Consider the following 115,343-nt stretch of genomic DNA (forward strand, 5'->3'; position numbering starts at 1 on the left):
TCGACCACCGGGCCTGGAGGCAGACGGCGGCGTTGCTCCGCAAGTCTCGTGAGATGTCGCCGGACTTCGATCTCCTCCGCCAGCAGGGCCGTCCTTGCCTCGGCGTAGTCCGGCGTTTCATTCGTAAATCTGCTCGCGCGTTTCTCCGCCAGTTCCCTCGCTGGTCTCAACTCGCTCATGTCCATGTGCTTGCTCCTTTGATCCATTCTGACCGTCTCGCGATCCGATCAGCCTTTCGGCGATTTCGCGTCTGCTGTCTGAGGCCGGCGAGTGGGCATGCTGGTTTTCCACGCCCTCGCCTCTACTAGACGCACAAGGAGACTCGTTTTCGACAACGACAGATCTTTTTTCGCGAGGGTTCAAGGACATCAAAACCACTGCCGCCGAAGGGGTGCCTTTCACCCGCCCCCGCTCCGCCCTTTCAACCCGACCCAGCCGGTCGGATTGGGGGCTGATCGCCAGAGCCAGTGTCGCGTTTCTAACTGGCGGACCAAGTCGCGCCTCTAATCAGCTTTGACAATTTCGGTTTATCAGGCACTTAGCTTATCTGAGTTGAGGCGCCACGGGTTCAGATCCTTTCAAGAGCGCCGCCGGCGATTTTGGGAAGTCGCACTTGCAAAAACTCAGGCACCGTCAAGTTGAACATTGGACAGTTGCAGCCAAGGGGGGTTGTCGGCGTACATTTCGCGAATGAGCTGCTTGATCTCTTCGACCCTTCCCTTCGCATCGTCGCGCCTGAAACTCATGATGATCGGGGAGGTGGCGGTCTCATCTTTTATGATACGGTAACACACGTCGTCGGGTCTTTGCCGCTGCGACGCCGCGGGAACGACGCATAAGCTTACACCGGCCGCCACGATACCCAATGCCGTTTGAATTTCACGGACTTCTTCCACGCTCCCAGGTGAAATGCCCTGCTCGGTCAACATGTTGAGGATCTCGTCGGCAAAGCTCGGACGCGGCGCCGAGGGATAGACGACCAGTGGCTCGCCGGCGAGTTCGGCAAGGGCAATCGGTTCGGTGGAAAGCGATTTCGGATGCCCCTTGGGGAAGGCGACGACCAGTCGCTCCTCTCGAAGCGTCAGCCTCTCGATCTCCCTATCGTTGAACCGGACCCTGCCGAAGCCGACATCGATCCGTCTCTCCTTGAGAGCAGTGACCTGCTCAGTTGACATCATTTCCCGGATCTCGATGTCAAGATCCGGCCAGCGATTGCGCATGCGGCGGACGAGGTCCGGGATGCCGCCATAAAGGGTCGAGCCGACGCAGCCGATGACGTAGCGCTCCCGCCGCGACAAGCCGATCTTGCGCGTCTGCTCGCGCATGTGCTCGGTCCGAGCGATGATCTGCCCGGCCTGCTCGTAGAAGAAGCGGCCGGCCTGCGTAAGATCGAGAGGACGGCTCGAGCGGTCGATCAGCGGAACACCGAGTTCGTCCTCCAATTGCTGGATCTGCCGGCTGAGGGGCGGCTGTGCAATATGCAGGGTTTCCGCGGCCCGCGAGAAGTTCCGCTCGCGGGCGACGGCAAGAAAGTAGCGCAGTTGCCTGAGCTCCATGATCATACCTTTCAGGTATCAAATCCAACTTTTATAGTTTTGGACTGATTTAAAAGTGGGCGCTAATCTCCCAGTACTCAAGGGAGAAAAGCCGGTGTCATCCGAAATCCGCATCAGTGCGATCGAAACGATTATACTCGATCTGCCTACCATTCGGCCCCATCGGCTGTCGATGGTGACCATGAACCGGCAAAGCATGACTATCGTTCGCGTCCGCTGCACCGACGGCTTCGAGGGGCTCGGAGAGGGGACGACGATCGGCGGTCTCGCCTATGGGCCCGAAAGCCCTGAGGGTATGAAGTTGACGATCGACTCGTATGTCACGCCGCTGCTGATCGGCCGTGACGCAACGCGCATCCAGGCTGCAATGGACCTCGTCGCCAAGTCGGTAAAGGGAAATCACTTCGCCAAATGCGCTGTCGAGGCAGCCCTGCTCGATTGCCATGCGCGCCGCCTCGGATTGCCGATGTCGGAATTGCTCGGTGGGCGGCGCCGTGAAAGCCTGCCGATTGCGTGGACGCTCGCTTCCGGCGACACGGCCAAGGACATCGACGAGGCGCAAGCCATGCTCGACCGGCGGCGCCACAAGGACTTCAAGCTGAAGATCGGCGCACAATCGATTGACGAAGATATCCGCCATGTGGGCGCCATCCGCAGGGCGCTGCCGGACCTGGCCTCCATACGTGTCGACGTGAACATGGCGTGGCGGGAGCGGGAGGCGCGCAATGCAATCGCGGCCCTGGCCGATGCCGGCTGCGTGCTGGTCGAACAACCGGTAGAAGGGATCGCATCGCTCGCCCGTCTGCAGCGGGTTTCCCCCATCGCCATCATGGCCGATGAGGTTCTCGTCGGGCCGGAAAGCGCGCTCGAGGCGGCGACTGCGCGAGCTGCCGACGTTTTCTCGATCAAGATCGAACAGGCAGGAGGGTTGTTCGCCGCCGCCCGGGTGATCGCCATCGCGGAAGCCGCTGGCATCGGGATCTATGGTGGCACCATGCTGGAGGGACCGATCGGCACGATCGCCGCCTCTCAGTTGATGGCAACCGCTAAGGAACTGGAATGGGGCACCGAGTTCTTCGGACCGCTGCTCCTGACCGAGGAACTCTTGGAGGAGCCGCTGCGCTTCAAGGACTTCGAGCTGCAATTGCCAAACGGGCCTGGGCTCGGAGTGATGCTCTGCGAGGAAGCGGTCGATCGCTTCCGCAGGGACGGCGAGCACGCTTCGACCTTGCGCGTGGTGGGGTGAGACCATGCTTTTTCATGTGCGGATGAACGTGAACCTTCCCCACGATCTGCCCGCTGCCGAGGCGGCCGAGGTCGTCGCCCGGGAGAAGGCCTATTCGCAGGACCTGCAGCGCAGCGGTAAGTGGCGGCATATCTGGCGGATCGCCGGTCAGTACGCGAACTACAGCGTCTTTGACGTCAGGGACAATGCGGAACTGCACGAGGTTCTCTCGGGACTGCCGCTATTCAGATTCATGGACATCGAGGTGACGCCGCTTCTGAGGCACCCCTCGGCGATCCGTGAGGACGATACCTAGAATCTTCGTTAGGGGTTGGTCCCGGGAGGACGGGAACCGCCGCAGTTTCAAAACAATCCAAGTGGAGGAACCAACATGAACGTGAAGATTTTCGACAGACCGGATATCCAGGAGTTTCTCAAGGTCCTGAGCGGTTTGGACAGGACCGACGGCAATCCGCGCGTCAAAGAGATCGTTCATCGAATTGTGTCCGACCTGTTCAAGGCGATCGATGATCTCGACATCACTCCCGACGAATACTGGACCGGTATCGCCTGGCTCAATGAGATCGGCGCCGCCAGCCAGGCGGGCCTGATCTCCCCCGGCCTTGGCCTTGACCATTTCCTCGACGAGCGTCTCGACGCGATCGACAAGGCCCTCGGCATCGACAATCCCACCCCGCGCACCATCGAGGGACCGCTTTACGTGGCTGGTGCGCCGGTGTCGCACGGCTTCGCCCGTCTCGACGACGGCACCGACGAGAACGGCCACACCCTCATCATGCATGGCGCCGTCTACGGGGCCGACGGCAAGCCGCTGCCGGGCGCCACGGTGGAGGTGTGGCACTGTGATACGCGCGGTTTCTATTCGCACTTCGACCCGACCGGAAAGCAGGCGCCGTTCAACATGCGCCGCACGATCGTCACCGATGAGAACGGCTGTTACAAGTTCCGGAGCATCGTCCCGCATGGTTACGGCGTGCCGCCCGGCAGCCCAACCGAGCAGTTGCTTTCCGCACTTGGCCGCCACGGCCAGCGTCCGGCGCACATCCACTTCTTCATCAGCGCCGACAGTCACCGCAAGCTGACGACCCAGATCAACATCGAAGGCGACCCGCTGGTCAACGACGATTTCGCCTATGCGACGCGCGACGGCCTAGTGCCGGCCGTTGTCGAGCGAACCGACGAGGCCAGCATTGAGGCGAACGGCCTGAGCGGCCCGTTTGCGGAGATCGCGTTCGACATTCATCTCACGGCGCTCGTGAATGGCGTCGACAACCAGATCAACGAGCAGCGCAAGCGCGCCGCTGCCTGAGCGGCAAAGCCGGCAGCCAGTGTGGGCTGCCGGCCCTGACACCATCGTCATCATCGACATTGTTGCAAAGGCTGCGCCGGTCACAGCGCGTTCTTTGCGGGAGAGAGATCATGTCTGCGATTATAGACAAGGCCCGGGACCTCGATCACCTGCTCGCCACCGCCGTGCAGGACGACAAGGAAGCCGGCATATTCCGCTGCCGCCGCGACATCTTCACCAATGAAGACCTGTTCGAGCTGGAGATGAAGCACATCTTCGAGAGCAACTGGGTCTATCTGGCCCATGAAAGCCAGGTGCTGGAGAACAACGACTATTACACGACCTCTATCGGTCGTCAGCCGGTCGTCATCACCCGGGACAAGAACGGCGAACTCAACGCCGTCATCAATGCCTGTGCCCATCGCGGTGCGATGCTGTGCCGGCGCAAGCACGGCAACAAGGGCAGCTTTACCTGTCCGTTCCACGGCTGGACCTTCTCCAACACGGGCAAGCTGCTCAAGGTCAAGGACGAGAAATCCACGCAGTATCCGCCGCAGTTTGCGAAGGACGGCTCGCACGACCTCAAGCGCGTGCCGCGATTTGCAAGCTATCGCGGCTTCCTGTTCGGCAGCCTCAAGGAGGATGTGCAGACGCTGGAAGACTACCTCGGGGAGACGAAGGTCATCATCGACCAGATCGTCGACCAGGCGCCAAACGGGCTGGAAGTGCTGCGGGGCAATTCATCCTACATCTACGACGGCAACTGGAAACTGCAGATGGAGAACGGCTGCGACGGCTATCACGTCAGCTCCGTGCACTGGAACTACGCCGCGACAATGGGGCGGCGCAAGGAAGAGGGCACGAAGGCGGTCGATGCCAATAGCTGGAGCCGTTCCGTCGCAGGCGTCTATGGCTTCGAGAACGGTCATATCCTGTTGTGGACCAACACGATGAACCCGGAGGTCCGTCCGGTCTACAACCACCGCGGCGAGATCCAGGCTCGCGTCGGTGAGGACAAGGCGGATTTCATCGTCAACCAGACCCGAAATCTCTGCATCTACCCGAACGTCTTCCTGATGGACCAGTTCTCGACGCAGATCCGCGTGACGCGGCCGATCAGCGTCGACAAGACCGAGATCAGCATCTTCTGCTTCGCGCCCAAGGGGGAAAGTGCCGCCGACCGCGCGATACGCATCCGTCAATACGAGGATTTCTTCAACGTCTCCGGCATGGGCACCGCCGACGACCTCGAGGAGTTTCGCGCTTGCCAGGCCGGCTATGCCGGCACCGCCGCGCTGTGGAACGACCTGTCGCGCGGCGCCCCCCTGTGGATCGACGGTCCTGACGAGAACGCCAGGCGCATGGGCATCGAACCGCTCCTGTCTGGGGAGCGCAGCGAAGACGAGGGCCTGTTCGTCCGCCAGCACGAATATTGGGCCAAGGTGATGCGCGAAGCGCTCTCCATCGAGAAGAATGGAGTCGTCGCATGAGCCCTTCCTATGACGCCATCTGCGCTTTCCTCTATCGGGAGGCGCGCCTTCTGGACGACCGTGCGTGGGACGAATGGCTGACCTGCTACGCGCCAGACGTGACCTACTGGATGCCGGCCTGGGACGACAACGACCAGCTTACCGAAGACCCGCAGTCGCAGATCTCGCTGATCTACTACCCGAACCGCGACGGCCTGGAAGACCGGGTGTTCCGCATCAAGACCGAGCGTTCCGGCGCCTCCACGCCGGAACCACGCACCAGCCACAACGTCTCCAACGTCGAAGTAGTGGCGCACCGGGGCGACGAAGTCGACGTGCGCTACAACTTCCACACGCTGAACCATCGCTACAAGGTTACCGACCAGTTCTTCGGCACCATGTTCGTCACCCTGCGCAAGAGCGACGGCGGGCTGCTGATCGCCAGCAAGAAGATCGTGCTGAAGAACGACTACATCCGCCAGGTCATCGACGTCTATCACATCTAACAGGCGTCGCTGGCCGCTAGGAATAGAGGAGGAGGGTTCATGGCCTGCTACAGGATCGCATTGAACTTCGAGGACGGGGTAACCCGGTTCATCGAGTGCAAAGATGGCGAGAAGGTTCTCGATGCCGCCTTCCGCAGCAAGATCAACCTGCCGATGGACTGTTCCGACGGCGTGTGCGGCACCTGCAAGTGCCGGGCCGAGAGCGGCAGCTACGACCTCGGTGACGATTTCATCGACGATGCGCTGACGGCGGACGAGGCCGAAAGCGGCCTTGTGCTGACCTGCCAGATGAGGCCGTCCTCCGACTGCGTGATCGCCGTGCCTACGACATCGGTCGCCTGCAAGACCGGGCAGCAGACGTTCTCCGCGACAGTGGCGCGCGTCAGCCCCCACAACGATGCCGCGATCGTACTGGAGCTGGATGTGAATGCCGCGCCTGCCTTTTTGCCCGGCCAGTACGTCAACATCGACGTCCCCGGCAGCGGTCAGAGCCGTTCCTATTCCTTCAGCTCGGCGCCGGGCGAAGGGCGCGTCGGCTTCCTGATCAAGAAGATGCCTGGCGGGTTGATGAGCACCTGGTTGGAACGCGCGGAGGTCGGCACGAAACTCGAGCTGACAGGGCCGCTCGGGAGTTTTTACCTGCGCGACGTTCAGAGGCCGCTGCTGTTTCTTGCCGGCGGCACCGGTCTCGCGCCGTTCCTGTCGATGCTCGAAGTGCTGGCGCGTGCGAATTCTCAGCAGCAGGTTCACCTCATCTACGGCGTGACCCGGGACCTGGACCTGGTGCTAGTCGACGAGATCGAGGCTGATGCCAAACGGCTCCCCAATTTCACCTACAGCACCGTCGTCGCCGAGGAAGCCTCCAGTCATCCGCGCAAGGGGTGGGTGACCCAGCATGTGCCGGCAGAGGTGCTGCATAACGGTGATGTGGACGTCTATCTGTGTGGTCCGCCGCCGATGGTCGATGCGGTGCGGACCTATTTCGCCGACAACCGGGTGATGCCCAACAGCTTTCACTATGAGAGATTCACGCCCAATGCCTCGGCGAAGGAGGCCGCATGAACGCGCCCCGTTTCGCCGATCGTTTCACCGGCAAGGTGCTGGTTGTGACCGGCGCCGCGCAGGGGATCGGGCTCGCGGTGGCGCTGCGCGCCGCGCAAGAAGGTGGCAAGGTGCTGCTCGTTGATCGCGCAGAGTTCGTCGCCGAGGTGGCGGCAGAAGCCGGGGGCTTTGAAACTGCTGCCTTCAACGCCGATCTCGAAACCTATGAGGGGGCGGCCGCCGCGATGCGGTTTGCCGTCGAGACGTTGGGCGGAATCGACATCCTGATCAACAATGTCGGCGGCGCGATCCGCATGCGCCCCTACGCGGAATTCGAGCCGCCGCAGATCGATGCCGAAATCCGCCGCTCGCTGATGCCGACGCTCTACTGCTGCCACGCCGTCCTGCCGCATCTGTTCGCGCGCGGGGGCGGCACGATCGTCAACGTGTCGTCGAACGCGACGCGAGGCATCCACCGCGTGCCCTATTCGGCAGCCAAAGGCGGCGTGAACGCCATCACCCAATCGCTGGCGATGGAATTGGCGCAGCGCAATATCCGGGTAGTCGCAACCGCGCCTGGCGGCACCGAGGCGCCATCCCGCCGAATCCCGCGCAATGCCGCCGGCGACTCCACCGATGAAAAGGGCTGGATGGCCGATGTTGTGCGTCAGGTGAAGGAAACCAGCTTCGTGAAGCGCTATGGCACCATTGAGGAACAGGTCGCACCGATCCTGTTCCTGGCCTCCGACGAGGCGTCCTACATCACCGGCAGCGTGTTGCCTGTGGCTGGCGGCGACACCGGCTGAAGACTTCAAATTATGCGTAACGGACTCGAGGAGGAGTGATCATGCGCACCATCGATGTGAATGAAGCGATAGACAACAATCCGTTCCGGGGGTTCCAGTGGTTGGTGGTGGGGCTTTGCGCCCTTCTGCTGATCGTCGATGGCTATGACGTGTTCGTCGCGGGCACCGTGCTGCCCACCTTGATCGCCGAGTGGGGCCTGAGCAAGCCGCAGGCCGGCGCCCTGCAAGCCTGGGCGCTGTTCGGCATGATGTTCGGCGCCCTCTTTTTCGGACCGCTTGCAGACAGGATCGGCCGCAAGAAGGGCATCGCCATCAGCTTCGTGCTCTTCACGGCGTCCACGCTTTTGACCGGCTTCGCCAGCTCGCCGGGCGAGTTCAAAATCTTCCGCTTCTTCGCTGGTCTCGGATGCGGCGGGCTCATGCCGAATGCGGTGGCGTTGATGAACGAGTACGCGCCGAAGCGCCTTCGTGGCACCATGGTGGCCCTGATGTTCTCCGGCTATTCGGTCGGCGGCATGGTCGCCGCAAGCCTCGGCATCAGCCTCATCCCGCAGTTCGGTTGGAAGCCGATGTTCTTTGTTGCCGCGCTGCCACTGCTGATACTCCCGCTCATCCTGTGGAAGCTACCGGAATCGCTGGGCTTCCTCATCCGTCAGGGCGAGCAGGAGAAGGCCAAGCAGCTCTACGCGAAGATTGATCCCTCGGCGCACCTTGGCCGCGACGACAAGCTGGTCTTCACCGAAACCAAGGGCGTTTCTGCATCTGTGGCCGAGCTGTTTCGCCATCAGCGCAGCTTGCGCACGCTCATGCTGTGGATGGCCTTCTTCTGCTGTCTGCTGCTCGTCTACCTGCTGTCTTCCTGGCTGCCGAAGGTCCTGCAGGAAGCCGGCTATGCCGAGAGAGCCAGCCTCCTGAGCCTCTTCTCGCTCAATTTCGGCGGCATGGCGGGCGCGATCGCCGGCGGCTGGCTCGGCGACCGCTTTGGCCTGCCAAAGGTGGTGGTCGGCTTCTTCGTCGCCGCTACCGCCTCGATCGCGCTGATCGGCTTCAACCTGCCGGCGGGGCTGCTTTTCCTGACGATCTTTATTGCGGGGGCCACGACGATTGGCACGCAGATCCTCCTCTATGCCAGTGTCGCACAGCTCTACAATCTCTCGGTGCGTTCTACCGGCCTCGGCTGGGCTTCCGGCGTCGGCCGCGTCGGCGCCATCGTCGGGCCGACGCTCGGCGGCGTCCTCCTGGCGCAGGAACTTCCGCTGCAGCAGAATTTCCTGATCTTCGCCATTCCGGCTGCGATTTCGGCCTTGGCGATGCTGGTCTTTGCGGTCAACAATGCCCGCAGTGCCGAAGCTGTTCAGCTCGCGGCGGCATAAGGCAATGTTACGGTGGCCAGCGAAGGCGTTCTTTGCATTCGGCCATCTTAGCAAGCGAAACTTCCACGTTTGCCGCCTACGCCAACTCACGGATTATTGTGGTCAGGCAGCGCAGGGCGTAGACTTTGCGCTGCTCAATCCTGAATGAGACCCTGCCTCAGGACCGTTTCTTCGTTTCCGCCACCGGCATGACAGTGTTCGTCTAGGCTCGGCCTTCTCGGACTATCTATCGGCTTGCCACCCAGTTGCTTCGGCCGACGGCAGCCGCTCCTGCCTTCGCCCGGAGACATGCCCCTTATCGAAAGAATGCAGACCATGACAAGCCTCGACCTTCCGACCCACAGCCTTCATTACCGCATCGACGGAGACGCTGATGGAAAACCCTGGCTAACGTTCTGTAATTCACTTGGTACGGACCTGCATATGTGGGACGAGCAGGCGGAGGCCCTTTCCAGTGACTTCCGCATCCTACGCTACGATCTCCGAGGCCACGGAAGGTCCACGTCGCCCGGCTCTCGCTACGCCCTTTCAGACCTCGGCCGCGATGCGATTGCACTGTTCGATTCGCTCGGCATTGCACAGACGCATTTCTGCGGCCTTTCCATAGGCGGGCTCACCGGCCAGTGGCTTGGCGTCCATGCCAGCGAGCGTTTCAACAAGATCATCGTCGCCGCTACCGCCGCAAAGATTGGCACCGCCGAAAGCTGGGCGACACGTATCGACGCTGTCAGGCAGAAGGGAATTGATTCCCTAACCGCCTCCACAACCGAACGCTGGTTCTCGCCGGCCTTTCATGTAGCCGAGCCGAACAGGGTGAACCGGATATTGGAAAGTTTTGCGGCGACCTCCGTCGACGGATATGTGGGCTGCTGTACCGCCCTTGCCGATGCCGACCTGCGCAGCGAAATCGGCCAGATCGACAAACCGCTGCTGGCGATCTCCGGTGCTGATGATCCCGTCTGCCGCCCTGCCGATCTCAGAACGATTGCTGCAGCGGTCAAGCATGGACGACATGTTTCGCTGTCTGGCCGGCACATCATTAACATTGAATCCGCGAAGGCGTTCAATGACGCTATTCAAGCATTTCTCTACCAATGATACCTGTCGCAGAGACGGCTGCACACAAGATCAATCGGCCCCCGGCGGAGCGGACTGATGCTCGATCTCGTGATCGAAATGCGGCAATCCGGCCGATACCGTTACCGGAGAGCCACAACGCCTTCTATGGCGAGGCGCCGCAGCAGACCGCCGCACCTAGTCCGTCATAGCTTCTGCAGATTCTAAGCTAGTGGGCGTAGCAGTGACGACCAACAACGCGAAGAACGGCTACGTGCGAGGTGCTCAACTCGTAGGTAGCATCCAATGATCGCGTTTCCGTAGGAATCGTAGCTCCGTTCCATAAATACCTTTTACGCCACCGACATTGAAATAGCGGTCAACAGTTCCGGCACGGCGCGAGTTTCGAGGCCAGCATTGTGCGGCTTGTTGCTATGGCGTTCACGGTTTAGCCCAGGAAAATCGCATAATGGATCGACGGGAACTCACGATCTACTCGTGGTGATCAGGTGCAAGGCAGAATTGCCCCTTGTAACCGCTGCTGTTGACAGCTTGCGATCGAATGTCGCCAGCTGCCCCCCATGCACCTTGGCTAGCGCAAGCAGGTAGGTGTCAGTTACCTGTCCCGATGTTAGAATCTTCGTGGGAGCGATATCACCTGACCCGACAAGGCTCACATCGTCCGGCCAAAAACTGTGACCGGGGAGCGACCGCAATTTGCGGAAGATTTCCATCACGAGTGACGGTGAACCGGGAAAGTTGGGATATTTGGGGTTGCCGACAATCCGGATGACACCATTTTCCGTAATGGGGCAGGTAGCCCACGCGGTCTGACCCATCGCCGCGAACCATTCGTGGGCATCATCATGGGCTACATGGCCCGGATCGATTAACGCAATCAGCACATTGACGTCGAGCAGGAAAGTCACGGCAGCTCGTCACGCAAGGCGTTCACGATTTCGAGTGTCACTGGCGGCGCCTCCGGCCGAGTTGAAAGTAGAGGAATGCCGTTGCGCTCGCCGCTGCTGGGCGGGCGGCGCAGAGAGCGTCTCGCCAGCTCAGAAATGACTTCGCCGACGCTCCGGTGCTGCTGGGTTGCCATCGCTTTTGCGGCGATCAGGACATCGTCGTCAATTGCTAAGGTCGTTCTCATATCCGCCTCATCGCGCATCAATCATCACGCATCATATAAAGCAGGTGGTCGGCCGTCTCAAGGTGGATACCGAAAGGACGCGTCATTGCGCCAATCTTTTCACCAGAACCTGCGATTTTTTGCTCGACATGATGACGGTCGCCAACACGACCTTGCAGGGGGCCGTGAACGATGGGTGCTACCTGCGAAGGGGTTATTTCCGATCTGCGCGAGCCATCGGCTCGCTGGAGGGCTTATTAGCCCGAAAGGCTGGCTGTCTTTCCTTTGACGTGCCGGAAATCGATGCGGCCTGCCTGGCGGTAGCCTTACCTACGGCTCTTAGCAGCTGCGTCGCTTAGCGGCGTGCCTCGCACGCCGAATATGACCAGGTGAGGTCAAGGAGCCGTAACGCGACCGCAGCGTCCGCTTTCCGAGCAATCGGAGGGCGTACTTTTTCAAGCACCTCCGCAAGAAGCCATGACCGGAAGTCGTATCACTATGAAGGTCGGTTGCGAGGGCTTCACGCTTGAATGATCTGCTCGCGTGGCCTATCCCGCCGATTGTTATACTGTTTTTGAAAAACAGTATAACGCCGAGTCGAGCTAATGAAGTCCATCGACCTCATGTATCAGACGATGCTCGCCGAGCTGGGTCAGCGCTCGCTGGACGCTGCGTGGACGGCCGATTTCCCTCCAGAGGGTCGGTTCACCCCGGCGAACGTCAAGGGCCGCAAGTATTGGTACTTCGACATCCCAGATGGGCATGGTGGTACTAAACGTCGTTACGTTGGTCCTGCTGAAGATCCGGACATCGCGCAGCGCGTGGCTGATCATAAGCGCGACAAGGACGATCTACGCGCTCGTAGGCGTTCAGTAATACCGCCAGGGGTGTGGGTAGGCCCTCCGCTCGCCGACTAGAGAGAATTCGCCACGCGCTCCCGACACGCAGACATCTGCCCAGTCCAGAATCGGCTGCTGTAGCTTGGCACGGTGTCGTTACAGCCGTGCTAGCTTCCTTTGAGAGGACAAACTCTTGAGCGAATACCTATCTGCTCTGATGGGGCTCGCCGGCGTCGCGATCGGCAGCCTGACCTCCTTTATCACCACCTGGACAACCCAGCGATCGCAGGCCAGGGAAAAGCATCGCGACGCCGAGACGGCCAAGCGCGAAAAGCTCTTTTCCGATTTCATAGCGGAGGCCACGCGACTTTATGGCGACGCAATCAGCCACCAGAAGGACGACGTCTCCGACCTCGTCTTCTGTTACGCGTTGGTCGCCCAGATGCGCCTCTTTTCCTCGCGACCGGTTGTGGACGCAGCCGAGTTGGTGATGGACAGGATTGTCGAAACCTACCTCGCGCCCAATCGATCCTTGTCTCAAATTAAGGACATGGCTCGGTCCGGCGCATTGAACTTTCTGCTCGAATTCGGCGAGGCTTGCCGGGTTGAGCTGTCGGCAGGTCGGCGGTCTGGCGGATTATGAGATCACCATCCGAAAAATTCGTTGCGAGACTTACCTGTTCGTCAGATGGGCCGCCGGTTCGATTCCGTTCAACTGCGCCAGACGTTCGGTGATGGGCTCATGCCCTGGCGAGAAAACTCGACCGGCCTCAACCCATCACGTCACCGACAGGTTGCCGATGGGGCCTTGATGACCCTTGGCCCGTTCTGACAAATGCCGTCTAGTTGTCCGGCGATTCGTGGATATGTTGCACTTCTTCGGTTTATCCGAAGGCAGATGGTTTCCTTTTCTCCCAGGACCGCAGCGCACGCCAGAGCACGGTGTTGTCTGCATAACCCAGCAAACGCGCCACCTTGGACATCGGAGCGGCATGCCGGTCGCCGAGATAATGGGCTGCGAGCATCTGGCGGTGTTGGCGAACGAGATCGCGAAGCGACACGCCTTCCTCCGACAGCCGACGTTGCAGGCTTCGCGGTGACATCTTCAGTTCGGCAGCAAGGATCGCGACCGTGATCGGCTTGCGCCCGAGATAGATGCCGATCAGAGCCTGGACCTTTTCCGTGACGGCGTCGCCGGCCGTCGGATCGTCGACCAGATCGCCGATATGCCGCTCCAGGATTTCGATCAGACTTTTGTCTTCGGAGCGGTAGATGCGATCGGCATCCGCTTTGTTCATGACGATCCGGTTGCCGGATTGGCCGAACAGGACGGGCGCGCCATAGATCCGTTCCAGCACGGCAGCATCGCGCGGGGCATGATGCTCGAGCTGTATTTCGATTGGGCGCCAGCCACGACTGAAGCAGGAGCGGACAAGCTGGCAGGAGGCGGCGATCGTGAATTCGCTGTCCTGCCGGCGCGGCCACATGCCGGGATCGACGATCCGGTAGCTCCAGACAAAGTCGCCATTCTCCTCGAATACGCCGGAACTGGTCGCGCCCTGCACCGCGTTCACATATTTCGACAGCCGTTCGAAGGCGCTGCGAATGTTCGGCGAGAGCGCGAAGAGCATGCCGATGGGGCCGAGATCAGCGGGCTTGAACCCTGTGCCCATACGGGCTCCGAGTGCTGGTTCGCCCGTTATCGTCGCGGCATCCTCGAACAGCGCGACGTAACGCACCATAGGCAGGACTGTGTAGGGATCTTCCAGTTGCGAGCGCAGAATGCCGTGCGAAGCCAGAAGAAGGTCGGTTTTCCCGGATCTTTTGTCGATTTGTTGCACCAGCGGGATCAGGACAGAGGCTCGAATTGAAGCAACTGCGGGCATCCGGCTGATCAAATGCGATGCAACTGCCATTTTCAGCGTCTCCGGTAACCGTCGTGGCGCGAATTATCGATTCATTGGCACGAACTGCAATTTCGGGGCCAGGTCGCCGCGCTTACCCTCTTGGCAACTAACAAGCAAAGGGGGTTCTCCATGACACTGGACGCAAGCATGCCCGCACCATCATCGCCGGAGCGTCGTCTGGCCAAGGACTCGGTAGGGCTTGCCCATATCGTGTTCTTTGTCGTTGCCGCGGCCGCGCCGCTCACGGCCGTCGTCGGCGCTTCGCCAGCCGCTTTCGCTTTCGGCAATGGCGCAGGCGTTCCCGGCGCTTTCGTGCTCGCCGGCCTGCTTTACCTGCTGTTCTCGGTCGGCTTCACCGCCATGAGCCGACATGTGGGCGGGGCGGGGGCCTTCTACACCTATATCACCCACGGCATCGGCAAGCCCGTCGGCGTGGGTGGCGCCTTCATGGCGCTGGTCACCTATAGCGCGGTTCAGATCGCCATCTATGGCCTGTTCGGCTTCTTCATGGCCAACGCCATAGCGCCGCTTGGGCTGGTGCTGCCGTGGTGGGTCTGGGCCTTCGCGGCACTCGTCGTCGTGCTGGTCTGCGGTCAGCGCAACATCGCCTTCTCAGGCGCGATCCTTGGCGTCTGCATGATTGCCGAGATCGCCATATTGCTGGTTCTCGATCTTGCCATCGTCTTTTCAGGCGGCGGACCGGAAGGCATCACCTTTTCCTCCTTCGCGCCATCGCAGGTCTTTACGCCTGGTCTTGGTGTAGCACTGGTTTTCGTAATCGGTTCTTTCATCGGCTTCGAAGCCACGGCCATTTTCGGCGAGGAAGCCGAAGATCCCGAAAAGACCATTCCCCGCGCCACCTATGTTGCGGTGCTGCTCATCACCCTCTTCTATGCCTTCTCCACCTGGGCGATCGTGCAATTCTACGGTCCGGGCAATGTGCAGGCCTCTGCTGCTGCCGGGCTCGACAGCTTCTACTTCGCTGCCGCCAATTCCGTCCTCGGGGCATGGGCGAGCCAGGTGATGAACGTGCTGCTGATCACCAGCCTGTTTGCCTGCATCCTGTCCTTCCACAATACGCTCAACCGCTATTTCTTCGCCCTCGGCCGGGAAGGCCTGGCCGCCAAGGTGCTTGGCGAGGTTCACGCCAAGCATGGCTCACCCTACGCCGCGGGTCTGCTGCAAAGTCTGATCGCGGCCGTCGTCCTTGCCCTGTTCGTGATCTTCGGCGCCGATCCCTACACCGTGGTGTTTTCGTGGATGGCAGCACTTGCGGGGATCGGTATTCTGCAGGTGCAGGTGCTAGTCTCCGTCGCGATCATCATGTTCTTCCGCAAAACGCCGAACGGCTACAGCGCCTGGACCACGATGATCGCCCCGACGCTGGCGCTGCTCGGTCTCATCGGTTCGCTGGTGCTGGTCAGTTCCAATCTTTCCCTGCTTTCCGGCAGCGAAAGCCTGATCGTCAAGGCTTTCCCCTATGTCATGCTGCTAGTGGGCATTCTCGGAGCGCTGTTTGCAATCCACGTCAAGAGATCCAAGCCCGCTCTCTACGCCTCGCTCGGAAAGGTTTTCGAATGAGTGCCATTGCTGAACTTGCACCCGTCGATCGCCTTCTGGTTCTCGCGATCGCAATCCTTGCCGGCGCAACTTTGCTGATTGCCGTTGAGGCGCATGTCTTTTGCTCCGTGTTTTGCATTCACGCAGAAGCGATGATGACCGATTTGCAGATCTGCTCCGGTCGATCCTGATCACCGCAGCTTGCGACGCGCGAAGGCGTGTCGCCTTTCCGGAAGCCAAGAGGCCCACAATCAAAAAGGCCAAATCAAAGAGGTATGTTCATGGACGCCGTTGTCGCAGTCACCTATCCGCTCGATCCTCTGAGCCTTGCCGAGATCTCCTCTGCCATTGCCATACTCAGGGATAGACAGAAACTCGCAGCCACGTTCCGCTTTCCGATAACCCGGCTGGAGGAGCCGACCAAGGCGGATCTTGCCGCCCATCGCCTGGGCAACAGTCTGCCGCGTCTCGCCTTCATCCTGGCAATGGATATCAGCAACGGCGCCTCCTTCGAAGGCATCGTCGACCTGACCGCCGGCAATGTCTCCTCCTATAAGAGACTGCCCCTTGACGAGCTGCCTTATGGCCAGCCGCCGGTCATGCTGTGCGAATTCGAAACCGTGGAAGGCACCGTCAAATCTGATCCACGCTGGATCGCTGCCGTGAAGAAGCGCGGCATTACCGACGAGGATATTCCGCTCATCCAGATCGATCCTTTTTCCTCCGGCTATTTTGGCCGTGAATTCGAGAAGGGAAAGCGCATAGTCCGCGCCGTGTCCTACTGGCGCGAAGATATCCGTGACAACGGTTACGCACATCCGATCGAGGGCGTCGTGGCGGTGGTCGATCTGATCACCAATCGAGTGGTCGATCTCGTGGACGATGAAAAGATCATCCCGGTCCCGAGGAAAAAGCGCAATTATGGTCGCGAAACCTTCCCGGAACCGCGGCCCGATCTCAAGCCGCTGCATATTGTTCAGCCGCAGGGGCCGAGCTTTACTGTCGACGGCTGGAAGGTCGAATGGCAGAACTGGAGTTTCCGTGTCGGTTTCACCCCGCGCGAGGGCCTCGTTCTGCATGAACTCGGCATCAAGGATCAGGGCAGGCTGCGGCCCGTCGTCTTTCGCGCCAGCGTTACCGAAATGGTCGTGCCGTATGCCGATCCGACCGCGAACCATTATTGGAAGAGCGCCTTCGATGCCGGCGAATACGGCCTCGGGCGCCTAGCCAACAGCCTCGAACTTGGCTGCGACTGCCTCGGCCACATTCACTATTTCGACGTGCCGGCGGCCGACGATTTCGGCCAGCCTTTCATCATGAAGAACGCCATCTGTATGCATGAGGAAGACTATGGCATCCTCTGGAAGCATTACGAATTCCGCAACGGTATTTTCGAAGTGCGCCGCTCCCGCCGCCTTGTCATCTCCTTCTTCGCAACTGTCGGCAACTATGATTACGGCTTCTACTGGTATCTCTACCAGGACGGCACGATCCAGCTCGAAGCCAAGCTCACCGGCATCATCCAGACGGCGGCAGTCGCGACCGGCGAAACCTATCCATGGGGCGGTATGGTCGATGACAATCTCGGCGGCCCGACCCACCAGCATTTCTTCAATGCGCGCCTGCATATGGATGTCGATGGCGGTGGCAACACCGTGACCGAGCATGAGTTCGTGCCACGTCCCCGGGGTGAAGACAATCCCTATGGCAATGTCTTCGATACTAGGACTCGCGTGCTGAAGCGCGAACTCGATTCGCCTGCGCTCGCCAATGGCGAGACCGGCCGCTACTGGAAAGTCTCCAACCCCAATATGCAGAACAGCGTCGGCAAAGCGCCAGGCTACAAGATCGTCGTCATGCCGTCACCTGTCATGCTTGCCCAGCCGGATTCGACCGTTGCCCAGCGCGGCGGCTTCGCAATGAAACACATCTGGGTCACGGCCTTCGATGCCAGGGAAAAATATGCGAGCGGCGATTATCCGAACGTTCATGCCGGCGGCGACGGCCTGCCGGGCTATGTCAAGCACAACCGCGAAATCGAGAATGCCGATGTCGTGCTCTGGCATTCCTTCGGCCATACCCATGTCTGCAAGCCTGAGGATTTTCCGATCATGCCAGTGGAATATGCGGGCTTCACGCTGAAACCGAACGGCTTCTTCGCATCTAACATTGCCATGGACCTGCCGCCTGATGGAAACGAGGAGAGCGTCGACAATCGTCTGCCGCACTCGCATGAAAAAATCGCAAGCGGTTCCTGCTGCCACACGTAAAAGGCAGCAGAACGCAGGATCAGGCCCGCATGATAGTGTGTGTCAGGTCCTAGGAAAGGTCCGGTCGTTCCGCGAGGACTTCGCGGTCCGTCTTCCCCGAGGCCAGAACCTCCTTGCGAAATCAGCCGCACACTCATAGCCAATTGTCGGGTCAATGGCGTTGCGGCAGAAGTGCTGGCTTCCAGATGCTTACGGCAGTCGCATGACATTGACGTTGCGGGCCGCATCGATGGAATAATCGGTGCCGTCACGCTGCGCGGCTCTCAAAGAACGCTCAATTCCAATCGTCAAAGGCGGTTCCATATATGCCTTGTATGCCCCAGACACTGAAATGGCGGGTCAGCGGTTCTGCCACAGCGGGAGCTTTCGAGGCCAGTAGTGTGCGGGTTGTTGCTATGGCGTTCACGTTTAGCCCAGTAAAATCGCATAATGTATCGAAGGGAACTTTTTCGAAAGACTCCAGATAGCGCCGTTGCGATTCTCCTTGTCACAATCCGCGACACTGGCCGTTGGACGATTCCTAAAGGATAGCCGATCAAAGGCCTCGCTCTGCATGAGTTGGCGGAAAGAGAAGGGTGGGAAGAAGCAGGGATCAAAGGACGAGCTAGAAGCGGGCCTTTGGGCACTTCATTTAAGTCAAGGCGCTCGACGACGGGCGGAAGATCCCTGCATTCGTGGAAGTGCATCTGCTCGAGGCACGCGGCGCCAAGAAGCGATTTCCGGAATACAAAGAACGCACCCTCACCTGGCTCCGGCCTGCGGAAGCTGCCGCTCTGGTGAATGAGTCTGAATTGCAAGGATTGTTTCGCCGCATGGAACGGCGCAAAGACCCATCGGGCGAGATGGCATGATCGCTGGTTTGATCATCTGCGCCTCGTTGACGGCCGTCGATCGGCTTGCTGGGCGAAAGTGTTCCGTTCGTCAGCGGCATCGACACGCCGGAAATCGGGAGGCACGCGAAGTGCCTCAAGGAACGGAAGCTGGCGCTGATCGCCAAGGGAAGGCTGAAAGAGCTTTTGGCCGAAAAGGGATTGCGCGTCGTGTTCAGCGGCGCGGTGGACCATACGCCATCGCACCGGCCGCTCGTCAAACATCTATCGAACGAATGGGGAAGAGATCAAAAGAGATCGGGAAGAAGCTGCTCAGGGAAGGCTTCGCCCGGACATGGCACCCGAAACAGCGGAACGACTGGTGCGAGTAAGGCAACTGGGTGCCCAACAAGATTAGCGAGTTAAGGCTAATTGACCCTCTCGAAACCCATGTCATGCTAATGGGGTTGTTTGTCCCCCCAGTGATAGACCCTGCTTCTTTGGCCCCCGCTAGCGCGGGCTTTTTTTTAGGTGCGAAGCTAACGAAGCCGGGAACTTTCGATGTCTCACATTGTTCGATGACTGGAACTTTCCCTTCTTTGCGCGCGGACGCGCCATGCGTCATTTGGCACGTCCGCTCCCTACACGCCCCGCTATAATGCGGGGCTTTTTTTCGCTAGGCTGCGGAGCTCTTCTTGGTCCGGCATCGTACAGGAACTGCCACGACAGAACCAGGTTACCTCACCGGATCGCGGGAGGAGGGTCACTGCGCAGCGACCAGGCCGAGAGCCTGTTTACCCGTTTCGGGCCTTCCTCGATCGAACTCGATTTTGCTGATGGCAGCCAAGCGCCGCGCGCCTGTTCTGCCGGACAGAATTGCCGAATAACGCCTTTCACGAACGGAATCGATAGATGAGCGACAGACGCCATGAGTGGATCAGCAAACGGGCCTATGCGATCTGGGAAGAACAGGGCCGCCCTGACGGCCGGGACAGCGTACATTGGCGCCAGGCAGTCGCCGAGCGGGACGCGCTGGAACGCACGCAGGCCTCCGTCGACGGACGTGAAGTGCTGGTGAAGTTCCGTCCGAAGCCGCAACTGCCGCGCGACAGCTGGCTCACTCCAACCGCCAAGGCCGGCTGATCCGACGGCCAGCGGCTTTTTCCGCGCCCACGCTGATTCCGCCTCTGCGGTCGGCGTCCGCGAGCGTCCTCCGGGGCCGTCTCAGATAAGCCTTTTGGATAAATATTCGGCGTAGCCTAGCGCTGTTACAATCATCGCGCGAAATCGCGGAGATCGGGCATGCGTCAGGGTTATCACGTTCCGCAGAAGAAATCCTTGCTGCTAAGGGCGCCAGGGTTGGTCATCGGCACCGTCGCGTTTGGTGCGGCCGGCGGCTGGACCGCCAGCGACATGCTGGCCTCATGGAGCGCTTCTGGCGGCTCTGGACTTTCCTGCAGGATCAAGGGCAACATCTCCATTGACACGGGCGAGCGCATCTTCCACGTGCCGGGGCAGAAGCACTACGAGCAGACGAAAATCAGTCCCCAGTATGGCGAACGGTGGTTCTGCTCGGAATTCGAAGCGTGGGCTGCCGGCTGGCGAAAATCGAAATCGTAGCGAGCGGAGACAAAGAGGCCGCTTACATAGCGGCCCCCATTTTGGAAGCGCTTGGCTCCGTTCAGCCCGCGCTTTTAATACTTGTGTTGCAGAGGCTCCAATAGCCGCCACCTTTCTGGATCCATTCAGATCGCCGAGCGTGCCCGCTTTCCTTGGCGGCGTGATAAGCATCAACGCAGGTGTGCAACCGTCCCTTGGCAAAGGCAGTCGACAAGAAATACTCGAGCGAAACGCCTCGTTCCATTTCATGTCTTTGGCAGAGCCGTCGGCTTTGGCCGCCTGATATTTTGTACTGCATTCCTTCATCGTCAGCGCATGTGCCGGCGACGACATCATGAAAGCAGCCACAAGAGAGCCGGCAGCGGAAAGAAGAAGTTTGTGAGAGATGCGATATGACTTGGTCGATGCAACGAAAACCCCTGACACGCTCCTTGGTACGTTGGCCATATACTGCAAACGGTTACACCCGCCGAATGAACCTCCGATGAACGTTGATATGGCTCAAATGTCAGTCACCCGCGTTCCCTTTACAGGAGGTGCCGCCCAGCGCACAGGAGATGCGTTTGCTTGGGGTAAGCATTAATCGCTGGGCGGCCGCATGTATAATAGGAGATATTCGTTTGGCTCCCAGTTGATTCTTGTTTCAGATTAGCGCGACACAATCACATTTTTTTACAGAGTGTTCTGTAGCTCTAAATGATAAAGTATTACTTATTGTCATTATAGAGAATTTCGAGAAGTTCGCAATGCCTACAAAATAACCCCATGTGCTCACCCCGCGAGAATGCGGGGCTTTTTTGTCTGGCATCTACTTAAACCAACTACAAACCGCCGCTCTCTATAGCCAGACTTTAGTCCGTCTTTTTCTCGGTAAGATTCAAACTAGATTTACTTCATCCTTGTCGAGAGGACGCCAGGGGGGTTTTTGCAATGTTGCTGTGTATCCAGTCAGAACCTCCCTGGCGAAGCAAATAACACCTTCGTTGCCAAGCTGAGGTCAATTATCTCCAACGCCGTAGCGGAACCTAGCCAGTCCCTCTTCGTTGAAGTAACAGGAAAGCACGGGTGTTCCTCCTGTGCGATCCGTGTTGTCAAGACTTGCCCCGTTTCGGCGGGGCTTTTTTGTGTCCGGCATCGTACCGGAACCACATTGGGACAATGAGGTTGACTCACCGGATCGCGGGAGAAAGCCAGTTGGTTCCAGTTCGCGTAATGCCTTCCTCTTACGGTCCACTGTTGGGTCGTGCGGAGTCAATTTACCGGTCAGCTCCCAAGCGACGCTCCGCACGGCTCGACGCCTCAAGACACCTGCCAGATCCATCGCGTTCCCGCCCTGCCTTCAGCATAGGAGAGTGAGGCGTTATGATCCTGTCCCAAGTATTCCAAACCCAGAGCGCATTGAACGAAGCCGAAGTGGCCCTTTGCCAGCGGGTCTTCGATCACGTCGTATCGGTGAAGAAGATCACCTCGGACCCGCAGCGCCAGGACCTAGCCTCTCGGATCATTCAGTCCTATCAGCACGGCGTGAAGGATGAGGACAGTTTGTTGAGCCTACTTATCGATGTTCGATCGTAGAACCGGACCACCGACCCCACGCCCCCTTCAATCTTACCGGTCTTTGATCGTCTGACGACGAGCACCCCTTGGCCCCAAGATATATACGAGAAAGGTCGCGCCAGCTGGCGAGCTCCCACAGCAACGACCTCCTCCGGATTAAAGAAGACGACCGGGGCATTGCCCGCGTATTCGAATGACACCTACCTCTCTTCGCCATCACGCAGCGGTCTGCACCCCGAGAGCAGCCCTGGTGGCACGGCGCATGCGTGCACCATGGGTACGTACACCTGGCAGAGTTCGGTAGATATCGAGATAATCGCGCGCCATGCGCTCTGCAGAAAAGCGCTTTTCGAACGTTGCGCGAACTCTGCGGCGGTCCAGGCGCAGCGCTCGGTCGATGTTTTCCACGGCTTCGGTGACTGTATCGACGATTATGCCGGAGACACCGGCGTCAATCACTTCCGGTACGGAACCGCAGCCGAACGCAATGACTGGGGTGCCGCATGCCATAGACTCGATCATCACCACTCCGAAGGGTTCTGGCCAGTCGATCGGGAACAGCAATGCACCGGCATTGCCGAGAAACTCCGCCTTTTGATGTTCGTTGATCTCTCCGACGAACTCCACGTTTTGATGGCTCTTCACCATAGGCTCGATCACGGTTTCCCAGTAATGCTTGTCGACATTGTCGATCTTCGCCGCGATCTTCAGGGGGATCCCTGCTTTAGCAGCGATCTGGATGGCTCGATCGGGTCGCTTCTCCGGCGAGATGCGCCCGAGGAAAGCAAGATAGTTTCCTTTCGGCTTCGCGGTGAAGGGTAGAATCTCGTCCGAGATCCCATGGTAAACGGTGCCGGCCCAGTTGACCGGCGGCATGGGCTGTCGCTGATTGTTTGAGATTGACACCAGCGGTATGTCCGGGAAGGCTTGGTAGAATGTTCGAAGGTCCGGTAGATCCAACCGTCCGTGCAGCGTCGTCACGGTTCGGTCTGCGAAGTCCATAATCAATGGGAAATGCAGCAGATCAATGTGGAAGTGTAGGACATCGAATTCGTGTGCCCGGCGGCGAACCTCCTCCAGCATGACAATATGGTGCGGCACGTGGTCCCTGACTGCAGGATTGAGACGCAGGGCGATGCGCGAGCACGCTACCAGTTTGGCGTCAGTAACAGAGTCGCCGCTGGCGAAAAGCGCGACCTGGTGGCCCTGACGGACCAGCTCGTCTGTCAGATAAGAGACGATGCGCTCCGTTCCGCCGTAAAGCTTCGGTGGGACGCTTTCAGCAAGGGGTGCGATCTGGGCGATCTTCATCGGAAAGCCTCCTCCAATGAGCAAAGATTTGACGTTTAGTACTAGCTCGCATCCTCTTGGATGCGGCGCGATCATCAGATGTAGAACTTGAACTGATGCGCCGCGTTCCGTAATCCTTTTCCATTAGCCGAGTTGGCTTGAAACGATGAATCGGGGCGCCGCGACGGTTCCTTGGCTAATGAGGATCAACGAGATGGGCTCGACGCGCCGTGAAGTCCTCCAAACTCTTCAACGCATCGAATTTCATGAGGCGTCGTGTCCGCCCGCAAGGCGGCTGATAGGACCACTGGGCTAATATAGAAAGCCTGAGGCACAGTCAGAGCTAGTGGTCAGCGCCCGGATAAGTTGCGCCGCGCAAACGAGTCGTTTGGACCTCGAGACAGGTAGCATCCTGGCGTCTTGTGAGGAAAACGATCCCAGCGCCATCGAAAGAAGCTCTCCTTCGATACTCGAAAGACGCATTCGTGTGATTGGCGGACGACGACCATTTGCACATAGAGGCCTTCTTCGGTCTAAATGAAAAGTTTTCGAACCGGGTCGTGCCGAACTATGCATTGGATGACAGAAACACTCACGAGGAGAAGGCTGCGAGGGTGAAAGCACTGTGGCCGGAGGGAAGCATCCATCACTGGTGGAGAGGCTGCATGATTTCAGCTATCTTTGTTTCGAGTGATCGTAGGCTTAGCCAGCTTGTACCCGCAGGTTAGTGGTGCAGTTCGATGGCGAGGTGATCAGGCACCCCTGAGCGAAGGAGTGCTATAGGTCAGGTATCCTGACGAGAAATCGCATGCTTTGTTCGATTGAGCGGATATGGCTGTCGGGGCAGGGATTCGAACCCCGCGTCACAGCTCGAAAGCTGGAAGCAACCTCGGACACCCGAGGGATGAGGAGAGCGCCACGCTCCGATTACGCTTACGCCCGACTACCGCATTAACTCCCCGGGCCTTGTGTTTGTTCCTTCGTCGCGGACCAAACCAATAAGAACATGAGGCAGTCGAAACCTGCTGAGCAACCTGCAAGAGTAACCAATCCGCCCGCCAGATTGCCCCCACCGTGTCCCCGGTGCGATCATCCCCTCATAAATCCTGACGGCCGCCCGTTGCAGGAAATTGCCGTGGCAGGTCACGCTTCTAGCACCGTCAAACCGGCGTCCTCTGCCGTGGTTATGCAAGCTGGTGCGGAACCTCCGCACCAGCTCCGAGCACTCCGGGATCAACCGTCTTCTTTGACGCGATAGGCATCCGGAAGGATGAAAATCTCGTCGGCACGCCCGTATCCGCCGTCCTTCACTTCCTCGATCAGTACCATCGTGTGTGGCCGTGCCGCCTCGGAGAAGTACTCCACCAGCATGTCGGTGGCGCGGTGCACGATTTCTTCCTTCTGGGAGCGGCTAAGCGCGCCCTCAGGTGTCTTTATGTTAACGAATGGCATTGGAATCTCCTTTCTTGTGGGTTCTGCTTCAGATCATGCCGCCATTGGCGCGTAACACCTGACCGTTCACCCAACCGCCTTCCGGGCCGGCCAGGAAGGAAACGACTGAGGCAATGTCATCCGGTTGGCCCAGGCGCCCGAGCGGAATGGTACCAACGATTCTCTGGACCAGCTCGTCGGGCTTGCCGGACATGAACAGTTCGGTCTCGACGGGACCGGGCGCCACCGCATTGACGGTAATGCCGCGCCGGCCGAGTTCCTTCGCGGCGACGTGCGTGATCGCCTCGACGGCGGCTTTGCTTGCCGCATAGACGCCGTAAGTCGGCCCGTAAGCGCCGACGACGCTTGAAGAAAAATTGATGATGCGCCCACCATCGCGGAGCCGACGGGCTGCTTCGCGAACGGCGCGGAATGTCCCTGTGAAGTTTGTGGAGATCTGCTGCTCGAAACTCGCGTCGTCCATATCGGCAATCGGAGCCAGCTTTATGATGCCGGCATTGTTGACCAGTATGTCGGTCCCGCCGAAGCGCTCGTCGGCCGCGCTGAACAGATCGGCAGCTGCGGCCGGAGCGCTAATGTCAGCCTGCACTGCGAGAGCCTTCCCGCCGCCCGATTCAATGTCTGCGACGACCGCATCAGCCGCCTGACGGCTCTTTGCGTAATTCACCACGACGGCGATGCCGTCTTGCGCCAGCCGAAGCGCAATGGCTCGGCCGATCCCTTTCGATGCGCCGGTGACGATAGCGACGCGCTGCCCTTTGATGCTCATTGTAACCTTCTCCTTTATGACGGAACAGGAGATATCGATGGTGTTCCGGGAGAACAATCCACCAACATTTGACATGAGAATTCGTCTGTGGTGAATAAAGATATGGATCGGCTTGACCGCATGCAGCTCTTTATCCGGGTCGTTGAGCGGCGTAGCTTCGCCGCGGCGGCGTCCGACCTTGGGCTTGCCCGTTCCACGGCCACCGAGGCAATTAAAAAACTAGAAGGCGATCTCGGCGTTCGCCTTCTTGAGCGAACGACCCGGCATGTCGCGCCGACACTGGACGGCGCAGCCTTCTACAGGCGATGTGTTGCGATCCTCGCGGAGGTGGACGAGGCGGAAAACGTCTTCCGTGACATGCAACCGCGCGGCCTGCTGCGCGTCGACGCGCATCCTTTGCTGACACGCACATTCCTGTTGCCGCGACTCAATGAGTTTCTCGATCGGTATCCTCTGCTGGACCTGCAGATCGGGCAGGGCGACCGGCTGGTAGATCTCGTCAGGGAGGGTATCGACTGCGTCATCCGCGCCGGAGAGATTTCAGATAGCGGCCTCATCATGCGTCGCCTCGGGATGATCGCTGAAATCACCTGTGCCAGCCCAGCCTATATATCAAGGCACGGAATGCCACGCTCCCCAGACGCGATGGCGGGGCATCGCGCCGTTGGTTTCATATCGTCCCGCACCGGGCAGATCATGCCCCTCGAGTTCACGGTCGGCAACACTGTCCGCTTCGTATCCTTACCGTGCCGGCTGACGGTCAACAACTCCGACACCATGACCGATCTCGCCCGCCTCGGCTTCGGCCTCATTCAGGCGCCGCGTTACCGCCTCCAGCGGGATCTGGACGAAGGGACGCTGGTCGAGGTCCTTGCCGACTATCTTCCTCCGCAGACACCGCTTACCGCGCTCTATCCGCAGAACCGCCAGCTTTCGCCGCGCGTGCGCGTCTTCCTCGACTGGATCGTCGAATTGTTCTCCAAAGCTGAATTCTGACGGTCGGGCGCGATCCCAAATATCCAGCTATCTCCGGAGATCTGCCAAGACCGATTGCCCGCTCCGTGGAATAGCTAATCGAAAGGAGCAACAAGCAAGGTCTACACTTTAGAGGTATGCGAGGGCGTCGGCCTTTTCGCGCGACATGGCTTTCGCCAAATGTCGTTCATCTTACCTCGATGCGATTGAACGGTCGAACAGCGTCTTTGGCAAGCGGCGTGTCCTTACCGCTGCATAGACAGGGTTAAAGCCGATCTTGCAGCTCATACGTTGAGCTGATCACCTCATTTCACGCCAGTTCCGGAGGAGTCGAGTCGCCAATTCGATCGGCGTCCGACCTGCCACGGGTAATTTCCTTGAGATTGGATTAGAGTCCGGCCTCTTGAAGGACGGACAAATGAAAAAGCAGAGATTTGCTGAAGTCCGGGGTCAGGAATTTGCTTTCCGTCATTCTCACCTCCTTCGGCGGCAGTGGCCCGGAGCCGAGTCGCCGAATCGTAAACCAATCTTCATTGTGGAGGTGAAGTCGGGACATGACACATTGAATAACCGGCAAGATCGTAAGATCGTTCGGCATACCGTTGGAGGCTCATTCAACCCAGCCAATACCTCGCCCCCGGCCCTTTGCGCCCTGCCACGTCGGCAGGGTTCGCCAAGCGACATCGGTCGATCGACAGGCAGCCGCAACCGATGCATTCGCCAAGACCGGACCGTAGGCGCTGTAACTCGGCTATGCGCTGGTCGATACGCTTTGCCCACGCGCTCGACAGCCGCGACCAATCCCGACGTGACGGTACGCGATCGGCCGGCAGCTTAGCGAGTTCGGCGCCGATCTCCTCAAGCGTCAGCCCGATCCGCTGTGCAAAGACGATGAAGGCGATCCGCCGCAATGCGGACCGGTGGTAGCGTCGGTGTCCCGAGCCAGCGCGCTCCGATGCGATCAACCCACGCTCCTCATAGAAGCGCAGAGCTGATGAGGCAACGCCGCTGCGTCGCGACACGTCGGTGATGGTCAGCATCGGATCCATGCATAAATAAAAGCACGAAGCTCTCTTGACTTCAAGTTCACTTGAACTTGTAGCAGTTACGCGTACCCATTGAAGGAGCACCGCAATGCAGGCGAATATCGATCTTCAAGGACTTCGCGTAGGGATCACCGGCGGCACTTCCGGCCTCGGGCTGGCGCTTGTGCGGCAGCTTGCTGAGAAGGGTGCGAGCATTGCCTTCGTCGCCCGCACCGCCGCGAATGTCGAGCGCGTCGCAGCCGAGACGGGCGCGCATGGCATTGTCGCCGACATCGGCAAGAAGGAAGATATCTATCCGATCGCGATGCAGATCAGTGCCAATCTTGGCGGGGTCGACGTCCTGATCAACAATGCATCGAACCTCGGTCCTGTGCCTCTGGCGCTTCTTGCCGACACGGAGTGCGAGGAGCTGGAGGCGGCGCTCGCTGTCAACCTTCTCGGCGTCTTCCGGCTGACGAAAGCCCTGTTCGGTGCGCTCGCCGCGTCCGCGCGCGAGGGCCGCGGCGCGCTGGTGATCAACATCTCCAGCGACGCGGCGGTCAACGCCTATCCCGGCTGGGGCGCATACGGCGCGAGCAAGGCAGCGCTTGCCCATCTGACGGCAATTTGGGACGAAGAGTCGAAGCCAGATGGAATAAGGTTCCTTGCGCTCGACCCTGGCGATATGGACACCCCGCTGCACGCGTTGGCGCTCCCGGACGCCGATCCTTCGAGCTTGAAAGACCCGGAACTGGCCGCTGCCGAGATTCTCGAAACGATGATCGAGGCGTTGTCGGCTCACGCTGTGCTTACCGCTGGAGCCCGGTCGTGATCGCCGCTGATCACCTCGATCGGCAATCGGCCAGGCTGTTCGTCGTTGGGGCGGACGGCTCGATGCGCGACCTGCCGCGGGCTCACCTCGGCACGTTATTCGATCCTGGCGATCTGGTTGTCGCCAACGACGCCGCGACCTTGCCTGCCAGCCTACACGGCACGCATCTCCAATGCGGAAGGGCGATCGAGATCCGCTTAGCCGGCTGGCTGTCAGCTTCCGCTCCAGTCCGCTTCGTGGCAATTGCCTTCGGCTCTGGCGATCATCGCACCCGCACGGAAGATCGGCTGCCGCCGCCTGCGCTGTCATCAGGCGATCGCCTCCAGCTCGGCTCACTTGAAGCCAATGTCGAGCGCGTTCTCGACCATCCTCGTCTTGTCGAGCTCAGCTTCCAGGGCACCCGAGCAGCCGTGTTTGCAGGCCTGGCGCAGCATGGCAGGCCGATCCAATACGCGCATGTTCCCGAGCCGTTGGCACTATGGGATGTTTGGACGAGAATTGCCGCCCGGCCGGTCGCGTTCGAGGCGCCATCGGCTTCCTTCGCGCTCGACTGGCGCACACTGCAAGCTTGGCGTCGTCGCGAGATCGGTTTTGCAACACTCACGCATGCCGCGGGCATTTCTTCCACCGGCGATCCCGCACTCGACTCGCGCCTTCCCTTTGACGAGCCTTACCACATCCCTGAATGCACCGTGGGGCAGGTAGCGCGGGCGCAGCTCAGAGGCAGCCGCATCATCGCGATTGGCACCAGCGTCGTGCGCGCACTTGAAGCAGCCGCCGAGACCGATGGCAGCCTGCGTGCCGGAGATGGTATTGCGACAGGGCGCATCGGCCGTGGCACTCCGCTCCGCGTCGTCGATGCGGTTCTCACTGGTGTCCACCAGCCCGGCGAAAGCCATTTCGAGCTGTTGCGCGCCTTTGCCGACGATGGCCTGCTCACCAGCGCTTCCGCAGCTCTCGCGGGATGCCGCTACCGTGCGCATGAATTCGGCGATTCGATGCTCCTCAATCGTCAACAGCGGCTCTATCGCGCGAACCTTCCCGGGGCACATGATCATCGATCTTAAGCTGCAGATGCTGTTGGAGTTTTATTCCGGCCACCGCTGATACCTTCTTGAGAGTTATTCGATCGATAGGACAGTTTGCATCGCCGTGCCTTGGCTGGCTCGCCGGCGCTGAAGCGTGGCGTCAGGTCGGTTCGAACATCTGCTCGCGCAGGGTGGTGCTCGGCGCCATCATGATCAATGGCAGGATCTAGCAGGAAGCCGGCCTGGAACACCTCGTCGCTCAGCAGCTCCTCGATCTCCTGCCGGGCGCGACAGTGAGTTCCGGCCGCCGACCGGTCGCGGCGGCGACGAGTTCGCGCACGGCTCTCTGGGCAGCCCGGATTCTCGCGAACGGTCGGCGCCGGGGCTTCGGCTGAGAGATATGTTTATGCCATCAACTGCAAGCAGATGCTAATGACCGGTTTGGTTCTGCTCTCATCAAGGCGACAGAGACCGGACAATCCGAAAAGTCGGACTATTTTGGTGTTTAGTTGCGGGGATGGGCGGGCTTATGCAATGAAGCGCCTGCCTTTTCGGCCGCCGCCTGCAGACGCTTGTCCTTGGTCCATAATGCCGCTCGCCGATCAAGCAGTATCGAGGCGAGCAAGTGGGCATCGGTATAGCCGATGCCCATACTGAAGATGCCGTGACGGTCGATCATTGTCATCACTTCGTCGTGCGTTGCGACGAACGCTTGGCGCTGGGCTGCCAGAAATGTAATCACACGCTCGCGATCTCGAAGGCTGCCAAGTGCCAGTTCGCCGACCACAGCCGGATGGCAGAGTAGACGATCGTGCTCAATGATCGTCCGAAGCTCCGCATCAACTTGGCGAAAATGATCGATCCATATAGAAGTGTCTGCCAGTATCACTTGGCCGCCGCGCTCCGGCGACGTGGAGCTGCCTCCGCGTCGGGCATAGTTCCACCGAGCGCGATCAGACGTTTTCCGGACTCTACTCGGATAAGCGTCTCCAACGCCTGGCGGACGAGAGCGGCGGTTTCTTTTGTGCCGGTCAGGGACTTGGCTCTTTCCATAAGAGTATCGTCGAGATTGATAGTCGATCGCATCGTCTATTATCCTTGTATTGATGTTTTAAATAGCACCATTTGGTGACAAAATCTACGCCTAGATCCCGCGTTGATACCTCCGGCGTCATGACAAGAATCAAGCGACGACCTGTCGCCCGAGATAATCCGATCTGACCAGCATGGCGCGATCGTCTACTGTCACAATCAAGCCGGATTGAGGAACTCCTACCGGGGAACGTGCTTGGACTTTTGTAGTTGCGTTTGTAACCAATCCATACAGTTCAGAGAGGACCAGGGCCGTCCTGGTACAGAAAATACAGAGCGGATTGCGGCGCACGAGTGGAAGCGAAGTGGCAATTTGTGGTCTGGTCTCGCCTCATCCGGTAACACTGATCGAAAAAGGAAATAGGTGCCCCAGCCAGCTATTCCTGACTGACTTGTGCCTCTGAAGGCAGTCTGAGAGAGTTGCCGCGGGCAAAATCCACGAAGGCACGCAGCGGCGGCGGCATCTGACGCCGGCTGGGATAATAAAGGTGGAAGCCGGGGAAGGGGGGTGTCCAATCGTCAAGCATGCTGACCAGCCGGCCCGCGGCGAGATGTTCCGCCACGTGATGATCGAAGAGATAAGCTATCCCGACACCATCCAGCACGGCCCGCAGCATCAGGTCGTTGTCGGTAGTGCTGAGCGGCCCCGAGACGGCCACTTCGAGCTTCTCGTCACCGCGTTCGAATTCCCAGAGATAGAGGCTGCCATCCGTCGGCCACCGGGAAGCGATGCAAGAGTGGTCGCGCAGGTCGCGCGGCGTTTGTGGCATGCCGTGGCGCGCGACGTAGCCCGGCGAGGCGATGACGACGAGCCGCATCTCACCGCCGAGCTTTACGCTTACCATATCCTTTTCCACCATCTCGCCTAGTCGGATGCCGGCATCGAAACGACCGGCGACAATATCGGTAAGTTTGTCATCCACGATAATGTCCATGATGATATCGGGATAGGCTGCATTGAAGGGAGCAATCAACGGCGCCAGCGTGTGGACGATCGCGACCCGCGGTGCGGTGATGCGCAGGAGACCGGCTGGCTTATCGCGCAGCGCCGCAACATCCGCCACCGCCCGGTCGAGATCGGCAAGCGCGGGCACTAGTCCGGCAAGCAATCGCTGGCCAGCCTCGCTCGGCGCCACGCTGCGTGTCGTGCGGTTGAGCAGACGGATTCCCATTCGTTCTTCGAGTGTGCGGATCGTCTGGCTGAGTGCGGAGGCCGACATGCCGAGCCGGGCAGCCGCGCGGGCAAAGTTGCCATGTTCGGCAACTGCCACGAAAGCCCTGAGTTCCGCATAATCGCTGCCGCGCATTATGTTCTCTTTGCTAAAGAAGTCATGTCGATAATGTAGCATTGTTATCAGTATCGGCAAGGCGCATCTTCTGTCTGCAACACAGGAGATTTATCCGATGTCAGATGAAACAACCAACACATTGTCCCTTGACCGCTATCGTCTCCTCGGCCGTTCCGGCCTGCGCGTCTCGCCGCTTTCGCTCGGCGCCATGACCTTTGGAACCGATTGGGGCTGGGGCGCCGACGAGCAGGAATCGCGTCGCATGTTCGACGCCTATGTCGATCGCGGCGGTAATTTCATCGATACTGCCAACCAGTATACAGGCGGCACCTCGGAAAGACTCGTCGGTCGCTTTGCCGAAGGCCGCCGCGACGAGCTTGTCATTGCCACCAAATATACTATCACCTCACGCCCGAAGGATCCGAACTCCGGCGGCAATCACCGCCGCAGCATGATCCGCTCTGTGGAAGACAGCCTGAAGCGCCTGAACACCGACTATATCGATCTCTTCTACCTGCACGCCTGGGATTTCACGACCTCCGTCGAGGAGGTCATGAGGGGGATGGACGATCTCGTGCGTGCCGGCAAGATCGTCTATGCTGGCATTTCCGACACGCCGGCATGGCAGGTGGCGCGCATACAGACGCTGGCGGACCTGCGCGGCTGGGCCCCTCTGGTAGCTCTGCAGATCGAGTATAGCCTGATTGAGCGCACGGTTGAGCGTGAGCTGATGCCGATGGCTCGTGAACTCGGCCTCGGCGTCATCCCCTGGTCACCGCTCGGCATGGGCGTTTTAACAGGGAAATACAGCCGTTCCGATCTTGACATCGGAGCCGGCACGGCAAGTGCGGTCGGCACCCGCAAGAATGTGGCTGCCGGCAACGGCTCGCTGACCGAGCGCAGCCTCGTCATCGCCGATGTCGTAAAACAGGTTGCGGCCGAAATCGGCAAGTCGCCGGCGCAGGTAGCGATCGCCTGGACGCTTACCAACCCTGCCGTGACTTCGCCGATCATGGGTGTGAAGACAATAGCCCAGCTTGAAGACAATCTCGGTGCGCTCGATGTCGTATTGTCTGATGAGCATCGCACTCGCCTCGCCGAAGCCAGCGCCATCGTTCTCGGCTTCCCGCATGATTTCCTCGCCAAGCCACTGACTCGCGGCGTCATGTTCGGCGAAGCGACCATTGAGCCGCGACGCTGAGTACGATCGTTCGACGCAGAAAAACGCGGCGACGGTCGAAGAATCGATCGCCGCTGCCATACACCAGCGACTGAGTTCAGCGCCTTGTCGTAACGTCCAGCTCAGGCCAGTACGCCTTGAACGTGGTGCAACTCGCGCGACGATTTCAACGCCGGAGGGCTCCGATTGCTGCCGCTCCGATGTGATAGCTTACGACGCCAGTGATTGCTTTGGTGTGCGATGCCGGAGTTTGAAAGCTTGGTTGTTGAAGGCAAGACGCTGCTGACCGCCGTTACGATGTCGGCCGCAGTTGCTTCCGTGCCGAGGGTAACTGTCGCGCCGACCCGCTGACTGTTTGGCGCCTCCTGATGGCGCCGATGACTCTGGAGGCGAGGGGGCGGGACGACTGAACAAGATCCGCGACGAGTACGTCCGCCACTCCGATCTCGACGGCGGTGTCCATCGCCTGGAATCCAGTATCAAGGATCTTCGCGAAAAGCACCGTGAGACTTCGAAGGAGACCACCCGAAGGCTCGATGCCATCATTGCGTCACTGGCGAAAAACAACGCCTGAGAAACATCGAAAGTGTCGGGCCGCACGGAGACGTGCTTGGAGAGCACTTCACTGGCAATTGCTGCACGACCCGACTCTTAGGTGGGCGGATTGCAAAGAGGAAGGCATTCCGCTGCCAACAAAGCGGCTGATCAATGTATCTGATACCAGAGGCAAGCCGCTGGCCGTTGGATCAGCCGGCCTTGGCGGGCGGGGTGAGCCAGCCGTCGCGTGGCAGGCCCGGCCGTTGCGGCTTCGGGCGGAACTTCACCAGCACTTCACGTCCGTCGACGGAGGCCTGCGTGCGTTCCAGCGCGTCCCGCTCGGCGACTGCCTGGCGCCAATGTTCGCCGTCCCGGCCGTCAGGGCGGCCCTGTTCTTCCCAGATCGCATAGGCCCGTTTGCTGATCCACTCATGGCGTCTGTCGCTCATTATCGATTCCCGTGAAAGGCGTTATTCGGCAATTCTGTCCGGCAGAACATGCGCGCGGCGCTTGGCTGCCATCAGCAAAATCGAGTTCGATCGAGGAAGGCCCGAAACGGGTGAACAGGCTCTCGGCCTGGTCGCTGCGCAGTGACCCTCCTCCCGCGATCCGGTGAGCTAATCTAGTTCTCTGCCTGCAGTTCCCGTACGCTGGCGGACAAAAGAAGGGGGATAGGTGGAAGCTGATGGGTCTTGGAGGGTCAGGTATTCTCGAAATAGGGGCGTCGGCGCACACCTTCATCCTTACAAAGTTCGGCACGGTGGCAATGGCGTGGGCGACCCGAAAATAGCGACGGCTGACCAAAGGCCCCGCCGAGACGAGGCCAGTTGTGATGTGGGACAGAAGGGATCATGACGCCCTTAAAATTTTCGGTAGGATCGTCCGTTTGGAACAGACTTTCCTAATATACGTTGTAGGAAGCCTGCCCACGGAGGACGCCATGATCAGCATCTGGGACGCGAACGTCCAATTGAAGATAGATGATCGTGTTCACGTCATCAGGAACGCTAGAGAGGCGGTCGCATTCTTGAAGAAATACTGGCCCGACAAGAAAAACGCGAGCTATGCGACAGCGTGGAAGGTATGCCTGGACGCGGCGCATGGCGTTGTTCCCGATACGGAAGCGCGATCTGCGTTTGAGGCTGCGGCAAAGGAGGCCGGTATCCTTCAACAAACTTGAGGTCGCTTCGTTTGAAGTGAGAAACTGGATAATGCCGCCATCGGCCATCATGCGGCATTCGGCCGTGCGAAGCACCTCCGAGAGAACTGGGAATTACCTTCGCACGGCCCAACTCTGGTTTGGGTCTCTAAGAGGACGGGCACGTCGCGAGAACCTTCCTCGCGCGGTCCAGTGAGCTAACCTAATTCTTTCTCTACTGTTCCCGTACGATGCCAGACAAAAGAGGGCCCCGTCGAAGCGGGGGCCAAGGCGTGCGTACGGAAAGATCGGATCCAGATAGCTGTAAACGCAGTAACGCAACAAAGTTCACGACTAGCGCATGGTCGTGGGAGAGAAAGCCCCGCGCGCGCGGGGCAGAAAGGTAGGGGGTGTTTTGATGCGCCACTTGTGCGTCGCGCAAATAGCTTGCCTAATATTATCTTTTTGGCAATAAACTATGCTATTGACAAATACATAATTTAGGACACGGGCATTCAGTATTGGTCATGGCCCAAGCATCGGTCCACACATTACATGATCGCGAGGCGCGGAAGCAAAAGCTGAATGGATAGTCCCCCTGGCGTCCATGATCGCTGGATATCAATTTTAAGGCTCCGTGCTATCCTTTGCTCCAGGACGCTTCCAAAGCCAGAAGGAGCTTGAGTGGGGTTCGTAATCGACGGTCCGTTCGCTTCAAGCCAAACCAATTCGATGGTGTCGGGCGAAATTGCAGTGGCGATCTGGACGGTACCCTCGCTGACAGAGAGCGCGCCGTACTTAGCCGCGTTCGTCGCGAACTCGTGAAACAACAGCGCCAGAGAGCTGATCTTCGCTGGACCTACCTCGACGTCCCCGCCGCTCAGCGTCCATTGCCGGTTACCATAAGGTGCAAGGACATTCGAGAGAAGCTGAAACAGCGTGGCTGACTGAACCTCGACGGCCTGTTCGGTTAGACTTGGCAGCGTTATCTCGTGCGCTCGGGCCAGAGCCATGAGCCTCTCTTGGGTGCTGGCGGCGAGATCGTCCGAGCTTGATGCGGTCCGGGCACCGAGAGTGATAATGCTGCTGATGATCGCGAACAGGTTTTTTACGCGGTGATGCATTTCCCTGAGGAGCAGTTCTCGGTGCTCGGCTGCCCGTTTCCGCTCCGAGATGTCGCGGGCAATCTTCGATGCTCCGATGATTTCGCCACTGCCGTCTCTGATCGGGGAGATCGTCAAAGAAATGTCGATGAGTTTGCCGTCTTTGCGGCGTCTTACGGTTTCAAAGTGATCGACGCGTTCACCGGCTTGGATTCTGCTAAGTATGGCGGGCTCTTCATCGAGGCGATTATCCGGGATAACAAGGGTGATGGGCTTTCCTATTGCCTCGTCTGCGGTATATCCGAAAATTCTCTCGGCGCCTTTGTTCCATGTCGTGACAATGCCGGACAAGCTCTTGCTGACAATGGCATCGTCTGACGATTCGATAATGGCCGCAAGAAAGGCCGCCGCATCATAAGCAGGCGATGCAGGCTCGGCGGTAGCCGGTTTTTCTCGATCACCCAAACCCATCTTCGCCCCTGTTTGATGTTTGATAAAGCCATCTCTCACGGTCGAAGATTATAGCATATCGCATTGCCGTTCGGTCGAAATGAATCCTCAAGCGCGGCTGCAAACCCGCGCGATCAGCAATGCAAGCTCATCACCAGAAATAATGTCATAAGATTTGTTGTTGCCGTGAACAAAGACCTCTAGGGCGTCGAGCTGGTCAGCGTGCTCGCTCGCATATTCTATAGCTTGCCTGAGAGAATCGAAGGTCTTGTTCGGAGTGTGGATTAACCAGCTATGAACCGTGCACGGAGTTGTCGTATAGACAGAGATTTTGTCCATCATTGAACACCGGTCCATCTGTGATGCAATTTAGGAGATTAATATATACCCCTGAGCAAACGAGCATACAACCGCAAGATGCAATCTGGTTGCTAATTAGTTAACGAAAAAGTCCCGCAGCCTTGCGGGCAATTCCCTCTCGATATCTCAGAACCAAAATGCCCCGCAGTGTCACCGTCGAGGCCGTCAGCGAGGCGCACAGGTCGATATGGACACCCGGCTGCACGCGTTGGCGCTCCCGGACGCCGATCCTTCGAGCTTGAAAGACCCGGAACTGGCCGCTGCCGAGATCCTCGAAACGATGATCGAGGCGTTGTCGGCTCACGCTGCGCTTACCGCCGGAGCCCAGGCGTGATCGCCGCTGATCGCCTCGATCGGCAATCGGCCAGGCTGTTCGCCGTTGGGGCGGACGGCACGATGCGCGACCTGCCGCGGGCTCACCTCGGGACGTTATTCGATCCTGGCGATCTGGTTGTCGCCAACGACGCCGCGACCTTGCCTGCCAGCCTACACGGCACGCATCTCCAATGCGGAAAGGCGATCGAGATCCGCCTAGCCGGCTGGCTGTCAGCTTCCGCTCCAGTCCGCTTCATGGCGATTGCCTTCGGCTCCATTTCGAGCTGTTGCGCGCCTTTGCTGACGACGGCCTGCTCGCCAGCGCCTCCGCAGATCTCGTGGGATGCCGCTATCGTGCGCATGAATTCGGCGATTCTATGCTGCTCAATCGGCAACCAACTGCTTTATCGGCGCGAACCTTCTCCCTCAGGCCAATGATCGTCGAGCATAGCTGCACATGCTTTTGGGGTTTTATTCCGACCACCGCTGATGCCCTCTAGAGTGTCAGCGCCTTCTATCGTCTTCTCGTCACAGTCTATAGGACGAGCGGTAGGCTAGATGGCGATCGAACAGTTATTGTCGTCTTCGATCGCGGTGCTCCCCGTGGGCAGGCGCGAGGATAGCGTGGGATTCTGCACGGTTCAGCATGTTGACCAGTTCTTCGCCCTCATCGGCGGTAAGCATGTCCATAACGAAGCCGTGGACGAGAGCTTTCCGGTCTGAAACCGTATCGATTACCGTCCAGTAGATGTTGAGGTTCTTCTGCAGGGCATATCTCTGGTTTTGCATGGATGATACCTTTCCTCGATCTTTCGGTTACTCGCGTTGCATCAACATCGATCACGTCCGTCCAATGGTAGGGAGGCGCGGACCCGACGCAGATTCTTGCAACGAGACGCGATAACGTCCGTCCTGTCGCTGTATGTTTTTTCAGCTGGTAAGAGGATAGAGCCGACGGGCTTCGGAACGTATTGCCGAATGAGATAAGCGACCAGCCGAATTGGCGCCCCGACTATCCACCGGTGGCAGACGACCGATACTTTGGTCTAGATGGTGAGTTTACTTGACCCACGCCGGCTTCGTCGTCGATCCGAGGCTGTCCGCCATCCGGACCAGGTCAACGAGAGATCTCGCCTGCATCTTCTGCATGACGTGGCCGCGATGAACCTTGACGGTCACCTCGCTCAGGCCCACTTGAGCAGCGATTTGCTTGTTGACGCTACCCGCGACCACCAGGTTCATGATCTCGCGCTCGCGCGGCGTCAAGGAATCATAGCGGGACCGAAGCTCGGCAATGAGCGCGACTTCCTGCCTGCGAGCGCAATCGCGCTCGATCCCGGCATAGGCGGCATCGAGCAATTCCTGCTCGCGCAGCGGCTTCGTCAGGAATTCGATAGCGCCGGCTTTCATCGCCCGCACAGAGATCGGAATGTCGCTGTGGGCACTGATAAAAATGACCGGAAGCTCAATTCCAAGGGAAGTGAGCATGCTCTGAAATTCCAGGCCGCTCCGCCCCGGCAGCCTTACATCGAGAATGATGCAGCCCGGAACGTCGGGGCGCTTACTATCCAAAAACTCCTGGCTGGACGCGAATGTCAGTACCTCAAGTCCAACCGAACGCAGCAGATCGCCGAGGCCTTCGCGGACGGATGCGTCATCATCAATGATGTAGACAATCTCCTTCATCCATGTCCCCAAGTTTTGCGCCGGTCAGGCGGCGCCCCGGACATGGATCCATTATTTCTCCTCGGTTGGTAATGTAAACTGAAAAATGGCACCGTGGGGCGCGTTTGGCGTGGCCCAGAGTTGGCCTTTGTGAGCCTCTATGATCGAACGGCTGATCGTCAGGCCCATGCCCATACCCTTGGGTTTGGTACTGAAGAACGCCTCGAATATATCGCCGATCTTCGCCGGGTCGAGGATAGGGCCGCTATCGCGGACTGCCACCAAAACGGCATTGGGTGCTGCCTTTTCAGTGCTTACGATGAGTTCGCGCGCTCCTTTTGGCATCGCCGCCATTGCGTCGTTGGCGTTCATGATAAGGTTCAGGATCACCTGCTGGATTTGCACCTGGTCCCCTACGATCGGGGGCAAGCCGTCGGAGAGGTTTGTACGAAGCGACACCGCACTGCGTTCGAGGTCCGTGGACACCAGGGCTATCGTCTCGGACACGATATCGTTGATGTTCAGCCGATCCCTGCGTTCGGGTGATTTCTTCGCCATTGCCCGAATCCGGTCGATGACCTCGGATGCACGAAAAGCGTCGCTGATCATGCGCTCGATCGCGCGACGGGCGGAGACGATGTCACGGGGATCCGCGTCGAGATAGCGAAGGCAGGCATTGCCGCTGCTGACCAGCCCGGTGAGCGGCTGTCTGACCTCGTGGGCGATGGAGGCTACAAGTTCCCCCATAGTGGTCAGCCTGCTTACATGGGCAAGTTCTGCTCGCGCAAGCTGAATGGCATCCTCGGCCTGCCTGCGGTCGGTGATGTCACGCGCCAGCGAAAGTCGAAACCATTGCTCTTCCTGTCGGAATTTACCGACGCGAACCTCGACCGGAAACGTTGTTCCGTCCTTCCGCCGGTGGAGTGTTTCGAAAGTCATTGGATGTCCTGCGTCGACGCGATCCACTAATGTCGCAAGCGCCTTTTCGTCGATAGCTCCGTCAAAGTCGCGCGGGTGCATGCCAATCAATTCCTCCCGGCTGTAACCGAGGCTTTCACAGGCTTGGCGGTTGACGTCTATGACGGTCAGATCGTCGGTATGGAGAAAAAAGGCATCGGTGGCATGGTCGACGAAGGTCCGAAAACGAGTTTCGCTTGCTCGCAGCCTCTCCTCTGCTCGCTTGCTCTCGGACAGGTCGAGCACGAAGGCCACGGCCTGGCTCCCGGCCCCCTCGAAACTTGCCTCACCGATCATCACGGGTACGTGACCGCCGTCCTTTCGCTGGTACACCTTTTCAAAGGGGCGGACGCTGCCGGTCACTCTGAGCTCGGCCTCGGCCTCGGCGTCACGTTCGCGCCATTCCGGCGGTGTCAGTTCTTTATCGAGGAGCTGGCCCGCCAAGAGTTCGTCACGGCTGTAGCCCACCATTTGCAGGAACGCCTCGTTGGCCTCGATTATCCGACCTTCGATGTCCCGGATAAAAATTCCGATGATGTTCGCTTCGACAAGCCGGCCTATTCGCGCTTCACGCTCTGCCAGGTCGTGGTAAAGTCCGGTGATTTCGAGCGTGCTGGCGGCTTGCGAGGCGATGAGCTTCAACACCGGAATGCGCCCCGGCGCGAAGACACGGCCCGCCAGAGTATTTTCCAGATACAGCGCACCGATCAGCTTCGCGTGATTGATCAGCGGCAAACAGAGAATGGATCTGGCCGCACGATGGCGGATATAGGGATCCGCCGCAAAGGCGTTTTCAGCCGACGCATCGTCGAGGCTGACGATTTCCCGCATACGCAGGACGTAATTGAGAACTGATTCCGGCATCACGCCGGCGACGGGCTCATTACGCAACTCTATGAGGACCGCTTCGCCGCGGATCGTCGCCTCAGCGGCAATCCGCGGTTCACCGCCGCGCGACAGGATCAGAAGGCCACGTTCGGCTCCCGCCTGCTCGACGGCCATTCGCAACACCGTATCGATCAGCTTCTCGACGACGATTTCGCTGGAGACTGCTTGCGACACCTTGATAACGGTGGCGAGGTCGAGATGCTCGAGCGGCGCTTCGATCGTGCTTGTTGCAGCCGGTGCCGCTTGCCCATCCCGCAGTTGGGGATAGGCTTCTTCGAGCTGCCGGACCTTGCCGTCGGCTCCCCAACTGAGATAACAGCGACGGGCGCTTTCAAGATACAGGCGAGCAATCTGATCAAAGCCGCGCGCCCGGTAAAAGGCGGAGGCGCGCTCATACGCGATCGCTTCGTCGTGTGGGAGCGCATGCGCACGCGCCAACTGGATCGCCTGTTCATAGAGGCGCTCGGCTTGCAACTCACGGCTTCCCAAGCGGGCGATCTCTGCGCCGAGCAATGTTGCGCGGCTTGCGAAATTCTCCGGGCTGTGCGCGGCCCAAGTGTCGAGCTGCCGGCGATGAGCGCGTAGGGCCTTGCGATAAAGAGCTGTTTCAGTCGTCGATCCTTGCAAAGCAGAGGCCAATGAAAGGCCGGTGTAAAAGTGATATTCCGCCCGCTCGAAAATAGCGGGAGTCATCCAGAGGAGGCTTTCTGCTTTCGCCGCTGCCGAAAGTGCTGTGAGGGTATCCCCGGCAAATACACATGCCTGTAGCTTGCGGATCCAGTACAGGCAACTGCCCGGCTTGCCGTCGGTCTTAAGTTCGAATTGCTGCTCGTCGAACCCTTCATCGTTGAAGCATCCGAAGATCGGCGTCAGCCCGCGAAGCGTTCGGATGAGTTGGAGCTGCCCGCTGATGAAACCGACGGCGACGCCGAAGCCGGCCTGACGCGCGAAGTCCAGGCCGGCTTCCGCATCGCGCTGAACCTGCGAGAGGGGCTCGCCAGCGGCCAGAAGATAGGTCACAAGGTTGTTCCGGCTTAAGACGGCGTAGGTGAGATCGCCGACCTGCTGCGCCGTTTCGAATACGCGCTGCGCAAGCGCACGGCCGGTGCGGACATGACGCGACGATGATTTCGCAAGGTTACCGAAGGCGAGGTAGACTCGTGCCTTCAGGCGTTCCATTCCAGGCTGTTCCGTCAGGTCCAGTCCGAGCAGGCCGAACCGAAAACCGGCTTCATAGTTGCCAAAATAGGGCCCGAGCACCGTGCCCACAGCAGTGAAGGCATAAGGCGATGTGTCGCTGTTGCCGTGCTTGAGGCTGATGTTGCCCATTCGCCCGATAATGAGGCAGCGCAGATTCTCGTTGGTAAACAGGGCCGGAGTAACAAGTGAAGTCAGAACGTCCATGGTCGCGAGCGCGACAGGGTCCGCCATAGGGGGCGAGTTAAGCAGCGCTTCGATAGGGCGGCCCCCGAGTTGTCGCCAAAGCCGCGCGTATTCCTGGCGCACTTGGCTCCTGGTCGGGTGGGACGACCACGAAATGCCGACCCGGCGCAGGTAATCGAGGCCGAATATGACGGCCTGATCGCTCCGACCCAGGCTCATGAAAAGGTCGACGCGCAGGCGCGTGACGCGGGCCAGATCGGCGAGGCTGGTGGCTCGGCTTGCCAATTCCGCGAGGCGGGCCTGCGCCTCCGCCGGTGCTCCCGTCAAGAATTCGCATTCGGCCCTGTGGAGTTCGAGGGCGAAAGCGAGTTCGTATCGGCGCTCCCAGGCATCGTGTGGCAGGTAGGCCGCACCCGTGCCGGCATAAGCCAGCGCCGATTCGTATGCAGCCGACGCCTTGGCGCGGCGAGTGGCAAGAAGGTTCAAGTCCGCGAGACGCTCGCGCTCTTCACCGGGCGCGATGAGCGCGCCGCCGCAGTTGAGCTGGCCGACAATCTCGAAAATATTCTCCTCGAGTGCCTGCGGCGGTCTATGCTTCAGCAGGAGGCGGCCAATGGAAAGATGTGCTGCCGCCCGCTCATCTTCAGGGATCAGCCCATACGCGGCCTCCTGAACACGATCATGCAGGAAGCGGTAAGATGACCCCTCTTCAAGCAGCACGAGTCCGGCCCGCGCCGCGGCCCAAAAGGCTGCATGAACCGCGTCGTGATTTTCGCTCCTGATCAGAGCCAGGGTATCAACCGCCGCGTGATTGCCGAGACACGCCAGCATGTTCAGGGCAGCCTGTGTGGTATCGGGCAGGCGCCGCAGCTTGCTTAGCATAAGATCCACGACGTTATCGGTATAGCCTTTCGCTCTTATGCGATCGAGATCCCAATCCCAGTGCGCCTGTTCGTGATTGAATTCGAGCAGGCCTTCGTCCGGCAGCGTGCTCAGGAACTGGAGCGCGAAGAAGGGATTGCCTCCGCTCTTCTTGTGCACTAGCCGCGCAAGCGGCTGGACACGCTTGCTTGCGCAATGAAGAGCGTCGGCCAGCATCCGGGTCAGATCTTCCAGCCTGAGCGGTGTCAGTTCGATTTCATGCACTTGGCCACCGGCCTCCCGGATCGCTGTCAGCCGGCGGATCAGCGGATGGGTGGACGATACTTCGTTGTCGCGATAGGCGCCAATGAGCAGCAGGTGACGCATATCCTGCTGGGTGCACAAATCTTCAAGCAGATCGAGCGTTGCTGCGTCCAACCATTGGAGATCGTCCAGAAACAGCGTAAGCGGATGTTCTGCTGTGGCAAACACGCGCAGCAGGCGCCTGATGTTCAAATGGAAGCGGCGTTTGGCATCCTGAGGCGGCAGATCCGCAACCGCCGGAAGCCGGCCGATGAGAGATTCAAGTTCCGGAATGAGCGTTACCAGCAGCCGACCGCCCGCGCCCAGCTCTTCGGTTAAAGCAGCGCGCCATGGCGCGAGTTCCGCTTCACTCTTGCCCAGCAGCACTCGGACGAGGCCTTGCAGGGCCTGCGCTAGGCTCGCATAAGGAATGTGACGCTGGTTCTGGTCGAATTTGCCGGAAGCAAACAGCCCACGTGACGGCACGAGCGCGCGGTGGAGCTCATTCACGACCATTGATTTGCCCACGCCGGCATGACCCGAAACCAGCACCAGCGTCGGACCAGCGCCCGCCACGGCGCGGTCGAATGCGGAGGTCAGGGCGGCGATCTCGCGTTCGCGACCGTAGGGCCGCTCGGGGATCACCAGTCTGTCCGGCACATCGCGCGTCCCGAGCGGAAATTCTGAGATCCGCCCATACTTCTCGCTCTCGACGAGGGCACGTCGCAGATCCGCCTCTAGCCCGGCGGCCGTCTGGTAGCGTTCCTCTGCGTTCTTGGCGAGGAGCTTCATCACGATTGCCGAGATAACGCCTGGTAGCTCTCTTGCACGCTCGGACGGCGGCACCGGTCGCCTGGCAACGTGGCAGTGCACCCATTCCATCGGCTCCGAAGCAGTGAACGGCAACTGGCCGGTGATCATTTCGTAGAGAGTGATGCCGACGGCGTAGAGGTCACTACGCGAGTCAACCGATCGGTTCATGCGGCCGGTCTGTTCGGGCGACATATATGCGAGGCTGCCAGCAATGACCTCAGGGGGCTCGGCGGCCTGGCGCTGACGAGAAAGATGCGATGCCACTCCGAAGCCCGTGAGACGAACCCGTCCATCCGCCTCGTCCGCCAGTATATTCGCCGGCTTGATGTCCCTGTGAATGAGGCCGCATCCGTGAGCCTTGCCAACTGCCGCCGCAATGCCCCTGGCAAGGCGCAGAAAGACAGTGAGTTCGCCTGCCATGCCATGGCTGTGCCGTCCCATCAACTGCGGGAGGGGCACGCCGCCGCAATCTTCGAGGACGAGCACGTTACGACCATTTTCCGTGGTGAAATCCAGCGGTTTGGCTGCCCACTCCCGGTCGAGTTCGTCTTTCAGGCGATACTCGTGGGCCAGTCTGTCGAGGCTGGTTCGATTGGGATGTTCGGCTGCAAGCTGCACCCTCAGAACCGCTTTTGATGCGCCGTTGCCGCTCCGGATCAGCTCTCGTGTAAAGATGCGATCGCCGTCACTCCAGGAGGATTGTGGCTGGTGGTACCGAAGGTCAGTCGAAGTCTGCTGGCCGATGGAAGCGAGAGCGCGCTTCCGTCCGAACATGTTCTTCCTGGTATTCTGCGCATCTTTGACCGTGTCGTCCATGGCACACCGCTCGCTTCGATGCTGCCCGCATACCACCTGAGGTGCAGGCATCGCAGATCCAATCAAGCTTCACCGACTTTCCTCTCATGTCAACGAACCTATGCTTCGGATTATTGAGGCGGTCGCATCTCTGCTGATCTTCCTCCGAGTGAGGTTCAAGTGCATGTCGCTAAGGCAATTCCGCGAAGAGCAAAGCTACGGCAATGCGGTTTCATGCTTTAAGAGGCGCCGCGCCGGCAGGGGTGAAGGTCTCGCGGTCAAGCAAAACGCCGGCGCGGCAAGTCGGCCCGTGATGGGAGGGCGTTTCTTTTAGGGCCGTTGCAACAGTAACTCTGCCTGGAGCACCCTCGCCATTATGCCAAAGTATACTTGTTTAGCCTTTTCGCACGATTTCCTAAACCAGACCAATTATGCCGGAAGTATCAGATCGCGCCTGCCTTGAGAGCAGCACCGTCTCGATCCCGAGTTTTGACATCTTCTTCGCGGTCGCCGGCCCGACGCCGTGGAACCGGAGAGTGGCGGTGAGAAGGCGTTTGCCTGCCTACCGCCATGGAACCAAGGATACCGCCGTCGGCCGGCCGAACGGGAGCTCAATATGCTCGAACGCGTTGGGGGAAGTCGCCGCAGCATATTCCTGGTGCTAGTTCTTATCACTCGCGCCTCCGTCAATCTGCCGATCTCCGGGGCGCTCAAGGCTTCCTATACTGATGAACTCACCGCCATCATCAACGGTCGTCGCCGTGCGCGCGAAAACGCTTCACTCGGCTGTGTACCCCGCAACTTGCCTCCGAGCACCATCGCCGCCGGCCACCCTTTGAACGATCAAGGAAGAGCCAGCCGCAATTATCGCCCTTGCACTCACGCACGCGACGGCGGCCGCTCCGGTTGGTCAACAGATCAGTAGCAGCGATAGCGAATAGGTGAAAAATATCGGACAGATCGTCAAAGGGGAGTGCCCAGACGAAGTTCTGATTTGACTTTAGGAGGGTCTGTCTTGCGCGGCCAACTCTGGCGATTTCTGCCACTGTGCTCAATGCTCGGTGGGGATAAGGTGTATCGGTATCCTCGGCAAGGAACAGGGAGTATATGGCTTCTCGCAGCTCTATCAAACGCGCCAGGGCGTCTTCTGCCTTGCCGGAATCGACCGCCGCGCGTTCCCTCAAACTTGCCAATCCCCTTGCATCGATGAGCTGAAGCCTTTCAACGAACGCCAGCACGTCATCGAACGACCGCAGGAAATCGGGCCCCCAACGGCCGCGGCGGCTGTCGAGGGTGTTTACCAGTTCAAGGGCAGGATGGCCGCCGCTCAGACGCATGTCGAATATTGATGAGGCCATGGTGCGGAACAAAAAGCAGGTCGCCAGATTGTAACGATATAAATAAAGTTTATTCGTTACAGAGCAAGGGCCTCTCTATGTCTCCTCGCAAGAACGTGATCAAGTTCCTTATTCTTTGCCTCGTCTGGGGTCTGACGTGGATCGCCGTCAAGACCGGTATCGAAACCGTGCCGCCGATGATGTTCGCGGCGACAAGGTTTCTTTGCGCCGGCCTTCTGCTCTCAGGCTGGTCGCTGCGGTCCTGTCGCATATCGTTTGCGGCGGGTGAAGATTTGATCAGGCTTGTCATTGCAAGCCTGTTGATGATCACACTCTGCTACGGTCCGCTGTTTTGGGGTATGCAGTTCGTTGCATCCGGGACAGCTGCCGTGATCGAAATGTCGCTTACGCCCTTGGCTCTGCTCGGATTCGGAATATTGCTGGGGGAGGAACGATGGAGTGGCGCCCGAGCTTTTGCGATGATCATCGGCATGATCGGCCTGTCATTCCTGTTTTCACCCACACTCGAATTTACCAGCCTCTCCGGCACCGGCGGTATTGTTGGACTTCTTGCGATCAGCTGGAGTGCAGTATCGTCGGCCTGGGGATCTGTCTTGGCCAGGCCGCTTATCACCCGTTACGGCAGCAGCTTCGTATCCGGCTGCACGACACTCCTGGGAGGTGGAGGCCTGTTTTTGAGTTCACTGGTCTTCGAGCCCGAAGCAGCCGCAAGTCTGCAGACACTGTGGAACTGGCAGGCAGTCGCGAGTTGGCTGTTCCTCGTCCTCTTCGGATCGCTGATCGGTTACAGCATCTATCTTCAGCTTATTCGTGACATCGGGCCCGCCCGGGCGGGCAGCTTTGCGTTCGTGTCGCCCATCGTTGCTGTGGCCGTCGGCGTTATGATCGCTGGCGAGGCCTTGTCTGCGGCGGGGATGTTGGGAATGATACTTATGCTGCTGGCAGCGGCCATTTGTCTCTATGGATACCAAGGTTCGTCGAGAAGCAGCCGACACGACGATGCAGAGGCGGACGAGGGGTGCGCCTTAGAAGTCGCCGTCGAACCTCGATGCGATAGGCGGCAAAGAGACGCAGCCCGCCGGATCCGCTGAGTGATCTGTCAGAATGCTATGGCGGGGCCAAGGCGTTCCGGGGCCGAGCTTGATTTCCACGATTCAATCCCCACATACAACTTATCATGAATATTGTCGTGACACGGCGAGAGCCCCAGCGCCTCAAAGCAGGCCTCTGAGACCCGGCCGCGAGCTCCACTGGCGTCGCGTCCGGGTAGCCAGTTTCAATCAAAATGCGAGACGCGAATGCAGTGAATGCACTGCGATCGTGCTCGCACGCTCGGCTAAGAGGCGACCATGACGATGTTCAGAAACCTTCCGGCAGAAAATGTCAGTCTTGACCTTGTGACCAAGGGCAAGCATTCCGCGCTCTCCAAGATCGCTGCAAAAATTGCGCGGCGAACCGCACTTGACCCGCGGATGGTTCTTCGCGGCATCTGGCAGCGAGAGAGGCTCGGCTCAACCACGATTGGCCGCGGAATCGCTGTCCCACACGCGTTCGTGCAACCGATCTCGTCGCCTGTGACTTGGTTTACGCGATTGGCTCCTCCGATAAATTTCAAAAGTCCCGACCTCGACCCCGTCGATCTTGTCTTCACAATCCTTTGGCCGCGCTCGGAGGTCCACACGTTTCTGCCGGCGCTGTCGCAACTGTTTCGTCTCGTGCGGGTGCCTCTCTTCCGAGAGGAACTTCGGCTGGCGCGATCCCCCGACGAGGTAATTGCGATCCTGCAGGGCGAGGCGTGGGCAAACAACCAGATACCGCCGACCGCCGCCGCTCCACGGGTCGCGGTAAACTGAATCAGGACAAGCACGATCTCGGACAGAAGATCTTTTGCGGCTTGACGGAAAATCAAAGTTACTTAATCTAAGCATCTGCAGGGCCCCGCTGGGAGGAGGGGCCTGCATTCGCGATCCCTATCGCATCATCTTCATCTCCCAAAGCCATGATTCCCGATCGCGCGCCGCCGATTTTTGAACAGGACAAGCCATGCCGCTCACCATCGCCCAACGCCTCGACAGTCTGAAGGTCCGTATCGCCGAGCTCGCGCACTGGCGGGACCGGCATAGCAGCCCGATCGATGGCTGGACCTTCGAGGGCGAGCCGATCGCCCATCACCAGGACTGGCCGCATCGGCAGGGCGTGGTGTATTTTGCTGCGAGTGCTGAAGCGCCGGCGAACTGGCCGCTCGAAGATATTCGCCTGCAGCTGGATCTCGGCGGCGAGAGCCTGATCACGCTCAGCTATCCCGATGGCCAGAGCGAAACATTCGGCCTCGATCCCTATCACCAGGAATTCCCGGTGAAGGGCCGGCGCTTTTCGATCGCGGCGGAAAGCGTCGCCCGCTTTCCTTTCGGCGAGCCGAACCGGGCGCCGAGGCTCAACAAGGCCCGGCTGATCTGGCTCGACGGTCCCGTCCACCGCCTGCATCTTCTCCTGAAGCAGATCGCCGAGGCGGTCGGCGCGCTCGGCGATCATGAGGTCGTGCCGCATCTGGTGGACGCCGCCGAGCGGACGCTGCGCAGTCTCGACTGGCCGTCGGATACGGCGGCTTACATCTCCCGCACCGCTGATGCCGTCATGCAACAGAAGATTTGGGAACTGCCGGAGCTTGTATCCGATCCGGCGGGTCTCTCCGAAGAGCAGAGCGCTTCGGCGGCTGCCGCCTTCGAGGCGCTGACGGCGCGGCTGAAGGAGCTGCAGAAGCGCTTCCCCCCGAATGGAGAACTGGTGCTGACGGGCCACGCGCATATCGATCTCGCCTGGCTCTGGCCCTATCGCGAGACGCGGCGGAAGATGCGGCGCACCTTCAATACGGCGCTTTCGCTGATGGAACGCTCCGAGGATTTCCGCTTCAACCAGTCGACCGCCCATTATTACGCGCAGATGGAAGAGGAAGATCCCGAGCTTCTCGAGCGCATCAAGAAGAAGGTCGCGGAAGGAAAGTGGGAAACCGTCGGCGGCATGTGGGTCGAGCCCGATACCAACATGCCGACCGGCGAAAGCCTCGTGCGCCAGGTGCTCTACGGTCAGCGTTATTTCGAAAAAACCTTCGGCGCGCGCCACACGGTCTGCTGGCTGCCGGATTGCTTCGGCTTCTCCGGCGCGCTGCCGCAGATCTTGAGGCAGGGCGGCATCGACAGCTTCTTCACCATCAAGGTCAATTGGAGCGAGACCAACCACATCCCCTCCGATCTCTTCTGGTGGAAGGGCCTCGACGGCAGCCAGGTGCTGACCCACACCTTCGACAATCCGATGCAGGGCTACAACGGCTTCGTGCAACCCGATTGCTACCTGCCGACGTGGAAGAATTTCCGCGGCAAGGCGCAGCATCACGCCTCGCTTCTCGCCGTCGGCTATGGCGACGGCGGCGGCGGGGTGACGCCTGAAATGGTGGAGCGCGAAGTGCAGCTGCGCGATTTTCCCGCCATTCCGCAAGCGCGCTGGGGCACGGTCAAGGGCTTCTACGAGCAGGCGCATCGCAGCGCATCGGAGAAGAAGCTCCCCGTCTGGGACGGCGAAATCTATCTCGAACTGCATCGCGCGACGCTGACGACACAAAGCGGCGTCAAGCGCAAGCACCGCCAGGCCGAACGCGCGCTGATCACCGCCGAGACCCTCGCTTCGCTCGCCCATATGCTCGGGGCAGAAAAGCCGAAAAGCCTCGAGGCGGATTGGCGCGTGGTGTTGAAGAACGAGTTCCACGACATCCTGCCGGGTTCGAGCATCCGCGAAGTCTATCAGGATGCGGAGCAGGAACTCGGCGGCGTCATCGACCACGCCAAGGCCGAGCAGGCCAAGGCTTTGCAGACCCTTTCGGCCAATTTGCCGAAGGGCGGGGTCGCTGAGGCCCTCATTGTCGTCAATCCCTCGCTTGCGCCGCGGCCGGTGAGCGCCACGCTTGCCGACGGCACGGTACTTTCGGCCGCCGATATCGTCGCTCCCTTATCGGTCGCAGTCTTCGACAGGCAGGCGCTGAAGCCGGCGGGTGGGCTGAAGGCCGGCTCCGATCGCCTGGAAAACGATCATCTCTCGGTGGTCATCGGCAACGATGGAGCCGTTGCCAGCCTCATCCACAAGGCGAGCGGCCGCGAAGCGGTCGATGGCTCCGCCAACCAGCTCTGGGTCTATCCGGCCGATAAGCCGCGCAACTGGGATGCCTGGGATGTCGACGCCGATTATGCCGAAAAGGGCGTCCGGCTCGAAGCGCCCGAAAGCATCGGCCTCGTCGAAAGCGGCCCGCACCGCGCGGCGATCCGCGTCGTCCACCGCTACCGCAATTCGAGCGTCACGCAGACTTATGTGCTGACCGCCAACGCTAAACGGCTCGACATCGAAACGACCATCGACTGGCACGACCGCCGCACCCTGCTGCGCACGCTGAACCCGGTCGACGTGCAGGCTCGCAAGGCGACCTTCGAATGCGCCTTCGGCGTGGTCGAGCGGGCGACACACACGAATACCTCCTGGGAGCAGGCGATGTTCGAGGCCGCCGCCCATCGCTTCGTCGATCTCAGCGAGCCCGGCTTCGGCGTGGCACTCCTCAACAATGCCAAATACGGCCACAGCGCCCGCGCCAATGTGATCGGCATGAGCCTGGTGCGCGGGCCGATTTATCCCGATCCGCTCGCCGACGAAGGCGAGCAGAGCTTCACCTACGCGCTGATGCCGCATGAGGGCGCCTGGCATGAAGGCGGCGTCCTCGACGAGGCGCTCGATCTCAACCAGCCGCTGGTGACGGCCGAGGCAAAAGGCCTTTCCGCCGGCAATTTCGCGCCGCTTGGCGTCGAGGGCACTCCGGTCGCATTTTCGGGCCTGAAGCCGGCGGAGGAGGGCGAAGGCCTGATCCTGCGCCTTTATGAACCGGCCGGCCGGCGTGGCCGACTTTCCCTCGCCCTGCCTTCCGGATGGGCGGCGTCGCAGCCGCTCAACATTCTCGAAGAGCCTATGGAGCGTAAAGGCCCCGCCGACATCATGCCCTTCGAGATTCGGACCTGGAGGCTGCGAAAGGGCTGATCAACCATCCGCGACCCGCGGTATGTGCGGGACAAACTAGACAAATTGGCGAGCTTGCGGTCGCCCGCAGGCTTGAGGATTGGGCCGGGCCGGTTGCCGGCGCCAGCGAACTCCAGCGCGATTTTGGAATTGCGCGCTCCACGCTCAATCGCTGGCAGCATGCCGGCGAGGTGATCGCACTGTTGAAGGCAACGAGAAAGCACGTCTATCCGATCGAACAATTCATCGACGGGCGTCCCGCAAGGGGCATAGCAACGGTCGCCGCTCTCGTGTCCAATCAGCGGGTGGTATGGCTGTGGCTTTGCCAGCCGAATCCCATGTTGGGCGGGCGCAGGCCCATCGACCTCCTGAAACAGGATCGCGCTGACGAGGTCATCGACGCGGCTCAGACCTATTTCGCCGTGCAATGAGACTCGACAAAACTATCCGTCAGCGCCTCGCCGTCCGGGCTGATGTCACCGACTATGTCAGGATCATCGCGCGCCCATGCCGGAACGCCGCTCGGCATGGGTTCGGCAAGTCGCGGTTTTCGAGCCCCAAGGACAAGTTCCGGCTGCTCTACCTCGCTCAGGACCCCATGACCGCGGTCGCGGAAACGATTGTTCGCGACCGCTTTCAAGATAGGGCCGAGCGAGTGATATTCCAGGAGGAGTTCGACCGCTATTCGATCGCCGCCGTCCGAAACCCAGGCCCGCTTTTTCTACTCGACCTGCGCTACGAAGGCGCAAACCTGCTCGGTGTCTCGACGGATGCCGTTCGGGCACGGGCGCAGGCGAGCGGACGCCGGCTCAGCCAAGTCATCTACGATCGCACCGATTTCGACGGCATTCTCTACATGTCGTTTATTACCGCGCCACCGCCGGCCTCGAGGCGGATAGCCCCGTAGTGGATTTGCCCCGCCTGTCGGCGCTCGGCCTCATCCTCGATGCGCTGCAGGTCACCGTCATATCAAGGGAATAATCCCGGTCGTCGAGAAGACGTTCCGCAGTCGGCGGATGCGACACAGAGCGAGTCAGCTGTCATATCCACATCCTGCGCTCGCTATCCCAATCGAAGGTGCGGACTCGGCCAAGGCGATGGCGACCAAGGCTGAGGAAGAGGCCGATGCCTCCGCTGCCCTCGTCCTATACGTCAATCGGTGTCGGTCCGTTGACCATTATCACGTTGATCGGCGCCGCTGTTTTTGCCGCCCGCGTGATCGCAAAACCGATCGGCGAGATCACCGCAAGCATGAGCGGTCTAGCAGAAGGCAATCTCGATGCCGACATCCCATTCGCCAACCGGCGTGACGAAATCGGCCGGATAGCCCGCGCCGTCTAAGCTTCAAGCAGAACGACGCCGCCGCGCGAAGGTCATTGAAATGCAGAGGAACGTCGATGTGATCATCACGGCAGCGGTCGCCGGCGACTTCACGCGTCGCGCCGCCGCGGAATACGGCTACGAGGATCTCAATTAGTTCGCATTGGGCGTTAATGAACCCGCCGCCCCCGAACCTGGCATTCACCGGCTTACGGTCTTTGGGCGCCGGTCGTGGCAACATAGAGGGAATAGAGTGAGCGCGTTGCGGCTATGAACAGACGGTTGCGTCCGGGGCCGCCGAAGGTCAGGTTGGCGACGGTCTGAGGGACGCGGATCTTGCCGATCAGCTTGCCTGCCGGATCGAAGCAGTGCACGCCATCACCGGCACTGGACCAAAGGTTCCCCTGCACGTCAGTCCGGATTCCGTCCGGGATGCCGTTGTCGATGAGGCAGAAGACGCGGCCGTTCGCAAGGCTGCTGCCGTCGACTACATCGAACGCGCGGATGTGGCGTGGCAGGCTTTCGTCGTGGCTTGCTGACGAATCCGCGACGTAGAGGATCGTCTCGTCAGGGGAGAAAGCAAGGCCGTTCGGCTGGATGAAATCCGTGATGACGGCGGTTAGCTGGCCGGTCGCCGGGTCGAGCCGGTAGACGTTGCGCGTCGCCTGCTCGGGCTCAGCCTGATAGCCTTCATAATTCGACATGATGCCGTAGGTCGGATCGGTAAACCAGATCGTGCCGTCCGATTTCACCACAACGTCGTTCGGCGAATTGAGCCGCGCGCCCTCGAAACGGTCGGCGAGCACGGTGATCGAGCCGTCGATCTCGGTGCGCGTGACGCGGCGCCCACCATGTTCGCAGGAGACGAGCCGGCCCTGGCGATCGCGCGTGTGGCCGTTGGTGAAGTTGGATGGCTGCCGGTAGATGGAGACGCCGCCCTCGGGCGTCCATCGCAGCATGCGCTGGTTTGGAATGTCGCTCCACAGAAGCTGGTTCGCATCGTTGAACCAGACAGGACCCTCTGCCCAGCGGCAGCCTGAATAGAGTTCGTCGAGACCGGCGCTGGTGACGATCAACTGCCGGAAGCGCGGGTCGTGGATTTCGTAGATGCTGGCCTCGGCCATGGTGGTCTTCCTGATTATCGCATGCCGGCCCGGCGACCGCCGGCGAGCATGATCACGCTGATGATGATGAGGCCGGTCATGATGAGGCGGATGCCCGCGCCGAGCCCATAGGTGTTGAGCATGGAGACGACCAGGAACATGAAGAGCGACGCGCCCCAGATGCCCGGCACGTTGGAATCGCCGCCGGCAACCGCTGTGCCGCCGATCACGACGACGGCGATCGAGGTCAGCAGATATTCCGAGCCCATATTGAGTGCTGCGCCGCCGGAGAAGCAGGCGAGCAGATAGCCCGCGACGGATGCGAGCACGGCGCAGAAGAGGTAGGTGACGAAGCGCGTGCCGTCGACCGGAATGCCGGCCATGCGTGAGGCGGGCATGCTCTGGCCGATCGCCGAGATCCAGCGCCCGTAGATCGTCTTCTCGAGCAGGAACCAGGCGAGCAGCGAGATGAGTAACGCGACGATCGCCACGTTCGGTACGCCAAGCGTGTTCGTGGTGGTGAACTCCGCAAGCATGCTCGGAGGCTTGATGCGCAAGCCACGGTTCGTCCAGATCGCCGCGGACTGCACGATGAAGCTCATGGAAAGCGTGGCGATGATCGGCGGAATGCGCAGCGCCTTGATGAGCGCATAATTGCCGAGGCCGACGACGAGGCCGATGAGGATGGCGACAAGAAGCCCGGGCAGGATCAAGCCGTTTTCGACATTCATCAGTTTCAGCGCCACCGTACCGGCAAGTGTCATGGTGGCGGGAACCGACAGATCGATATTGCCGGGACCGAGCGTGATGACGAACATCTGGCCGATGCCGACGATCGCCGAGAAGGCGGCGAAGGTGAGTGCCGCCTGCGACAGGCCTAGCGTACTGGCGCCAAGGGTCACCATGATTGTCAGGAACCAGACGATGAAGGCGGCAAGCCATGACCAGATCCAGGGTTTGCCGAAAAGGCTGAGGAAGGGCGTCATCGGCGGCGTTTCTCCCGTTTTTCCAGCCGGTTCAGCATGAGGCGAAGTGCGAGCACGATGATCAGGATCGCGCCCTGGGCTCCGATCTGCCAATCGGGCGAGATGCGCAGGAAGGAGAGGAACGAGCCGGCGAGCGTCAGCGTCAGCGCGCCGATAACGGCGCCGACAGGGGAGACGCGGCCGCCGATGAACTCGCCGCCGCCGAGGATCACGCCGGCGATCGACAGCAGCGTATAACGCAGCGCGATATTAGCATCGGCCGAGGTGGTGAGGCCGACGAGGGCGATGCCGGCAAGCACCGCGAAGAAGCCGGCAAGCCCATAGGCGATGGCCCGCGCCCCGACAATCGACCAGCCGGCCCGCTCGACCGAGCGCTGGTTGCCGCCGATGCCGCGGATCAGCACGCCGAGCGAAGACCGCATGACCAGAAGATGGGCGACGGCGGCTATGATGATGCTGGCGACGATCGCCATCGGCGCCAGCGGCGGCTTGACGGTCATCAGAGAGCGCACCCAATCCGGCGCCTGCCCGCCGGGCGCCGGCAGCAGCAATACGGCAAGTCCACCCCAGACGAAGCTCATGCCGAGCGTGACGACAATGGACGGCAGGTCGCGCAGGTAGATGATGACGCCGAGGGCCGCATAGGCCGCGATCGCTCCCGCAAGGATCAGGATGCCGGTCGCCGGGTCGTCGCGCAGAAAGGTCGCGCTCACACAGGCGACGAAGCTGACGAAGGTGCCCATCGACAGATCGAGATCGTTCACCGTCATCACAAGCATCTGGGCGATCGTCGCAAGCGCGATCGGCACAGCGAGATTGAACAGCAGGTTGAGGCCGACATAGCTCATGGCGCGCGGCTGCAGCCAGAATACGGCGGCGAGCAGCAGTGTCAGCGAAAGGGCGGGAATGGCAAGACGCAAGGCGTCGGATGACAGCCGGACCATCATGCGGCGACCCCCTCGAAGGATGCGGCGATGATGTTCGTCTCGTTGACGGCGTCGCCGGCAAGTTCGGCAGTGATGCGGCCTTCGCGAAAGACGTAGACGCGGTCGCACAGACGCACTTCGTCCATTTCAGTCGAATACCAGATGAAGGTGCGGCCGCGCGAAGCTTCGTTGCGGATGATGGCGTAGACCTCCTGCTTGGTTCCGACATCGACGCCACGCATCGGATCATCCATGAGGACGACCGGCGCGCGCGTAGCAAGGGCGCGGGCAAAGAGCACCTTCTGCTGATTGCCGCCGGAAAGCGACAAAATGCGGTTGGCCATGTCGGGCGTACGGATTTCGATCCGCCGCCTCCAGTCGGCGCCCTTGGCCTCCTCTTTATCCGCGGCAATGAGGCCACGCCGCGACAGGTCACTGAGCGAGGCGACGGAAAAGTTGCGCAGGATGCTCCAGAGTTCGAAGATGCCGTTGAGGCGTCGGTCGCCGGCGACGAAGGTGACAAGCGGATCGCGCTCGGGCAGCCAGTTGCCGGACTTGGCGGCGTGCAGGGCAAGCAGAAGCTCGGTCTGACCGTGGCCGGCAAGACCTGCCAATCCGATGATCTCGCCCTTGCGGGCCGAAAAGGGACGGCCCGCCGTCTGATGGGAGAGAACGAGCGGAGCGGCGGATTGCTCGCGCGCCGGGCGCTGCCCCGTCTCCTCCTTCGCAACGCTGCCCATGGCCTCGACCAGACCATGATGGTCGAAGCCGTGGGCGGGGCGTTCGGCAACGACGCGGCCGTCCTTCATGACAACGATGCGGTCGGAGGTTTCGAGGACCTCGTGGAGGATATGCGAGATAAAAATGACGGAGCCACCGGCCGCGACGAAGCGGCGGACATGGTCGAGCATCTGGCGGGCGAGGCTCGCGTCGAGCGAGGAGGTCGGTTCATCGAGGATCACCAGCCGCGGCGGGGTGCCGGCGTCGGAAAAGGCCATCGCGATCTCGACCATCTGTCGCTCGGCGATCGAAAGGTCTCCCACTGCCCGACCGCTGTCGATGCCGTGGCCGGGGAAGACCGCATCGAGGCTCCTTTCGATGATTTCTGCGGCGCGCCTGCGCCAGCCGAAGCCGCCGAGATCGCGGTGCATGATGCGCGTGTTCTCGACGATGGAGAGGTTGGGGCAGAGCGAAAGCTCCTGGAAAACGCAGCGCACGCCGCGGGCTCGTGCCGCGTTGATGCCGTAACGCTCCAGCCGCTCGCCATCACTCGACACACTTCCCTCATGGGGGGTGAGGCCGCCATTGATGACGCTGACAATCGTGGATTTGCCGGCTCCATTGTGCCCGACCAGCCCGACGCACTCGCCCGACATGACGCGGAGCGTGACGCCGTCAAGCGCCCTGACCGCGCCGAAACTCACTTTGGCGCCATCGACGGCGATCACCGCCTTCAAAACCTCATCCATGCTGCCCGCCACATCTGCTCGGAAGGACTGCCGCGCGGCCGTTTTCGGCGCGCGCGGCAATCGCCGGGAGAGTTACTTTGCCGACTCGATGACCTTGATCGCGTCTGCCTGCGTGTATTCCACATTGGCGACGCCGCCGGCCTGGGTATTGGCGAGGTTCGTTTCGAGATTGTCCTGGTCGATGCGCAGGAACGGCACGACGAGATCCTTCTTGACCTGCTTGCCGTCGAGGATCTGCTGAGCGACCCAGAAGGCGAGGGTGGAGACGCCAGGCGCGATCGACACCGACATCGTCTCGTAGCCCTTGGCGTCCTTCTGTTCCTTCCACCACTTCAGCTCGTCTTCGCGGTTGCCCATGATGATGATCGGCATCTTCCGGTCGGTCGCGGCGATCGCTTGTGCGGCCCCATAACCGTCGCCGCCCTGCGTCACGACGCCGACGATGTCAGGCAGGCTCGGCAGGATGCCGGCGACGGCCTTCTGCGCCACGTCCTGCGCCCAGTCGCCGTGAACGGAGCCGACGATCTTGAACTGCGGGAACTGCTTGACGCCTTCGTGGATGCCGGCCGAGATCTCGTCATCGACGAAGACGCCGGCAAGGCCGCGGATCTCGAGCAGATTGCCTCCCTGTGGGAGTTTCTTGGACAGATATTCCACCTCGCTGCGGCCCATTTCCTTGAAATTGACAGCGATGCGCCAGGCGCACGGTTCGGTCACGATGCCGTCGAAGGAAACGACGGTAATGCCGGCGTCGCAGGCTTCCTTGACCGCGCCGTTCAGCGCCGTCGGCGAGGCGGCGTTCAGCACGATCGCGTCATAGCCCTGCAGGATCATGTTTTGGATCTGCGCCGCCTGTTCCGTCGCCTGGTTCTCGGCAGTGGTGAAAGGATCGGCCGCGGCAACGACGCCTGATTTTACGGCTTCGCCCGTCACCTTGGCCCAGCTCGTCAGCATGGCCTGGCGCCAGGAGTTCCCGGCATAATTGTTGGAAAGAGCGATCTTCTTGGCCGACGTGTCGGCAAAGGCGGATACGGGCATGGCGGCGCAAGCAATAGCGGCCGATGCCAGAAGCATCTTACGGATTGTCATGTCTTCCTCCCTCATGATCGCGCCGGTCGGCGGATCGCTTCACTCCTGCCGGCCTAACCGGACCTGAGTGAAAATTGTTCTTGCACTGAGCTTCCTCCTCTCAGTAAGGGCAGGATGCGGGAGATCGGCCGGCCTGTACAGGGGCAAGGCGGCAACTTGTTTGCGGGTTTTGCGCAACAAGCTGCGGGTTTACGCAAGACGGCGGCCCATTTGCGGGCGCTTACTGGGAAACGATCACGGCGGGTTGAGGAGCCTGTCGTGACGGGGGAGGAACTGACAATGCTGCATCTCGCACCGGCAGCCCTGTTCGACCACTATCTCGGCATTTCCCGGCTGCTCGCGGGCCAGCTCGACTTCCGCTCGGCGATCCGGTCGGTTGCTGCCGAGGTCGCCCACATCATCCCCCACGACCATCTCGACGTCTGCGTGCTGCTCGAAGGCGGCAACTATCACACGGCCTATGAGACGGGCATCGAGACTGCCTGGGGCGAGATCGCCGGCGCGCCTGTCGTCAACAGCCCCATCCGTTCGCTGCTGCGAGGTGAGGTCGATTTTCTGCTCACGGACGATGCCATGACAGACCCGCGTTTCCATTTCGAGGGCGCGTTCAAGCGGCCGATCGTCGAACAATCGCTGAGGAGCCGGTTGCATGTGCCGATGAAGGTGCAGGGCACGATCATCGCGGCCCTTTCCTGTTCGTCTCACAGGGCGGGCGTCTATACGATGGAGGACGTCGAACGCGCCCGCATCATCGCCGATCTGCTGACGCCCTATTTCTTTGCGCTGCAGGCGGCCGAGCAGGCGCAACGCTCGGCGATCGTGGAGGCGGAGGCACGCGCCCGCGAGGAGGGGCTGCGTCAGGGCGCGCTGAAGCTGACCGAAGCCCTGGAGCAGGAACGCCAGCGAATCGGCATGGACCTTCACGACCAGACGCTTGCCGACCTGACGCGGCTTGCCCGGCGAATCGACCGGCTGTCGCGCAACGGCGAGGTGACGCCCGAGGCGCTCGAACCAGTTTCGCGATCGCTGCAGCATTGCATGCAGGATCTGCGGCAGATCATCGAGCAGGCAAAACCCTCCGTTCTCCAGCTCTTCGGCCTCGCTCAGGCTATCGAACATCATCTCGACCGATCGACACGCGACACCGGGTCGGGCATCGAATGGGGCCTCGTCGACGAGACGAATGGGGCGCTCGAAAGGCTGGAGCCGACCGTCAGCGTCGCCTTGTTTCGCATAGCGCAGGAGGCGATCAACAATGCCGTGCGCCATGCCGCCCCGCTGGCGATCATGGTGCGGCTCGAAGCCGACGACGAACAGCTGGCGATCGAAATCTCCGACGACGGAACCGGGCTTGCCAAGACGCGGGGACGGATCGGCGGCGGCATCGACAATATGAAGACCCGCGCCCGGCTGATCTCGGCGCGCTTCACGATCGGCCCCGGCCATAATAATCGCGGGACCGCGGTGCGCGTCGTGCTGCCGCTGGCGCCCAGCGGCCCGGTGGGCGAGCCGGACTGAGGAGAAAGAAAAGATGAAGGTTCTGATCGTCGAGGACGACCCGCTGCACCGGTCCTACCTGCATGAGGCTGTTAACGCCGCCCTGCCGGAATGCGACACGGTGATCGAGGCGGAGAACGGAACCATCGGTGAGAAGCTCGCCCGCGACCACAAGTCGGCGCATATCGTCATGGACCTGCAGATGGCGAGCCGCAACGGCATCGAAGCGGCGCGCACGATCTGGAAGGAGCGGCCGGAAACCCGCATCCTGTTCTGGTCGAATTATTCGGATGAGGCTTATGTGCGCGGCGTCTCGCGCATCGTGCCGGATGGCGCCGCCTATGGCTATGTGCTGAAATCCGCCTCTGACGAGCGATTGAAGCTTGCGCTGCGCTCAATCTTCATCGAGAGCCAGTGTGTCATCGACCGCGAGGTGCGTGGTCTGCAGCAGAAGAGCCTCGGCCAGACCAACGGCTTTACCGATTCCGAATACGAAATCCTCGTTGACATAGCCCTCGGTCTGACTGACCGGGCCATCGCCAAACGCCGGAGCCTGTCGCTGCGCAGCGTGCAGAACCGCCTGCAGCAGCTCTACGACAAGCTCGACGTCTATCAGACGGCTGGCGACGACCACGAGGACGGCCGCTTCAATCTCCGCGCCCGCGCCGTCACGATTGCTTTCCTGCGTAAACTTCTGAATTACAGCGCTCTCGAACGCGCCGAGGCGGAGCTGCAGGAATGGCTTGATGGAAAGTAATTTCCCGAAGGATCGGCGACACAGACGAGCTTTTCTTTTGGGGCGCAGCCGTTTCAAGGCTGCTGCTTGACGCTCGGTACACTCGACATCAAAATCGCGGTTTCGAAGGTGAGCCGGCTGTACCGCTTTCACATCGTCGCTCGCCTCAAAAGGTTTGGCCACGGGGATTGACCAGCCGCCGACCGACACCGCTGGTCGCAAGCTTGCGAGGCAACGCAGTGAATAAATTGTTCTCAGCAGCCGGTTCTTCTCGCGACAGCCCATCCAAGCGCTGGAAGTTCCCGTTGCTGAGCAGCCGCCGCCCGTTACGACGGCCAGCGGTGTTGCTACTCGCCCTGCTTGTCGCAACGATTGCGGTTTCTTACCTTGACATCCGCCAATCCGAATCTCCGACCGAGGACTTGGAAAAGGGAGCGCTCAACAAGGCTGCCCCTTCGCCACGCCCAACCGTCCGCTCTGATCCGGCTGCTTCTTTTCTTCGTCCGACGATATCCATATCGCGGCATCTGATGGAGGTCCCAAAGCTCGACCTGGCAAGCCAGTTTCTGCGGATGTGGCTGGTCTCGGGCGCCAATATTTGCAGCGCTCTTCGAGAGGCCGGCATAGAGGTGAGCGAATGGAAAGCCGCATCGATGCGCAATCGCGATTATGAATGTTATTTTCAGCGCATCTACGAACGGGACGAGGTGAGGCCACTGAGCTCGACCTTCCTCAGGATTCGTGGAGATGAGACGGGTAATATTGTTGAGATCCGCGCCAAGATCGTCGGACCGAAGATTGATGCTGAGGGACTTCTCGCCCCTGAAGTGCTGCGCATTTTCGAGATCATTGTGAAGCAGGCATGCTGGCGAGATTTTGAAGATGCGCTTGCGTCGATCCAAAGACTTCGCGATGTCGAGGCCGAACGATTTGGCTCTTATCTCAGCTTCACGCGGGAAGCCGGCAGCGAAAACAGATTTAGTTTTGCTCTAGGCCTCAAGGCAGCTCCAGGTTCGCAGGCAAGAACCAGGGCGTATTTTTCGGCAGACCGCTGGCTGGCCACGACGGATCCGCGCATCCCGCGGACATCATCCGCATCGATCGCAATGGCGCGTTCAGATCAGCCGATGGCACTCAATGGCGGAGCAAGTGCCGGCTCCGATTCAAAACCAAGCCGGAACTGCGGCTGAGCGTCAAAGCCCCCAGCCTTGTGAGTAGGGAAAGTGTACCCGCCTCGGATATGGCGCGACAGCGGATCAGCGCGACAGGCTGGCTGCCGGTCGAAAAGCGTCGGCTCGGGCGGCGCAATTCTCGACGACGAAATCCACGAAAGCGCGGACTTTGGGCGAAAGCTGGCGATTGGACGGCCAGACCAGCGAGAGCGAGCCGAAGGGCACCATGAAGGAGGTGAGGACGGGGATCAGGCTTCCCGCTCGCATATGCGATTCCGCGACGTAGACGGGCAGGTGGGCAAGGCCAAGACCATCCTGCGCTGCCCGCAGCCCCGCATCCGTATTGTTGAACGTCAGGCTTCTGGGCAGAAGCAGCCGCTCGTACGGCGCCTTGAAGGCCCATGACGCGATACGGCCGCTGGTTGGGTATTTGAAATGAATACAGGCATGCCCGCAGAGATCGGCAGGTGTCTCCGGTCGTCCATGGCGCTCGAAATAGTCGGGGCTGCCGCACACGACGAAATGCTGATCGCCAAGGTGGCGGGCGATCAGCCGCGTATCGGCAAGCTCGCCGCTCCGCACCACGACATCCAGACCCTCTTGAACCAGGTCTATGACCCTGTCTTCGAAATCCACATCCAGTTCGATTTCCGGGAAGCACTCGGCAAAGGCCGGCAGCATCGGCATCAGCAGATGGTGTCCGACGATGTGCGGAACGCTGACGCGCAGGCGGCCCCTTGGGCGTTCCCGGCTATGCAGGACGCTTGCCTCTGCATCCTGCATGTCGTCGATGATGCGCTTGTAGCGCTCGTAAAGGACCGCCCCTGCGTCGGTCAGGCTGATGCTGCGCGTTGTCCGGTTGAAGAGCCGCACACCGAGCCGGCTTTCAAGACGCGCCACGGCCTTGCCGATCGCGGACGGCGAAACGCCGGCAACGCGCGCGGCTGCGACATAACTTTGCTGTTCGGCTGCATGAACGAAGGCGAAGAGGTTCGCGAGACTATCCACGGCAAGATCCGATTAGAGATATTTTGTCCTTTATGTAAGGCCGCCCGTGGCGGTTGATCAATATTGCGTAGCAAATATCCTTTGTTCGACAGCGGGACCGGATAGGCCTGCCAAGATAAAGGGAGTGGATGGCATGCGGGACTACGCGAGAGAGTTGCCGGAGCACACGGGCATATATATTGGCGAGAACGACCTTTTCCTGGAAATCTTTCGCGGGAACGATCGCTCGGATGAGGCCGATCGACCGCCTCTGCTCTTTGTCCATGGCGCCTTCACCGGCAGCTGGATGTGGAGCAAGTACATTCCGCACTTCATGGCGGCGGGGTGGGATTCTTACTGCATCAATCTGCGAGGTCACTACAAAAGCAGGTCGGTGGATTTCACGAAGGTGGAATTCGAGAACTATCTTGAAGATATTCGTGAGGCGATTTCCGCAATCGCTGGGGAATGTGCTGTTCCTCCTGTTGTGATCGGTTTCAGCATGGGCGGAATCCTCAGCCAGAAGCTGGCGGAAAGCGTTGGCATTGCCGGGCTGGTATTGATCGATTCCAGCATCTCCAGGCAGGTGCATGACGAGGTGCCCTACCAGGATCTTGCGCCTGAGATACCTGGGGTCGTCATTCCCGCGCCGGCGCGTGACGAGCAGTCCAGCCCTGACGAGACGCCCGACGATATCGCCTTCCAGCGGAAGTACCTGTCGATGGAATCCGCCAGAGCCTTCGGTGTCTTTTCCTTCCATTTCGGAGCGCAGGGAATTTCCGTCGACGGCAGCAAGATCACCTGCCCCAGCCTGGTCATCTCAGCTGTCAACGACGCAGCCGCCGATCGGCGAGGGCAGGCGATGGCACGGCACATCGGCGGCGAGTATCTCGGTCTCCGGGGCACGACGCATACGGGTTTGTTGGTCGGCCAAAGGTACCACGAAGCCGTCAGCCGCATCATGATCTGGCTCACGCGCTTCGATGAAAAGAGAGTTCATCCCTCCGGCGCGAGGCTCGCCAGCAGGCGGTCGACATAAGCTTCCAGACCGCCGACCATATCGAAGCGATCGGGATCGCGCAGCCAGAGCATTTGCAGGCCGTCCATCACGGCGATCAGTTCGGCCGCTATCACCTTGCTGTCGATCCTCTTGTCGATCGAGCCATCGGCGATCGCCCGCTCGAAAGTCGCGGCGATGTCCTTCTGCATCTCCGCAGTGCGAGCGAGAAACCACGCCTTGGCGGGGTGATCCTTCATCAGGCTTTCGGCATTCAGAATCGCGAAGGCTCTGACGACCTCGATCATTTCGGCATTGCGGCGGAAGATCTCGACCATGCCCTTGAGCAGGCCGCTGATATCGGAGCGATAGTGCCCGATGAAATCGGCGCTATCGAGATCGCGCTTGGCGAGGATCGCGAGCAGCAGATCGACCTTGGTAGGAAAATGGTGCAGCAGGCCGGGCAGCGACAGGCCGACGTCCCGGGCGATATCGCCGATCGCGGCATTCTGATAGCCATCTTCGGCAAAGCGCCGCATCGCCGCCGCCAGGATTTCCGCGCGGCGCTCCTCTCCTTTGGGGGATCGACGCCGTCTTTTCTCGTCCTGTCCCGTCTTCCGTTCTGCCATTATTTCTCCCGTCGGCCTCTTTTAACGGCGATGCGCCGATCCGCAATGCTCCGGCCAATATATCCTCTTCTTCTTACATTAGCTCCGTCAGCTTGACATATTAAAAATACCGAGTAATCGGTAGGTTTAACAGACGGTGCTCGCAGTCTTTGAACGGGAGGTTTGCATGATCGATTCCATTCTCGACGAGATGACGCTCGAAGAACAGGTCTCGTTGCTGTCGGGCGCCGATTTCTGGACGACCGTGCCCGTCGAGCGGCTTGGCGTGCCGAAGATCAAGGTGACGGACGGACCGAACGGCGCTCGCGGCGCGGGCTCGCTGGTCGCCGGCGTCAAGGCGACCTGCTTTCCTGTCGCCATTGCGCTCGGCGCCAGCTGGAATCCCGATCTCGTCAGGCAGATGGGGGTTGCCCTTGCGCGCCAGGCAAAGAGCAAGGGAGCGGCCGTGCTGCTCGCGCCGACAGTGAATATTCATCGCTCCGGCCTCAACGGCCGCAATTTCGAATGTTACTCCGAAGATCCGATGCTGACATCAGAACTCGCGGTCGCCTATATAGAGGGCGTGCAGAGCGAGGGGATCGCGGCGACCATAAAACACTTCGCCGGCAATGAATCCGAGATCGAGCGGCAGACCATGTCGTCCGATATCGACGAGCGGACGCTGCGCGAAATATATCTTCCGCCCTTCGAGCAGGCGGTGCGCCGCGCCGGCGTCATGGCGGTCATGTCCTCCTATAACCGCCTCAACGGCACCTATACGAGCGAGCATCAATGGTTGCTGACCAAGGTGCTGCGCGAGGAATGGGGCTTCGACGGCATCGTCATGTCCGACTGGTTCGGCTCGCATTCCACGGCCGAGACGATCAATGCCGGCCTCGATCTCGAAATGCCAGGACCGGCGCGCGACCGCGGTGAGAAGCTGGTTGCGGCCGTGCGCGAAGGCAAGGTGGAAGCCGCCACCGTGCGGGCGGCGGCGCGGCGCATGCTGCTGCTGCTCGAGCGCGTCGGCGCATTCGAGAACAAGCCCGATCTCACCGAACGGGCGGTCGACCTGCCGGAAGACCGGGCGCTGATCCGGCGCCTCGGTGCCGAAGGCGCGGTGCTCCTCAAGAATGACGGCATCCTGCCGCTTGCCAAGACCTCGCTCGATCGGATCGCCGTCATCGGACCGAATGCGGCGAGCGCCCGCGTCATGGGTGGGGGCAGCGCGCAGATCAACGCGCATTATACGGTGAGCCCGCTCGAAGGCATTCGCGCCGCTCTTTCCAATGCCAACAGCATCAGCCACGCCGTCGGCTGCCGCCATAACCGCCTGATCGACGTGTTCAAGGGAAAGATCACCGTCGAATATTTCAAGGGGCGCGGCTGCAAGGGCACCCCGCTTCACGTCGAGACCGTCGACAAGGGCGAATTCTTCTGGTTCGAACTGCCGTCGGGCGAACTCGACCCCGCCGATTTCTCCGCCCGGATGGTGATGCAATATGCGCCTGAGGAGAGCGGCCAACATGTCTTCGGCATGACCAATGCCGGACTGGCGCGGCTCTTCGTCGACGGCCGGTTGATCGTCGACGGCCATGACGGCTGGGTGCGCGGCGAGAATTATTTCGGCACCGCCAATGACGAACAGCGCGGCGCGGTGACGCTCGAAGCGGGCAGGCCTTACGAAATTGCCGTCGAATATGAGCCATCCACGGCGAACGAGGAGGGCATCAACCTCATCGCCGTCCGCTTCGGCGTCGAAAAACCGCTCGGCGAGGCCGATATCGAAGTCGCCGTCGAAACGGCCCGCAATGCCGATGTCGCGCTGCTCTTCGTCGGTCGCGACGGCGAGTGGGACACGGAAGGGCTGGATCTGCCCGACATGCGGCTACCGGGGCGGCAGGAGGAACTGATCGAGAAGGTCGCCGCCGCCAACGCCAACACCGTCGTTGTGCTGCAGACCGGCGGTCCCATCGAGATGCCCTGGCTCGGCAAGGTCCGTGCCGTGCTGCAGATGTGGTATCCCGGACAGGAACTCGGCAATGCCGTTGCCGACGTGTTGTTCGGCGACGCCGAGCCGGGCGGCCGCCTGCCGCAGACCTTCCCGAAGGCGCTTGCCGACAATTCCGCCATCACAGGCGATCCTGCCGTTTATCCCGGCAAGAATGGGCATGTGCACTATGCCGAAGGCGTCTTCGTCGGCTATCGCCATCACGATATCAGCGCCGTCGAACCTCTCTTCCCCTTCGGCTTCGGCCTTAGCTATAGCCGCTTCCGTTGGGGCGAACCGCGACTCTCCGCAGGAGAAATGGATCCTGAAGGCATAACCGTCAGCATTGACGTCACCAACACAGGCGACCGGCCAGGCTCGGAACTGGTCCAGCTCTATGTACGCTCGCCGTTAGCCAAAGTGGAACGGCCGGACAAGGAACTGCGCGCCTTCGCAAAGCTCTCGCTCCAACCCGGCGAAACAGGCACAGCCGTTATGAAGGTTCTGCCGCGCGATCTGGCCTATTTTGATATCGAGGCCGGCGCCTTCCGGGCCGAACCGGGTGGTTATCACCTGGTCCTGGCGGCGAATGCCGCCGATACAAGATTCGTGCTCCACCTGCCGTCACCGGCCGGCTACGTGCTGCCGCCGACCTCATGATTCCGATGTCGAACGGCCAGGCGCCATTGGTTGAGCTGAATGAAAACAGTGCGCAAGAGGCGATCCGGACTGCCGGATCAAGCAGCCTGAAATTTTTTAGATTCTCCTCTTGAATGGAAAATCATGCGGAACCAGATCATCGTCGTCGGCAGCGCAAAAGCGGGCCGATGATCAGAGGGGAGACGCAGGTTTCCGACGCGTCTCCAACCCATGTTGCTTTACGGAGGATATGGCTATGAGAAACGAACTTGATTTCGCCCCCCTTTACCGGTCCAGCATCGGATTCGACCGTGTCTTCAATCTCCTGAACAATGCGCAGCGCCTGCAGGCGATCGAGACCTGGCCGCCCTATGACATCGTCAAGACGGGCGAAGACGACTATCGCATTCAGATGGCGGTGGCCGGCTTCGCCGAAGGTGACCTCGACATCACCCAGGAGCGGAACGTCCTTCTGGTGAAGGGGCAAAAGCCCGATGGGAAAGAAGGCGAATATCTGCATCGCGGCATCGCCGGGCGCGCATTTGAACGCCGCTTCGAGCTGGCCGATCACGTCAGGGTCGAGAACGCCTCGCTGACGAACGGTATTCTCTCGATTGCGCTGAAGCGTGAAGTGCCCGAAGCCATGAAGCCGCGCAAGATCGCCATCGGAGACGGCTCCCTTCAGCAGGCGCCTCTTCAGATCGAAGCCGAGCGTCAGGTGGCTTAAGGAGAGCCTCTCCATGAAGTCCCGAATTAAGCCGTTTATCGTGGAGATCAGGAAACGTCGCAGAAGCAGCGCTAAAGATGCGGCAAAGCCTCTGTTTTCGAGGTCGTTAGGCAAGCTTCGCAACGCGCACGCCGTTTCTGAAGCGCGATCCTGAACAGGGTTCCGCGTCGACTGGGGCCGGCGCCATGTGGCCGGCCCTTGTGCACGAATGAATGCGGACCGAGTTTGCTCTTCCTCGAATTCTCACCCGCGACGAGATCGTTGCGTTTCGCGCCCGCTCCCTAAGGTCCGTCTCTGCAGTGATTTGTGACGACCTCATCGCTTTCGATTGGTCATGTCATGACTTTTCAGGTCATCTTTGCCGCCGTTGCGCTAGCGATGTGAGGGCTTGACGTGTTGGTGCTCCTGGCGATCACGGATCGAACTGGGACGAGCGACATTCTTCAAACTGGCACGAATGGCCCCGCCCCTAACCCGCCCGGCGCTTTTCGATCGCAGTTCACATTGTCCATAGAAGTGATAGCGGGGCGGCTTGTAGCTTTTCTCCGAACGGGGTCACTCGGTCGTGGTCGTGTAAGACGAGCCCTCGCACGAAACGATCGCCGACCGCCTCTTGTAACTGGCGCAGCCCGCGAAAATCGTCAGACTTCACCGTTGCCGACGCCTTTACTTCAATCCCAACAACCCGGCCGCGCCGATCCTCGACGATGACATCGACTTCATCTTGGTCTCTCGTCCGGTAGTGGGAGAAGGAAATCGCCGGTCTTAAGCTGGACCGCCCATGCAGATTTCGTCCTCGATGCCTCGAACTAGACGCTTCATGATCGACGGCCCGTCCATCGCGGCCTCATCCACCATCCCGACGGGGGCGTGCAATACATGTACTAAGCAACCTTTGTTCGGCGCGTCCCGGAAAGTTCATCTGCGATCAAACCGCATCCGGCTGGGTGCGCAGATTGGTGACGACGCGCCGGTTCTGCACCTTGCAGGAGCGCTCCGTGCAGTCGCGGACTTCGCGATCGTTTCCGTAGCCCTTGGCCCACATGCGCTTGGGGTCTACGCCCTTCGAGGCGAGATAGGCCATCGCCGCATCGGCGCGCTTCTGCGACAGCGTCTGCATATTGGAGGCGGAGCCGGAATCGTCGGCAAATCCCTGCAGCTTGAGCAGCCACGTTGGGTTCCTGTTGAGCCAGGCGGCCTGGTTGTCCAAGGTTGCCATGGCGACGGTATCGAGCGCGGCGGAGTCCTGCTTGAAGTAGATCCGTCGGCCGACATTGAGAATGAAATCCTCCTCGCTACCAGCCGCAACGTTCTCGAAACCGGGGGCGGGGTCGTTGGTCTGGCCGGTCATCGGCACCGCGGCCGGTTCTTCCAGGGAGGCGACCTCGGTGGTGGAGCAGGCGGCGAGCGCCAAGAGCATGGCTGCGCCGGCAAGGAGCTTGGTGTATCCGATCATAGCAGACATAGGGGTGATATTCCTCATTCGACCGGAGTTGTTTCGCTAACCTGAGTGGCGCCCTCAGCCTGGTCGGCAATATGCGGCAGAACCTGTACGGCCGTGCCAATGGGGCAGCGCTGGTACAGATCGATGGCGTCTTCGTTGAACATGCGGATACAGCCGCTGGAGGCGTCCTTGCCGATGCTCCATGGCTCCAGCGTGCCGTGGAACCGATAGCCGGTGTCGACGCCGTCGCGATGCAGATACATGGCGCGAGGGCCAAGCGGGTTCTTCGGTGAGCCACCCGAGACGAATTCCGGCAGTTCGGGATGGCGCTTGCGCATCTCCGGCGGCGGCGTCCAGCGCGGCCAGAGCGATTTGGCGTCGATGGTGGCGCGGCCAAACCATTTGAAACCTTCGCGACCGACCCCGACGCCATAGCGGATGGCGGTCTTGTTCTCCATGATCAGGTAGAGAAAATGGTGCCTTGTATCGACGACAACGGTGCCGATCGGCTCACTGCTGAAATATTTGACCACCTGGCGATGCCAGCGCTTGTCGATTTTGGCGAAATTGGTGCTGCGGAATGTCACGCCGTTGTCGACGGCTGTGCCGTCGAAATAAGAAGCTGCCGCTGCGGCTGCCGGTTTGCTGACGGCGCCGGTCCCAAGCAACGCCAATCCACCGAGCATAATACTCCTGCGCGTCCACACCATCGGCTAAATCCCCCCTGAAAGCCAACAAGCGAAGTGGCAGTAAACCAGATTTTTTATTTGCCTCAATAGAAAACTCCTCTCCCTATCAAGATCGATAGAGAATCTAGGGTCGCCTGATGCTGTATTGCTTCGGTCGTTACTCCGGGCGGGAGAATGTTATGCCGACTGCGTACGGATCCGCAAAGGACAGGAGGCGCGGCCGGAGCCTGCATCGCAAGTGTTCCGTGCCAGCGTTCCAGTGTCGATGCTGCGTGCAACCTCTTCGCGAATGGCCGTGATAGCCAGATCATCGAATAAAAGCTGACTAAAATAATCATCTTATGTTGACAAGCTCCACTTCGCTCCATAGGTTCCGCCCGCATCCGTGACGTAGGGACCAAGCAATGGCGCGTGTTTTTTTGAATGTTTCTAATAATGTATCGCGAATTTACAGAGACAGCCTTTGTGCGACGACCGCGATAGTCCTGATCGGCATTGCAGCATCGCCGGCTGCTGCCCAGAGCGCCTCCGCAGGTGACACCGCGACGACACTGGAGCCGATCGTCATTCAAGGTGCAGCCTCTGATAGCAAGACCGACCGGACGTCGGTCACCGCCAAGAACAGCGCGGGCGCGACCAAGATCAACACGCCGCTTGTCGAGACGCCGCGTTCGATCTCGGTGACGACGGAGAAGGAAATCGAGCAGCGCGGCGCCCAGTCGGTCATCGAGGCGGTGCGTTATACGGCCGGCGTGACCACCGGGCCGAACGGCTTCGATCCGCGTTTCGACCAGATCTACATTCGCGGCTACAATGCCACGACAGTCGGCGATTATCGTGACGGATTGCGCCAGCCCTATATCAATTACGGCATGTTCCGCACCGATCCCTATCAGCTGCAGCGCGTCGAGGTGATCAAGGGGCCGGTATCCGTTCTCTACGGCTCGGGATCGCCGGGCGGCCTCGTCAACAAGATCTCGAAGCTTCCGACCGAAGAGCCGATCCGTGAAGTCGGCATTACCTACGGCACCAAAGACCGGGTGCAGGGGATGTTCGATTTCGGCGGGCCGATCAGCGAAGACAGGGACGATTTCCTCTATCGTATCGTCGGCCTCGCCCGCCGCGGCGACACCAATTTCGATATTGCCGACGACCGCTATTTCCTGGCGCCGTCGTTTACCTGGAAGCCTGACGAGGGCACGACCTTCACGCTCTACGGCCTGGCGCAGTCTGACGAAACCGACGCCAATGTCGGCGCGATCACCACTGTGGACGGCAGGATTCTGGATCTGAGGGCGAGCGATCCCGACTATGACCACCAGAAAATCAAGCAGCAGCAGGTCGGCTACCAGTTCGAGCATGAATTCGACAACGGCCTGACCTTCCGGCAGAACCTGCGCTATTCGCATCTCGATCTGGAGGCCCGTTACCTCGGCGTTACCAGCTGGACGGGGACCGTCGCGCATCGCGGCACGAATGCGATCCGCGACGAAATGAACGTCTTTCAGGTCGACAATCAGCTCGAGGCGAAGTTCGATACAGGTTCGCTTGCGCATACAATGCTGTTTGGGCTCGACTACACCAATCTCAAGTCGAGCTTTGGCTATGGCTTCGGAGCCGCCGATCCGGCATTCGACTTCGATATCGCCAATCCGACTTATGGAGTCTCGGGCACCACGCCGGACTATAATTTCTTGGCTTCCGATGCCGACATGCGGCAGCTTGGCATATACGTCATGGACCAGATCGAGGTCGGAAACTGGCGCTTTAACCTCGGCGGCCGACAGACCTGGGTGAACCAGACGCGAGATTCGACCTTGCCCTCGGTCAGTTCGGAGGATGTCGACAAGAACGCCTTCTCGGTACAGGCAGGCGCGCTTTACCTCTTCGACAACGGCATCGCGCCGTTCGTTTCCTACGCGACCTCCTTCGATCCGGTCACCAACCGATCGGCAACCAACACGATTCTTCCGCCGACGAAGGGCGAGCAATACGAGGTCGGCGTTAAGTACCAGCCTCCCGGCTCCGATATCCTGCTCTCGGCCGTCGCCTATCACATCGTCGAGCAGAATAAGCCGAGGCTCGCCGACCCGCTGACCTTCGCCTATGACTCTCAGGGCGAGGTGACCGGAAAGGGTATCGAGCTTGAAGCCCGCGCGGCGATCGCCGACGGTCTCGATATCATTGCTGCCTACACCTACAACGACTCCGAAGTGACCGGGGGCAACAACGTCGGAAACACTCCGGCCATCACCCCGACCCATGTTGCGAGCCTGTGGGCGAACTACACTTTCCAGGAAAGCAATCCGTTCAACGGTCTGTCGGTTGGCGCCGGCGTGCGCTACATAAGTGAGACCTGGACGGATGTCGCCAATACCTCGAAGAATCCAGCAACTTTCTACGTCGATGCATCCGCCTCCTATGATTTTGGCGCAGTCGACAAGAAATACGAGGGCCTGACGGCTGCCTTCGCCATCCGCAACATCGCCGACGAGCGCGAAACGGTTTGCGAAGAGGGCTTCTGCTATCTCGGCCAGGGCCGCAACATGACCGGCACCCTGAAGTATCGGTGGTAGGCATGGCGGTGGAGATGAACGGGCCCTCAGAGCGTCCTTCGATCGCTGATCATTCCGTCGCCCACCAGGCCGTCGATCTTGACGGCCTGGTGGGCGACGGCCCGTTCGCCTATTGCCGCGGCAAACTGCTCGGTACTCCCTCGCAGGCGGGCTTGGTCGTTCCCTGCCGGGATCTCGGCGATCGCGACGTCTTTGACGGGATCATCGCCCGCTATGCTCAAAAGTTTCCGGGCAGCGATCGCCGCGCGATCGTCTCCATGTGGACGCTCTATTATTTCAGCATGCTGACGATCGCCCCGAGCGTCCACATGTTCGTCAACCGCATCGCCCTGCCGTTGGAAATCGACCGGCTGTCGCTCGTTTGCAATGCTGAGACGGGCGAGCCGGAAGCATTCGTGATGTCCGGCAGTCCCGAGATTGCCGTCGATCCGGCTGCCGAGCTTCACCGGCTGATGCTCGGCCATGCCGAGCCCGTCATTTCGGCGATTGCCGCCAATTCCGGCGTGGCGCCGAAGCTTCTCTGGAACAATGCGGCGGCCTACCTCTCCTGGATCCTGAAAGAGATCGCTCACCGCCACGAGCCCGCCCTCGTCGAAGGCGGTCTTGCGCTGCTGAATGATGCTGAGTGGCCGGACGGCGGGCGCAATCCGATGTTCGGCATGATCCGCATGGCGCGCCAGCAATGCGGGTTGGAATTCGCCCGCCGCAAGGTCTGCTGCCTGCGTTATAACCTGCCTGGCGTCGGCGGCTGCGGCGAAGCCTGCCCGCTGCCGGACGGACGGCATTGAGGCCGATTAGAATTATGCGGCGGCGTTTGACATGGTCTTTGCCTGCTCGGCATATCGTGACGGCGGCAATCCGACAAAGCGCGTGAATGCCGTGCTGAACGCGCTTGCGGAGCCATAGCCGACGCGCTCGGCGATCTCCTGAATTCCGATATCGCGTTGCCTCAGCAGATTTTTGGCGAGCGCCATGCGCCATGATATCAGATACTCCATTGGCGCCAGACCCACAGTGCGGCGGAAGCGGTTGAAAAACGCCGACCGCGACAGGGCCGCCTCTCGGGCAAGCTGCTCCACCGTCCATTCCCTGGCCGGATTTTCGTGCAGCCGACGGATGGCCAGGGCAAGATGTGTATCGCTCAGACCCCGCAGGATTCCGAGCGGCGCTTTCTCCCCGGCATTCGAGCGCAGCGCCTCGACAAGCAAGACTTCCAATAGCCGCGCCAGGATCATATTCTTTCCCGGCCGCTCGGTGCGGGCTTCGTCCGTGACGAGCTGTACGATCGCCGACAGTCTGCTGTCGCCGCGGATATGAATGATCCGCGGCAGCAGGGAAACCAGCAACGCCGCATCAGGCGAGCCGAAAGCGAAGTGGCCGACAAGCAGGCGTGCATTCGGAGTCCCTTCGGGATCGCCGTGACGGGTCTCTTCAGGAAGCATCGTGACGGTGAGGGGATCGATGCCGGGCGATAATCCGTCGTCCAGGCTCGACATCATGAAGGCATGGGCGGCCGGGATCAGGATGAAGTCGCCTTGGCGGAGCGTGATATGCTCGTCCTCCGCGCTCAACCGCGAAGAACCCTCCAGAACGACGCAGTAGAAGGGCTGACCTGTCTCCTGGCGCTCCACGCGCCACGTCCCTGCGCCGCTGGCGAGCTTTGAATGCCGCGCCGCTGGCTGCAGCAGCGTCACCATATCAGCCAGCGGGTCGCTCAATCGATACTCCTGATAACGAAACAGAGACGGCGCATGATATGCAGTACGGTAGTCGCCGTCTACCTCTGTTGCTGTCAGAATGGATAGGAGACAGATATGAAGACCGTTCTTGTTACAGGATGCTCGTCGGGGTTTGGGCTGGAAATTGCCAGGTTCTTTCTCGCGCAGGGCTGGAAGGTGATCGCCACCATGCGAACGCCGCGCCAAGACCTTCTGCCGCCTTCGGACCAACTCAAGATCGTCGCGCTCGATGTCACGAGCCCTGAAAGCATCCGCGCTGCCGTTGAGACCGCTGGTCCTGTGGATGTGTTGGTAAACAATGCCGGCATCGGCTGGCTCAACGCGGTTGAGGGAACGCCGATGGAGATCGCCCGCGAGATTTTCGAGACGAACACGCTTGGAACGATCGCGATGATGCAGGCAATTCTGCCGCAGATGCGGGAGCGGCAGGAAGGCATTGTTGTCAACGTTACGTCAAGCGTAACGCTCAAGCCGCTCCCGCTCATCTCGGTCTATGCGGCCAGCAAGGCCGCAGTGAACGCGTTCACCGAATCTGCCGCGCTCGAGCTCGAGCCTTTCAATGTGCGTGTGAGGATCGTGCTCCCGGGGCGCGCGCCGCAGACGCGGTTCGGCGATACGGCGCGCTCACTGATTGAACGACAGGGCGGCTTCCCGGAAGCCTATTCGTCGGTCGTCGCAGAGGTGTTCGCATCGTGGGAGCAACAGTCGGCGACCGCCCTGACACAGCCCGTCGACGTCGTCGAGGCGGTATGGCGTGCTGCGACCGATCCTTCCTCTCCATTGCGCATCCCTGCAGGGGCCGACGCGGAAGCATTGGCGGGATGAAGGCGGTGTCTCAAGGCCGCCGGCGCAGAACGAAAAGCAGCATCGGCGCCCCGACCAGCGCCGAGATCAAACCGGCGGGAACCTGATAGGGGAAGGCGATCATGCGGCCGGCCCAGTCGGCGATGACGAGCAGGGTTGCGCCGATGACGGCGGCCGCGAGGAGCTGGGTCGAGGGGCGGCGAAGGCCGAGCCCATGGGCAAGCTGCGGCGCCATCAGCCCAACGAAGCTCAAGGGGCCGACGACAAGCGTGGCGGCCGCCGTCATGATCGCCGAGAGCCCGAAGAGGGCACCGCGCGCCGGAGCGATCCTGAGGCCGAGTTCGCTCGCCGTCTCCGGTCCGAGCTGCAGCAGCGCAAGCCAGCGGCTTGCGAGAAAGGCCGCGATGAGACAGGCAAGCGCAATCAGCATGGCGCCTGCCGCAACGCGGTTGTCGATGAAATAGGTCGAGCCCGACATCCAGCGGACCAGAGCCAGGCCGCGCGGATCGCCGCTTGCCGCCAGCACGCCGATCCCGGCATCGAGGATCGCGCCGAAGGCGATGCCGGCGAGCAGCACGCGGTTCGGGCCGAAGTCTGAACGGGCGCTCAGGAGGAAGATCAGCAGCAGCACGCCAAGCGCGCCGCCGACGGCAAAGGCAAGCTGTACGGTCAGGCCAGGTGCGGCGAAGGCGAACATGGCGGCCGCGACGCCAAGCGTCGCCCCGGCCGAAACGCCGAGCACCTCGGGGCTCGCCATTTCGTTTCCGGTCAGCCGCTGCAGTATCAGTCCCGTCACGCCGAGCACGGTTCCGGCGCCGAAGGCGGCGCCGACCCGCGGCAGGCGGAGGGGGAGGATTTCATTCCATGAGGCGGCGGGCAGCCATGTCCACGCGCCATCTGATGCCCGGCCGAAGAAGATCGCGGCGATCGCCAATGCGACGACCGAGGCGAACAGCAGGACCAGGGAGGACCCTTTGCTGCCGATCGCGAGCCGTGGTGAGGTCATGCCGGGGAGCGTGCGTGAGGCTGTTGCAAGGCGTGGAAGCAGAGCAATCAGGATCGGTCCGCCGAGCAATGCGGTGACGGCCCCGGTCGGCACGAAATCGCCAGGAGCGAGGAGCTTGATCGCCTCATCGGTCAGAAGAAGAAGGCCGGCGCCTGCTATGGGCGACCAGATCAACTGGCTGACGACCCGGCGTGCGCCGGCTAGCCGGACGATCTGCGGGGCGACCAGCCCGATGAAGCCGATGACGCCGACGGCACTGGTGACGAGGGCGCTCAGCGCAATCGCAATCGCTATGATAAAGCCGCGCGCCCATTTGATCGGCAGACCTAGGCTCGCTGCGCCGGCATCTCCGAGCTGGCTCAGCGTCAGCGGTCTCGCGGCGAGGAAGGCGAGGCCGGCGACGAGGGCGACCTTGGGCAGCAGCGACAGCGGGATCGCCCAGCTTTGCTCTGACAGAGACCCGGCGCCCCAGATGAAGATCCCGGAGAGATATTGATCGTTCATCAAGATCAGAATGGCCGCCGCTGCGCCGCACCAGAGGCCGATGATCATGCCCGACAGGATGAGGGAAAAAGGCGAGAAGCCATGCCGGGCGCTGATCGAAAAGATGGCGAAGGCGACAGCGGCACTTCCTGCGAGCGCGACCGCGTCGCGGCTCCATCCCGCCAGTGAGGGAAAGGCGAGCATCACGGAAACCAATGCCAGATTGGCGCCGGCCGAGACGCCGAGCGTCGTTGGTGAAGCGAGAGGATTACGCAGGACCTGCTGCAGGATCGTCCCAGAAAGTGCAAGGGCGGCTCCCGTGATCAGGGCCGTCGCCATGCGCGGCAGCGTGGAATAGAGAAGCAGAAGGTGCTGGGCGTCGTATTCGCCTTTGGTTTCGATATGCGGCAGCGCCGGCAGGAGATCGAGCATCGCAAGGCTGAGGCCTGAAAACAGCAATAGCGCCGCAAGTGCCGGCGCGCCGAAGCGGGAAAATTCAGCCTTCATCGGGCGGCAGTCTCCAGAACATCGACCATCAGTGTCGAAAAGCGCAGCGCCTCCTGGACCATTCCAAACATCAGGACGCCTGGAACGACCGAGATCCGCTGCCGCCTGACGAAGGGGAGGCTCGCCCAAAGCGGGCTTTCTGAAAGCCGGGTCAGGACATCGGGCGGAAGCAAAGGCGACACGACGACGAGGTGCGCCTGTTCATCGAGTTCGGCGAGCTGTTCCAGTCCGATCGTCTGAAATCCCCAGTAGCTGGCCTCGCCCTTCCAGCCATTCTCAAGGCCGATGCGCCGCATGGTGCCGCCGTAAAGCCCCGGGCCGCCGTAGATGCGCGCATGCCTCTGATCGACGAAGTTGATAACGGCGACAGGAGGCGCGGACAGGCTCCTCACCCTCTCGCGCAGCCGCCCGAACGTGGCATCGGCGCGGGCGAGAAACGCCTCCGCTTGCCTCTGTCGCCCGATCATGGCGCCGAGACGCCGCGTTTCGGCGTAGGAGCGGTCGAGCGCATCGCCGTTCTCGGCATAAACAGTGAAGGTCGCGACCGGCGCGATTCGGGAGAGTTTTTCATCCAGCGCCGCCAGGAAAGGCGTGCTCAGGATGAGCGATGGCCGGAGGCTGGTGAGGACTTCGAGATTGATCTCGAATGTAGTGCCAATGTCGACGACGCCTTGCGGCATGGTTGGCTCGACAACCCATTCCGACCAGTTCCTGAGCGAGGCGATCGCTCGCGGGACGCTGCCGAGCGCCAGCATCGTCGATGCCAATCCGTAATCGAGCGACACGACGCCGTTATCACCGGCGCGGGCCATGACGGGTGCGCTCGTCATGGCCAGCGCGCTCAGAAGAAAGTCCCGTCGTCTCAAAGCGCGGCCTCGCTCGGCTGTTTTCCGGCGAGCGGCTTGATCATGAACAGGCACGGATGGTCCTCGTGCCAGAGTTTGGCAAACACCTCCGCCCTGACGAAGCCGTTCCGGTCGTAGAAGCGGCGCGTCGCCTCGAATTGCGGCTCGTCGCGGCCGCGCGGCGCAAGCGTCTTGACCGTCAGCAGCCGGGCGCCCGATTTCTGGGCGAAGCCTTCGGCAGCGTCGAGGAGATGTCGCCCTGCGCCCTGGCCGTGGTATTCCGGCCGCGTCGCGATCAGCGCAATTTCGACGGCATCAGGCAGGTGCGGCTTCAAGGCCATCAGCGCGGTGACGACATCCGCTTTGATATAGCCGAACACCGGCAACTTCTCGATCGCCTGGGCGCTCGCTTCGATGACCTCGGACTCCGAAAACCAGTCGGGCAAGGCACTCATGATCGATCGGCAGAGTTCCGCCTTGCCGGTCAGGATCTCAACTGTTCGTCCCATTTTTTTCTCGCCTTCAGCCCGGTGGATTTAAACTTGACTCTTGTTATCACCTTAAAATAGACACTGCAATCACATCGTGCACATCCGCTTTGAAAAAGGAGCGCCAAGGCCGAACCGACCAGCAAGACAGAGCCTGATTTTCCATTCGTAAAAAGGTACAGGACAATGCGAGCATCGCATCGTGATGTGAACGGGAATGCGGTTGTCAACGCAATGATCGAAAACAAGGATAAGCTCCTGAAGACGATCGAAAGCGTTCTCAAATCAAGGGCATACTCCGAGGACATATTTCAGGACGGAGTCATCAAGGCTTATGGGGTCAATGTCGACGGTATTCGCTGCCCCATCGGCTATGCCTTCCGGATGGTCTATAATCTTGCACTGGATGAGAGCCGCCGCCAGCGCCATCAGACGAACAACCACAGGTCGATAGATCAAATCCGGGAGATCACGGCTCCCGTCCCAACGGTGCTTGACCAGCTCGTTGCCGCAGAGACCCTGCGTGACGTGCTGGCTTCGCTCGAGACGCTGCCGAAGCGCACCAACGACGCCTTCATCCGCCACCGCCTGAACGGCGTGCCGCAGAAGGACATCGCGGCCGAACTCGGCGTCTCCAGGACCCTTGTTAATTTCATGATCAAGGCGGCGGAGCAGCATTGCCATTCGGCGATCACCGACTCCCCTCGTGCCGATCACGAACATCGGCAGGATCCTAGCGCCGCGCGGCGTGCAGCGCCTGCTGCAGGTCGCTCCAAAGCAGTTCCGGTTCTTCCAGTCCAACGGCGAAGCGAACCGTCTGCTCGCTCACGCCGAACCGGATGAAGGTGGTCATCCGGTCGGGAATCTGCAGCGCCACCTTGGCGGGGACCACAAGCGTTTCCGGCCCTCCCCAGCTGACGCCGAGGCGGATTTCGTGCAGCGCATTGACAAAACGCGCGACATCTATGTCGGGCGTGAGGTCGAAAGCGAAGAGCCCGGCATAACCCGACAGCGTCGCCCGGCCGGGATGGTCTTGAAAGGCCGGGTGGCGAACGCGGGCGATGTCGGGATGCTGTTTCAGCCGGTCGGCGAGCAGAAGTCCGCTGCGCTCATGCTCCTTCAGCCGGACGCGCAGCGTGCGCATGCCGCGCAGCAGGAGCCAGGCCTCGAAGGGCGAGAGCTTGGCGCCGATATAGGGGTAGGAGGTCGAGTTGATCCTGGCGATCGCCTCTTTCGTGCCGACGACGACGCCGGCGACCGTATCGCTGTGGCCGCCGAGATATTTCGAGGCGGCGTGAATGACGATATCGACGCCGTGCAGGATCGGCTTCTGGAAGAGCGGCGTCGCCCAGGAGTTGTCGATGACGGTTGTGACACCCGCCTCCTTTGCCATGGCCGACAGCGCCGTTATGTCCTGCAGTTCGAAGACGAAAGACGTCGGGTTTTCGAGATAGAGAAGCTTGGCGCCCGACAGCGCCTTGCGGACCTCGTCATGGTCGGAAGGATCGACGAAATCCACCGTGACACCGAGCCGGCCGAGCAGCTTCACCAGCAGGCGGTAGACATCGTTATAGAGGTGGCGGACGGCAACGACCCGGTCGCCGGCTTCCACGAGGGTGAGAATGGTCGCGGTGATGGCGGCCGTTCCGCTGGAGAAGGCGCGCCCATCCTCCGCGCCCTCGAGGCGGGCGACCAAAAGTTCGAATTCGCGAACGGTCGGATTGTCGCCGCGCGAATAGATGTAGTTGCGCGCCCGGCCGGCGAAGACATCCTCCATCGCCTCGTAACTGTCATAGGTGAAGAGCGAGGTCTGGAAGATCGGCGGCGACACGGCGTTGAAGGCCGAGGGATCGACGGGCGTGAAGAGATCGTCGGCCGCTTGGTCGCCAAGGTCGCGTGGGCTGAAGGACAGGTTCATGATGATCCTCTCAGGGGCAAAAGCTGGGATAGGGACGGAGTGCGGTCAGATCACCGGCCGAGCTCTGCCGGAGCGCGCTGAGTGATCTCGCCAGGCAGAAGCATGACAGCAGGCCGGTGAGCGACGAGGCCAGAAACATGGCTGCGAGCAGGCCTGAAAAACCGAAGAAGGGCGGCAGGAAAGCAAGCAACGGAAAGAGAAGATATCCATATTGCGCCAAGCCTACGGCAAGGGCGGCTTTCGGCCTGCCCTGTGCTTGGAAGAGGATCAGCACGGTCTGCCGGAGGCCGAACAGCAGGAAGGGGAGATGGGTTGCGACGATCGCCTGGCCTGCGATCGATATCACGGATGCATTGTCGGTGAAGAACGAGGCAAGGTGCGCGGAGAAGATGATCGCCGTCAACCCGTAGGCGCCGCCGACCGCGCTCGTGACGGCGGTTAGCATGCGGGTTGCCGAGAGCACCCGTGATATATCCCCGCGGCCCCAGGCGAAGCTCAGGATGGACTGCGCGCCCAGCGAAATGCCCATGACGGGAAGTGCGCCGACCGCAAGCAGCCGCAGGGCGATCCCGACTCCGGCAATGCCGTCCTCGCCACGATAGGTGCCGGCGAACGACAGCATCGCGGCGATTGCGCCAGCGGTTGCGAGGCTCGTCAGTGTCGTCGGCGCGCCCACGGCAAGGACCGGCCTCAGATGCCTGACATCGCCGAGCCGCCAGCAGAACGTCAGCCGGATCGTCCCGAGCCGTCTCGCATGATAGGCGCCGTAGATTGAGAGCGCCACGAGCTGGGAGAGGATGGTCGCCATCGCCACGCCTTGCAGCCCGAGGCCGAAGCCGAAGATCATGATCGGGTCGAGAATGATGTTCAGCGCAAAGCAGGCGACCAGCGTCCACATGCTGAAGCGGGCATTGCCCTCGGCGATCGCCAGGAAATCGAGAATGATCTGCGCCATTGTCAGCGGGATCGAGACCGCGATGATGAGGAGGTAATGCTGCGCAAGCGGCTCGATGGCTGGCGTGGCGCCGAACAGCAGGAAAGATGGGAAGGTAACGATTGCGGCCGCGCTTGCCGCGCTGAAGGCGATGCCGGCGGCCAGGCTGACCGAGGCCAGCGTACTCGCCCTCGACCGGTTGCCGGCGCCGAGCGCCCGCCCGACCTCGGTTGCCACGCCGACGCCGATGCCTTCGCCGAAGGCTGCGACGAGCATCAGGATCGGCAGCACGATCATGATCGCGGCGATCTGATCCTCCCCGATCGTGCCGACGAAGACCATGTTGATCGTGTGATGGGCGGCATTGATCGACAGGCCAAACATGGCGGGCAGCCCGAGCCGCAGCAGCAGCCTGAACAGGTGCGGGCTGGCGAGATCTTCCGGCGCAAGCCGTCGTTTCCGCACGCTGCCGCTCATCTCGCTCATGTCGTTCATGATGCGGGCACCCAGAGATGATCGCCGAAGAAGCGCTCGCGAGTCAGCATGACGAGAAGCGCCCGTTTGTGCGGAAAATCGAAATGCTTGATCTTGGCAAAGCCCGAGCGGTCGAGATTGCGGATCTGCTGCTCGTGGCTGGCGCGCGGTTCGCCGACGATGCATCTCGTGCGGGGATCGTCGAGGAAGATGAAATGCATCAGCGAGGGAAGCCACGCGCTGATCCATTTCTTGCCGCGATAATCGGGCTCGCCGATCGCGACATGCCATCCGCGATCGTAATCGTCGGCATCGTAGTAGGGACCGAGCCGGTTTTCCTTGGCCCAGTAGACCTCGAAATAGCCGAAGGGAATGTCGGCGAAACTGCCGATCAGTGGCAGGACATGCGGATCGGCGATCCTCTCCTCCAGGATCTCCCGGTGCTTGTCGATCGAGCCCGCATCCTCCCAGATCGTGTTGACCTGCTCGTTGTTCATCCAGCGATGAAAGGCCGCAAGATCGGTCTCGGGATCGGCCACTCTGAAACTGATGTCGCGCTCCAGCCACGGAATGAAGCGCTGGTAGACCGTGCCCTTCGGCTTTGCCGGCCGGCGCGGATGATAGCGCCCCGCGGTCATCTGCTGCACCGGCGGCAACGGATAGGACATCTGCGGCAGCCACAGCGAGGGCCATTGCCAGAGGATCGCGGAATCGAGCCGTCCATCGGTGCCTGAGATGTGCCGGGGAAGGCTGGCCTGATGGCCTTCGAAAGCGACCGATTTGATCGACCGATCTTGCGCCGTCACCGCTTCGGCGGCTGCCATGAGAAGCTCGGCCGATTGCACGGGATTTCCCTCGTAGAAGGTCAGCGAGGCGATGCCGGCTTCGACTTCGAGGGCGACTTCGTGATTCCCGTGCACGGTGTGGAGATGGACGATATTGGGGGCGAGCCTGACATAGCTGCGCGCCTGTAGAGCCCGCCTTTGCTTGGCGGCGTCGAAATCCATGATGTTCTCCTTGATCGGCAGGGCTTTTGATGCTGCGAGCATGAAGCCCGCTCCTGCGGCGATTTGAGAGAATGACGATCCATCCCTGGGCGGATTTAGGGGTAAACGAAGAAAAAAATTCTCAGCAATTTTCTAAACTCCAGCAGGCGGGATCCGTCATTTGCGCATGACGTCAATCTCTGCAGGAGCTTCGAATGGACAATCTTGAGCCCCGCGACGATCTCTGGATCGTCGTCCACGACACCGAGCATCACTACTCGGTCTGGCCGCAGGACAAGCGCATTCCGGTGAGCTGGCAGCCAGCGGGTTTTGCCGGTTCGCGCCAGGAGTGCCTCGCCCATATCCGTGACATCTGGGCCGATCCTCGCCCGCTTTCCCTGCGCTCGGCCATGGCAGCCGATGCGCGTCTCTGAAACCGTCCGGATGGCAAGATGAACAAGCAGATCACCAATTTCGCCGATGCCTGCCCGACCGATGCGGCAATGGATACCGACTTCGAAAGCTTTCCGCTGACGATCGCGCAGAAGCGCATCTGGTCGCTGGAGCAGATCGGCAATTACACGGTCTTTCCCGATCAGGTCATCGGGCTGCGCTTGGGCGCCACGACCGGCGTCGAGACGATCGCCGGCGCCTGCCGCGCGCTCCTGGCTGAGAACCCGTCGCTTTCCACTCGTTTCCGCCGGCTGGCGGGCGGCCGCATCGAGCAATATCGCGGCGCGCCGAACGCGGTGCCGATCGAAATCCTCGGCAAGGAAGGAGCGGCTCTTTCCGAGGCTGAAGCCTTGGCAGCGCGAAAAGCCTTCCGCGACAGGCGCTTCGATCTCCTGGAAGGGCCGGGGGCGCGCATCCAGATCATCCTGCTGCCCGATGGGCAGTCGCTGCTGACGATCGTGCTGCATCCGATCATCTCAGACGACCGCGCAAAATCCGTTCTTGCCGCTTCGCTGGCGCGCATTCTCGATGGTGAACCCGCCGGCGATGTGCAGCCGGCGGAAAAATCGGCGGGAATGCGGGAGGAAGAATGGCTGGAGACGGATGAAGCGCGCGAAGCGCTTGCCTATTGGCGCGACACGATCGGTCTCGACTACGCGGCCTCGACCTTTCCCACCCGCTTCAACAGCGGCGGGCTTGCCGGCGTGGCGCGTGCTGAGCATCGGTTTGCGATCGAGCCCAACCTCTGGGCCAAGCTCGAACGGCATGCACAGAGCAAGAGCTGCCAGATCGAGCGCGTACTTCACGCCGCCTTCTGCGCGCTGCTGGCGCGCTACAGCGGCAACTATGCTTTGCTGACCGGGCTGCTGATCGCCCGCCCCCGCACCGAGCATTTCGCCAGCCGCGGCCGCGCCGAACAGGTTCTTCCCCTCGTGCTTTCCCTGACCTCCCGGCACTCTCTCGATGATGTCGTTGAGGCAATCTCGTCGGTGACGCAGGAGGGGCTTGCCCGCCTCGTGCCGCTGGAGCGCATCACGCAGGAATTGGTGGTCGACGAAGCGGCCGCACAGGAAGCCGTGGTCAAGGCGCTGTTCGAATTCCGCGAGCCCTATCCGGTTCCGAGGCAGGCGACGAACCTGGAACCGCTGGGCGCCCGCGCCGATAGCGAGCTTTCCCTCGTGATCGAGGCTCGCACAGATGGCGCCGCGTACGGGCTGATCGACTATGCTCAGGATCTCTACGACGGCGCCCTGATCGCCCGTGTCGCCAAGCATTTCTGCCTGGTGCTGGAGCAGATCGTCGCAAAGCCCGATCTCAGGATCAAGGATATCGAGCTCATGGGCAGCGACGAGCTCGACTGGCTGTCGGCGCCCTATGAGGATGATGTCGTCAACGACGACCGGCCGGTGCACGAGCTGATTTCGGCCCATTCGCGCCGGACGCCTGAGAAGACGGCAATCGTTTATGGCGACGAGGAGTGGAGCCATGGCTGGTTGGAGGCGAGCACGAACCGCCTCGGGCATCGGCTGCGGCAGCTCGGTGTCCGCGCCGAAGTGACGGTCGCGATCTTCATCAAGCGTTCGCCGGAGGCGATCGTTGGCATTCTCGCCACGCTGAAGGCGGGCGGTGCTTACATCCCGGTCGAGCCCGACCATCCGCCGGCGCGCAACCATCACATCCTGCGCGATGGCGGCGTTAAGATCGTTCTCACCCATAGCTGGCTGCGCCATCGCCTGCCGGAAGAGCTCGACGCCATAGTTCTCGAACTCGACAAGCTCGATCTCGACGGCGAGCCGGATACGCCGCTCTACGTTCCCACGCACAAGGACCAGCTCGCTTATGTCATGTACACCTCGGGATCCACGGGATTGCCGAAGGGTGTCGCCGTCGAGCACGGGCCGCTGACGCATCACCTGCAGAATACCTCGCGCGTCTACGGCATGAGCTCGGAGTCCCGCGAGCTGCCCTTCCTGCCCTTCAGTTCGGACGGCGGCCATGAGCGCTGGATGAACCCGCTGATGGAAGGCGGCAGCATCATCCTTCCCGACCAGCCGCTCTGGACGCCGGAAGAAACGCTGACGGCGATGCGCAAGCATGGCGCCAACAATGCCAGCATTCCCACGACCTATCTGCAGCAACTGGCGGAGTGGGCTGACATTTCCGACGGCGCGCCGCCGATGCGGCTCTATTCCTTCGGCGGCGAGGGGCTCGCGCAATCGACCTTCGATCTTCTGTCGCGGGCGCTGAAATCGGAATGGCTGATCAACGGCTACGGTCCCACGGAAACGATCATGACCCCGATGGTCTGGAAGGTGCGGGCCGGCACCAGGTTCCAGGGCGTCTATGCGCCGCTCGGACGCGCCGTCGGGCTCCGGCGCGTCTATGTGCTCGATCCCGACCTCAATCCGTGCCCGATCGGCGTGACCGGCGAGCTCTATATCGGCGGCGAGGGCATTGCCCGCGGCTATCTCGGCAAGCCGGATACGACGGCCGACCGCTTCATTCCCGACCCCTTCTCCAAGGAAGGCGGGCGGCTCTATCGCTCCGGCGACCTGACGCGCTGGCGCGAGGACGGAACCGTCGAGTTCGTCGGCCGCGTCGATCATCAGGTGAAGCTGCGCGGTTATCGCATCGAACTCGGCGAGATCGAAGCAGCACTCCTCCAGCAGCCCGGCGTCGGCGAAGCTCTGGTCGTGCTGCGCGACGACGATGCCGGCGAAAAGGCGCTGGTCGCCTATGTCGTGCCGAAGAAGGACGAGAGGCTCGACGTCGGGACGGTCCGCGCCGGCCTCGAACGCCGCCTGCCGTCCTACATGGTGCCGGCGGCCGTGGTCGAACTGGAGAAGATGCCTACCAATCCGAACAGCAAGCTCGACCGCTTCGCGCTGCCCGCGCCCCAGCCCGTCAAGCGCGCCATCGCCGAGCCGGCGACTGCGCTCGAAGAGGAGGTGCTGGATGTCTGGCGCCAGGTTCTCAAGCTGGAAGCGATCAGCGTCGAGGACAATTTCTTCGCGATCGGCGGCAATTCGCTGGGCGCGATCCGCATCCTCACGCAGCTGCGGCAGCGCCGGCCGAAGGTTCCGCTGACCGTTGCCGATATCTTCAACAACCCGACCATCCGCGCCTTTGCCGGCGTGATGGAACAGGGGGAGGAGCGAGATCTCTCCGAGGTGATCGTGCTGCGCGCTTCAGGGGCCAAGCCGCGGCTCTATTGCTTCCCGGGGCTTCTCGTCAGCACCCGCGAATATGTGAAACTCGTCGATTATCTCGGCGCCGACCAGCCGGCGACTGGCTTCATTTGCCACTCGCTGTCCGAGAAGAAGGAAGTCGGCGCGCCCGTTGAAGAGATCATCGAGAGCTATGTCGATCACATCAGAACGCATAGTAAAGGTGCGCCCTGCTACTTTCTCGGCTGGTCCTGGGGCGGGCTTCTGGCCTATGAGGCTGCCCGCACTCTCGCCAACGAGGTCGACGTCCGGACGATGGCGATGGTCGATGTCTGCGATCTCGGATCGGAATTCGCGATCGGCGCCAAGCCGCGCTTCCGGCCGGACGAGCGCGACGCGCTTCACCGGGACGTGCAGGCATGGCTGCAAAAGACCGCGATGCGCCCGGAATGGGACCGGCTGCTTTCGACCATGGACGCCGATACCTACGAGCAGTTCCTGCGCTTCGTCGGCGACGAGAAGGACCCGCTGCCGACCGACGGACCCGATATCAGCAGCCGCGAACATACGTTCTGGGTGCTGATCGACAATGCTCTGATCTTCCGCAAGCATCGGCTCATTCCCCATGACGTGCCGATCTATCCCTGGGCAGCCGACGACAGCCTCAATCGCGGCCTCAACCTGATCGATTGGCGCCGCCTGTCGCCGCGGGCGCACGCGGCCGAGATCATCACCGGCACCAACCACCTGCACATGATCGGGTCACCCGCCTTCCACTCAAGACTTGCCCTGCGTCTCAAGGAAACAGAGAAGGATAACGCATGACCGTCGCTTTTACCCGCAGAGATGCCCTGAATGAGCCGCTCGATCTTGCCGGCATCGGCATCGGTCCTTCCAATCTGAGCCTTGCCTGCCTGCTCGAATACGTGCCTGAGATGCGCAGCCGTTTCTTCGAGCGGCGAGTCTCGTTCGACTGGCATCCCGGCATGATGATGCCCGGCGTCGAGCTGCAGTCGTCCTTCCTCAAGGACCTCGTCACCCCGGTCCTGCCGACCAGCCGCTGGTCCTTCATCTCCTATCTGGTCGCCCATAAGCGGCTCTACGCCTTCCTGAACGCCAATTATGACGCCGTCCCCCGGCAGGAATTCGCGCGTTATCTCGCCTGGGTCGCCAAGGGCGTGGAAGGTCTGCGGTTCTCCGCCGAGATCCGCGACGTCGAGCACCGCGACGACCGCTTCGTCCTGCGCTTCGACAACGGCCAGGAAGAAGCGCGCAACCTGGTGATCGGCACCGGGTCCTCGCCCTTCGTGCCCGACTGGGCAAAACCCTTCCTGGGTGCGGATTGCTTCCACAATAGCGAGGCCAAATCGCGCCTCATCGATCTCGGCGCTTCCCGCATTGTCGTGGTCGGCGGCGGCCAGAGCGGCGGCGAGGTGGTGGAAGCGCTGCTTGGGGACCCTGGCTCGATGACGGAACTGACCTGGATCAGCCGGCGCCATAATTTCGAGCCCATCAACGATACGCCGTTTTCGAACCAGGTCTTCTCGCCGGAATATGTGCAGGCCTATCTGAAGCTCAGCAGCGAGCAGAAGCAGGCGGCGCTGAAGAACTCGATCCTGACCAGTGACGGCCTGTCGATTTCGACGATCCACTCGATCTACCGCCGCCTCTATGCGCTGCGTTACCTTGAGCAGAGCACGCTGAATGCATCTTTGTCGCCGAACCGCGATGTGATCCAGATGGAGCGGAACGGCAATGCCTATCGGCTCATCGTCCGCAACCATTTCGATGGCGGGATAGAGGTGCTTCATGCCGACGCGGTGGTGCTGGCAACCGGCTACAGGTTCCGTTTGCCGGATGCGCTCGGATCGCTAAGCGAAAGGATCAGCCTCGACAGAAACGGCTATCCCATCCTGAACGACGACTACACGATGCAGTGGACAGGCCCGAGGACCAACCGCCTGTTTGCGCAGAACGCCGGCCGATACTCGCACGGCATAGCCGACTCGCAGCTCAGCCTCATGGCGTGGCGTAGCGCCAAGATCGTCAACACGCTTCTCGGCCGGCAGCATTTCGATGCCGAGCCTGACAATGCTCAGCTGGTCTGGGCGACGGAGGCAGCTTCTGCCATGTCGCATCAGCTCCGGGCCGGCCATTCGGACGGCATGCTGTCATCCTGAAACGTCAGGACATGAATGCTGGGGGCGCGAAATTGTGAGTGGACGGCCAGCGCGGCGACGTGCTGGCTGCCGCTCTCGATCAGGCGGTGATGCCATTGCCGGTCCGGTGCGCCGCTCTGAACCATGACAGGGATGCCGTCCTGCCAGGAAAAGGCGACGCTGCGGGGATCTTCACGCAAGCCTACCCCGAGTGCCTTGAGATGGCTCTCCTTGAGCGCCCAAAGGGCAACGGCTGCACGCGATCGTTCGCCCGGAGGCAGTTGATCGAGCCAGTGCCGTTCGTCCAGGCTGCAATAGCTCTCCATGGCCGCCGCTTCGATTTCGGCGTCGGCGCGTTCGCAGTCGATCCCGACGCGCTCGCATTCTGAAGTGACGGCGACGGCCACCAGCCCGTCGGCATTGGAAAGGCTGAACTGCAGCCCGTCGCGACCCTCGGCCCTCAGCCTGCCGTACGCATCCGCATGCAACAGCAGCTTGTCAGGCTGCGTCTCGGTATGCGCGCTCAGCACTTGCCGCAGCAGACAGCGGCCGGCGATGAACGAGGTCCGGTCGCGCTCGAAGCGATAGGTCGCGGCGCGCTCCCGCTCATTCGGTGAAAGCCACTGCATCCAGCGCTTCTCGCCGCTGTCGTTCTTCGGATATTTCCAGAGCACGACATCGATGGCGGCCGGTTGATTTTCTGATTGCTGCATCAGGCCAGTATGCGTAACGCGGCCCGATTGGCAATCTCCGCGGGATTTACTCCGCGGCTTCGATGAAGCGGTGGCGTTCGTAAAGGAATTTGAGCACGGCCTCGCGGCATTTGAGATATGTCCGGTCGGAGGCGAGCTCGATGCGGTTGCGGGGGCGTGGCATGGTGACGTCGAGCACTTCGCCGATGCGAGCCGCCGGGCCGTTGGTCATCATCACGATGCGGTCGGACAGCAGCACCGCTTCATCGACATCATGGGTGATCATCACCATCGTGTTGCCGAGCCGGCTATGGATCTCCATCACCGCATCCTGAAGATGGGCGCGGGTCAATGCGTCGAGTGCCCCGAACGGCTCATCGAGCAGCAGGATCTTCGGCTCCATTGAAAGCGCGCGGGCAATGCCGACTCGCTGCTTCATGCCGCCCGATATCTCCGCGGGCCGCTTGTCCCTGGCATGGGCCATCTGCACGAGGTCGAGATTGGCCATCACCCAGTCATGTCGCTCGGCCTTGGTCTTCGTTCGGCTGAAGACCTTGGAGACGGCTAGATTCACGTTCTCATAGACCGTCAACCAGGGCAGGAGCGAATGGTTCTGAAAAACGACGGCGCGTTCCGGGCCCGGCTCGTTGACCTCTTGATTTTCCAGAAGCACGGCGCCTGCCGAAACCGGGGTCAGCCCGGCAATGAGATTGAGCAGGGTGGACTTGCCGCAACCGGAATGGCCGATGATCGAGACGAATTCCCCCTGTGAAATCGTAAGGTTGATGTCCTTCAGGACTTCGGCGCGCACGCCGCCGCGATCGAAATGCTTGTCGATATGATCGAGCTTGAGATAGGCGTTCATCGATATGGTCCTCAGTTGGCCATGGCGCCGCGGGTGACGAGTTTGCCGAGCGCGGCCACCAGCTTGTCGAGAGCAAAACCGACGATGCCGATATAGGCGAGCGCGACGATGATGTCGGGAAGGCGCGAGGAGTTCCACGCATCCCAGATGAAGAAGCCGATGCCGACGCCGCCGGTCAGCATTTCGGCCGCGACGATGGCGAGCCAGGAAAGGCCGACGCCGATCCTGAGGCCGGTGAAGATGTAAGGGGCCGCCGACGGCAGCATGATCTTCCAGAAGAATTCGAGCTGGTTGAGCCGCAGCACCTCGGCGACGTTGCGATAATCCTGCGGAATATTGCGGACGCCGACGGCGGTGTTGATGATGACAGGCCAGATCGAGGTGATGAAGATGACGAAGATCGCCGAAGGGCTGGAATCCTGGAATGCGGCGAGCGACAGCGGCAGCCAAGCGAGCGGCGGCACCGTGCGCAGCACCTGGAAGATCGGATCGAGGCCGCGCATGGCCCAGACCGATTGACCGATGATCGCCCCGATGATGACGCCGGTGACTGCGGCAAGGCCGAAGCCATAAGCCACGCGCTGCAGCGAGACCAGCACCCGCCAGCCGAGCCCGATATCCTGGGAGCCGTAGTTGAAGAACGGATAGGCGATGAGGTCGTAGCTATCCTGCCAGACCTGGTGCGGCGAAGGCAGAGAGGCGTCCGCCGATGAACAGAGCGCCTGCCAGAGGAGGAGGACGAGAGCCAGCACGACGGCCGGCGGAACGACATTGTGAAGTGCGGTCAGCGCCGCGCGGCGAAAATCGATCCGCGATGCTTGCTTGCCGGAGAATGACAGAACCTTCGCCGCCGGCTTTGCAGAGGCGACAATCGAGGGATTTTCTTTATTTGCCAGGGCGGACATCAGCGCGCTCCTCACGGGAATGGAAGGCCGGCGCGCCGTTCGCGCGCCGGAGGCGGGATCAGGAGACGGCCTTGATCGAAAGGCTCTCCAGGTAGGCGGAGGGATTTTCAGGATCGAAGACCTTGCCGTCGAAGAAGGTTTCCTTGCCGCGGGACGACGATGCGGGAATGTCGGCAGCAGCGATGCCGAGATCCTTGGCAGCCTCGCGCCAGATATCCTCGCGGTTCACCTGGTTGACCAGCGCCTTCACATCGGTCGTCGCCGGCAGGTTCCCCCAACGGATGTTTTCCGTCATGAACCAGGCATCGTGGCTCTTGAACGGGTATGAGGCGCCGTCCTTCCAAAATTTCATGTAGAGATCGGTCGCCTTGACCTCGCGGCCATTGCCATAATTGATATCGCCCTTCAGGCGGCCGAGCACATCCTTGGTCGGAACGTTGAACCATTGACGCTTGCCGAGAATCTCCGCCATCTCCGCCTTGTTGTCCATGCTGTCGCACCATTGCTGCGCTTCCATGACGGCCATCAGCAGGGCCTTGGCGGCATTCGGGTTCTTTTCGATCCATTCGGCGCGGAGCCCCAGCGCCTTTTCGGGATGGCCCTTCCAGAGCTCGCCCGTGGTGGCTGCCGTGAAGCCGATGCCCTGGTTGACGAGCTGCTCGTTCCAAGGCTCGCCCACACAGAAAACGTCCATGTTGCCGACCTTCATGTTGGCCACCATCTGCGGCGGCGGCACGACGATGGTCGAAACGTCCTTGTTCGGGTCGATGCCGCCGGCGGCAAGCCAGTAGCGGATCCAGAGGTCGTGGGTGCCGCCCGGGAAGGTCATGGCGGCCTTGATCTCCTTGCCTTCGGTCTTCTTCTTTTCGAAGGCTGCCTTCAACTTCGAGGCATCGAGCTGGACGCCGGTTTCGGCATATTCCTTGGCGACGGAGATGCCCTGGCTGTCGAGATTGAGCCGGGCAAGGACTGCCATCGGCACCGGCTTGTTGTTCTGCGTCACCTTGCCGGTGTGCATGAGATAGGGGAGCGGCGAGAGGATGTGAGCGCCGTCGATACCGTTGGCTGCGCCGCCCAACACGAGATTGTCTCTCGTCGCACCCCAGGACGCCTGTTTGGCGACATCCGTTTCCGGAAGTCCATATTTTTCGAACAGGCCTTTTTCCTTAGCGATAATCAGCGGCGCGGAATCCGTGAGCGCGATGAAGCCGAGCTTGATGCCGTTCACTTCAGGGCCTGCCCCGGCCGCAAAGGCGCCGGAGGGAAAGGCGGTCTTGACGGCGCCGATGAGGGCGGCCGCTGCAGTCGTCTTGAGTATGCTCCGGCGGGTGATGCCGGTTGCCGATATCGCAGTCGTCGAAATCTTCTTCATCTGCAGGTTCCCCTCTGCTTGGTGAATTCGGACGCAAAAAAACGCCGCCGGAATGCGTCCACGGGATGAGTGCATCCCGGATGGCAATCCTTGCGACGTCGATGTCTAACGTAAGCGCTTATGTCGCGCCCATCTGCAGCGGTCGCCGTTGACCGATGCACGTTGAAGGCCTGCAATCGGTGTGCCAAGTCCAAAGCGATGGCAGTAACTTCATGAGCTGAAAGGGAAAACAAGTCAGTTCCAGCGTGCTTATTTCATGGGCAGCCTGAATATGTGATTAGTATTTGTGCTGTTACCTGGGCGGTGGCATTCGCAAGAGCGTTATATTTGTGCATCGCAATGGCCGTTTATGGGCTGACTGATTGGCCAGCAGGGTCTTTGGCCTTCGTTCGATTAGCACTCTTTAAGATATTCAATGCGACACTCGGGCGAACGTAACAGCGAGATTGCCTTGAGCAGCAAACGATCCAGAACGAATGTCGAACTTGAAAATCTGCTTCGCCAGCTTGGCTTGGCTCTTGAGGCATCCAGGATTGGCATCTGGCAGCACAATATCTCAAAAAATCAGACGCGCTGGGACGAGCAGCTCAAGCTGATCTATGGCGTTCCGAAAGCGCCGCTTGATGTTATCTGGCTGGACAGCGTCCACCCCGATGATCTGGCGGCGACCAATGAAATATTTCTGCGGGCGATCGAAACCAGATCGGATTACGCATCGGAATTTCGCATTGTTCGACCAGACGGAGCGATCCGCTATCTGCGTTCGCGCGCTCGCTATTTCGTCGATGCGGCCGGCGACCCCTGCTTTGTCGGCGCTGAATGGGATGTGACCGACGACGTTCTGCTCAACAAGGAACTGGAGAGGAGCCGGGCGGAAGCTCGGTTCGCGGCCGATCACGATCACCTCACCGGTCTCTTGAACCGGCGTAGTTTCGATTTCGCCCTGTCCGAGCTTGCCAGGCAGGAGGGCGTCAAGGTTGCGCTTCTCCATATAGACGTGGACCATTTCAAGGAGATCAATGATCGCTTCGGGCATGCGGTCGGCGACCTCGTTCTGTGTCATGTCAGCGAGATTCTTCTGGAGGCCATTTCGGCGAATGACGTCGCAGCGCGCCTCGGCGGCGATGAGTTCGCAGTCATCGTCACTGAGGACGAACCCGACAGGACGAGGGCGGTGCTCGATCATATTCAGCGACGCCTGGAAAGCCCGCTTCCTGGTGTCGACCGGGCAGTCAGCGTGCAGTGTTCCATTGGCGTTGCCAGCGCCATGAGCGCAGATTTTGCCAAGCTGCTCTCGCAGTCGGACCTGGCTTTGTACCACGCCAAACGGAATGGCCGGAATCGCGCCGAGATTTTCACCGACGAGATGGCTTCGAGGCTGGCGAACGAAAGGCAGCTCGTCCAGGATCTGCGATCCGGATTGGCGCTCGGCCAGATCCGTCCATTTTACCAGGTGCAGGTCGACGCCAGGTCTTTCCGGGTAAACGGCGTCGAAGCTCTGGCGAGATGGCACCATCCGACGAGAGGAATTCTCGCTCCGGCGCATTTCCTGCCTCTCGCCTCTTCGAACGGATTGGTCGCAGAGCTTGACGATGTCATCCTGAGGGCCGTCCTGTTGGATATGAGATCCTCGGCCTCGCTGCTCGAGCGCGTTCGGCTGTCGATCAACCTCTCCGCCGAGCGTCTCGATGATCCCGAATTGACAACGAAACTCGGCGGCTATGACATCCCGCCCGGCCGATTGAGCTTCGAGCTGATAGAGACGATATTCCTGGACAGCCTGAGCGATCGGGTGCGCCAGAACATCCAGGCCATCAAGTCCTTCGGTATCGACATCGAGATCGACGATCTCGGATCGGGGCATGCCTCCTTGCTGGGCCTGCTCGAGCTCAGACCGGACCGCGTCAAGATCGATCGCCAGCTTGTGATGCCGATCCTGCAATCCGTTCCCAGCCGCCGGCTTGTCAGTTCGCTGGTCGACATAGCGCGCGCGCTTGACATGGAGGTGATTGCGGAAGGCGTGGAAACCTTCGAGCATGCCAAAGTGCTCGCCGATCTTGGCGTCCACACTCTCCAGGGTTATGCTTTTGGACGGCCGCAGTCGTTTGCCGAACTGGCAGGGCGATTGGCGCAGGAAGCATTGGAATTCGGGCAAGCCAACTCTAGCCGGTTAGCCTGACAGAGCCTCGAAGTGATCAGTGACTCCGTTGGAGTGATGGGCCCGACACCGCAACTGCTTCAGGGAAGCAATTCGAGGATCAGTGTCGTCTACGCGTCTGGAGACGCGGGCTGCAAGACTGGAGAGCGATTCAGGCCGACGCCTGCTCATCGCTTACTTTTGGTGCGTGTCGCAAGGACGTTGCGGATCGAGAAGCTGGAGTGAATCCTGAGGACGCCTGGCAAGGCCGATAATATTTCCTTGTGGATCCGTTCGAATTCGCCGGCATTGGCGACTTCCACGCGCAGCAGATAGTCGGATCCACCCGTCATCAGGAAACATTCGCGGATTTCCGGATGACGGCGGACGGCCGCCTCGAAACGGTCGAGATAATCCTCCGTCTGCCGTTCGAGGGTGATGTTGATGATAACGGCAATCATCGCATCCGCATTGCTCGTATCGAGAAGCGCCGTGTAGCCGCGGATCACGCCCGTCTTTTCCATGATCTTGATACGTCTGAGGCAGGCCGATGGCGAAAGGCCGATTTCGGCAGCAAGCTTGGCATTGCTCATCCTGGCGTCAAGGCGCAGCAGCCTCAGGATGTTGCGATCTGTCGTGTCGAGGGCAGGCATGCTCGATTGTTCCAAATTTTCGTAGATTATGCGCACAAAATGCAAGCCGTGCAATATTATAAGACGAAATGACCGGCAATATCGCCTATTCTTTCATACACTCCATGGAAACAAGAGGGTGAACATGGACAGCGCTATTTTGGTCTCCCATGCACGTACTGCCACGATTACGCAGGGAGCCACGGGCTTTCTGACGATCGATCTTGCGGCACTGGGCCGCAATTATCGGAAGCTCGTGTCGATGCTGGTCCCGGTGCGCGCAGGCGCCGTTGTCAAGGCCGATGCCTATGGGCTCGGCGCGGAGCGCGTGGCGAAAACCCTCTACGCCCAAGGTTGCCGGCACTTCTTCGTTGCTCAATTCGTCGAGGCAGCGCGGCTGCGGCCGGCGCTCGCGCAGGACGCCCAGATTTTCGTTCTGAACGGCCTGCAGCCGGGCAATGAAATTGCCTGCGCCGATTTGGACATTGTACCGGTCCTCAATTCGCTCGCCCAGTGGCAGCAATGGTCGGCGGCGGCGCGCGCGCTGAAGCGCTGCCTGCCTGCCGTCCTGCAATTCGACACCGGCATGTCGCGGCTGGGCTTTCCCCCGGAGGAAAGGGCGGAACTGGCGACAGCCCTTCGCAACGGCACCAAGATCGAAGTCCTGTTCATCATGAGCCACCTGGCTTCGGCAGATGAAACCGAGGGTCAGCAGAATAGCGACCAGCTGGCAGAAATGTCCTGCATCGCCGACGAATTTCCAGGCTTCGACATCTCCTTCGCCAATTCCGGCGGGGTTTTCCTTGGCAAAGCCTATCATGGCGTGCTCGCCCGGCCGGGCATCGCGCTTTACGGCGGCGCTCCGAGCGCCGGCCCGGCGAACCCGATGGAGCCGGTCGTCAGTCTCGATGTTGCCGTCGTGCAGACGCGGACCGTATCACCGGGCACCAAGGTTGGTTATGGTGGCGCGCATGTCGCGCAACGGGAAATGCGTCTCGCCACCATTGCCGCCGGCTATGCCGACGGCCTGCCGCGCTGCCTGAGCGACCGCGGAGCCGTCTATTACCAGGGCACCCGGCTGCCGATCGTCGGCCGCGTTTCGATGGACAGCATCACGGTCGATATGTCGGCGCTGCCCGAAGGCGCGCTGACGCTCGGCAGCCTTGTCGAGGTGCTCGGTCCGCATCAGACGCTCGAGGATATTGCGCGGGATGCCGACACCATATCTTATGAAATCCTGACCGGTCTCGGCGATCGGTATCTCAGGCAATATCGCTGAGAGCCGGCTGGCTCCATCCTTGGGGACATCATGAAAGTCATCGTTCTGGGCGCCGGCATCGTCGGTGTCACATCCGCCTATCAATTGGCCAAGGCAGGCCACGAGGTTACCGTCGTCGATCGGCAATCGGGGCCAGCGCTGGAGACGAGCTTTGCCAATGCCGGCGAAGTCTCATTCGGCTATTGCTCCCCATGGGCGGCACCCGGCATTCCAATGAAGGCCATGAAATGGCTGTTCATGAAGCATGCGCCGCTCATCCTGCGCCCGAAATTGGACATGGCCATGCTCTCCTGGATGGCGAGGATGCTGTCGAACTGCACCTCCGAGCGCTACGCGATCAACAAGAGCCGCATGCTGCGCCTTGCCGATTACAGCCGCGTCGGCCTCGCCGAGCTTCGCGCCGAAACCGGTATCACCTATGACGAACGCATGCAGGGAACTCTGCAGCTGTTCCGCACGCAGCAGCAGCTCGATGCCTCGGCGAAGGACGTCAAGGCGCTCGCCGCCGACGGCATTCCCTACGAGGTCTTGGACCGGGATGGCTGCATTCGCGTCGAACCGGCGCTGAAGCACGTGCGCGACAAGATCGTCGGCGGGCTGCTGACGCCGAAGGACGAAACCGGCGATTGCTTCAAGTTCGCCAATGCGCTCGCCGACAGAGCCGAGGCGCTCGGCGTCCGTTTCGCATATGGGACGACGATCAAGGCTCTCGACGTCGAGGCCGGCCGCGTGCGCGGGATTGTCACCGATCGCGATCTTGATCGCGGGCGCGAGCGGTTGAGCGCGGATGCCGTCGTGGTCGCGCTCGGCAGCTATTCGCCGCTGCTGCTGAAGCCGCTCGGCATTCGCCTGCCGGTTTATCCAGTCAAGGGCTATTCGCTGACCATCCCGATTACCGATGCCGCGCGCGCGCCGGAATCGACCGTCATGGACGAAACCTACAAGATCGCGATCACCCGGCTCGGCGACCGCATCCGCGTCGGCGGCATGGCCGAAATATCAGGCTATACCAACGATCTCGGTCTCGCCCGCCGCAGCACGCTCGAACATTCCGTCACCGATCTTTTCCCCGGGGGCGACGTTTCCAGGGCTTCCTTCTGGTCCGGCCTGCGCCCGATGACGCCGGACGGCACGCCGGTCATCGGCCCGACCAAGATCGCAGGCCTGTTCCTCAATACAGGTCACGGCACGCTCGGCTGGACCATGAGCACGGGTTCGGCGCGGCTGATCAGCGACCTCGTCGGCGGCGCCACGCCTGATATCGATGCGAGGGATCTTGCCGTTAGCCGATACGGCTGACGCGCATAGACGGCAGGAGGAATGAATGAGATGATACGCTTGTCACTTGCGGTCATCTTTTGCGAGGTCACGAATGTCCGCTAGCTCCGATTGGCATGCCCCTGGCAACCTGGTCCAACCGTCGGGAGTAGCGAATGTGTCTTTTCGGGCAACGGTGCAGAACGGAACGGACGCGGATCAGCTCGCAGAAGCATTGTCAACGCCGACATCCAAGATAAGCGTTTCGGCGGAAGGCACGACGCCCATTGGATATCGCTGCAATTTCATCTCGATGGAAGATGTAAGCGTCGCCGATTGCTCCTACGAAGGTTCGATTTCCAGCAGGCGAGACGGGGTCGCCGATAAACTATCTCTGTTCCTGCCGACACAGGGGATGATGTTGTTCGGCGGCAAGCGGGAGCCGATATATTCGCTACCGGGTCGCGGCGTAATCCTGGAACAGGGCGCCGTCAGGGGAACGAGGATCGTCGGCCCCCGCCGTCATTTCTGCCTTTTCATCGACCGCGCCAAGATCGCTGCGCAGCTCACCCATATGTGCGAGCGGACGATCAGCGGCGATGTCGGCTTTCGCACCGACATCGATCTGACGGCCGGTCCGGGGTTTCTCCTGCAGCAACTCGTCTCCAACCTCCACAGCGGCCTCAGCGGCAACGGCTTGCTGCAACGCTCACCTCTTGCAGTCAAATCGCTCTGCGATGCAGCGGTGTACCTGCTTCTGGAGACATGTCCCCATCACTATTCGGAGGAACTGGCGCGCTCCGCGCCTCTCCCGGCCCCGCGTCATGTGAAATGGGCCATGGATTTCATGCAGGAACATATCGCGGAACCGATCTCGCTCAGCGAAATCGCCATGGCGGCCAAGGTAAGCGTTCGAACTTTGCAGCAGGGCTTCCGTCAGTTCAGGAACACCACTCCGATCGCCTATCTGCATGAAATCAGGATGGCTGCCGCCCATCGCGATCTGCTGGAATCAGACGGAACCCAGGCCATCGCCGAAATCGCGCTGAGATGGGGGTTCACCCATCTCGGGCGATTTGCAGCCGACTACCGGAAGCGTTTCGGCCTGTTGCCGTCACAGACCGTGAAGCGCTAACCTCGCTCAAGGATTTCAGCTTGCCGGAGCCGGCAGACGATCCCGATGTGAAAATCTGTTGGATTCCGTAGATCTCGTCGAAGGGGAACGGTTCGAAGAGCCCGTCGGCGATCATTGCGAGAGCTCCCAGAGCCGGGTGGGATTATGCCGCGCGCTTCAGCGCATCGCCGATCGTCGAGACGATCGTATCGATCTGGTCCTTCTCGACGATCAGCGGCGGGGAAAGCGCGATGATGTCGCCGGTCACACGGATCAGCAGGCCCCTCTTGAAGCAATCGACGAAGACGTCGTAGGCACGGGTTCCAGGTGCCCCGTCACGGGGAGCGAGTTCGATTGCGCCGACCAGTCCGAGATTGCGGATGTCGACGACGTGAGGCAGGCCTTTTAACGAGTGAACGGCTTCCTGCCAGTGGTCGGCAAGCTCGGCTGCGCGTGTCAGCAGCCCTTCTTCCTCGTAGATTTCGAGGGTGGCAAGGCCGGCGGCGCATGCGACCGGATGGCCGGAATAGGTATAGCCGTGGAAGAGTTCGATCGCATTGTCAGGTCCGACCATGAGTCCGTCATGGACCTTACGGCTGGCAAAGACTGCGCCCATCGGGATGGCGCCGTTGGTCAGGCCCTTTGCCGTGGTGACGAGGTCAGGCACGACGCCGAAATAATCCACCGCGAAAGCTGTGCCGAGACGGCCGAAGCCGGTGATGACCTCGTCGAAGATCAGCAGGATGCCGTGCTTGTCGGCAGTGGCGCGCAGCTTCTCCAAATAGCCTTTCGGCGGAAGCACCACGCCCGCCGATCCCGACATCGGCTCGACGATGACGGCGGCGATGGTTTCGGCGCCGTGCAACTGCACCAGGCGTTCGAGATCGTCGGCCAGTTCCACCCCATGGGCTGGAAGACCCTTGGAAAAGGCATTACGCTCGATGTCGAGCGTGTGGCGCATATGGTCGGCCGGGATTTGCGGGAAGACGCGGCGGTTGTTGACGAGGCCGCCGACGGAAATGCCGCCGAAGCCGACTCCGTGATATCCCTTCTCGCGGCCGATGATGCGCGTGCGTGTGCCCTGGCCGATCGCGCGCTGATAGGCGATAGCGATCTTCAGAGCTGTATCGACCGATTCCGAACCGGAGCCGGTGAAGAATACACGGTCGAGCTTGGCGTCAGCCCCGCCCGGCGCGGTTTCGGCGAGCTTCGCGGCGAAATCGAAGGCGATCGGATGGCCCATCTGGAAGGTCGGGGCATAATCGAGAGTGGCAAGCTGGCGCTCGACCGCCTGGGAGATCTTCTTGCGGCCGTGGCCGGCATTGCAGCACCAGAGCCCGGCCGTGCCGTCAAGAACCCGGTTTCCGTCAACGTCGGTGTAGTACATGCCCTCCGCGGCGGCCAAAAGGCGCGGCGTGGCCTTGAACTGCCGGTTGGCCGTGAATGGCATCCAAAAATTTTCGAGTACGGGCGTGTTCGTTTTGTTCATCTGATCCATTCTGGCCTCCTTGGGATGGGTCGAGAATGATGATTTCTCCTTTGCAAACAAGTCCTTTTCTTTACCGGCGCAAGTTGTTGAAATATCTTGGCCCGTGCGACACATTTTAGATATTCTGAACAACGCAAACGGATCCATCATGTCAGTCGATATCGGCAGCCGCCTTCGCCATCTTCGCATCGCCCACAAGCTTTCCCAGCGTGAGCTGGCCAAACGCACCGGTGTTCCGAACTCGACGATCTCGCTGATCGAATCGAACGCCTCCAATCCGTCGGTTGGAGCCCTGAAGCGAATTCTCGACGGCATCCCGATAGGGCTGGCGGAATTCTTCGCCTTCGAACCCGAACGTCCGAAAAAGGCTTTCTACGCGGCCGAGGAGCTGGTGGAGATCGGCAAGGGTGCCATTTCCTACAAGCAGGTTGGCGAAACCCTGTTCGGGCGCAGCCTGCAGATGCTTAAGGAGTGCTACCAGCCGGGTGCCGACACCGGAAAAATTCCTCTTGTTCACGAGGGAGAGGAGGGCGGGATCGTGCTCTCGGGAAGGCTCGAGGTCACGGTCGACGACGAACGACGCGTGCTGGGGCCAGGTGACGCTTATTATTTCGAAAGCCGGCGCCCGCACCGGTTCCGCTGCATCGGGCCGGTGGCCTGCGAGGTTATCAGCGCCTGCACGCCGCCTACTTTTTAGTTCCTGCCCTCGATGCGGGCGAGCACGCCGTCGAGCGCTTCGATCAGCGCCGCGATGCCGCCCTTTCTCTCGAAGTCGGTCAGAACCTGCTCGTTCAGCCCGCCCCTGGTTGCGAATTCGCGGCTCAGCGTGCTGAACGGCTCGGCGCCGGGGCCGCTTGCCTTTTGCGCCAGGCTCGCGAAGAGAGGGGCGATGTAGGCATTTGCTTTCGCTCTTTCGAGGCCGCTCGTTTCCAGCCAGACGCCGACCGTTTCCATGATTCCGAAATAGGTGGACATCGTTGCGCTTGCGGCTGCGAGAAGGTCGTATTCCTTCCTTGACTGACATTGGACGGCCGTCCCAAGCGTGTCGAACAGCGCTGCGACCGTATCATCGGGCGGATAGATGGCGGTCACGCCTTGGCGATCTGCGACGAAAGGCAGGGGGATTGCCTGCACGAGATGCACGTCGGCGCCGATCCAGTCGAGGAGGGCATGGCGCTCCGTCGCCGCGACGACACTGACGACCGTCTGTCCTGCCCTGAACGACAATTCCCGCACGACCTCCTCGGCGACCTGCGGCCGTATCGCCAGGAACACCATGTCGCTGCGATCGACGACGTCCTGATTGTCCTTGGCAATGTTCACGGCTGAGAATGCGTCCGCCAGCGTTTCCGCGATGTGGGCGCTTCGTGGAGAGACGTGAATCTCCAAGGCATAGGCCGGATCAGCGAGAAGCCCGCGAACCATCGCCTCGGTGATAACGCCGGTTCCGACAAATCCGATGCTTTTGATGTTCACCTGATCACTCCTTAGCTCCAAGCGGTCCAGCGCGACATCCATTATGGCGGCGACAGGTGAGGAGCGGAAGCCCTGCTCCGTAAGATCGGCGGAACGGATTGACCGGTTAGGCCGATCTTTCCAGTCTGACGGCGCCTTTGAGTTGTGGCGCGATGCGCTCGCAGCGGCGGGGCGCATTCATGCCGTCATCGGCAATGCCGCATCCGCATCTGCGCCGGGGACAGCTGGGCCTGAGCTAATCTAAGGCCGCGACGCATCGCCTGGCCGATGATCCCGCTTTCGTTTGGTGCGCCATATGTTTACAAGCGCAAGGTGTAAAGATTCGACCGAACGGAGGCATTGATCTTGCATATCGTGCGTCGCGCGCTGTTGGGGTCTCTATGGGGCCTGATCGGCTGGAAACCTTCTTTCGCTGTCGACACCAGCCCGGAAGCAATCACCCGGGAGGAGGCGGCGTCGGTGACACCCCGCCATGTTCTCTGTTTTCTCGGGAGAGATCGCGACCTCGGCCGCTTGTACCAAGCGGCGGCCAAAGCGATCGGTGATTTCGCCACCGGCTTCAGCGTCGATGAGGATTATTCGCAGGCAGAGCCGGATGACCGAATGAACCGGTCATTCGACGTCTGCTGGGATCGGGTCGAGCCCGATGCCTGGAACGAGACGGACGAGAAAGCCGTCGCCGATCATCAATCCGTCCTCTACGTCCTCGGGCCGAGCATGACGCAGGCAGACACCGTCAAGGTGTCGATGACGGCGCTGCGTCTCGTCGAGCGGCTGATCGAGGCGGGAGCGGTTGCCGTCAAGGGCGAAAGTGCCGGCATCGCACATGGGCTCGATCGATGGAGAGTGCTGATCGGCCAAGGCGCCGAAGCGCAGAATGCCGGCGATCCGCTCGCCCAGCAGCGCATCGGGCGGCTGGCTTTCGCGAAGCGGCCGCTCTCGGCGCGTGGTTATCTGGAAAGCGTCGGCTTCCATCTGGTGGGGCTGCCGGAGGTCTATGTGCCGGAGACATCAGGCAGCGAAAGCCAGGTCATTGCCATTATGGATGCAGTTGCCGACGAGATCGGCAAGCAGGGTCTCGATCCGACGCTCAAAGCGCGGGGCGCAAGCCTCTCCTTCGATTCCAGCTATGACGTGGATGAGTTCAAGTTCAATCCCTACGGCATCGTCAAGCTCGCGGGGTGAACCGGCTCGGGGTAATCGGCCTGCGACAGGGCGAAGCGCTGGATCGCGGTTGCAGCGACGCGCTCATATGCATGTCATTCAATCGTTCTGCTGTTCGAATGTCTTGGCAAGCTCTCCATAGTGGCGCGCTGATCCCACATTCTTCTCGGTCGAAGGAGGCTGGCCGAGGCGGTGCGCAATGCATCATCGTCGGCGTGACGGCAAGCGGCCGGGGACCTGATAATCCACCGACCACGAACATTCAGTCTAGTTGTAACTGATCGTGTCGCTCACGCGCGGGCGATTGAAGAAATGGTGGTCGAAGCTGTAGCCGTTCTGTCCGGTGAAGTTCGAGAAAAACGCCGACACCGGTGTCGTCAATGTGTATTGCACCCGCGTCAGCACCACCTGGACGCCCGTCTCCTGGATCTTCGCCGGTATGTCGATCGTGCTTGTCGTCCCGGAAGCAAGCGACGAGGTGTTGAACGCGGCGGACCAATTGACGGTCGCCTTGCCGCTATTGTCGACATCATTGACCGTGACCGTAATCGTCAGCCCGGTGGTCTCATAGGGCTGGAGGATGAAGCTCGCGCCTGAAAGAAGCTTGGTGACGTCGGTCTTCGCCCAGGTGCTCTGCTGCGCGATCATATCGCCTGTACTGGAAGCGATCTCGTCTATCTTGCGGCTGACGGTGAGGGCATGGCCAAGATCGACGGTGCCGAACAGCAGCACGACCAGGATCGGCAGCACCAATGCGAATTCCACGCCCGAAGCGGCCGTGCGGTCGCAGGCGAGGCGACCGATGCAGGATCGGGCGCGGCTGAGAAGGGGGAGGTTCCGTTTCATGATCATCTCAGAAGGGCTCATTGCGAAACAGAGCGGAGGACCCAAGGAGATAGCGGCCGTCCGAAAGCTTGGCGCTCGACAGGCTGAAGAAATTGACCGAGGCTTCCCATGGCAGAAACGCCTGTACCAGAATGTAATCGCTGCCCTTGCCGATATCATAAGTCTCGGTGACGGCTAGATTGCCGCTGTCGTCGATCGGATCGGCGCTGGTAGCGGACGACAGGTCGGAAAGCACGCTGACCTTGACGACGAGGCCGCTCGAGCAGCCGAAAGACAGAAGCATGTCGTCGCAAATTTTGCTCTTGAAAGTGGCCAGTGTGATCTTCGATGATGCCACCTCGCCGGTGCGGATCATCCGGGAGATCTTATGAACGGAAGCGTCCAGCGAGGAGTTGACGAAGAACATCAGTGACACTTCGATGATGCCGAAGATCATGATGAAGAGCGGCAGGGCCAGGATCGCAAATTCGATCGCAGCCACCCCCTTGCGATCGCCGAGCAGGCGGCGAAGCAGTGCAAAGCGGTTTCTTGCGGTCATTGGGTCAGCCGGACGGAAGAGAGATATTGAGTGAAGAGCGTCGACAGGCCCGCTGTGATTTCCGTCGACGACGATGCCGATATGAACAGGCTCTTCGACGATGCGCAGTCGGCAAGTGCGTAGGGAATATAATCGCGTCTCGTAATGCTGGTCGACACGCCGCTGTCCATGGTGCCGCCCCAGGTGCTCTTCCAGTTGGCGCTCGCCATGGTCGAGCCGACGGTTGCGTTATAGCCCCAGTCCGTGGTGATCGGCAGATATTCGGTGTAGAGCACGGCCATCGTGTTCGACTGGTTCTTCAGATAGTCGCACCAAGCGGGATTGAGGGGCGCTACCTTGGGCCAGTATTTTGAGCCATTCGTCACCCATTCGCGCTGTGATTGGACGCCGTCCGTCAGCAGGAGAACCAGCTTGAGCGGCGAGCCCGAGGAGGTTCCGTCCCCTCCGGCGCCGACTTTCTTTTTGAGCGTCGCAAGAGAAACGTCGAAATAAGTGGCGGCCTTCGAGGTCGCGCTGGTGAGGCCGTAGCTGCTGTCGGCGAGGCGGGCGCGCGCCGTATCCGTGCTCAGCGTTGGGGCGAGAACTTCTGAAAGCGTATCCCCGAGGCTGTATAGCCCGACCTTGATGCGTTCATGATTCTCGTCGGATTCGTCGATCATGTCGAGCACTTCGCGCACGGCGTCGCCGGCGACATCGGCGCGCAGCTTTATCTTCTTTTCCTTGCTGTAGTCATAATTGGTCGCGTATGTCGTCTTGCCGATGGTGTGCGAATCACCCGTGTGGCAGGCGAACTGGCATTTGATGCCGGTATACATGGTCGACTGACCTGACGTCGTTGCCGCCAGCAGCATCGACGGCGAGGTGTCAATGACGATATAGACATTGAGATAGGACGTGGCGGGGCCTTTGACGGCGCTTGCCACGCTGACGGGGACGGTCTCGATGTTGGCGATCTTCATGAATGTCGTCGGAACGGTGCCGCTTGCTGTCGCCGTGATGTTGTGGTTCACGGTATCGATGTCGATATCGCTGAGCGTGTAGCTGTTGTCCACCTGTACATGGAACCAGTCGGAAACCTTCTCCTTGAGAGCGTCGGTGTCCTCGGTGTTGTTGATCTGCTTGACCGCTGCGATCAGGGCCGCGTCGAGATCGCTCTGCATCCTCTGTCGAACATTATAGCTGCGAATATAGTCGAAGCTCGCGCCGACGGCGACGAGCATCGGTACGAGGCTAAGGGCGACGACGATCGCGACGTTGCCGCCTCTGTCACTTTTGAGACTGCGGAGGGCGCTCGTAATTCGAGCAAGCGAGTATGAAAGAGCCAACTTCAAAACACACCATGACGCAAGACAAAAAATAGCAAAAGAAAGATGTATCTGGAAAACTTGAGCGTTTGTTAATTTCCCAATTTCCGGTAGAAGATGCACCGTCGGCACACCGTTTGCTGCGCTTATTGGACATGGTTGCGAATTATGGATATTCGCTACGTTGCCGGCGAATGCGGAGGAGCCTCTCTCAGCGCTGCATCAGCAGTCTTGCAGGCGTCTTTGAACCTCTTGCGAAAACATGGTCCTGTTGTTGAAAAAGCCTCCTACCACAGCAATCCAGCCATCCGACATCTGGGTCGGCATGGCCTGCGACTGGGCGCTGACTTCACCGTTCTTGGCCTCGATCATCTCCAATCCGAGCTTGTCGCAATGATCGAGCCCGCCGACGTCGGTGCGAAACGGCAGCGATCCCTTGAACCGGCTGAACGAGACCTGATTGTCGCGGTCGAGCACCATGCGGGCGGAGGCTTCCTGTGTTTCGACAGCGCCATCCCGATGATCGACTTGCCGGGAACGAGGCTGCAATCGAAATCCTCGCCGACGCTGTAGCCGCGCGCCGCAAGCTCGCCCTTGCCCAGTCGCCCGCCGGCTACGCGTCCCAAGCTGTCCCGCTGAAACCCTGTAAGTCTTCCCGCAACAAAAATGAAAGACCGAGCGGACGGGATTTTGCAGACGAGACTATCCACTTTGCGCGCGGACGATCCGTATCGCGCGCCGAAAATTGCAGCGCCGCCACAGACGGAGCGATCTCTTAATTTTCTGACCGCAGTGTTCCGGGTCGACGACGTGCTTGATGTAGCGGATCCGCGCCCCTCAAATGACTTGGGCGGCTTTCTTGGAAGAACACTCAGCCGGTGGATGAGATATCCGGTTGTTACTCATGGTGAGTAAACGCATGACGAAGTCCTCGTTGCAGTCGCCTCGGCAGCCCACTCTTCTTATGCAAGATGGAGAGGGCGAGGGAAAAGGAATACAACATCAGGACGTCGTAATCGACCGGAAAGCGCTTCTCGACGCTTTGCTGGGGCCATTTCCGCTTCCGCTTTTTTACAAGAACCCGCAAGGCCACTATCTCGGCTGCAACAAGGCATTCGAAGATTTTTCCGGCTACCGACGTGAAGAGCTCATCGGGAAAACCGATTTCGATCTAACCTCGAACCATCTGCCCGAACTCCATTTCGTCGGTAACGCGGCGCACCGCGAGAGAGGCGGAGCCCAGCACTCCGAACGAAAGATGCTCACCGCGAACGGTGCGGTACGGGACGTCGTTTTCAACAAGGCGGTGTTGCCAGGGGAAAACGGTGCTCCGGCCGGCCTGATCGGCGCCCTTGTCGATATTACCGAGCACAAGCAGGCGGAGCAGGAGCTCAGGAAGGCGCTCGAATTCGCGGAAGGTATCCTCACCGCCATCCCGGATGTTCTGTTCGAGGTGGATGAGGACGGCCGCTATCTCCAGGTCTGGACAAGAAACCCGGAACTGCTGGCCCAGCAGAAGGAGATGCTGCTCGGCAAGACGGTCAACGAGATTCTTGCGCCGGAGCAGGCAGCTATCGCGATGGAGGCTCTTCGCACGGCCGGCCAGGAGGGAGTTGCCTACGGCCGATGCATCTGCATCGCCCTGCCGAGCGGCGAAACGCGGTGGTTCGAGCTTTCCGTGGCGAGACGACCGAGCGCCGATCCGACCACTGCCACCACGCTCCTGGCATTCTCGCGAGATATCACTGAGCGAAGACGGGCTGAAGACGCCATCAATTCCGTGCGGACGCAGCTGCTCAGCGTGCTTCAAACCATGCCCGACATGATCTGGGTCAAGGACATGGATGGATTCTATCTCCTGTGCAACCACACCTTCGAGCGGCTGACCGGATTGACGGAAGCCGAGGTTGTCGGAAAGACGGATTTCGATCTGTTCGGTATCGAAAGGGCTCGATTCTTTCTGGAATCGGATAAGGCGGCGATCAAGGCTGGCGAGTGCATCTTCAGCGATGAGGAGTGGGTGGTTTCGCAGGAGAATGGCCAATCCATTCTTCTTGAAACACGCAAGGTGCCGGTCATGGATGCGGCGGGAGAGGTCGTCGGGGTTCTTGGGGTGGCGCGGGATGTGACGGAGCTGAATGCCTCGCGCCAGAAGATCCACCAGATGGCCTTCTATGACCCCCTGACCTCGCTGCCGAACCGGTCGCTGTTCAACGATCGGCTGCGGCAGATGATCACCTCGGCCGGATCGCGGGGCCAGCGGGCAGGCGTGATACTGATCGACATCGATCATTTCAAGGTGATCAACGACACGATGGGCCATCCCGTCGGCGACGATCTGCTCTGTCAGGCCGCCGCGCGCCTCAATGCGAGCGTGCGCGATTACGACACTGTCGCCCGTCTGGGCGGCGACGAGTTTGCGATCCTGCTGCCCGATCTCAGGCAAGGCGACGATCTCGGCCGCATTGCCAGCAACATTCTCGAGAAGTTCAAGGATGGCTTCCTGCTGGATGGCAAGGAGGTTTTCATTTCCTGCAGCGTCGGCATCGCGCTCTATCCTGCTGACAGCGCCGACGCCAATGACCTGGTGAAATACGCCGATTCGGCGATGTATCTCGCCAAGCGTTCGGGGCGAAATAATTTTCGCTTCTATTCCAGGGATCTGACGGCGAATGCCGAGGAACGCATGCGGCTGGAATCGGAATTGCGGCGAGCGATCGAGCGCGAAGAGCTGGAACTGCACTACCAGCCGAAGGTGCTTCTGGACAGCGGCGCGATGGTCGGATCCGAAGCCTTGCTAAGATGGCGTCACGCCGAGATGGGGATGATCCCTCCCGACCGTTTCATTCCGGTCGCAGAGGATACGGGCCTGATCGTCGAGCTTGGGCGATGGGTGCTGCGCGAAGCCTGCCAGACCGCGGTCGAATTGAATGCCGGCAGCCAGGCGCCGCACAAGGTGGCGGTCAACTTGTCGGGCAAACAATTCCAATCCGCCGGATTGGTAAAGTCGATCGCCGAGATTCTCGGAGAGACCGGTTGCCGCGCCGAATGGATCGAAATCGAAATCACCGAAAGCCTTCTCCTCGATCAGAAGGACGAGACGCTGCAGACGCTCTCTGAACTTCGCAGCATGGGATTTTCGATCGCCATCGACGATTTCGGCACCGGCTATTCGGCGCTGAATTATCTGGCGCGCTTTCCGATCGACACACTGAAGATCGACCGGTCCTTCATCAACAGCGCCGACAGGCGCAATGAAGAACTGGTGAAGGCGATCCTCTCGATCGCGCGCTGTCTCGGCCAGAATGTCGTGGCGGAAGGGGTCGAGACCGCCGAGCAGGCTGCCTTTCTCGCCGCAAACGGATGCGGCTCGGCGCAAGGGTTCCTTTACAGCAAGGCAGTGCCGAAAGCGGATATCATCGCTCTCAGACTGCGCTCTCCTGTCGGCGGCTCCAGCCCGAGCGAGATGTGGCCTCGCGGGTGAGCGAGCCCGTCTCTCACCTGCCGCGTCGAAGCACGCGCGTGCTATTGCCCGATATCACGCTGTCTGACGAAGGTTGCGATGACGCGGTCGCCCATGGAGGCACAGCGGGCGCCGTCGAAGGGGAACAGCGCCGAGAATGCGCCGGAGAGCTGTTTCTCGATCGATTGGCGCATCAGCTTGCGCGCCCGATGCAGCCGGGTCTTGGCGGTTTCGGGTTTGATGCCGAGAAAGGATGCGGCCTCCTCCGTGCTCATGCCCTCGACCTCGCGAAGCACGAAGATGGCGCGAAATTCGTCCGGAAGTCCGTCGACGGCCTGTTCGAGAAGATGCCGCGCCTGGCTTCGCGACAGCTCACTTTCCGGATCGGTTGCGGAGAGCGAGGAGGGGAACTGGAGGACTTCGCCGCCCCCCGATGTCGTCTGCATGTCGATTTCCTCAAGGCCGGTGGTGTTCTTTCGTGCGCGCACGCGGCCCAGCGCCTCGTTAAGCGTTATCCGGGTCAGCCATGTCGAAAGCGCGGCCTCGCCGCGGAATGTCGCCAGAGTGGTGAAGGCCTTGACATAGGCGGCCTGCACGACGTCTTCCGCTTCCCAATCGCTGCGGATGATGGCGCGCGCGGTGCGGAACAGGCGCTGGTTGTGACGCTGGACAATGGCGCGGATGGCAGGCTCGTCACCCTGCTTTGCAAGGGACACGAGCTCGGCATCGGCGAGTGCTGATATATTCTGCCGGCGTCGCGCGACCGGAACGGCAATGGCTGTCATGCAAGTCTCCGCATTGCTTTGGATCGGAGCCCGGCCTTACGGCCGGACGTCCAGTTTGCCCGTCATGGCGGGATGAAAACGGCAATAGAAATCGACCGCTCCCGCCCGGCCGACCGTCATCCGCGCTTCCGATTTCGGCGGCAGATCGACATCGAAGCTCTTGTCGCGAGCTGTCGCCGTATGCCGGAATATATCATTGTTTCGCCAGACGATCACATCGCCGACATGCAGCTCGGCAGGCGGCGCGCCGAATTTCATGCCTGCGATGGTGACCTGATATTCCGCCGCTGAGGCGACTCCGCTGCCTGGCCAGAGCAGCACCAACAACAGCGGCAGCAATTTCATCAGCGATCCCATCGCGACCCTACTTGATCATCGAAGCGAGATGCTCGGCATGCGTCTGGTGTTGCTTGAACAGGGTAAGGCCCGTTTCAAGCAGCGATTTCAGCTCCTTGTTCTGAGCCGAAGGGATCAGCACCTTGGCAAGGGCATCGTTGACCGACTTGTGATAAGCGACTTCGTTTTCGACATAAGCCTTGTCGAAGGCAGCGCCGTCGAGGGCGTCAAGCGTCTTCAGTTCCTTGCTCGCCTGGGCCGAGAGCGACTGGCTGATCTTGTTGTCCTCAGGCGTCACCTTCAGCTTCTTAACAAGGGCGAGCGCCTGGTCGTTGACGGCCTTGTGGTCGCGCTCCATGGTTTTGGCGAATTCGATGACCTCCGCATTCTTGCTCTTCTTCAACGCCTGCTCCGCGGCGGTGACATCGATCTGCCCCGCCGTATAGGCGATGTGGGCGATCTGAGGATCGGTCGGCTTGGCGTCGGCGGCGATCGAGGCGGTGCCGAGCGATGCCGCGATGAAGGTTGCGCCGAGAATTCGTTTCAACATGATCTGTCTCCTTATGTCGGATGGAAGCGAGCATTGGATGCAGATCGCTCGAAAAGGTTCCCGGAAATTTTCGAAGCGGGAAATGGTTGCCGGCCGCTTCAGTCTTCCCCGATGAAACGCTGAAGCACGATCGCATGATTGTAGGCTTGGTCTTTCGCCGCATAGAGAAGCGTGGCATCCGATTGCCCGATCCGGCGTTCGAGCTCCTCTACGACTGATGAGTTCCTTTTGAGCTCGTCCCGGTAGCGGCGTTGAAATTCGTTCCATTTGGCTGGGTCATGGCCGAACCATCGGCGCAGCGCCGGGCTCGGCGCGATGTCCTTCAGCCAGACGTCGACGGCCGCTTCCTGCTTCTTCAAGCCGCGCGGCCACAGCCTGTCGACCAGAATACGCCTACCGTCCCGGTCTTCTTTCGGCTCGTAGATTCGTTTGATGTGCAAGGCCATTTGCTCATCCGCTATGAAGGTAATTCCGAACGAATACGCGGATGAGGGATATGGTTCCACTCACCGTCCGTGGTTTCACTTAGTCACGCTAAAGGGGCCTCCAAGCTGTCATAATTGCTTTTAGTGCGGAAGTGTCGTCGTTCGGTCATCTCCCGCCGTGATTTGACCGAGCAAGAGGAGGAGGAGATTGGGGGCGCCTGTGAGGCAGCTGCCAGTTGACAAGCGTCAGAGGCCCAAGTCGAATGGGACCCTTTCCAAGTAGGTAAGTCAGCGCGAGACGGGCGCGTCATCTCGCATCAGGCCAAGCGACTTCAGGTCCTCCCACAGTTCGCGAGGGATATGTCTGTCCCGCGCCCGGTCGTTGGACGTCACTTGATCGATCGACTGGCCGCCCGGGATGACGGAAACGACAGCTGGGTGGAAGAACGGAAAGTTGAGAGCCGCGTCTGAGAGAGCGACATTGTATTTCAGGCAGACGTGCTCGATGCGCCGGACTTTGTCGAGGATGTGTGACGGGGCGTCAGAGTAATTATGTTGCGCGCCGGCGACCGGGCCTGTCGCCAATATGCCGGAATTATATGGCCCGCCGAGCACGATGCCGATATTGCGGGCTACGCACATGGGAAGAAAGGTTTCCAACGCCTCCTGCTCGAGCAGAGTGTAGCGTCCGGCAAGCAAAAACAGGTCGAAGTCGCCACGCTCGGCAAGCGCCTGACACATCTCCCACTCGTTTATTCCGCCGCCGATGGCCTTCACCACTCCTTGGTCGCGGAGTGAGGTCATGGCCTGATAGCCACCGCTCATGAATTGCTCGAGATAATGGTCGCAGGCCGCCTTGGTGCCGTGATTGAAGACATCCAGGTCGTGCACGAACAGAATATCGAAGCTGTCGAGCCCGGTGCGCTCGAAGGACGCTTCGAAAGATCGCATGACGCCATCGTAGCTGTAGTCAAAAACCTCTCGGCGACTGGGCGTATCGAAGAATTTGCCGATGCCGGTCCGCTGTTCGGGTTGGCAGACCTTGAGGAGCCTGCCGACTTTTGTCGACACGACGTAGTCTTTACGCTGCTTCGTTGCGAGGAAGCGGCCAACCCGCCTCTCGGCGAGGCCAAGCCCATAGAGCGGCGCGGTGTCGAAGTAGCGGATGCCGTGTTGCCAGGCCGCATCTAAAACCGCTGCCGCCTCCTCATCTGTTATCGCCCGATAAAGATTGCCGAGTGGTGCGGTGCCGAACCCGAGTTCGGTAAAGGCAAGCCCGCCGTCTCCCCTGCGGTCCCAATGTCGCGTCTTCATGTCAGCTATCCGCATCCCATATTCGTTTGCCGCTCGTGCGCGACACTGCAGTCTAACCAATAACGCTTCCGGGTGGAATCGGAGCTAAAACGAGGAACCTTGGCCTGCGATGGCCCGGGGCAAGGGCGCCAACCCAGCAAGGATCCGTAGAGGAGCGTGATATCTGGTGCATCAGCCGGTGAATAGGGCATCCAGCTGCCCGATTTAACGAAGCCCAAACCACTATTGTGTATGACAGGGTTGTTACATGGTTTGGAAGGTGGACCCAACGCGGTGAATGGCATCTGGACGCAATTTGGTGGCAACCTTTCCTTCGTGTCTCTGGCGATGTCGCTCTGGGCGCTCTTTTCGATCCAATTTCAGCGCCGTTCCTTCAGGCAGGAGAAGATCGCCTTCGGGATAATAGCTGGCGGCGCCTCCATCGGATCCATACTGCTTGCGATCGAATTCCATCCTGGGATCTATATCGACCTGCGTTTTTCGCCGCTTGCATTGGCCGGTATGTTCGGGGGGCCGATTGCGGCGGCTTTTGCTGCGTCGCTGGCGATCGCCTTTCGCTTTGCTGTCGGCGGCACGGCGATGGTCGACGGGATTATCACAATTGCATTCGCAACCGGCATCGGCGTGGCCGGCCATTTCTGGACCCGCAAGAGATCTCCTGGCTTCACGGATGTTGTTCTGCTGGGCCTTGCCCTTGGCGCGATACTGGTTGCAGCGATGGCCCTGCTTCCCACTCTCGTGACCGCCCATGTGCTGGCCGGAGTGGGCTTTCCCCTGACGGCCTTGAATTGTCTGGCGACCGTGATCGGTGGCTTTGTGCTCCTGAAGACGCAGCAATGGGAACTCGAACGAAGCATCCTGGTGACGGCATTTTCGCAATCGCCGGACTATCTCTATGTGAAGGACCGAAACAGCCGGTTCATTACCGTCAATGAAAACATGACGCGCCTCTTCCGTTTCAGAACGACGGCGGAGATGACCGGATTGTCGGATTTCAATCTGATGTCGCAGCCGCTCGCTGAAGAACTGTATCATCTCGAGCAGCAGGTGATGGAGACAGGGACGCCGCTGATCGACTCCAACGAGCGGATCGAAGGCCGCTTCCTGCTTGCTTCCAAGGTGCCGGTGCGGGACAAGCAGGGACGGATCATCGGTCTTGCGGGCGTAGCGCGTGACGTGACGGAGCGCACAGCGCTGGAGCGGGAGCTGCGCGAAAGCAAGAAGCTGCTGTCGCATGCGATGGCGAACATGTCCGATGGCATCGCCATGTACGACAGCAAAGGCTTTCTTCTCTTTTGCAACGATCAATACCGTCACGCCTTTCCGCTCTCCGGGGCTGCCCGTGTGGTCGGCGCGCATATCAGCGACATCCTGCGCCGCGTCGTCGAAACCGGCGAGCGGCCCGCTATCGCAGAGGGTAATACGGAAGAGTGGATCAAGACCGCAGCCGCTTCCCTGCACAGCAATAAGGATGAGGAAATTCAGCTTCACAACGGTGATTGGCGCAGCATCCGCACGAGAATTGCCGGAGATGGCACGGCGATGGCCGTCGTCTCGGACATCACGGCGACGAAACAGGCGGAGATCGCGCTGAGGCTGTCGGCGGAGCAATTGAAGAATCTTGCCGAGACCGACGGGCTCACCGGCATTGTCAATCGCCGCGCTTTCGACGAGGCCTTCGCACGTGAGACGGCGGGCAGCGCCAGGAAAAATACGCCATTCAGCCTGCTGATGGTCGATATCGACCGCTTCAAAGCCTATAATGATACCTATGGCCATCCCGCCGGCGACCAATGCCTGCGCGTCGTCAGCAAGTGTCTGCGCCAGTCCGTCAGTCGGCCGGCGGACATCGTTGCGCGCTACGGCGGAGAGGAATTCGCCGTGTTTCTTCCCGACACCAGCGCCAAGGGAGCGATGATCGTCGCCGAACAATTCGCGCGTCGCCTAGCCCAGGAGAATATCATTCATTCCGGCAGCGAATTCGGGCGGGTCACCGCCAGCATCGGCATATCCTGCGCCACAGGCGCGACCCTGCGGACCAGCCCGAACCGGCTTTTGGCAGAGGCCGACGCCGCGCTCTATGAGGCCAAGACGCAAGGTCGCAACCGTATTCTGGCGCATTCCCGCGAGAACGGGCATGCCCTGAAGGAAACCGGTTAGAAGCACGCGCTACAGCTCTCGATAGGTTTCTTCTATCGAGTCATCATTCGTACGCCCTTGATGTTTAGCGCCCTTCATCAATACAGGGCGCATGGACACAAAATTCATTGGGAAGAAATCGGCGGCAGCCGGCGGCTGGGGCGCTCTGAAAAGCTGCGGCAAACAATTGCTGCAAAGCGGCATGCCGGTCTCCGGGGCGCGAACGATGCTGAAGGCGAACCAGCCGGATGGTTTCGATTGCCCGGGCTGTGCCTGGGGCGATCCGGAACATGGATCGTCGTTCGAATTCTGTGAGAACGGCGTGAAGGCCGTCGCATGGGAGGCCACGGAAAAGCGGGCGACACCCGCCTTCTTCGCGGCGAACACGGTCTCTGAGCTTCGCCGGCTGTCGGATTACGAGCTGGAGCTCAATGGCCGCCTCACCCATCCGATGCGTTACGATGCTGCGAGCGACCGTTACCTGCCGGTGGCGTGGGAGGATGCTTTTGCCGAGGTCGGCAGCATTCTGAAGGGCCTCGATAATCCTAATCGGGCGGAGTTCTATACGTCCGGCCGCGCCAGCAACGAGGCTGCCTTCCTCTATCAGCTGTTCGTGCGCATCTACGGCACCAACAACTTTCCCGATTGTTCCAACATGTGTCACGAGGCAAGTGGAATCGCCCTGAACCAGGCGGTAGGCGTCGGCAAGGGCACCGTGCTTCTGGAGGACTTCGAGGAGGCGGATGCGATCTTCGTGATCGGCCAGAACCCCGGCACCAACCACCCCCGAATGCTCGGCGACCTGCGCCGGGCGGCGATGCGCGGCGCGCGGATCGTCGTCTTCAATCCGATCCGCGAGCGCGGGCTGGAGCGTTTCTCCGATCCGCAGGACAAGATCGAGATGCTGCGCGGCGGCTCGACCGACATTGCCAGCCTTTATCTGCAGCCGCAGCTCGGTGGCGATATGGCCGCGGTGCGTGGAATGGCAAAGGCGGTGCTGGCCGCGGAAGACGCTGCGATTGCCGCCGGTCTGCCGCCGGTTCTCGATCATGCGTTCCTGGCCGACTATTGCGCCGGTTTTGCGCAATACCGGGCCGCGGTCGAGGCGACGGCCTGGGCAGATATCGAGGACCAGTCAGGACTGAGCCGCGAGGAGATCGAACGGGCGGCCGAGGTCTATATCAGGGCTGAGCGGGTCATCTGCACCTGGGCGATGGGTGTGACCCAGCATCTGCATTCGGTGGCGACGATCCGCGAGATCGCCAACTTCATGTTCCTGCGCGGCAATATCGGCAAGCCGGGCGCCGGCCTCTGCCCGGTTCGCGGCCATTCCAATGTGCAGGGCGACCGCACCGTCGGCATCAACGAAAAGCCGTCGGACGATTTCCTCGATGCGCTGGA

At 60.6% G+C, this 115,343-nt stretch carries 101 protein-coding genes and 6 pseudogenes (2 of these 107 running past the window's edge); 54 read left to right on the forward strand and 53 right to left on the reverse strand.

Going from position 1 to position 115,343, the window contains the following annotated elements; translation table 11 throughout:
- Together NMA58_RS25725 and NMA58_RS25730 are read right to left on the reverse strand one after the other, a co-directional pair.
- Nucleotides 1–179, reverse strand: the 5' end (the start) of a protein-coding gene (locus NMA58_RS25725) for a DUF899 family protein (protein ID WP_434714402.1). It extends 520 nt beyond the left edge of the window; only the first 179 of its 699 coding nucleotides appear in the window; the start codon lies at nt 177–179; its stop codon lies beyond the left edge, outside the window.
- Nucleotides 180–623: 444 nt separating this feature from the next.
- Nucleotides 624–1,556 (reverse strand): LysR family transcriptional regulator, encoded by a 933-nt coding sequence (locus NMA58_RS25730; protein ID WP_434713694.1) that lies wholly within the window; start codon nt 1,554–1,556, stop codon nt 624–626.
- Between the two features lie 94 nt (nt 1,557–1,650).
- Here NMA58_RS25730 and NMA58_RS25735 point away from each other — a divergent pair, with 94 nt between their 5' ends.
- The 9 genes from NMA58_RS25735 to pcaD all read left to right on the forward strand — a co-directional run bounded on the left by NMA58_RS25735 (nt 1,651) and on the right by pcaD (nt 10,383).
- Nucleotides 1,651–2,802, forward strand: coding sequence for a muconate/chloromuconate family cycloisomerase (locus NMA58_RS25735; RefSeq protein WP_434713696.1), 1,152 nt, complete (start codon nt 1,651–1,653; stop codon nt 2,800–2,802).
- A gap of 4 nt (nt 2,803–2,806) precedes the next feature.
- Complete coding sequence (gene catC / locus NMA58_RS25740; protein WP_434713697.1) at nt 2,807–3,097, forward strand: muconolactone Delta-isomerase; 291 nt, start codon at nt 2,807–2,809, stop codon at nt 3,095–3,097.
- A 75-nt stretch (nt 3,098–3,172) separates the two neighbouring features.
- On the forward strand, nt 3,173–4,111 hold the full coding sequence (gene catA, locus NMA58_RS25745) for a catechol 1,2-dioxygenase (RefSeq protein WP_434713698.1): 939 nt from the start codon (nt 3,173–3,175) through the stop codon (nt 4,109–4,111).
- 110 nt (nt 4,112–4,221) lie between these two features.
- Nucleotides 4,222–5,580, forward strand: a complete 1,359-nt coding sequence (locus NMA58_RS25750; RefSeq protein ID WP_434713700.1) for a Rieske 2Fe-2S domain-containing protein — start codon at nt 4,222–4,224, stop codon at nt 5,578–5,580.
- Nucleotides 5,577–6,065 (forward strand): benzoate 1,2-dioxygenase small subunit, encoded by a 489-nt coding sequence (gene benB, locus NMA58_RS25755; protein ID WP_434713701.1) that lies wholly within the window; start codon nt 5,577–5,579, stop codon nt 6,063–6,065. Before NMA58_RS25750 ends, benB begins: the two co-directional genes overlap by 4 nt.
- Nucleotides 6,066–6,104: 39 nt before the next feature.
- Nucleotides 6,105–7,127 carry a benzoate 1,2-dioxygenase electron transfer component BenC gene (gene benC, locus NMA58_RS25760; RefSeq protein WP_434713702.1) on the forward strand — a complete coding sequence of 341 codons (1,023 nt, stop codon included), beginning with the start codon at nt 6,105–6,107 and terminating at the stop codon, nt 7,125–7,127.
- Complete coding sequence (gene benD / locus NMA58_RS25765) at nt 7,124–7,912, forward strand: benzoate diol dehydrogenase BenD (RefSeq protein ID WP_434713703.1); 789 nt, start codon at nt 7,124–7,126, stop codon at nt 7,910–7,912. Before benC ends, benD begins: the two co-directional genes overlap by 4 nt.
- Nucleotides 7,913–7,953: 41 nt before the next feature.
- Nucleotides 7,954–9,285 carry an MFS transporter gene (locus tag NMA58_RS25770; RefSeq protein WP_434713704.1) on the forward strand — a complete coding sequence of 444 codons (1,332 nt, stop codon included), beginning with the start codon at nt 7,954–7,956 and terminating at the stop codon, nt 9,283–9,285.
- Between the two features lie 315 nt (nt 9,286–9,600).
- A complete protein-coding gene (gene pcaD, locus NMA58_RS25775; protein ID WP_434713706.1) occupies nt 9,601–10,383 on the forward strand; it encodes a 3-oxoadipate enol-lactonase in 783 nt (260 codons plus the stop codon).
- A 443-nt stretch (nt 10,384–10,826) separates the two neighbouring features.
- On the opposite strand, the gene NMA58_RS25780 is transcribed toward pcaD, so the two are convergent.
- Together NMA58_RS25780 and NMA58_RS25785 are read right to left on the reverse strand one after the other, a co-directional pair.
- Nucleotides 10,827–11,270, reverse strand: coding sequence for a TA system VapC family ribonuclease toxin (locus NMA58_RS25780; protein ID WP_434713708.1), 444 nt, complete (start codon nt 11,268–11,270; stop codon nt 10,827–10,829).
- Nucleotides 11,267–11,494, reverse strand: coding sequence for a CopG family transcriptional regulator (locus NMA58_RS25785; protein ID WP_157131529.1), 228 nt, complete (start codon nt 11,492–11,494; stop codon nt 11,267–11,269). Before NMA58_RS25785 ends, NMA58_RS25780 begins: the two co-directional genes overlap by 4 nt.
- 584 nt (nt 11,495–12,078) lie before the next feature.
- Between NMA58_RS25785 and NMA58_RS25790 the strand changes: the two are divergent.
- Nucleotides 12,079–12,348: pseudogene (locus tag NMA58_RS25790) on the forward strand (hypothetical protein); the annotation flags it as partial.
- Nucleotides 12,349–12,505: 157 nt separating this feature from the next.
- On the forward strand, nt 12,506–12,955 hold the full coding sequence (locus tag NMA58_RS25795) for a hypothetical protein (RefSeq protein WP_434713709.1): 450 nt from the start codon (nt 12,506–12,508) through the stop codon (nt 12,953–12,955).
- Nucleotides 12,956–13,196: 241 nt separating this feature from the next.
- Here NMA58_RS25795 and NMA58_RS25800 read toward each other — a convergent pair whose 3' ends face one another.
- A complete protein-coding gene (locus NMA58_RS25800; protein ID WP_434713711.1) occupies nt 13,197–14,228 on the reverse strand; it encodes an AraC family transcriptional regulator in 1,032 nt (343 codons plus the stop codon).
- Nucleotides 14,229–14,348: 120 nt separating this feature from the next.
- On the opposite strand from NMA58_RS25800, the gene NMA58_RS25805 reads away from it, so the two are divergent.
- The 5 genes from NMA58_RS25805 (at nt 14,349) to NMA58_RS25825 (ending at nt 20,478) form a co-directional block, all read left to right on the forward strand.
- Entirely contained in the window at nt 14,349–15,800 is a 1,452-nt protein-coding gene (locus NMA58_RS25805) for an APC family permease (RefSeq protein ID WP_434713712.1), read from the forward strand.
- A 260-nt stretch (nt 15,801–16,060) separates the two neighbouring features.
- Entirely contained in the window at nt 16,061–18,049 is a 1,989-nt protein-coding gene (locus tag NMA58_RS25810) for a primary-amine oxidase (RefSeq protein WP_434713714.1), read from the forward strand.
- Nucleotides 18,050–18,723: 674 nt separating this feature from the next.
- Nucleotides 18,724–18,900, forward strand: coding sequence for a hypothetical protein (locus NMA58_RS25815; RefSeq protein WP_434713715.1), 177 nt, complete (start codon nt 18,724–18,726; stop codon nt 18,898–18,900).
- Between the two features lie 870 nt (nt 18,901–19,770).
- Nucleotides 19,771–20,001: a DUF2934 domain-containing protein gene (locus NMA58_RS25820; protein ID WP_434713716.1), complete on the forward strand. Its 231-nt coding sequence runs from the start codon at nt 19,771–19,773 to the stop codon at nt 19,999–20,001.
- 159 nt (nt 20,002–20,160) lie between these two features.
- Complete coding sequence (locus NMA58_RS25825) at nt 20,161–20,478, forward strand: sunset domain-containing protein (RefSeq protein WP_097601416.1); 318 nt, start codon at nt 20,161–20,163, stop codon at nt 20,476–20,478.
- Between the two features lie 61 nt (nt 20,479–20,539).
- Here the strand turns inward: NMA58_RS25825 and NMA58_RS25830 are convergent.
- Nucleotides 20,540–20,865 (reverse strand): annotated as a pseudogene (locus NMA58_RS25830) (hypothetical protein).
- 975 nt (nt 20,866–21,840) lie between these two features.
- On the opposite strand from NMA58_RS25830, the gene NMA58_RS25835 reads away from it, so the two are divergent.
- Nucleotides 21,841–22,053 (forward strand): hypothetical protein, encoded by a 213-nt coding sequence (locus NMA58_RS25835; RefSeq protein ID WP_097601415.1) that lies wholly within the window; start codon nt 21,841–21,843, stop codon nt 22,051–22,053.
- A gap of 198 nt (nt 22,054–22,251) precedes the next feature.
- Here the strand turns inward: NMA58_RS25835 and NMA58_RS25840 are convergent, their stop codons facing one another.
- The 3 genes from NMA58_RS25840 to NMA58_RS25850 all read right to left on the reverse strand — a co-directional run bounded on the left by NMA58_RS25840 (nt 22,252) and on the right by NMA58_RS25850 (nt 25,546).
- Nucleotides 22,252–23,346: a glycosyltransferase family 4 protein gene (locus tag NMA58_RS25840; protein WP_183698494.1), complete on the reverse strand. Its 1,095-nt coding sequence runs from the start codon at nt 23,344–23,346 to the stop codon at nt 22,252–22,254.
- A gap of 1,212 nt (nt 23,347–24,558) precedes the next feature.
- The gene (locus NMA58_RS25845) at nt 24,559–24,777 is read right to left on the reverse strand and encodes a tautomerase family protein (RefSeq protein WP_085781858.1); all 219 of its coding nucleotides are present in this window, start codon (nt 24,775–24,777) and stop codon (nt 24,559–24,561) included.
- A gap of 28 nt (nt 24,778–24,805) precedes the next feature.
- The gene (locus NMA58_RS25850) at nt 24,806–25,546 is read right to left on the reverse strand and encodes an SDR family oxidoreductase (protein WP_221114491.1); all 741 of its coding nucleotides are present in this window, start codon (nt 25,544–25,546) and stop codon (nt 24,806–24,808) included.
- A gap of 102 nt (nt 25,547–25,648) precedes the next feature.
- Between NMA58_RS25850 and NMA58_RS25855 the strand changes: the two genes are divergently transcribed.
- Entirely contained in the window at nt 25,649–26,542 is an 894-nt protein-coding gene (locus NMA58_RS25855; RefSeq protein ID WP_434713718.1) for a LysR family transcriptional regulator, read from the forward strand.
- A 593-nt stretch (nt 26,543–27,135) separates the two neighbouring features.
- Here NMA58_RS25855 and soxR read toward each other — a convergent pair.
- Complete coding sequence (soxR, locus tag NMA58_RS25860; RefSeq protein WP_085781855.1) at nt 27,136–27,570, reverse strand: redox-sensitive transcriptional activator SoxR; 435 nt, start codon at nt 27,568–27,570, stop codon at nt 27,136–27,138.
- Nucleotides 27,571–27,655: 85 nt separating this feature from the next.
- Here soxR and NMA58_RS25865 point away from each other — a divergent pair, with 85 nt between their 5' ends.
- The 3 genes and pseudogenes from NMA58_RS25865 to NMA58_RS25875 all read left to right on the forward strand — a co-directional run.
- A complete protein-coding gene (locus NMA58_RS25865; protein WP_434713720.1) occupies nt 27,656–28,378 on the forward strand; it encodes an SDR family NAD(P)-dependent oxidoreductase in 723 nt (240 codons plus the stop codon).
- Nucleotides 28,375–29,445 carry an S-adenosylmethionine:tRNA ribosyltransferase-isomerase gene (locus NMA58_RS25870; protein WP_434713721.1) on the forward strand — a complete coding sequence of 357 codons (1,071 nt, stop codon included), beginning with the start codon at nt 28,375–28,377 and terminating at the stop codon, nt 29,443–29,445. The genes NMA58_RS25865 and NMA58_RS25870 overlap by 4 nt, the downstream gene beginning before the upstream one ends.
- A 143-nt stretch (nt 29,446–29,588) precedes the next feature.
- Nucleotides 29,589–29,839, forward strand: a pseudogene (locus NMA58_RS25875) (hypothetical protein); the annotation flags it as partial.
- A gap of 72 nt (nt 29,840–29,911) precedes the next feature.
- Here the strand turns inward: NMA58_RS25875 and NMA58_RS25880 are convergent.
- From NMA58_RS25880 to NMA58_RS25890, 3 genes are all read right to left on the reverse strand, one after another.
- Nucleotides 29,912–30,295 carry a PIN domain-containing protein gene (locus NMA58_RS25880; RefSeq protein ID WP_221114495.1) on the reverse strand — a complete coding sequence of 128 codons (384 nt, stop codon included), beginning with the start codon at nt 30,293–30,295 and terminating at the stop codon, nt 29,912–29,914.
- Nucleotides 30,292–30,492: a type II toxin-antitoxin system VapB family antitoxin gene (locus NMA58_RS25885; RefSeq protein ID WP_085781850.1), complete on the reverse strand. Its 201-nt coding sequence runs from the start codon at nt 30,490–30,492 to the stop codon at nt 30,292–30,294. Before NMA58_RS25885 ends, NMA58_RS25880 begins: the two co-directional genes overlap by 4 nt.
- A gap of 383 nt (nt 30,493–30,875) precedes the next feature.
- Nucleotides 30,876–31,805 (reverse strand): LysR family transcriptional regulator, encoded by a 930-nt coding sequence (locus NMA58_RS25890; RefSeq protein WP_183698486.1) that lies wholly within the window; start codon nt 31,803–31,805, stop codon nt 30,876–30,878.
- A 97-nt stretch (nt 31,806–31,902) separates the two neighbouring features.
- On the opposite strand from NMA58_RS25890, the gene NMA58_RS25895 reads away from it, so the two are divergent.
- Nucleotides 31,903–32,988 carry an aldo/keto reductase gene (locus tag NMA58_RS25895; RefSeq protein WP_434713723.1) on the forward strand — a complete coding sequence of 362 codons (1,086 nt, stop codon included), beginning with the start codon at nt 31,903–31,905 and terminating at the stop codon, nt 32,986–32,988.
- Between the two features lie 725 nt (nt 32,989–33,713).
- On the opposite strand, the gene NMA58_RS25900 is transcribed toward NMA58_RS25895, so the two are convergent.
- Entirely contained in the window at nt 33,714–33,953 is a 240-nt protein-coding gene (locus tag NMA58_RS25900; protein ID WP_434713725.1) for a DUF2934 domain-containing protein, read from the reverse strand.
- Between the two features lie 491 nt (nt 33,954–34,444).
- Between NMA58_RS25900 and NMA58_RS25905 the strand changes: the two genes are divergently transcribed.
- A complete protein-coding gene (locus NMA58_RS25905) occupies nt 34,445–34,684 on the forward strand; it encodes a DUF982 domain-containing protein (protein ID WP_097601403.1) in 240 nt (79 codons plus the stop codon).
- A gap of 509 nt (nt 34,685–35,193) precedes the next feature.
- Here the strand turns inward: NMA58_RS25905 and NMA58_RS25910 are convergent.
- On the reverse strand, nt 35,194–36,216 hold the full coding sequence (locus NMA58_RS25910) for a PAS domain S-box protein (protein ID WP_434713727.1): 1,023 nt from the start codon (nt 36,214–36,216) through the stop codon (nt 35,194–35,196).
- An 87-nt stretch (nt 36,217–36,303) separates the two neighbouring features.
- Nucleotides 36,304–36,537, reverse strand: coding sequence for a hypothetical protein (locus NMA58_RS25915; protein WP_246721686.1), 234 nt, complete (start codon nt 36,535–36,537; stop codon nt 36,304–36,306).
- 205 nt (nt 36,538–36,742) lie between these two features.
- Between NMA58_RS25915 and NMA58_RS25920 the strand changes: the two genes are divergently transcribed.
- Both NMA58_RS25920 and NMA58_RS25925 read left to right on the forward strand, forming a co-directional pair.
- On the forward strand, nt 36,743–36,889 hold the full coding sequence (locus tag NMA58_RS25920; protein WP_434713728.1) for a hypothetical protein: 147 nt from the start codon (nt 36,743–36,745) through the stop codon (nt 36,887–36,889).
- Nucleotides 36,886–37,308, forward strand: a complete 423-nt coding sequence (locus NMA58_RS25925) for an S-adenosylmethionine:tRNA ribosyltransferase-isomerase (protein WP_434713729.1) — start codon at nt 36,886–36,888, stop codon at nt 37,306–37,308. The genes NMA58_RS25920 and NMA58_RS25925 overlap by 4 nt, the downstream gene beginning before the upstream one ends.
- Before the next feature lie 135 nt (nt 37,309–37,443).
- Here the strand turns inward: NMA58_RS25925 and NMA58_RS25930 are convergent, their stop codons facing one another.
- The 4 genes from NMA58_RS25930 to NMA58_RS25945 form a co-directional block, all read right to left on the reverse strand.
- Entirely contained in the window at nt 37,444–37,659 is a 216-nt protein-coding gene (locus tag NMA58_RS25930; protein ID WP_097601157.1) for a hypothetical protein, read from the reverse strand.
- Nucleotides 37,660–37,929: 270 nt separating this feature from the next.
- Nucleotides 37,930–38,556, reverse strand: a complete 627-nt coding sequence (locus NMA58_RS25935; protein ID WP_097601158.1) for a response regulator transcription factor — start codon at nt 38,554–38,556, stop codon at nt 37,930–37,932.
- Nucleotides 38,557–38,607: 51 nt separating this feature from the next.
- Nucleotides 38,608–44,556, reverse strand: a complete 5,949-nt coding sequence (locus tag NMA58_RS25940) for an AAA family ATPase (protein ID WP_434713730.1) — start codon at nt 44,554–44,556, stop codon at nt 38,608–38,610.
- Between the two features lie 725 nt (nt 44,557–45,281).
- Entirely contained in the window at nt 45,282–45,905 is a 624-nt protein-coding gene (locus tag NMA58_RS25945) for a CGNR zinc finger domain-containing protein (protein WP_434713731.1), read from the reverse strand.
- A gap of 65 nt (nt 45,906–45,970) precedes the next feature.
- Between NMA58_RS25945 and NMA58_RS25950 the strand changes: the two genes are divergently transcribed.
- The 7 genes and pseudogenes from NMA58_RS25950 to NMA58_RS25980 all read left to right on the forward strand — a co-directional run bounded on the left by NMA58_RS25950 (nt 45,971) and on the right by NMA58_RS25980 (nt 52,283).
- A complete protein-coding gene (locus NMA58_RS25950; RefSeq protein WP_434713732.1) occupies nt 45,971–46,984 on the forward strand; it encodes a DMT family transporter in 1,014 nt (337 codons plus the stop codon).
- Between the two features lie 258 nt (nt 46,985–47,242).
- Nucleotides 47,243–47,746 carry a PTS sugar transporter subunit IIA gene (locus NMA58_RS25955; RefSeq protein ID WP_434713733.1) on the forward strand — a complete coding sequence of 168 codons (504 nt, stop codon included), beginning with the start codon at nt 47,243–47,245 and terminating at the stop codon, nt 47,744–47,746.
- A 190-nt stretch (nt 47,747–47,936) separates the two neighbouring features.
- Complete coding sequence (locus NMA58_RS25960) at nt 47,937–50,963, forward strand: alpha-mannosidase (RefSeq protein WP_434713734.1); 3,027 nt, start codon at nt 47,937–47,939, stop codon at nt 50,961–50,963.
- 128 nt (nt 50,964–51,091) lie between these two features.
- Nucleotides 51,092–51,142: pseudogene (locus tag NMA58_RS25965) on the forward strand (hypothetical protein); the annotation flags it as partial.
- Nucleotides 51,143–51,145: 3 nt separating this feature from the next.
- Nucleotides 51,146–51,373, forward strand: a complete 228-nt coding sequence (locus NMA58_RS25970) for an MbcA/ParS/Xre antitoxin family protein (protein WP_434713736.1) — start codon at nt 51,146–51,148, stop codon at nt 51,371–51,373.
- Nucleotides 51,370–51,849, forward strand: a complete 480-nt coding sequence (locus tag NMA58_RS25975) for an RES family NAD+ phosphorylase (protein ID WP_434713737.1) — start codon at nt 51,370–51,372, stop codon at nt 51,847–51,849. Before NMA58_RS25970 ends, NMA58_RS25975 begins: the two co-directional genes overlap by 4 nt.
- 218 nt (nt 51,850–52,067) lie before the next feature.
- Entirely contained in the window at nt 52,068–52,283 is a 216-nt protein-coding gene (locus NMA58_RS25980) for a HAMP domain-containing protein (protein ID WP_183698477.1), read from the forward strand.
- A 188-nt stretch (nt 52,284–52,471) separates the two neighbouring features.
- Here NMA58_RS25980 and NMA58_RS25985 read toward each other — a convergent pair whose 3' ends face one another.
- The 5 genes from NMA58_RS25985 to NMA58_RS26005 all read right to left on the reverse strand — a co-directional run bounded on the left by NMA58_RS25985 (nt 52,472) and on the right by NMA58_RS26005 (nt 57,835).
- Nucleotides 52,472–53,386 carry an SMP-30/gluconolactonase/LRE family protein gene (locus NMA58_RS25985; RefSeq protein WP_183698476.1) on the reverse strand — a complete coding sequence of 305 codons (915 nt, stop codon included), beginning with the start codon at nt 53,384–53,386 and terminating at the stop codon, nt 52,472–52,474.
- Nucleotides 53,387–53,400: 14 nt separating this feature from the next.
- Nucleotides 53,401–54,351, reverse strand: a complete 951-nt coding sequence (locus tag NMA58_RS25990) for an ABC transporter permease (RefSeq protein WP_434713738.1) — start codon at nt 54,349–54,351, stop codon at nt 53,401–53,403.
- Complete coding sequence (locus NMA58_RS25995; RefSeq protein WP_183698474.1) at nt 54,348–55,298, reverse strand: ABC transporter permease; 951 nt, start codon at nt 55,296–55,298, stop codon at nt 54,348–54,350. Before NMA58_RS25995 ends, NMA58_RS25990 begins: the two co-directional genes overlap by 4 nt.
- A complete protein-coding gene (locus tag NMA58_RS26000) occupies nt 55,295–56,746 on the reverse strand; it encodes a sugar ABC transporter ATP-binding protein (protein WP_434713739.1) in 1,452 nt (483 codons plus the stop codon). Before NMA58_RS26000 ends, NMA58_RS25995 begins: the two co-directional genes overlap by 4 nt.
- Before the next feature lie 72 nt (nt 56,747–56,818).
- Entirely contained in the window at nt 56,819–57,835 is a 1,017-nt protein-coding gene (locus tag NMA58_RS26005) for an ABC transporter substrate-binding protein (RefSeq protein ID WP_434713740.1), read from the reverse strand.
- 279 nt (nt 57,836–58,114) lie between these two features.
- Between NMA58_RS26005 and NMA58_RS26010 the strand changes: the two genes are divergently transcribed.
- The 3 genes from NMA58_RS26010 to NMA58_RS26020 all read left to right on the forward strand — a co-directional run bounded on the left by NMA58_RS26010 (nt 58,115) and on the right by NMA58_RS26020 (nt 61,258).
- Complete coding sequence (locus NMA58_RS26010; RefSeq protein WP_434714404.1) at nt 58,115–59,353, forward strand: ATP-binding protein; 1,239 nt, start codon at nt 58,115–58,117, stop codon at nt 59,351–59,353.
- Between the two features lie 13 nt (nt 59,354–59,366).
- Complete coding sequence (locus tag NMA58_RS26015) at nt 59,367–60,089, forward strand: response regulator transcription factor (protein ID WP_183698471.1); 723 nt, start codon at nt 59,367–59,369, stop codon at nt 60,087–60,089.
- A gap of 284 nt (nt 60,090–60,373) precedes the next feature.
- Nucleotides 60,374–61,258 (forward strand): DUF6030 family protein, encoded by an 885-nt coding sequence (locus tag NMA58_RS26020; RefSeq protein ID WP_434714405.1) that lies wholly within the window; start codon nt 60,374–60,376, stop codon nt 61,256–61,258.
- Between the two features lie 66 nt (nt 61,259–61,324).
- Here NMA58_RS26020 and NMA58_RS26025 read toward each other — a convergent pair whose 3' ends face one another.
- Complete coding sequence (locus NMA58_RS26025; RefSeq protein ID WP_434713741.1) at nt 61,325–62,248, reverse strand: LysR family transcriptional regulator; 924 nt, start codon at nt 62,246–62,248, stop codon at nt 61,325–61,327.
- 133 nt (nt 62,249–62,381) lie between these two features.
- On the opposite strand from NMA58_RS26025, the gene NMA58_RS26030 reads away from it, so the two are divergent.
- Entirely contained in the window at nt 62,382–63,266 is an 885-nt protein-coding gene (locus NMA58_RS26030; protein WP_434713743.1) for an alpha/beta hydrolase, read from the forward strand.
- Here NMA58_RS26030 and NMA58_RS26035 read toward each other — a convergent pair.
- Nucleotides 63,224–63,853 (reverse strand): TetR/AcrR family transcriptional regulator, encoded by a 630-nt coding sequence (locus tag NMA58_RS26035; RefSeq protein WP_221157460.1) that lies wholly within the window; start codon nt 63,851–63,853, stop codon nt 63,224–63,226. The two genes, NMA58_RS26030 and NMA58_RS26035, sit on opposite strands and share 43 nt — an antisense overlap.
- 166 nt (nt 63,854–64,019) lie before the next feature.
- On the opposite strand from NMA58_RS26035, the gene NMA58_RS26040 reads away from it, so the two are divergent.
- Both NMA58_RS26040 and NMA58_RS26045 read left to right on the forward strand, forming a co-directional pair.
- Nucleotides 64,020–66,482, forward strand: a complete 2,463-nt coding sequence (locus tag NMA58_RS26040; protein WP_434713745.1) for a glycoside hydrolase family 3 C-terminal domain-containing protein — start codon at nt 64,020–64,022, stop codon at nt 66,480–66,482.
- 235 nt (nt 66,483–66,717) lie between these two features.
- Entirely contained in the window at nt 66,718–67,188 is a 471-nt protein-coding gene (locus NMA58_RS26045) for an Hsp20 family protein (RefSeq protein ID WP_434713746.1), read from the forward strand.
- A 499-nt stretch (nt 67,189–67,687) separates the two neighbouring features.
- Here NMA58_RS26045 and NMA58_RS26050 read toward each other — a convergent pair.
- The 3 genes and pseudogenes from NMA58_RS26050 to NMA58_RS26060 form a co-directional block, all read right to left on the reverse strand.
- Nucleotides 67,688–67,945, reverse strand: a pseudogene (locus tag NMA58_RS26050) (DUF4143 domain-containing protein); the annotation flags it as partial.
- Between the two features lie 171 nt (nt 67,946–68,116).
- On the reverse strand, nt 68,117–68,653 hold the full coding sequence (locus NMA58_RS26055) for an OmpA family protein (protein WP_434713747.1): 537 nt from the start codon (nt 68,651–68,653) through the stop codon (nt 68,117–68,119).
- A 14-nt stretch (nt 68,654–68,667) separates the two neighbouring features.
- Nucleotides 68,668–69,342, reverse strand: coding sequence for a L,D-transpeptidase (locus tag NMA58_RS26060; protein ID WP_183698467.1), 675 nt, complete (start codon nt 69,340–69,342; stop codon nt 68,668–68,670).
- A gap of 383 nt (nt 69,343–69,725) precedes the next feature.
- Here NMA58_RS26060 and NMA58_RS26065 point away from each other — a divergent pair, with 383 nt between their 5' ends.
- Together NMA58_RS26065 and fhuF are read left to right on the forward strand one after the other, a co-directional pair.
- On the forward strand, nt 69,726–71,897 hold the full coding sequence (locus NMA58_RS26065; RefSeq protein ID WP_183698466.1) for a TonB-dependent siderophore receptor: 2,172 nt from the start codon (nt 69,726–69,728) through the stop codon (nt 71,895–71,897).
- A 2-nt stretch (nt 71,898–71,899) separates the two neighbouring features.
- Nucleotides 71,900–72,685 (forward strand): siderophore-iron reductase FhuF, encoded by a 786-nt coding sequence (fhuF, locus tag NMA58_RS26070; RefSeq protein ID WP_434713748.1) that lies wholly within the window; start codon nt 71,900–71,902, stop codon nt 72,683–72,685.
- A gap of 12 nt (nt 72,686–72,697) precedes the next feature.
- On the opposite strand, the gene NMA58_RS26075 is transcribed toward fhuF, so the two are convergent.
- Entirely contained in the window at nt 72,698–73,615 is a 918-nt protein-coding gene (locus NMA58_RS26075) for an AraC family transcriptional regulator (RefSeq protein WP_434713749.1), read from the reverse strand.
- Between the two features lie 96 nt (nt 73,616–73,711).
- Between NMA58_RS26075 and NMA58_RS26080 the strand changes: the two genes are divergently transcribed.
- Complete coding sequence (locus NMA58_RS26080) at nt 73,712–74,461, forward strand: SDR family oxidoreductase (protein WP_434713750.1); 750 nt, start codon at nt 73,712–73,714, stop codon at nt 74,459–74,461.
- A 10-nt stretch (nt 74,462–74,471) separates the two neighbouring features.
- Here NMA58_RS26080 and fhuB read toward each other — a convergent pair whose 3' ends face one another.
- From fhuB to NMA58_RS26095, 3 genes are read right to left on the reverse strand one after another with little or no spacing between them, the layout of a single operon-like run.
- Complete coding sequence (gene fhuB / locus NMA58_RS26085) at nt 74,472–76,436, reverse strand: Fe(3+)-hydroxamate ABC transporter permease FhuB (RefSeq protein WP_434713751.1); 1,965 nt, start codon at nt 76,434–76,436, stop codon at nt 74,472–74,474.
- Nucleotides 76,433–77,266: an iron-siderophore ABC transporter substrate-binding protein gene (locus NMA58_RS26090; RefSeq protein WP_434713752.1), complete on the reverse strand. Its 834-nt coding sequence runs from the start codon at nt 77,264–77,266 to the stop codon at nt 76,433–76,435. The genes fhuB and NMA58_RS26090 overlap by 4 nt, the downstream gene beginning before the upstream one ends.
- A 32-nt stretch (nt 77,267–77,298) precedes the next feature.
- A complete protein-coding gene (locus tag NMA58_RS26095) occupies nt 77,299–77,790 on the reverse strand; it encodes a GNAT family N-acetyltransferase (protein WP_434713753.1) in 492 nt (163 codons plus the stop codon).
- A 165-nt stretch (nt 77,791–77,955) separates the two neighbouring features.
- On the opposite strand from NMA58_RS26095, the gene NMA58_RS26100 reads away from it, so the two are divergent.
- Nucleotides 77,956–78,612: a sigma-70 family RNA polymerase sigma factor gene (locus NMA58_RS26100; RefSeq protein WP_434713754.1), complete on the forward strand. Its 657-nt coding sequence runs from the start codon at nt 77,956–77,958 to the stop codon at nt 78,610–78,612.
- Here the strand turns inward: NMA58_RS26100 and NMA58_RS26105 are convergent.
- The 3 genes from NMA58_RS26105 to NMA58_RS26115 are packed head-to-tail and all read right to left on the reverse strand — an operon-like array spanning nt 78,503 to nt 82,102.
- Nucleotides 78,503–79,687: a PLP-dependent transferase gene (locus NMA58_RS26105; RefSeq protein WP_434713755.1), complete on the reverse strand. Its 1,185-nt coding sequence runs from the start codon at nt 79,685–79,687 to the stop codon at nt 78,503–78,505. The genes NMA58_RS26100 and NMA58_RS26105 overlap by 110 nt on opposite strands.
- A gap of 10 nt (nt 79,688–79,697) precedes the next feature.
- Complete coding sequence (locus NMA58_RS26110) at nt 79,698–81,116, reverse strand: MATE family efflux transporter (RefSeq protein WP_434713756.1); 1,419 nt, start codon at nt 81,114–81,116, stop codon at nt 79,698–79,700.
- Complete coding sequence (locus NMA58_RS26115) at nt 81,113–82,102, reverse strand: GNAT family N-acetyltransferase (protein WP_434714406.1); 990 nt, start codon at nt 82,100–82,102, stop codon at nt 81,113–81,115. Before NMA58_RS26115 ends, NMA58_RS26110 begins: the two co-directional genes overlap by 4 nt.
- A 194-nt stretch (nt 82,103–82,296) precedes the next feature.
- Between NMA58_RS26115 and NMA58_RS26120 the strand changes: the two genes are divergently transcribed.
- Genes NMA58_RS26120 through NMA58_RS26130 form a run of 3 tightly spaced genes read left to right on the forward strand, consistent with a single transcriptional unit; the run spans nt 82,297 to nt 87,881 of the window.
- On the forward strand, nt 82,297–82,515 hold the full coding sequence (locus tag NMA58_RS26120) for an MbtH family protein (protein WP_434713757.1): 219 nt from the start codon (nt 82,297–82,299) through the stop codon (nt 82,513–82,515).
- Nucleotides 82,516–82,533: 18 nt separating this feature from the next.
- A complete protein-coding gene (locus NMA58_RS26125; RefSeq protein WP_434713758.1) occupies nt 82,534–86,526 on the forward strand; it encodes a non-ribosomal peptide synthetase in 3,993 nt (1,330 codons plus the stop codon).
- Entirely contained in the window at nt 86,523–87,881 is a 1,359-nt protein-coding gene (locus NMA58_RS26130; protein WP_434713759.1) for a lysine N(6)-hydroxylase/L-ornithine N(5)-oxygenase family protein, read from the forward strand. Before NMA58_RS26125 ends, NMA58_RS26130 begins: the two co-directional genes overlap by 4 nt.
- Here NMA58_RS26130 and NMA58_RS26135 read toward each other — a convergent pair.
- Genes NMA58_RS26135 through NMA58_RS26150 form a run of 4 tightly spaced genes read right to left on the reverse strand, consistent with a single transcriptional unit; the run spans nt 87,839 to nt 91,694 of the window.
- On the reverse strand, nt 87,839–88,573 hold the full coding sequence (locus NMA58_RS26135; RefSeq protein ID WP_434713760.1) for a 4'-phosphopantetheinyl transferase family protein: 735 nt from the start codon (nt 88,571–88,573) through the stop codon (nt 87,839–87,841). The genes NMA58_RS26130 and NMA58_RS26135 overlap by 43 nt on opposite strands.
- Before the next feature lie 46 nt (nt 88,574–88,619).
- Nucleotides 88,620–89,417, reverse strand: a complete 798-nt coding sequence (locus tag NMA58_RS26140; RefSeq protein WP_085781813.1) for an ABC transporter ATP-binding protein — start codon at nt 89,415–89,417, stop codon at nt 88,620–88,622.
- Nucleotides 89,418–89,428: 11 nt separating this feature from the next.
- On the reverse strand, nt 89,429–90,322 hold the full coding sequence (gene ntrB, locus NMA58_RS26145; RefSeq protein ID WP_183698454.1) for a nitrate ABC transporter permease: 894 nt from the start codon (nt 90,320–90,322) through the stop codon (nt 89,429–89,431).
- A gap of 58 nt (nt 90,323–90,380) precedes the next feature.
- A complete protein-coding gene (locus NMA58_RS26150; RefSeq protein WP_434713762.1) occupies nt 90,381–91,694 on the reverse strand; it encodes a CmpA/NrtA family ABC transporter substrate-binding protein in 1,314 nt (437 codons plus the stop codon).
- 451 nt (nt 91,695–92,145) lie between these two features.
- On the opposite strand from NMA58_RS26150, the gene NMA58_RS26155 reads away from it, so the two are divergent.
- On the forward strand, nt 92,146–93,873 hold the full coding sequence (locus NMA58_RS26155) for a putative bifunctional diguanylate cyclase/phosphodiesterase (protein WP_434713763.1): 1,728 nt from the start codon (nt 92,146–92,148) through the stop codon (nt 93,871–93,873).
- Between the two features lie 146 nt (nt 93,874–94,019).
- Here the strand turns inward: NMA58_RS26155 and NMA58_RS26160 are convergent, their stop codons facing one another.
- Nucleotides 94,020–94,484, reverse strand: coding sequence for an Lrp/AsnC family transcriptional regulator (locus NMA58_RS26160; protein ID WP_085782073.1), 465 nt, complete (start codon nt 94,482–94,484; stop codon nt 94,020–94,022).
- Between the two features lie 124 nt (nt 94,485–94,608).
- On the opposite strand from NMA58_RS26160, the gene alr reads away from it, so the two are divergent.
- The 3 genes from alr to NMA58_RS26175 all read left to right on the forward strand — a co-directional run bounded on the left by alr (nt 94,609) and on the right by NMA58_RS26175 (nt 98,134).
- Complete coding sequence (gene alr, locus NMA58_RS26165; protein ID WP_434713764.1) at nt 94,609–95,742, forward strand: alanine racemase; 1,134 nt, start codon at nt 94,609–94,611, stop codon at nt 95,740–95,742.
- 30 nt (nt 95,743–95,772) lie between these two features.
- A complete protein-coding gene (locus NMA58_RS26170; RefSeq protein WP_434713766.1) occupies nt 95,773–97,041 on the forward strand; it encodes a D-amino acid dehydrogenase in 1,269 nt (422 codons plus the stop codon).
- A 73-nt stretch (nt 97,042–97,114) separates the two neighbouring features.
- A complete protein-coding gene (locus NMA58_RS26175; protein ID WP_434713768.1) occupies nt 97,115–98,134 on the forward strand; it encodes an AraC family transcriptional regulator in 1,020 nt (339 codons plus the stop codon).
- Nucleotides 98,135–98,276: 142 nt separating this feature from the next.
- Here NMA58_RS26175 and NMA58_RS26180 read toward each other — a convergent pair whose 3' ends face one another.
- Nucleotides 98,277–99,611, reverse strand: coding sequence for an aspartate aminotransferase family protein (locus NMA58_RS26180; protein WP_434713770.1), 1,335 nt, complete (start codon nt 99,609–99,611; stop codon nt 98,277–98,279).
- Between the two features lie 139 nt (nt 99,612–99,750).
- Between NMA58_RS26180 and NMA58_RS26185 the strand changes: the two genes are divergently transcribed.
- Nucleotides 99,751–100,299, forward strand: coding sequence for a cupin domain-containing protein (locus tag NMA58_RS26185; RefSeq protein ID WP_085781805.1), 549 nt, complete (start codon nt 99,751–99,753; stop codon nt 100,297–100,299).
- Here the strand turns inward: NMA58_RS26185 and NMA58_RS26190 are convergent.
- The gene (locus tag NMA58_RS26190) at nt 100,296–101,078 is read right to left on the reverse strand and encodes a pyrroline-5-carboxylate reductase (protein WP_434713772.1); all 783 of its coding nucleotides are present in this window, start codon (nt 101,076–101,078) and stop codon (nt 100,296–100,298) included. The genes NMA58_RS26185 and NMA58_RS26190 overlap by 4 nt on opposite strands.
- Before the next feature lie 345 nt (nt 101,079–101,423).
- Between NMA58_RS26190 and NMA58_RS26195 the strand changes: the two genes are divergently transcribed.
- Entirely contained in the window at nt 101,424–102,263 is an 840-nt protein-coding gene (locus NMA58_RS26195; RefSeq protein WP_221114347.1) for a hypothetical protein, read from the forward strand.
- A gap of 246 nt (nt 102,264–102,509) precedes the next feature.
- On the opposite strand, the gene NMA58_RS26200 is transcribed toward NMA58_RS26195, so the two are convergent.
- The 4 genes and pseudogenes from NMA58_RS26200 to NMA58_RS26215 form a co-directional block, all read right to left on the reverse strand.
- A complete protein-coding gene (locus tag NMA58_RS26200; RefSeq protein WP_221114348.1) occupies nt 102,510–103,094 on the reverse strand; it encodes a TadE/TadG family type IV pilus assembly protein in 585 nt (194 codons plus the stop codon).
- A 1-nt stretch (nt 103,095) separates the two neighbouring features.
- A complete protein-coding gene (locus NMA58_RS26205) occupies nt 103,096–103,626 on the reverse strand; it encodes a TadE/TadG family type IV pilus assembly protein (protein ID WP_434713773.1) in 531 nt (176 codons plus the stop codon).
- The gene (locus NMA58_RS26210; protein ID WP_434713774.1) at nt 103,623–104,957 is read right to left on the reverse strand and encodes a TadE/TadG family type IV pilus assembly protein; all 1,335 of its coding nucleotides are present in this window, start codon (nt 104,955–104,957) and stop codon (nt 103,623–103,625) included. The genes NMA58_RS26205 and NMA58_RS26210 overlap by 4 nt, the downstream gene beginning before the upstream one ends.
- 184 nt (nt 104,958–105,141) lie before the next feature.
- Nucleotides 105,142–105,538, reverse strand: a pseudogene (locus NMA58_RS26215) (carbohydrate ABC transporter substrate-binding protein); the annotation flags it as partial.
- A gap of 356 nt (nt 105,539–105,894) precedes the next feature.
- Between NMA58_RS26215 and NMA58_RS26220 the strand changes: the two are divergent.
- On the forward strand, nt 105,895–108,414 hold the full coding sequence (locus tag NMA58_RS26220; protein ID WP_434714407.1) for a sensor domain-containing protein: 2,520 nt from the start codon (nt 105,895–105,897) through the stop codon (nt 108,412–108,414).
- Between the two features lie 41 nt (nt 108,415–108,455).
- Here NMA58_RS26220 and NMA58_RS26225 read toward each other — a convergent pair whose 3' ends face one another.
- From NMA58_RS26225 to NMA58_RS26245, 5 genes are all read right to left on the reverse strand, one after another.
- Nucleotides 108,456–109,178, reverse strand: coding sequence for an RNA polymerase sigma factor (locus NMA58_RS26225; protein ID WP_434713775.1), 723 nt, complete (start codon nt 109,176–109,178; stop codon nt 108,456–108,458).
- Between the two features lie 36 nt (nt 109,179–109,214).
- Complete coding sequence (locus NMA58_RS26230; RefSeq protein WP_434713777.1) at nt 109,215–109,535, reverse strand: cupredoxin domain-containing protein; 321 nt, start codon at nt 109,533–109,535, stop codon at nt 109,215–109,217.
- A 7-nt stretch (nt 109,536–109,542) separates the two neighbouring features.
- Nucleotides 109,543–110,064, reverse strand: a complete 522-nt coding sequence (locus tag NMA58_RS26235; protein ID WP_085781798.1) for a DUF4142 domain-containing protein — start codon at nt 110,062–110,064, stop codon at nt 109,543–109,545.
- A gap of 98 nt (nt 110,065–110,162) precedes the next feature.
- Nucleotides 110,163–110,510 (reverse strand): DUF488 domain-containing protein, encoded by a 348-nt coding sequence (locus tag NMA58_RS26240; protein ID WP_434713778.1) that lies wholly within the window; start codon nt 110,508–110,510, stop codon nt 110,163–110,165.
- A 267-nt stretch (nt 110,511–110,777) separates the two neighbouring features.
- Nucleotides 110,778–111,803 (reverse strand): aldo/keto reductase, encoded by a 1,026-nt coding sequence (locus NMA58_RS26245; protein WP_434713779.1) that lies wholly within the window; start codon nt 111,801–111,803, stop codon nt 110,778–110,780.
- Between the two features lie 231 nt (nt 111,804–112,034).
- Here NMA58_RS26245 and NMA58_RS26250 point away from each other — a divergent pair, with 231 nt between their 5' ends.
- Entirely contained in the window at nt 112,035–113,963 is a 1,929-nt protein-coding gene (locus NMA58_RS26250) for a diguanylate cyclase (protein WP_434713781.1), read from the forward strand.
- A gap of 91 nt (nt 113,964–114,054) precedes the next feature.
- Nucleotides 114,055–115,343 carry the 5' portion of an FdhF/YdeP family oxidoreductase gene (locus tag NMA58_RS26255; protein WP_434713783.1) on the forward strand. The gene runs 1,006 nt beyond the window's last position, so the window shows 1,289 of its 2,295 coding nt (coding positions 1–1,289); it begins with the start codon at nt 114,055–114,057; the stop codon falls past the right edge of the window.

It is taken from the genome of Rhizobium sp. YTUHZ045 (genome assembly GCF_051124255.1).
In the GTDB taxonomy this organism is placed as follows: Bacteria; Pseudomonadota; Alphaproteobacteria; order Rhizobiales; family Rhizobiaceae; genus Rhizobium.

Coding starts and splice junctions, on each gene's coding strand:
- NMA58_RS26220 (WP_434714407.1), top strand. CDS start 105,895: ATGCAAGATGGAGAGGGCGAGGGAAAAGGAATACAACATCAGGACGTC.
- NMA58_RS25990 (WP_434713738.1), bottom strand. CDS start 54,351: ATGACGCCCTTCCTCAGCCTTTTCGGCAAACCCTGGATCTGGTCATGG.
- NMA58_RS25980 (WP_183698477.1), top strand. CDS start 52,068: ATGCCTCCGCTGCCCTCGTCCTATACGTCAATCGGTGTCGGTCCGTTG.
- NMA58_RS25915 (WP_246721686.1), bottom strand. CDS start 36,537: ATGATGGACAAAATCTCTGTCTATACGACAACTCCGTGCACGGTTCAT.
- NMA58_RS25840 (WP_183698494.1), bottom strand. CDS start 23,346: ATGAAGATCGCCCAGATCGCACCCCTTGCTGAAAGCGTCCCACCGAAG.
- NMA58_RS26225 (WP_434713775.1), bottom strand. CDS start 109,178: ATGACAGCCATTGCCGTTCCGGTCGCGCGACGCCGGCAGAATATATCA.
- NMA58_RS26095 (WP_434713753.1), bottom strand. CDS start 77,790: ATGGGACGAACAGTTGAGATCCTGACCGGCAAGGCGGAACTCTGCCGA.
- NMA58_RS25905 (WP_097601403.1), top strand. CDS start 34,445: ATGATCAGCATCTGGGACGCGAACGTCCAATTGAAGATAGATGATCGT.
- NMA58_RS25920 (WP_434713728.1), top strand. CDS start 36,743: ATGGACACCCGGCTGCACGCGTTGGCGCTCCCGGACGCCGATCCTTCG.
- NMA58_RS26130 (WP_434713759.1), top strand. CDS start 86,523: ATGACCGTCGCTTTTACCCGCAGAGATGCCCTGAATGAGCCGCTCGAT.
- NMA58_RS26245 (WP_434713779.1), bottom strand. CDS start 111,803: ATGAAGACGCGACATTGGGACCGCAGGGGAGACGGCGGGCTTGCCTTT.
- NMA58_RS26200 (WP_221114348.1), bottom strand. CDS start 103,094: ATGATCATGAAACGGAACCTCCCCCTTCTCAGCCGCGCCCGATCCTGC.
- catC (WP_434713697.1), top strand. CDS start 2,807: ATGCTTTTTCATGTGCGGATGAACGTGAACCTTCCCCACGATCTGCCC.
- NMA58_RS26150 (WP_434713762.1), bottom strand. CDS start 91,694: ATGAAGAAGATTTCGACGACTGCGATATCGGCAACCGGCATCACCCGC.
- NMA58_RS26125 (WP_434713758.1), top strand. CDS start 82,534: ATGAACAAGCAGATCACCAATTTCGCCGATGCCTGCCCGACCGATGCG.
- NMA58_RS26080 (WP_434713750.1), top strand. CDS start 73,712: ATGAAGACCGTTCTTGTTACAGGATGCTCGTCGGGGTTTGGGCTGGAA.
- NMA58_RS26185 (WP_085781805.1), top strand. CDS start 99,751: ATGTCAGTCGATATCGGCAGCCGCCTTCGCCATCTTCGCATCGCCCAC.
- NMA58_RS25930 (WP_097601157.1), bottom strand. CDS start 37,659: ATGCAAAACCAGAGATATGCCCTGCAGAAGAACCTCAACATCTACTGG.
- NMA58_RS25995 (WP_183698474.1), bottom strand. CDS start 55,298: ATGATGGTCCGGCTGTCATCCGACGCCTTGCGTCTTGCCATTCCCGCC.
- benD (WP_434713703.1), top strand. CDS start 7,124: ATGAACGCGCCCCGTTTCGCCGATCGTTTCACCGGCAAGGTGCTGGTT.
- NMA58_RS25800 (WP_434713711.1), bottom strand. CDS start 14,228: ATGGCAGTTGCATCGCATTTGATCAGCCGGATGCCCGCAGTTGCTTCA.
- NMA58_RS25895 (WP_434713723.1), top strand. CDS start 31,903: ATGTCAGATGAAACAACCAACACATTGTCCCTTGACCGCTATCGTCTC.
- NMA58_RS26000 (WP_434713739.1), bottom strand. CDS start 56,746: ATGGATGAGGTTTTGAAGGCGGTGATCGCCGTCGATGGCGCCAAAGTG.
- NMA58_RS26045 (WP_434713746.1), top strand. CDS start 66,718: ATGAGAAACGAACTTGATTTCGCCCCCCTTTACCGGTCCAGCATCGGA.
- NMA58_RS26205 (WP_434713773.1), bottom strand. CDS start 103,626: ATGACCGCAAGAAACCGCTTTGCACTGCTTCGCCGCCTGCTCGGCGAT.
- NMA58_RS26040 (WP_434713745.1), top strand. CDS start 64,020: ATGATCGATTCCATTCTCGACGAGATGACGCTCGAAGAACAGGTCTCG.
- benC (WP_434713702.1), top strand. CDS start 6,105: ATGGCCTGCTACAGGATCGCATTGAACTTCGAGGACGGGGTAACCCGG.
- NMA58_RS26030 (WP_434713743.1), top strand. CDS start 62,382: ATGCGGGACTACGCGAGAGAGTTGCCGGAGCACACGGGCATATATATT.
- NMA58_RS25960 (WP_434713734.1), top strand. CDS start 47,937: ATGCCGCTCACCATCGCCCAACGCCTCGACAGTCTGAAGGTCCGTATC.
- NMA58_RS26110 (WP_434713756.1), bottom strand. CDS start 81,116: ATGAACGACATGAGCGAGATGAGCGGCAGCGTGCGGAAACGACGGCTT.
- NMA58_RS25820 (WP_434713716.1), top strand. CDS start 19,771: ATGAGCGACAGACGCCATGAGTGGATCAGCAAACGGGCCTATGCGATC.
- NMA58_RS26170 (WP_434713766.1), top strand. CDS start 95,773: ATGAAAGTCATCGTTCTGGGCGCCGGCATCGTCGGTGTCACATCCGCC.
- NMA58_RS25825 (WP_097601416.1), top strand. CDS start 20,161: ATGCGTCAGGGTTATCACGTTCCGCAGAAGAAATCCTTGCTGCTAAGG.
- NMA58_RS25950 (WP_434713732.1), top strand. CDS start 45,971: ATGTCTCCTCGCAAGAACGTGATCAAGTTCCTTATTCTTTGCCTCGTC.
- NMA58_RS25865 (WP_434713720.1), top strand. CDS start 27,656: ATGCAGGCGAATATCGATCTTCAAGGACTTCGCGTAGGGATCACCGGC.
- NMA58_RS26105 (WP_434713755.1), bottom strand. CDS start 79,687: ATGAACCTGTCCTTCAGCCCACGCGACCTTGGCGACCAAGCGGCCGAC.
- NMA58_RS25985 (WP_183698476.1), bottom strand. CDS start 53,386: ATGGCCGAGGCCAGCATCTACGAAATCCACGACCCGCGCTTCCGGCAG.
- NMA58_RS26005 (WP_434713740.1), bottom strand. CDS start 57,835: ATGACAATCCGTAAGATGCTTCTGGCATCGGCCGCTATTGCTTGCGCC.
- benB (WP_434713701.1), top strand. CDS start 5,577: ATGAGCCCTTCCTATGACGCCATCTGCGCTTTCCTCTATCGGGAGGCG.
- NMA58_RS26100 (WP_434713754.1), top strand. CDS start 77,956: ATGCGAGCATCGCATCGTGATGTGAACGGGAATGCGGTTGTCAACGCA.
- NMA58_RS25890 (WP_183698486.1), bottom strand. CDS start 31,805: ATGCGCGGCAGCGATTATGCGGAACTCAGGGCTTTCGTGGCAGTTGCC.
- NMA58_RS25885 (WP_085781850.1), bottom strand. CDS start 30,492: ATGCGATCGACTATCAATCTCGACGATACTCTTATGGAAAGAGCCAAG.
- NMA58_RS26090 (WP_434713752.1), bottom strand. CDS start 77,266: ATGACGAGCGCACCCGTCATGGCCCGCGCCGGTGATAACGGCGTCGTG.
- ntrB (WP_183698454.1), bottom strand. CDS start 90,322: ATGTCCGCCCTGGCAAATAAAGAAAATCCCTCGATTGTCGCCTCTGCA.
- NMA58_RS26230 (WP_434713777.1), bottom strand. CDS start 109,535: ATGGGATCGCTGATGAAATTGCTGCCGCTGTTGTTGGTGCTGCTCTGG.
- soxR (WP_085781855.1), bottom strand. CDS start 27,570: ATGGATCCGATGCTGACCATCACCGACGTGTCGCGACGCAGCGGCGTT.
- NMA58_RS26120 (WP_434713757.1), top strand. CDS start 82,297: ATGGACAATCTTGAGCCCCGCGACGATCTCTGGATCGTCGTCCACGAC.
- NMA58_RS25850 (WP_221114491.1), bottom strand. CDS start 25,546: ATGAGCATCAAAGGGCAGCGCGTCGCTATCGTCACCGGCGCATCGAAA.
- NMA58_RS25810 (WP_434713714.1), top strand. CDS start 16,061: ATGGACGCCGTTGTCGCAGTCACCTATCCGCTCGATCCTCTGAGCCTT.
- NMA58_RS26015 (WP_183698471.1), top strand. CDS start 59,367: ATGAAGGTTCTGATCGTCGAGGACGACCCGCTGCACCGGTCCTACCTG.
- NMA58_RS26010 (WP_434714404.1), top strand. CDS start 58,115: ATGCTGCATCTCGCACCGGCAGCCCTGTTCGACCACTATCTCGGCATT.
- NMA58_RS26240 (WP_434713778.1), bottom strand. CDS start 110,510: ATGGCCTTGCACATCAAACGAATCTACGAGCCGAAAGAAGACCGGGAC.
- NMA58_RS26140 (WP_085781813.1), bottom strand. CDS start 89,417: ATGAACGCCTATCTCAAGCTCGATCATATCGACAAGCATTTCGATCGC.
- NMA58_RS26060 (WP_183698467.1), bottom strand. CDS start 69,342: ATGGTGTGGACGCGCAGGAGTATTATGCTCGGTGGATTGGCGTTGCTT.
- NMA58_RS25855 (WP_434713718.1), top strand. CDS start 25,649: ATGGATCGGCTTGACCGCATGCAGCTCTTTATCCGGGTCGTTGAGCGG.
- alr (WP_434713764.1), top strand. CDS start 94,609: ATGGACAGCGCTATTTTGGTCTCCCATGCACGTACTGCCACGATTACG.
- NMA58_RS25955 (WP_434713733.1), top strand. CDS start 47,243: ATGACGATGTTCAGAAACCTTCCGGCAGAAAATGTCAGTCTTGACCTT.
- fhuF (WP_434713748.1), top strand. CDS start 71,900: ATGGCGGTGGAGATGAACGGGCCCTCAGAGCGTCCTTCGATCGCTGAT.
- NMA58_RS25900 (WP_434713725.1), bottom strand. CDS start 33,953: ATGAGCGACAGACGCCATGAGTGGATCAGCAAACGGGCCTATGCGATC.
- NMA58_RS26065 (WP_183698466.1), top strand. CDS start 69,726: ATGGCGCGTGTTTTTTTGAATGTTTCTAATAATGTATCGCGAATTTAC.
- NMA58_RS26115 (WP_434714406.1), bottom strand. CDS start 82,102: ATGGATTTCGACGCCGCCAAGCAAAGGCGGGCTCTACAGGCGCGCAGC.
- NMA58_RS26035 (WP_221157460.1), bottom strand. CDS start 63,853: ATGGCAGAACGGAAGACGGGACAGGACGAGAAAAGACGGCGTCGATCC.
- NMA58_RS25940 (WP_434713730.1), bottom strand. CDS start 44,556: ATGGACGACACGGTCAAAGATGCGCAGAATACCAGGAAGAACATGTTC.
- NMA58_RS25770 (WP_434713704.1), top strand. CDS start 7,954: ATGCGCACCATCGATGTGAATGAAGCGATAGACAACAATCCGTTCCGG.
- NMA58_RS25805 (WP_434713712.1), top strand. CDS start 14,349: ATGACACTGGACGCAAGCATGCCCGCACCATCATCGCCGGAGCGTCGT.
- NMA58_RS25750 (WP_434713700.1), top strand. CDS start 4,222: ATGTCTGCGATTATAGACAAGGCCCGGGACCTCGATCACCTGCTCGCC.
- NMA58_RS25975 (WP_434713737.1), top strand. CDS start 51,370: ATGAGACTCGACAAAACTATCCGTCAGCGCCTCGCCGTCCGGGCTGAT.
- NMA58_RS25785 (WP_157131529.1), bottom strand. CDS start 11,494: ATGAGAACGACCTTAGCAATTGACGACGATGTCCTGATCGCCGCAAAA.
- catA (WP_434713698.1), top strand. CDS start 3,173: ATGAACGTGAAGATTTTCGACAGACCGGATATCCAGGAGTTTCTCAAG.
- NMA58_RS25835 (WP_097601415.1), top strand. CDS start 21,841: ATGATCCTGTCCCAAGTATTCCAAACCCAGAGCGCATTGAACGAAGCC.
- NMA58_RS26175 (WP_434713768.1), top strand. CDS start 97,115: ATGTCCGCTAGCTCCGATTGGCATGCCCCTGGCAACCTGGTCCAACCG.
- pcaD (WP_434713706.1), top strand. CDS start 9,601: ATGACAAGCCTCGACCTTCCGACCCACAGCCTTCATTACCGCATCGAC.
- NMA58_RS26160 (WP_085782073.1), bottom strand. CDS start 94,484: ATGCCTGCCCTCGACACGACAGATCGCAACATCCTGAGGCTGCTGCGC.
- NMA58_RS26180 (WP_434713770.1), bottom strand. CDS start 99,611: ATGGATCAGATGAACAAAACGAACACGCCCGTACTCGAAAATTTTTGG.
- NMA58_RS26235 (WP_085781798.1), bottom strand. CDS start 110,064: ATGTTGAAACGAATTCTCGGCGCAACCTTCATCGCGGCATCGCTCGGC.
- NMA58_RS26055 (WP_434713747.1), bottom strand. CDS start 68,653: ATGTCTGCTATGATCGGATACACCAAGCTCCTTGCCGGCGCAGCCATG.
- fhuB (WP_434713751.1), bottom strand. CDS start 76,436: ATGAAGGCTGAATTTTCCCGCTTCGGCGCGCCGGCACTTGCGGCGCTA.
- NMA58_RS26250 (WP_434713781.1), top strand. CDS start 112,035: ATGACAGGGTTGTTACATGGTTTGGAAGGTGGACCCAACGCGGTGAAT.
- NMA58_RS25730 (WP_434713694.1), bottom strand. CDS start 1,556: ATGGAGCTCAGGCAACTGCGCTACTTTCTTGCCGTCGCCCGCGAGCGG.
- NMA58_RS25910 (WP_434713727.1), bottom strand. CDS start 36,216: ATGGGTTTGGGTGATCGAGAAAAACCGGCTACCGCCGAGCCTGCATCG.
- NMA58_RS25845 (WP_085781858.1), bottom strand. CDS start 24,777: ATGCCATTCGTTAACATAAAGACACCTGAGGGCGCGCTTAGCCGCTCC.
- NMA58_RS26135 (WP_434713760.1), bottom strand. CDS start 88,573: ATGCAGCAATCAGAAAATCAACCGGCCGCCATCGATGTCGTGCTCTGG.
- NMA58_RS25935 (WP_097601158.1), bottom strand. CDS start 38,556: ATGAAGGAGATTGTCTACATCATTGATGATGACGCATCCGTCCGCGAA.